115 protein-coding genes and 2 pseudogenes (1 of these 117 only partly in view) are annotated in these 110,304 nt (G+C 68.3%); 50 read left to right on the top strand and 67 right to left on the bottom strand.

The annotated features are described in order from the left end of the window. On the bottom strand, positions 1-509 hold the 5' portion of the coding sequence (locus tag H8R02_RS27385) for an AAA family ATPase (protein WP_187084745.1). Its footprint begins 655 nt before the window's first position; the window shows 509 of its 1,164 coding nt (coding positions 1-509); it begins with the start codon at positions 507-509; the stop codon falls past the left edge of the window. Between the two features lie 299 nt (positions 510-808). Here H8R02_RS27385 and H8R02_RS27380 point away from each other — a divergent pair, with 299 nt between their 5' ends. The 14 genes and pseudogenes from H8R02_RS27380 (at position 809) to H8R02_RS27315 (ending at position 14,298) form a co-directional block, all read left to right on the top strand. After that, on the top strand, positions 809-1,801 hold the full coding sequence (locus H8R02_RS27380) for a tripartite tricarboxylate transporter substrate binding protein (protein ID WP_187084743.1): 993 nt from the start codon (positions 809-811) through the stop codon (positions 1,799-1,801). Between the two features lie 8 nt (positions 1,802-1,809). Further along, positions 1,810-2,694 carry a GNAT family N-acetyltransferase gene (locus H8R02_RS27375; protein WP_187084741.1) on the top strand — a complete coding sequence of 295 codons (885 nt, stop codon included), beginning with the start codon at positions 1,810-1,812 and terminating at the stop codon, positions 2,692-2,694. A 130-nt stretch (positions 2,695-2,824) separates the two neighbouring features. Beyond that, positions 2,825-3,667 carry an ABC transporter permease gene (locus H8R02_RS27370; protein WP_255429597.1) on the top strand — a complete coding sequence of 281 codons (843 nt, stop codon included), beginning with the start codon at positions 2,825-2,827 and terminating at the stop codon, positions 3,665-3,667. Between the two features lie 31 nt (positions 3,668-3,698). Continuing rightward, positions 3,699-4,697, top strand: a complete 999-nt coding sequence (locus tag H8R02_RS27365) for an ABC transporter substrate-binding protein (protein WP_187084740.1) — start codon at positions 3,699-3,701, stop codon at positions 4,695-4,697. Beyond that, positions 4,697-5,512: an ABC transporter ATP-binding protein gene (locus tag H8R02_RS27360; RefSeq protein ID WP_255429596.1), complete on the top strand. Its 816-nt coding sequence runs from the start codon at positions 4,697-4,699 to the stop codon at positions 5,510-5,512. Before H8R02_RS27365 ends, H8R02_RS27360 begins: the two co-directional genes overlap by 1 nt. Positions 5,513-5,524: 12 nt before the next feature. After that, the gene (locus H8R02_RS27355; RefSeq protein ID WP_187084738.1) at positions 5,525-6,961 is read left to right on the top strand and encodes an enolase C-terminal domain-like protein; all 1,437 of its coding nucleotides are present in this window, start codon (positions 5,525-5,527) and stop codon (positions 6,959-6,961) included. After that, on the top strand, positions 6,934-8,346 hold the full coding sequence (locus H8R02_RS27350; RefSeq protein ID WP_187084736.1) for an amidase: 1,413 nt from the start codon (positions 6,934-6,936) through the stop codon (positions 8,344-8,346). Before H8R02_RS27355 ends, H8R02_RS27350 begins: the two co-directional genes overlap by 28 nt. Before the next feature lie 155 nt (positions 8,347-8,501). Then, entirely contained in the window at positions 8,502-8,714 is a 213-nt protein-coding gene (locus H8R02_RS27345; protein WP_187084734.1) for a hypothetical protein, read from the top strand. After that, positions 8,711-9,139, top strand: a complete 429-nt coding sequence (locus H8R02_RS27340; protein WP_187084732.1) for a type II toxin-antitoxin system PemK/MazF family toxin — start codon at positions 8,711-8,713, stop codon at positions 9,137-9,139. Before H8R02_RS27345 ends, H8R02_RS27340 begins: the two co-directional genes overlap by 4 nt. A 129-nt stretch (positions 9,140-9,268) precedes the next feature. Continuing rightward, positions 9,269-11,083, top strand: coding sequence for an AI-2E family transporter (locus H8R02_RS27335; RefSeq protein ID WP_187084730.1), 1,815 nt, complete (start codon positions 9,269-9,271; stop codon positions 11,081-11,083). Positions 11,084-11,195: 112 nt separating this feature from the next. Continuing rightward, a complete protein-coding gene (locus tag H8R02_RS27330) occupies positions 11,196-11,633 on the top strand; it encodes a hemerythrin domain-containing protein (RefSeq protein WP_187084728.1) in 438 nt (145 codons plus the stop codon). Positions 11,634-11,696: 63 nt separating this feature from the next. Beyond that, a pseudogene (locus H8R02_RS27325) lies at positions 11,697-12,815 on the top strand (PilT/PilU family type 4a pilus ATPase); the annotation flags it as partial. Positions 12,816-13,044: 229 nt separating this feature from the next. Continuing rightward, positions 13,045-13,551, top strand: coding sequence for a cyclic nucleotide-binding domain-containing protein (locus H8R02_RS27320; RefSeq protein ID WP_187084726.1), 507 nt, complete (start codon positions 13,045-13,047; stop codon positions 13,549-13,551). Next, positions 13,552-14,298 carry a class II aldolase/adducin family protein gene (locus H8R02_RS27315; RefSeq protein ID WP_187084724.1) on the top strand — a complete coding sequence of 249 codons (747 nt, stop codon included), beginning with the start codon at positions 13,552-13,554 and terminating at the stop codon, positions 14,296-14,298. A gap of 19 nt (positions 14,299-14,317) precedes the next feature. Here H8R02_RS27315 and H8R02_RS27310 read toward each other — a convergent pair whose 3' ends face one another. The 3 genes from H8R02_RS27310 to H8R02_RS27300 all read right to left on the bottom strand — a co-directional run bounded on the left by H8R02_RS27310 (position 14,318) and on the right by H8R02_RS27300 (position 16,878). Beyond that, on the bottom strand, positions 14,318-15,214 hold the full coding sequence (locus H8R02_RS27310; protein WP_187084722.1) for a LysR family transcriptional regulator: 897 nt from the start codon (positions 15,212-15,214) through the stop codon (positions 14,318-14,320). Between the two features lie 13 nt (positions 15,215-15,227). Continuing rightward, the gene (locus H8R02_RS27305; protein WP_187084719.1) at positions 15,228-16,127 is read right to left on the bottom strand and encodes a Tim44 domain-containing protein; all 900 of its coding nucleotides are present in this window, start codon (positions 16,125-16,127) and stop codon (positions 15,228-15,230) included. A gap of 142 nt (positions 16,128-16,269) precedes the next feature. Continuing rightward, positions 16,270-16,878, bottom strand: coding sequence for a hypothetical protein (locus H8R02_RS27300; RefSeq protein WP_187084717.1), 609 nt, complete (start codon positions 16,876-16,878; stop codon positions 16,270-16,272). A gap of 261 nt (positions 16,879-17,139) precedes the next feature. On the opposite strand from H8R02_RS27300, the gene H8R02_RS27295 reads away from it, so the two are divergent. Next, positions 17,140-17,973, top strand: coding sequence for a GlcG/HbpS family heme-binding protein (locus H8R02_RS27295; protein ID WP_187084715.1), 834 nt, complete (start codon positions 17,140-17,142; stop codon positions 17,971-17,973). Between the two features lies 1 nt (position 17,974). Here H8R02_RS27295 and gcvA read toward each other — a convergent pair whose 3' ends face one another. From gcvA to H8R02_RS27250, 9 genes are all read right to left on the bottom strand, one after another. After that, positions 17,975-18,865 (bottom strand): transcriptional regulator GcvA, encoded by an 891-nt coding sequence (gcvA, locus tag H8R02_RS27290; RefSeq protein WP_187084714.1) that lies wholly within the window; start codon positions 18,863-18,865, stop codon positions 17,975-17,977. A gap of 34 nt (positions 18,866-18,899) precedes the next feature. Next, positions 18,900-20,090 carry a CaiB/BaiF CoA transferase family protein gene (locus H8R02_RS27285; RefSeq protein WP_187084712.1) on the bottom strand — a complete coding sequence of 397 codons (1,191 nt, stop codon included), beginning with the start codon at positions 20,088-20,090 and terminating at the stop codon, positions 18,900-18,902. Between the two features lie 2 nt (positions 20,091-20,092). Then, on the bottom strand, positions 20,093-20,497 hold the full coding sequence (locus H8R02_RS27280; protein WP_187084710.1) for a PaaI family thioesterase: 405 nt from the start codon (positions 20,495-20,497) through the stop codon (positions 20,093-20,095). After that, complete coding sequence (locus tag H8R02_RS27275) at positions 20,494-21,468, bottom strand: tripartite tricarboxylate transporter substrate binding protein (protein WP_187084708.1); 975 nt, start codon at positions 21,466-21,468, stop codon at positions 20,494-20,496. Before H8R02_RS27275 ends, H8R02_RS27280 begins: the two co-directional genes overlap by 4 nt. Before the next feature lie 17 nt (positions 21,469-21,485). Then, the gene (locus H8R02_RS27270; RefSeq protein WP_187084706.1) at positions 21,486-22,289 is read right to left on the bottom strand and encodes an enoyl-CoA hydratase/isomerase family protein; all 804 of its coding nucleotides are present in this window, start codon (positions 22,287-22,289) and stop codon (positions 21,486-21,488) included. A gap of 10 nt (positions 22,290-22,299) precedes the next feature. Then, a complete protein-coding gene (locus tag H8R02_RS27265) occupies positions 22,300-23,058 on the bottom strand; it encodes an SDR family NAD(P)-dependent oxidoreductase (protein WP_187084704.1) in 759 nt (252 codons plus the stop codon). Next, on the bottom strand, positions 23,059-24,201 hold the full coding sequence (locus H8R02_RS27260; RefSeq protein WP_187084702.1) for a thiolase family protein: 1,143 nt from the start codon (positions 24,199-24,201) through the stop codon (positions 23,059-23,061). A gap of 11 nt (positions 24,202-24,212) precedes the next feature. Beyond that, positions 24,213-24,560 (bottom strand): Zn-ribbon domain-containing OB-fold protein, encoded by a 348-nt coding sequence (locus H8R02_RS27255; RefSeq protein WP_187084700.1) that lies wholly within the window; start codon positions 24,558-24,560, stop codon positions 24,213-24,215. A gap of 109 nt (positions 24,561-24,669) precedes the next feature. Continuing rightward, on the bottom strand, positions 24,670-25,281 hold the full coding sequence (locus H8R02_RS27250; protein ID WP_187084698.1) for a ProQ/FinO family protein: 612 nt from the start codon (positions 25,279-25,281) through the stop codon (positions 24,670-24,672). Between the two features lie 63 nt (positions 25,282-25,344). Between H8R02_RS27250 and H8R02_RS27245 the strand changes: the two genes are divergently transcribed. Both H8R02_RS27245 and H8R02_RS27240 read left to right on the top strand, forming a co-directional pair. After that, positions 25,345-26,508 (top strand): epoxide hydrolase family protein, encoded by a 1,164-nt coding sequence (locus H8R02_RS27245; RefSeq protein WP_187084696.1) that lies wholly within the window; start codon positions 25,345-25,347, stop codon positions 26,506-26,508. A 27-nt stretch (positions 26,509-26,535) separates the two neighbouring features. Next, on the top strand, positions 26,536-28,110 hold the full coding sequence (locus H8R02_RS27240; protein WP_187084694.1) for an aldehyde dehydrogenase family protein: 1,575 nt from the start codon (positions 26,536-26,538) through the stop codon (positions 28,108-28,110). A gap of 10 nt (positions 28,111-28,120) precedes the next feature. On the opposite strand, the gene H8R02_RS27235 is transcribed toward H8R02_RS27240, so the two are convergent. Next, entirely contained in the window at positions 28,121-29,332 is a 1,212-nt protein-coding gene (locus tag H8R02_RS27235) for a D-alanyl-D-alanine carboxypeptidase family protein (protein WP_187084692.1), read from the bottom strand. A gap of 82 nt (positions 29,333-29,414) precedes the next feature. Here H8R02_RS27235 and H8R02_RS27230 point away from each other — a divergent pair, with 82 nt between their 5' ends. From H8R02_RS27230 to H8R02_RS27220, 3 genes are read left to right on the top strand one after another with little or no spacing between them, the layout of a single operon-like run. Continuing rightward, positions 29,415-30,632, top strand: a complete 1,218-nt coding sequence (locus H8R02_RS27230) for an MFS transporter (protein ID WP_187084690.1) — start codon at positions 29,415-29,417, stop codon at positions 30,630-30,632. A 53-nt stretch (positions 30,633-30,685) separates the two neighbouring features. Beyond that, on the top strand, positions 30,686-31,843 hold the full coding sequence (locus tag H8R02_RS27225) for an ATP-binding protein (protein ID WP_187084688.1): 1,158 nt from the start codon (positions 30,686-30,688) through the stop codon (positions 31,841-31,843). 3 nt (positions 31,844-31,846) lie between these two features. Next, positions 31,847-32,095: a helix-turn-helix domain-containing protein gene (locus H8R02_RS27220; RefSeq protein WP_187084686.1), complete on the top strand. Its 249-nt coding sequence runs from the start codon at positions 31,847-31,849 to the stop codon at positions 32,093-32,095. Positions 32,096-32,669: 574 nt separating this feature from the next. On the opposite strand, the gene H8R02_RS27215 is transcribed toward H8R02_RS27220, so the two are convergent. The 4 genes from H8R02_RS27215 to H8R02_RS27200 are packed head-to-tail and all read right to left on the bottom strand — an operon-like array spanning position 32,670 to position 37,577. Continuing rightward, on the bottom strand, positions 32,670-32,966 hold the full coding sequence (locus tag H8R02_RS27215) for a type II toxin-antitoxin system RelE/ParE family toxin (protein ID WP_187084683.1): 297 nt from the start codon (positions 32,964-32,966) through the stop codon (positions 32,670-32,672). Beyond that, positions 32,963-33,187 (bottom strand): addiction module protein, encoded by a 225-nt coding sequence (locus H8R02_RS27210; protein ID WP_187084681.1) that lies wholly within the window; start codon positions 33,185-33,187, stop codon positions 32,963-32,965. Before H8R02_RS27210 ends, H8R02_RS27215 begins: the two co-directional genes overlap by 4 nt. 33 nt (positions 33,188-33,220) lie before the next feature. Then, on the bottom strand, positions 33,221-34,387 hold the full coding sequence (locus tag H8R02_RS27205) for an efflux RND transporter periplasmic adaptor subunit (protein WP_187084679.1): 1,167 nt from the start codon (positions 34,385-34,387) through the stop codon (positions 33,221-33,223). Further along, positions 34,377-37,577: an efflux RND transporter permease subunit gene (locus tag H8R02_RS27200; RefSeq protein ID WP_187084784.1), complete on the bottom strand. Its 3,201-nt coding sequence runs from the start codon at positions 37,575-37,577 to the stop codon at positions 34,377-34,379. The genes H8R02_RS27205 and H8R02_RS27200 overlap by 11 nt, the downstream gene beginning before the upstream one ends. A 148-nt stretch (positions 37,578-37,725) precedes the next feature. Here H8R02_RS27200 and H8R02_RS27195 point away from each other — a divergent pair, with 148 nt between their 5' ends. After that, positions 37,726-38,283, top strand: a complete 558-nt coding sequence (locus tag H8R02_RS27195; protein WP_187084677.1) for a hypothetical protein — start codon at positions 37,726-37,728, stop codon at positions 38,281-38,283. A 98-nt stretch (positions 38,284-38,381) separates the two neighbouring features. Beyond that, entirely contained in the window at positions 38,382-39,065 is a 684-nt protein-coding gene (locus H8R02_RS27190) for an NUDIX hydrolase (RefSeq protein WP_354004983.1), read from the top strand. On the opposite strand, the gene H8R02_RS27185 is transcribed toward H8R02_RS27190, so the two are convergent. The 11 genes from H8R02_RS27185 to H8R02_RS27135 form a co-directional block, all read right to left on the bottom strand. After that, positions 39,066-40,166, bottom strand: coding sequence for an ATP-binding protein (locus H8R02_RS27185; protein WP_354004984.1), 1,101 nt, complete (start codon positions 40,164-40,166; stop codon positions 39,066-39,068). It lies immediately after the preceding gene. A gap of 104 nt (positions 40,167-40,270) precedes the next feature. Continuing rightward, positions 40,271-40,930: an HAD family hydrolase gene (locus H8R02_RS27180; protein ID WP_187084673.1), complete on the bottom strand. Its 660-nt coding sequence runs from the start codon at positions 40,928-40,930 to the stop codon at positions 40,271-40,273. Then, complete coding sequence (locus tag H8R02_RS27175; RefSeq protein ID WP_187084672.1) at positions 40,927-42,300, bottom strand: aldehyde dehydrogenase family protein; 1,374 nt, start codon at positions 42,298-42,300, stop codon at positions 40,927-40,929. The genes H8R02_RS27180 and H8R02_RS27175 overlap by 4 nt, the downstream gene beginning before the upstream one ends. Next, entirely contained in the window at positions 42,297-43,067 is a 771-nt protein-coding gene (locus H8R02_RS27170; RefSeq protein WP_187084670.1) for a gamma-glutamyl-gamma-aminobutyrate hydrolase family protein, read from the bottom strand. The genes H8R02_RS27175 and H8R02_RS27170 overlap by 4 nt, the downstream gene beginning before the upstream one ends. Before the next feature lie 9 nt (positions 43,068-43,076). Continuing rightward, positions 43,077-44,210 carry an iron-containing alcohol dehydrogenase gene (locus H8R02_RS27165; protein ID WP_187084668.1) on the bottom strand — a complete coding sequence of 378 codons (1,134 nt, stop codon included), beginning with the start codon at positions 44,208-44,210 and terminating at the stop codon, positions 43,077-43,079. Then, positions 44,207-45,496, bottom strand: coding sequence for a M20/M25/M40 family metallo-hydrolase (locus tag H8R02_RS27160; protein ID WP_255429592.1), 1,290 nt, complete (start codon positions 45,494-45,496; stop codon positions 44,207-44,209). The genes H8R02_RS27165 and H8R02_RS27160 overlap by 4 nt, the downstream gene beginning before the upstream one ends. 11 nt (positions 45,497-45,507) lie before the next feature. After that, positions 45,508-46,869, bottom strand: coding sequence for a glutamine synthetase family protein (locus tag H8R02_RS27155; RefSeq protein WP_187084663.1), 1,362 nt, complete (start codon positions 46,867-46,869; stop codon positions 45,508-45,510). A 15-nt stretch (positions 46,870-46,884) separates the two neighbouring features. Next, positions 46,885-48,003, bottom strand: a complete 1,119-nt coding sequence (locus H8R02_RS27150; RefSeq protein WP_187084662.1) for a 2-aminoethylphosphonate--pyruvate transaminase — start codon at positions 48,001-48,003, stop codon at positions 46,885-46,887. A 10-nt stretch (positions 48,004-48,013) separates the two neighbouring features. Next, positions 48,014-49,729 (bottom strand): putative 2-aminoethylphosphonate ABC transporter permease subunit, encoded by a 1,716-nt coding sequence (locus H8R02_RS27145; protein ID WP_187084660.1) that lies wholly within the window; start codon positions 49,727-49,729, stop codon positions 48,014-48,016. Positions 49,730-49,731: 2 nt separating this feature from the next. Next, entirely contained in the window at positions 49,732-50,781 is a 1,050-nt protein-coding gene (locus H8R02_RS27140; protein WP_187084658.1) for a putative 2-aminoethylphosphonate ABC transporter ATP-binding protein, read from the bottom strand. Further along, positions 50,778-51,806 carry a putative 2-aminoethylphosphonate ABC transporter substrate-binding protein gene (locus H8R02_RS27135; RefSeq protein WP_187084656.1) on the bottom strand — a complete coding sequence of 343 codons (1,029 nt, stop codon included), beginning with the start codon at positions 51,804-51,806 and terminating at the stop codon, positions 50,778-50,780. The genes H8R02_RS27140 and H8R02_RS27135 overlap by 4 nt, the downstream gene beginning before the upstream one ends. 123 nt (positions 51,807-51,929) lie before the next feature. Between H8R02_RS27135 and H8R02_RS27130 the strand changes: the two genes are divergently transcribed. Continuing rightward, positions 51,930-52,652, top strand: a complete 723-nt coding sequence (locus H8R02_RS27130; RefSeq protein WP_255429591.1) for a phosphonate utilization associated transcriptional regulator — start codon at positions 51,930-51,932, stop codon at positions 52,650-52,652. 5 nt (positions 52,653-52,657) lie between these two features. On the opposite strand, the gene H8R02_RS27125 is transcribed toward H8R02_RS27130, so the two are convergent. The 4 genes from H8R02_RS27125 to phnA (H8R02_RS27110) are packed head-to-tail and all read right to left on the bottom strand — an operon-like array spanning position 52,658 to position 57,376. Beyond that, a complete protein-coding gene (locus tag H8R02_RS27125; RefSeq protein WP_187084655.1) occupies positions 52,658-54,088 on the bottom strand; it encodes an FAD-dependent oxidoreductase in 1,431 nt (476 codons plus the stop codon). 4 nt (positions 54,089-54,092) lie between these two features. Then, positions 54,093-54,674, bottom strand: coding sequence for a phosphonate degradation HD-domain oxygenase (locus tag H8R02_RS27120; protein WP_187084653.1), 582 nt, complete (start codon positions 54,672-54,674; stop codon positions 54,093-54,095). 8 nt (positions 54,675-54,682) lie between these two features. Further along, positions 54,683-56,128: a phosphonoacetaldehyde dehydrogenase gene (gene phnY / locus H8R02_RS27115; RefSeq protein ID WP_187084651.1), complete on the bottom strand. Its 1,446-nt coding sequence runs from the start codon at positions 56,126-56,128 to the stop codon at positions 54,683-54,685. Between the two features lie 21 nt (positions 56,129-56,149). Then, on the bottom strand, positions 56,150-57,376 hold the full coding sequence (gene phnA / locus H8R02_RS27110; protein WP_187084649.1) for a phosphonoacetate hydrolase: 1,227 nt from the start codon (positions 57,374-57,376) through the stop codon (positions 56,150-56,152). Between the two features lie 105 nt (positions 57,377-57,481). Here phnA (H8R02_RS27110) and H8R02_RS27105 point away from each other — a divergent pair. The 9 genes and pseudogenes from H8R02_RS27105 to H8R02_RS27065 form a co-directional block, all read left to right on the top strand. Next, a pseudogene (locus tag H8R02_RS27105) lies at positions 57,482-58,330 on the top strand (putative 2-aminoethylphosphonate ABC transporter ATP-binding protein); the annotation flags it as partial. A 23-nt stretch (positions 58,331-58,353) separates the two neighbouring features. Beyond that, the gene (locus H8R02_RS27100; RefSeq protein WP_187084648.1) at positions 58,354-60,078 is read left to right on the top strand and encodes a putative 2-aminoethylphosphonate ABC transporter permease subunit; all 1,725 of its coding nucleotides are present in this window, start codon (positions 58,354-58,356) and stop codon (positions 60,076-60,078) included. Between the two features lie 26 nt (positions 60,079-60,104). Further along, entirely contained in the window at positions 60,105-61,223 is a 1,119-nt protein-coding gene (locus tag H8R02_RS27095; RefSeq protein ID WP_187084647.1) for a 2-aminoethylphosphonate--pyruvate transaminase, read from the top strand. Between the two features lie 7 nt (positions 61,224-61,230). Continuing rightward, positions 61,231-62,445: a phosphonoacetate hydrolase gene (phnA, locus tag H8R02_RS27090; protein ID WP_187084646.1), complete on the top strand. Its 1,215-nt coding sequence runs from the start codon at positions 61,231-61,233 to the stop codon at positions 62,443-62,445. Beyond that, a complete protein-coding gene (locus H8R02_RS27085; RefSeq protein ID WP_187084645.1) occupies positions 62,442-63,293 on the top strand; it encodes an EamA family transporter in 852 nt (283 codons plus the stop codon). The genes phnA (H8R02_RS27090) and H8R02_RS27085 overlap by 4 nt, the downstream gene beginning before the upstream one ends. An 11-nt stretch (positions 63,294-63,304) precedes the next feature. After that, positions 63,305-63,853, top strand: coding sequence for a phosphatase PAP2 family protein (locus tag H8R02_RS27080; protein WP_187084644.1), 549 nt, complete (start codon positions 63,305-63,307; stop codon positions 63,851-63,853). Positions 63,854-63,862: 9 nt separating this feature from the next. Beyond that, positions 63,863-64,441, top strand: coding sequence for a metal-dependent hydrolase (locus tag H8R02_RS27075; protein ID WP_187084643.1), 579 nt, complete (start codon positions 63,863-63,865; stop codon positions 64,439-64,441). Beyond that, positions 64,438-64,710 (top strand): KTSC domain-containing protein, encoded by a 273-nt coding sequence (locus H8R02_RS27070; RefSeq protein WP_187084642.1) that lies wholly within the window; start codon positions 64,438-64,440, stop codon positions 64,708-64,710. Before H8R02_RS27075 ends, H8R02_RS27070 begins: the two co-directional genes overlap by 4 nt. A gap of 14 nt (positions 64,711-64,724) precedes the next feature. Beyond that, positions 64,725-65,330: an MSMEG_1061 family FMN-dependent PPOX-type flavoprotein gene (locus H8R02_RS27065; protein ID WP_187084641.1), complete on the top strand. Its 606-nt coding sequence runs from the start codon at positions 64,725-64,727 to the stop codon at positions 65,328-65,330. A 4-nt stretch (positions 65,331-65,334) separates the two neighbouring features. On the opposite strand, the gene H8R02_RS27060 is transcribed toward H8R02_RS27065, so the two are convergent. Together H8R02_RS27060 and H8R02_RS27055 are read right to left on the bottom strand one after the other, a co-directional pair. Continuing rightward, on the bottom strand, positions 65,335-65,646 hold the full coding sequence (locus H8R02_RS27060) for a helix-turn-helix domain-containing protein (protein WP_187084640.1): 312 nt from the start codon (positions 65,644-65,646) through the stop codon (positions 65,335-65,337). Then, on the bottom strand, positions 65,639-66,004 hold the full coding sequence (locus H8R02_RS27055) for a type II toxin-antitoxin system RelE/ParE family toxin (protein ID WP_187084639.1): 366 nt from the start codon (positions 66,002-66,004) through the stop codon (positions 65,639-65,641). Before H8R02_RS27055 ends, H8R02_RS27060 begins: the two co-directional genes overlap by 8 nt. Positions 66,005-66,082: 78 nt before the next feature. On the opposite strand from H8R02_RS27055, the gene H8R02_RS27050 reads away from it, so the two are divergent. From H8R02_RS27050 to H8R02_RS30575, 5 genes are read left to right on the top strand one after another with little or no spacing between them, the layout of a single operon-like run. Next, positions 66,083-66,346 carry a hypothetical protein gene (locus H8R02_RS27050; protein WP_187084638.1) on the top strand — a complete coding sequence of 88 codons (264 nt, stop codon included), beginning with the start codon at positions 66,083-66,085 and terminating at the stop codon, positions 66,344-66,346. 8 nt (positions 66,347-66,354) lie between these two features. Continuing rightward, entirely contained in the window at positions 66,355-66,891 is a 537-nt protein-coding gene (locus tag H8R02_RS27045; RefSeq protein ID WP_187084637.1) for a protein tyrosine phosphatase family protein, read from the top strand. Positions 66,892-66,922: 31 nt separating this feature from the next. After that, the gene (locus tag H8R02_RS27040) at positions 66,923-67,882 is read left to right on the top strand and encodes an ABC transporter substrate-binding protein (protein ID WP_187084636.1); all 960 of its coding nucleotides are present in this window, start codon (positions 66,923-66,925) and stop codon (positions 67,880-67,882) included. Positions 67,883-67,922: 40 nt separating this feature from the next. Continuing rightward, the gene (locus H8R02_RS27035) at positions 67,923-68,249 is read left to right on the top strand and encodes a type II toxin-antitoxin system RelE/ParE family toxin (RefSeq protein ID WP_187084635.1); all 327 of its coding nucleotides are present in this window, start codon (positions 67,923-67,925) and stop codon (positions 68,247-68,249) included. After that, positions 68,242-68,556, top strand: coding sequence for a helix-turn-helix domain-containing protein (locus H8R02_RS30575; protein WP_187084634.1), 315 nt, complete (start codon positions 68,242-68,244; stop codon positions 68,554-68,556). The genes H8R02_RS27035 and H8R02_RS30575 overlap by 8 nt, the downstream gene beginning before the upstream one ends. Positions 68,557-68,565: 9 nt before the next feature. Here the strand turns inward: H8R02_RS30575 and H8R02_RS27025 are convergent, their stop codons facing one another. From H8R02_RS27025 to H8R02_RS26930, 20 genes are all read right to left on the bottom strand, one after another. Then, the gene (locus tag H8R02_RS27025) at positions 68,566-69,135 is read right to left on the bottom strand and encodes an SCO family protein (RefSeq protein ID WP_187084633.1); all 570 of its coding nucleotides are present in this window, start codon (positions 69,133-69,135) and stop codon (positions 68,566-68,568) included. Further along, complete coding sequence (locus H8R02_RS27020; protein WP_354004982.1) at positions 69,132-69,911, bottom strand: formylglycine-generating enzyme family protein; 780 nt, start codon at positions 69,909-69,911, stop codon at positions 69,132-69,134. Before H8R02_RS27020 ends, H8R02_RS27025 begins: the two co-directional genes overlap by 4 nt. A gap of 26 nt (positions 69,912-69,937) precedes the next feature. Next, complete coding sequence (gene nirK / locus H8R02_RS27015; protein WP_187084632.1) at positions 69,938-71,410, bottom strand: copper-containing nitrite reductase; 1,473 nt, start codon at positions 71,408-71,410, stop codon at positions 69,938-69,940. An 81-nt stretch (positions 71,411-71,491) separates the two neighbouring features. After that, a complete protein-coding gene (locus H8R02_RS27010; protein WP_187084631.1) occupies positions 71,492-71,977 on the bottom strand; it encodes a hemerythrin domain-containing protein in 486 nt (161 codons plus the stop codon). Between the two features lie 48 nt (positions 71,978-72,025). Then, on the bottom strand, positions 72,026-73,297 hold the full coding sequence (locus H8R02_RS27005) for a hypothetical protein (RefSeq protein ID WP_187084630.1): 1,272 nt from the start codon (positions 73,295-73,297) through the stop codon (positions 72,026-72,028). Next, the gene (locus tag H8R02_RS27000) at positions 73,294-73,545 is read right to left on the bottom strand and encodes a DUF2249 domain-containing protein (RefSeq protein ID WP_187084629.1); all 252 of its coding nucleotides are present in this window, start codon (positions 73,543-73,545) and stop codon (positions 73,294-73,296) included. Before H8R02_RS27000 ends, H8R02_RS27005 begins: the two co-directional genes overlap by 4 nt. Continuing rightward, the gene (locus tag H8R02_RS26995; protein WP_187084628.1) at positions 73,542-74,237 is read right to left on the bottom strand and encodes an AMP-binding protein; all 696 of its coding nucleotides are present in this window, start codon (positions 74,235-74,237) and stop codon (positions 73,542-73,544) included. The genes H8R02_RS27000 and H8R02_RS26995 overlap by 4 nt, the downstream gene beginning before the upstream one ends. Beyond that, the gene (locus tag H8R02_RS26990; RefSeq protein WP_187084627.1) at positions 74,234-75,211 is read right to left on the bottom strand and encodes an FAD binding domain-containing protein; all 978 of its coding nucleotides are present in this window, start codon (positions 75,209-75,211) and stop codon (positions 74,234-74,236) included. Before H8R02_RS26990 ends, H8R02_RS26995 begins: the two co-directional genes overlap by 4 nt. Further along, positions 75,211-77,520 carry a 4-hydroxybenzoyl-CoA reductase subunit alpha gene (gene hcrA / locus H8R02_RS26985; protein ID WP_187084626.1) on the bottom strand — a complete coding sequence of 770 codons (2,310 nt, stop codon included), beginning with the start codon at positions 77,518-77,520 and terminating at the stop codon, positions 75,211-75,213. The genes H8R02_RS26990 and hcrA overlap by 1 nt, the downstream gene beginning before the upstream one ends. Beyond that, positions 77,517-77,987 (bottom strand): (2Fe-2S)-binding protein, encoded by a 471-nt coding sequence (locus tag H8R02_RS26980; RefSeq protein WP_187084625.1) that lies wholly within the window; start codon positions 77,985-77,987, stop codon positions 77,517-77,519. Before H8R02_RS26980 ends, hcrA begins: the two co-directional genes overlap by 4 nt. Further along, positions 77,987-79,321: a phenylacetate--CoA ligase family protein gene (locus H8R02_RS26975; protein WP_187084624.1), complete on the bottom strand. Its 1,335-nt coding sequence runs from the start codon at positions 79,319-79,321 to the stop codon at positions 77,987-77,989. Before H8R02_RS26975 ends, H8R02_RS26980 begins: the two co-directional genes overlap by 1 nt. A 30-nt stretch (positions 79,322-79,351) precedes the next feature. After that, a complete protein-coding gene (locus tag H8R02_RS26970) occupies positions 79,352-80,206 on the bottom strand; it encodes a DmsC/YnfH family molybdoenzyme membrane anchor subunit (RefSeq protein ID WP_187084623.1) in 855 nt (284 codons plus the stop codon). Next, positions 80,203-80,853: a 4Fe-4S dicluster domain-containing protein gene (locus tag H8R02_RS26965; protein WP_187084622.1), complete on the bottom strand. Its 651-nt coding sequence runs from the start codon at positions 80,851-80,853 to the stop codon at positions 80,203-80,205. The genes H8R02_RS26970 and H8R02_RS26965 overlap by 4 nt, the downstream gene beginning before the upstream one ends. 556 nt (positions 80,854-81,409) lie before the next feature. Next, on the bottom strand, positions 81,410-84,130 hold the full coding sequence (locus H8R02_RS26960) for a molybdopterin-dependent oxidoreductase (protein ID WP_187084621.1): 2,721 nt from the start codon (positions 84,128-84,130) through the stop codon (positions 81,410-81,412). Further along, on the bottom strand, positions 84,127-84,534 hold the full coding sequence (locus H8R02_RS26955; RefSeq protein WP_187084620.1) for a thioesterase family protein: 408 nt from the start codon (positions 84,532-84,534) through the stop codon (positions 84,127-84,129). Before H8R02_RS26955 ends, H8R02_RS26960 begins: the two co-directional genes overlap by 4 nt. A gap of 19 nt (positions 84,535-84,553) precedes the next feature. Further along, positions 84,554-85,246: an ABC transporter ATP-binding protein gene (locus H8R02_RS26950; protein ID WP_187084619.1), complete on the bottom strand. Its 693-nt coding sequence runs from the start codon at positions 85,244-85,246 to the stop codon at positions 84,554-84,556. Beyond that, on the bottom strand, positions 85,239-86,018 hold the full coding sequence (locus H8R02_RS26945) for an ABC transporter ATP-binding protein (protein WP_187084618.1): 780 nt from the start codon (positions 86,016-86,018) through the stop codon (positions 85,239-85,241). Before H8R02_RS26945 ends, H8R02_RS26950 begins: the two co-directional genes overlap by 8 nt. Then, a complete protein-coding gene (locus H8R02_RS26940) occupies positions 86,015-86,992 on the bottom strand; it encodes a branched-chain amino acid ABC transporter permease (RefSeq protein WP_187084778.1) in 978 nt (325 codons plus the stop codon). Before H8R02_RS26940 ends, H8R02_RS26945 begins: the two co-directional genes overlap by 4 nt. After that, positions 86,967-87,842 (bottom strand): branched-chain amino acid ABC transporter permease, encoded by an 876-nt coding sequence (locus H8R02_RS26935; RefSeq protein WP_187084617.1) that lies wholly within the window; start codon positions 87,840-87,842, stop codon positions 86,967-86,969. The genes H8R02_RS26940 and H8R02_RS26935 overlap by 26 nt, the downstream gene beginning before the upstream one ends. A 7-nt stretch (positions 87,843-87,849) precedes the next feature. Then, a complete protein-coding gene (locus H8R02_RS26930) occupies positions 87,850-89,007 on the bottom strand; it encodes an ABC transporter substrate-binding protein (RefSeq protein ID WP_222622664.1) in 1,158 nt (385 codons plus the stop codon). 134 nt (positions 89,008-89,141) lie between these two features. Between H8R02_RS26930 and H8R02_RS26925 the strand changes: the two genes are divergently transcribed. The 4 genes from H8R02_RS26925 to H8R02_RS26910 are packed head-to-tail and all read left to right on the top strand — an operon-like array spanning position 89,142 to position 90,706. Then, a complete protein-coding gene (locus tag H8R02_RS26925) occupies positions 89,142-89,603 on the top strand; it encodes a GNAT family N-acetyltransferase (RefSeq protein WP_187084615.1) in 462 nt (153 codons plus the stop codon). Further along, positions 89,600-90,004 carry an Rrf2 family transcriptional regulator gene (locus H8R02_RS26920; RefSeq protein WP_187084614.1) on the top strand — a complete coding sequence of 135 codons (405 nt, stop codon included), beginning with the start codon at positions 89,600-89,602 and terminating at the stop codon, positions 90,002-90,004. Before H8R02_RS26925 ends, H8R02_RS26920 begins: the two co-directional genes overlap by 4 nt. Positions 90,005-90,046: 42 nt before the next feature. After that, complete coding sequence (locus H8R02_RS26915; RefSeq protein ID WP_187084613.1) at positions 90,047-90,382, top strand: type II toxin-antitoxin system RelE/ParE family toxin; 336 nt, start codon at positions 90,047-90,049, stop codon at positions 90,380-90,382. Between the two features lie 3 nt (positions 90,383-90,385). Further along, positions 90,386-90,706, top strand: coding sequence for a helix-turn-helix domain-containing protein (locus H8R02_RS26910; protein ID WP_187084612.1), 321 nt, complete (start codon positions 90,386-90,388; stop codon positions 90,704-90,706). A gap of 36 nt (positions 90,707-90,742) precedes the next feature. Here the strand turns inward: H8R02_RS26910 and H8R02_RS26905 are convergent, their stop codons facing one another. From H8R02_RS26905 to H8R02_RS26860, 10 genes are read right to left on the bottom strand one after another with little or no spacing between them, the layout of a single operon-like run. Then, entirely contained in the window at positions 90,743-91,594 is an 852-nt protein-coding gene (locus H8R02_RS26905; protein ID WP_187084611.1) for a thiamine pyrophosphate-dependent enzyme, read from the bottom strand. 2 nt (positions 91,595-91,596) lie between these two features. Continuing rightward, a complete protein-coding gene (locus tag H8R02_RS26900) occupies positions 91,597-92,739 on the bottom strand; it encodes a transketolase C-terminal domain-containing protein (RefSeq protein ID WP_187084610.1) in 1,143 nt (380 codons plus the stop codon). After that, positions 92,736-94,418 (bottom strand): FAD-dependent oxidoreductase, encoded by a 1,683-nt coding sequence (locus H8R02_RS26895; protein WP_187084609.1) that lies wholly within the window; start codon positions 94,416-94,418, stop codon positions 92,736-92,738. The genes H8R02_RS26900 and H8R02_RS26895 overlap by 4 nt, the downstream gene beginning before the upstream one ends. Then, complete coding sequence (locus tag H8R02_RS26890; protein WP_187084608.1) at positions 94,415-94,969, bottom strand: 2-oxoacid:acceptor oxidoreductase family protein; 555 nt, start codon at positions 94,967-94,969, stop codon at positions 94,415-94,417. Before H8R02_RS26890 ends, H8R02_RS26895 begins: the two co-directional genes overlap by 4 nt. A 10-nt stretch (positions 94,970-94,979) precedes the next feature. Then, positions 94,980-95,762, bottom strand: coding sequence for a 2-ketocyclohexanecarboxyl-CoA hydrolase (badI, locus tag H8R02_RS26885; RefSeq protein WP_187084607.1), 783 nt, complete (start codon positions 95,760-95,762; stop codon positions 94,980-94,982). A gap of 12 nt (positions 95,763-95,774) precedes the next feature. Next, entirely contained in the window at positions 95,775-96,476 is a 702-nt protein-coding gene (locus H8R02_RS26880; RefSeq protein ID WP_187084606.1) for an ABC transporter ATP-binding protein, read from the bottom strand. Next, positions 96,470-96,862: a RidA family protein gene (locus H8R02_RS26875; RefSeq protein WP_187084605.1), complete on the bottom strand. Its 393-nt coding sequence runs from the start codon at positions 96,860-96,862 to the stop codon at positions 96,470-96,472. The genes H8R02_RS26880 and H8R02_RS26875 overlap by 7 nt, the downstream gene beginning before the upstream one ends. A 10-nt stretch (positions 96,863-96,872) precedes the next feature. Further along, positions 96,873-97,373 (bottom strand): ferritin family protein, encoded by a 501-nt coding sequence (locus H8R02_RS26870; RefSeq protein ID WP_187084604.1) that lies wholly within the window; start codon positions 97,371-97,373, stop codon positions 96,873-96,875. Between the two features lie 58 nt (positions 97,374-97,431). Beyond that, positions 97,432-98,289: a 2-oxoacid:ferredoxin oxidoreductase subunit beta gene (locus tag H8R02_RS26865; protein WP_222622663.1), complete on the bottom strand. Its 858-nt coding sequence runs from the start codon at positions 98,287-98,289 to the stop codon at positions 97,432-97,434. Next, on the bottom strand, positions 98,286-100,004 hold the full coding sequence (locus H8R02_RS26860) for a 2-oxoacid:acceptor oxidoreductase subunit alpha (protein ID WP_187084603.1): 1,719 nt from the start codon (positions 100,002-100,004) through the stop codon (positions 98,286-98,288). Before H8R02_RS26860 ends, H8R02_RS26865 begins: the two co-directional genes overlap by 4 nt. Positions 100,005-100,146: 142 nt before the next feature. On the opposite strand from H8R02_RS26860, the gene had reads away from it, so the two are divergent. From had to H8R02_RS26820, 8 genes are read left to right on the top strand one after another with little or no spacing between them, the layout of a single operon-like run. Further along, entirely contained in the window at positions 100,147-101,211 is a 1,065-nt protein-coding gene (had, locus tag H8R02_RS26855) for a 6-hydroxycyclohex-1-ene-1-carbonyl-CoA dehydrogenase (RefSeq protein ID WP_187084602.1), read from the top strand. A gap of 13 nt (positions 101,212-101,224) precedes the next feature. Next, positions 101,225-102,346, top strand: coding sequence for a 6-oxocyclohex-1-ene-1-carbonyl-CoA hydratase (gene oah / locus H8R02_RS26850; protein WP_187084601.1), 1,122 nt, complete (start codon positions 101,225-101,227; stop codon positions 102,344-102,346). Further along, positions 102,347-103,114 (top strand): cyclohexa-1,5-dienecarbonyl-CoA hydratase, encoded by a 768-nt coding sequence (locus H8R02_RS26845; protein WP_187084600.1) that lies wholly within the window; start codon positions 102,347-102,349, stop codon positions 103,112-103,114. It abuts the gene before it with no gap. 11 nt (positions 103,115-103,125) lie between these two features. Then, entirely contained in the window at positions 103,126-104,298 is a 1,173-nt protein-coding gene (bcrC, locus tag H8R02_RS26840; RefSeq protein WP_187084599.1) for a benzoyl-CoA reductase subunit C, read from the top strand. Further along, positions 104,295-105,656 carry a benzoyl-CoA reductase subunit B gene (bcrB, locus tag H8R02_RS26835; protein WP_187084598.1) on the top strand — a complete coding sequence of 454 codons (1,362 nt, stop codon included), beginning with the start codon at positions 104,295-104,297 and terminating at the stop codon, positions 105,654-105,656. The genes bcrC and bcrB overlap by 4 nt, the downstream gene beginning before the upstream one ends. Before the next feature lie 4 nt (positions 105,657-105,660). Next, the gene (gene bcrA, locus H8R02_RS26830) at positions 105,661-107,025 is read left to right on the top strand and encodes a benzoyl-CoA reductase subunit A (protein WP_187084597.1); all 1,365 of its coding nucleotides are present in this window, start codon (positions 105,661-105,663) and stop codon (positions 107,023-107,025) included. Beyond that, entirely contained in the window at positions 107,022-107,861 is an 840-nt protein-coding gene (gene bcrD, locus H8R02_RS26825; RefSeq protein ID WP_187084596.1) for a benzoyl-CoA reductase subunit D, read from the top strand. The genes bcrA and bcrD overlap by 4 nt, the downstream gene beginning before the upstream one ends. A 19-nt stretch (positions 107,862-107,880) precedes the next feature. After that, a complete protein-coding gene (locus tag H8R02_RS26820; protein WP_187084595.1) occupies positions 107,881-108,126 on the top strand; it encodes a YfhL family 4Fe-4S dicluster ferredoxin in 246 nt (81 codons plus the stop codon). On the opposite strand, the gene H8R02_RS26815 is transcribed toward H8R02_RS26820, so the two are convergent. Next, complete coding sequence (locus tag H8R02_RS26815; RefSeq protein WP_222622662.1) at positions 108,127-108,669, bottom strand: DNA-binding protein; 543 nt, start codon at positions 108,667-108,669, stop codon at positions 108,127-108,129. It abuts the gene before it with no gap. Between the two features lie 403 nt (positions 108,670-109,072). After that, positions 109,073-109,912: a COX15/CtaA family protein gene (locus H8R02_RS26810; RefSeq protein WP_354004981.1), complete on the bottom strand. Its 840-nt coding sequence runs from the start codon at positions 109,910-109,912 to the stop codon at positions 109,073-109,075. A gap of 109 nt (positions 109,913-110,021) precedes the next feature. Between H8R02_RS26810 and H8R02_RS26805 the strand changes: the two genes are divergently transcribed. After that, complete coding sequence (locus H8R02_RS26805) at positions 110,022-110,174, top strand: hypothetical protein (RefSeq protein WP_187084594.1); 153 nt, start codon at positions 110,022-110,024, stop codon at positions 110,172-110,174. Positions 110,175-110,304: the final 130 nt, after the last annotated feature.

The following is a 110,304-nucleotide window of genomic DNA, read 5'->3' as shown; positions in this document are numbered from 1 at the left end:
GTTAGATCCAGTACCCACAGGGGCTTGCGCAGGCGCGCGGCGATCCAACGGGCAGACAGGGTCTTGCCTACACCGGGGGGACCGACGAGGATGGCCGAACGAGTCGGGGTGATGCCCTTTGCAGCGAGGCGATCACTCTCCAGGCGCTCAAGCACGATCGACTCGATCTGGCGGTGTACCGATGCAGACAGAAGCGGCGGCTCCAGACCCCGGCGGTCGTCGAACTCGCGGATGAGCGCCAACCTCGAATCGCTGTCCACTGGTGGCGGACTAAACGCTGGCGCCGAGGGAGAGTCGGCGCGCCGCAGCGCACCTCCTGCGCCACGGGTTTGCGAGCTCTTCAGAGCTTGGTCGAGCTGTGCCGCCAAGTCGGGGCGCTTCTGCCGGTACTTTCGAACGAAGCGAGCCAGAAGCAGCCGAACGTCCTCATGCGCATCTCCGGCTGCCAGCCGGGCTAGACTGGCGAGATCCTTCTCAATTTCATGGAATTCGTCAGCGGTAGCCGCCATTGGTTGGTTCTGTCCCTGAAGTTGATTGAATGGATTTTGGCGAATTTTATGGCGAGTTCGGAATTTTCGCCATAAAAAGCTTCTGGCGGGTGCGCGGCCTGTGGTCAAGCAGTGCGAGCGGCTGGCCGCGGTGACGATTGAAGTCACTGTCGCGGCCCGGCCCCTAGCACTTCGCCTGCGCCCACGGGTACGGCCCACTCGCGACGGTGACGCCACGTTGACCAGAAAGTTGGAAGGGGAAACTCCGCATCGTCGGCGCGCTTCGCCGTGCTCGAATGACGCGTCACGAAGGAGTCCCGATGAAGTCACGAGAAGGCATCCCGCGGCGTTCGTTTCTTGGCGCGCTGGCCGGCGCCGCAACCCTCGCGCCGGCGCTCGCGCATGCGCAGGCCGGCGACTACCCCAATCGCCCGATCCGCCTCGTGGTCCCGTTCTCGCCGGGCGGCTCGTCGGATGCGGTGAGCCGGCTGCTGTCGCAGAAGCTCAGCACGCAACTCGGCCAGCAGGTGGTGGTGGACAGCCGGCCCGGCGCGGGCGGCAACCTCGGCGCGGACCTCGTGGCGAAGTCGAAGCCGGACGGCTACACGCTGCTCTTCGCGGCGGGCTCGTTCGCGGTGAACGTGTCGCTGTACGAGAAGCTCCCGTACGACCCGCTGAAGGACTTCGAACCGGTGGCGCACATCTGCCGCGTCAACGGCATCCTGGTGACGCATCCATCGGTGAAGGCCAACTCCGTGCAGGACCTCATCGCGCTCGCAAAGGCGCAACCGGGCACGATCAACTTCGCGTCGGCCGGCAACGGCACCATCCTCCACCTCGCGGGCGAGCTGTTCAAGGGACAGGCCGGCGTGAACATGACGCACGTGCCGTATCGCGGCAGCGGCCCCGCGCTGTCGGACCTCATCGGCGGGCAGGTGCAGGTGATGTTCGCCAACGTGCCCGGCACGCTGCAGCACGTGAAGGCCGGCAAGCTGCGCGTGCTGGCCGCCACGGGCGACAAGCGCGCGTCGTCGCTGCCGGAGGTGCCCACCATCGCCGAAGCGGGCGTGCCCGGCTTCCAGGCGGCGACGTGGTTCGGCGTGCTCGCGCCCGCCGGCACACCGAAGGAGATCGTCGCGAAGGTGAATGCGGAGATCAACAAGGCGCTCGCGGCGCCCGAGATGGTCGAACACCTGCGTAACGATGGCGCGGACGTGGTCGGCGGGACGCCGGAGCAGTTCCGTGCATTCCTCAAGGCCGAGATCGACCGGTGGGGGCCCGTGGTGAAGGCTGCCGGCATCAAGCCGAACTAGGCTGTTGCTTGGCTCATCCCATCGCGCCGCTTCTACGCGCCGACATCCCCGGCGCCGAGCGACTGGTCGCCCAGGCGGGCTGGAACCAGGTGGCCGCGGACTGGGAGCTCTTCATCGAGCTCGGGGCCGGCTTCAAGGTGGTGGGTGACGACGGCACCGTGATCGCCACCGCGGCCATCTTGCCCTCGAGCGCGTCGTTCGGCTGGATCAGCATGGTGCTGGTCGACACCGCGCACCGCCGCCGCGGGCTCGCCACCCAGCTGCTGCAGGCCTGCATCGAGAAGCTGCAGGCTCAGCAACGCGTCCCGGCGCTCGACGCAACGCCTGCGGGCCGCGAGGTGTACCGGCCGCTCGGGTTCCGCGATGGCTGGGCGATCACGCGCTGGCGCGCGGCGCGTGCACTAGTCGCGCCGCAGGAAGGCGCGCACGCGGTGAAGGGCGCCCACGCGCAGAACGGCGCGTACGAAGTGCGCCCGCTGCGTGACGAAGACTGGCCCGCGGTCAGGGCGCTCGACGCGCCCGCGTTCGGCGGCGACCGCGGCACGCTGCTCGCGCGGCTCGCGTCGCGCTCACGCGAGTTCGCGTGCGTCGCCGTGTCGCGAGGTCGGGTCGAAGGCTTCCTGCTGGGCCGCGATGGCCGCTCGGCCACGCAACTCGGGCCCATCGTCGCAACGAACGAAGACTGCGCTTGCGCACTGCTGGCCCATGCATTGACGCATGTCGAAGGGCCCGTGCTCGTCGACGCGCTCGCGCGCCACGAGGCCTTCGCGCGCCAACTCACCGCCGCAGGCTTCGCCGTGGAGCGCGGCTACACGCGCATGGCGCTGGGCGGCGAGGGCGACTTCGGCGACGACAACGTGCTCATCGCCATCGCGGGTCCTGAACTCGGCTGACATCGGCCCCGATTCAGCGTACGAATTCCTTAAGCCGCGCCGCACGCATTCGGGTAACCGATCAAGCCCGCGCGCGGCATGCGGTGGCACGATGGACCGTCCGCCGCACCAGCTGTACCCAACGCGTCCGATGACCTCCGCCAGCAGCACCGCCCCCGCCGAATCGACGGCATCCGACGCTGCGCCGGTGGCACCGCGCACCAGCGGCCGCCTCGCACCGGCCATGCGCCGCTACCTGCCCACCGTGCTGATCTTCGTCGCCGTGTTCGCCGCGTGGCAGCTCGTGGTGTCGGTGTTCGGCGTCAAGGAATACATCCTGCCCAGCCCCGCCAAGGTCTGGCATGCGCTCACCGCGAGCGAGATCCCCTGGGGCAAGCACATGCTGATCACCACGATGGAGATCGCGGGCGGCTTCGTGCTGGCCGCGGTGGTGGGCGTGCTGCTCGGCACGGCCATCGCGTGGTCCGACCTCGTGTCGCGCGCGCTCATGCCGTTCCTGGTGTTCGTCAACACGCTGCCGAAGGTGGCGATCGCCCCGCTGATCCTGCTGTGGTTCGGCTACGGCATCGGGCCCAACATGCTGATCGGCGCGATCATCGGTTTCTTCTCGGTGGTCATCAACACGGCGGCCGGCCTGTCGCAGATCGACCAGGACATGATCGACCTCGGCCGCGTGTACGGCGCGCCCAAGTGGCGCGTGTTCGTCAAGATCCGCATCCCCAACGCGTACCCCTACATCCTCAGCGCGCTCAAGATCACCGCGACCTCTTGCGTCGTGGGGGCCATCCTCGGCGAGTTCGTCGCGTCGCAGTCGGGTCTGGGCTACGTGATCATCACCTCGCAAAGCGCCATGAACACGCCCGTCGCGTTTGCCGCGGTGGCGCTGGTGTCCGTCATCGGCCTTTCCGTGTTCGGCATCGTGGCCGGCCTGGGCCGCCTGCTGGCGCCGTGGGCCACCGAGTCCGAGCGCTGAACCATCTTCCGAAGGAGTCAACGTGCGCAAGATGTACCTACCCACCCTCGCCCTCGCGGCGCTGCTGGCCGCTCCCGGCGCGTTCGCGCAGGCCAGGCAGCCCTTCAAGCTCGCGATCAACTGGTTCCCCACGGGCGACCACGGCCCGTACTTCGTCGCGCTGGACAAGGGCTACTTCGACAAGGAAGGGCTCGACGTCGCCATCGAGAACTCCAAGGGCTCCGGCGATTCGCTCGCCAAGGCCGACACGGGCCGCGCCGACGTGGCCATCGCCGACACGGGCGTGGTGCTGGCGGGCATCGCGCGCGGCGCGAAGGTGAAGATCATCGGCATGATCTTCGACGAGACGCCGCAAAACATCTTCAGCCGCGTGGACGTGCCGCTGCGCACGCCGAAGGACCTGGTGGGCAAGTCGATCGGTGCGCCCCCGGGCGACAGCCAGCGCATGTCGTGGCCCGCGTTCGCGCGCCAGAACGGCATCGACCCCAACTCGGTGACTTGGGTCAACATCGAGCCGACGGCCAAGGTGCCCGCGCTCGCCACCAAGCGCGTGGACGGCGTGGCGGACCTGCTGACCGGCGGCCCCAACTACGAGCAGGCCATCGGCGCGGACAAGGTCGTCACGATGCCCTGGGCGAAGTTCGGCTTCAACATGTACAGCATGGCCTTCATCGCCAGCGAAGAGACGCTCGCCAAGAAGCCCGAGCAGGTGAAGGCCTTCCTGCGCGCCGCCTACGCGGGCTGGCGCGACGTGATGGTGGACCGCGAGCCCTCGCTCGTCATCTACAAGAAGCGCGCGCCCGAGATCGAGGTGGACTACATCCGCAAGAACCAGGCGATGGGCATCGACCTGATGCGCACCGCGCGCTACGCGCAGCACGGCCTGGGCTGGATCGAGGATAAGAAGATGTGCGACTCCGCCGAGATCGCCAACAAGTACATGGGCCTGGCAAAGCCCGTGGACTGCAAGGCGGTGTTCACCAACGCCTACCTGCCGAACGTGAAGCTGCCGCTGCCGGTCAAGAACTGATGGCGATGGCGAGCGCGCAGCCGCTGATCCGCATCGAGAACGTGCACATGACCTACCAGGCCGCGAGCGGCCCGGTGGAAGCGCTGCGCGGCATCGACCTCACCATCGACGAGGGCGAGTTCGTTTCGCTGGTCGGCCCCAGCGGCTGCGGCAAGTCGACGCTGCTGCGTTGCATCGCCGGGTTGCGCAGCGTGACGGCGGGGCGCATCCATGTGGACGGCACGCTCGTGGACAGGCCTATCGCGAAAGTGGGCATGGTGTTCCAGGCGCCGGTGCTGCTGAAGTGGCGCACGGTGCTGGACAACGTGCTGCTGCCGGCGGAGCTGTACGGGCTGCAACCGCGTGATTACCTGGACCGCGCTCATGAACTGCTGCGGCTCGTGGGCCTCTCGGACTTCGCGAAGAAGCGCCCGGGAGAGCTCTCCGGCGGCATGCAGCAGCGCGCCGCGCTGTGCCGCGCGCTCATCCTCGACCCGCCCATCCTGCTGATGGACGAGCCCTTCGGCGCGCTGGACGCGATGACGCGCGACGAGATGAACCTGGAGCTGCTGCGCATCTGGGGCGAGCAGCGCGGCGCCGGGCGCAAGACGGTGGTGTTCGTCACGCACTCGATCCCCGAGGCGTGTTTCCTCTCCGACCGCGTGGTGGTGATGACGCCGCGGCCGGGCCGCATCGCATCGGTCAAGCCGGTGGAGCTGCAGCGGCCGCGCACGGTGGCCACGCGCGTGGACCCGGAGCTCGGGCGCATGACGCTCGACCTTTACAACGACCTCGCCGGCAAGAAGCTGGATGAGGTCCCGCAAACCGTCAGCTGAGGGCACGCGCAAATGTCGAATGCAGTCCATGTGCGCGTGCGCGAAGTCGATGCGCGCGAATGCGCGGTGCGCAACCGCTTGCCCTTCCGCTTCGGCAACAGCACCAAGACGCACGGGCGCCAGCTGGTGGTGCGCGCGCGCATCGTGCTGGAGGACGGCCGCAGCGCGTGGGGCGCGGCGGCGGAGGCGCTCAGCGCGAAGTGGTTCGACAAGAACCCGGCGCTTTCCGACGAAGACAACTACGACCAGCTTCGCCTGTCGCTGCGGCTCGCGGCGCAGCGTTACGGCGAGCAGGGCGCGCGCACGCCGTTCGGGCACTTCGAGACGGCGTACACGTCGCTGCAGGAAGAGGGCGCGCGCAACAAGCTGCCGCCGCTGGTGGCCGGCTACGGCGCGGCGATGATCGACCGCTGCGTGCTCGATGCGGTGGGCCGGCTCACGGGTCAGTCGTTCTGGACGCTGATGCGCGCCAATGCCGCGGGCATGCAGCCGTCGGTGCTCACGCCGGACCTTGGGAATTTCGATTTCGATGCCTTCCTCGCCGGACTGCAGCCGCGCACGAGCCTGCATCTGCGGCACACCGTGGGCCTCGTCGATCCCATCGTCGCGGCCGACCAGCCGGTGGGCAGCGGGCCCAACGACGGGTTGCCCGAGACGCTGGAGCAGGTCGTCGCCACCTACCGGCATCGCTACTACAAGATCAAGGTCGCCGGCGATCCCGTCTCCGACGGCGAGCGCCTCGCGGCAATCGCCTCCGTGCTGGACGCGGCGGGCTCACCGTATCAGGTCACGCTCGACGGCAACGAGCAATACCGCGATGCCGCACCGGTGGTGCAGTTGCTGGAGGCCGTGCAGCGCAAGCTGCCGCGCCTGTACGAATCGATCCTGTGGCTGGAGCAGCCGCTCGCACGCGACGTCGCGCTGAGCGCCGACGTGCGCGCCATCGCCGCGATGAAGCCCGTCGTGATCGACGAGTCCGACGGCACGCTCGACGCGTTCCCGGCCGCGGTGCAACGCGGCTACGTGGGCGTCTCCACCAAGAACTGCAAGGGCCTCTACAAGTCGATCATCAACCGCGCCCGCTGCGCGCACGCGCCGGGGCTGCTGATGGCGGCGGAGGACCTCACGACGCTGCCCGGCATCTCGCTGCAGCAGGACCTGGCGCTCGTCGGCCTGCTGGGCATCCCGCACGTGGAGAAGAACGCGCACCACTTCATCGACGGCATGCGGCACCGCCCGCAGGACGAGCAGCGCCGCTTCGCGGCCGCGCACCCGGACCTGTACCGGCTCGACCCGCTGCCGCAGGGTGAGGTGGTTGCGCGGCTGAACATCACCGACGGCAAGGTGGCATTCGGTTCGATCGATTGCACCGGCCACTCGTACGCCGCGGACATGGATTGGGACACGCTGGAGGCAAGCAAATGGACAAAACCGAAATCCCCTGGCTGACCGCCACCGAACTGCTGGAGCACTACCGTCGCGGCACGCTGTCGCCGGTGGAGGTGACTCGCACCGTCGTCGAGCGCGCCGAGCGCAGCCAGCCGCTGCTCAACGCGTTCTGCGTGATCGACCCCGAGGCCGCGCTCGCGAGCGCACGCGAGTCCGAGGCGCGCTGGCGGCGTGGCCAGCCGTTGGGCCTGCTCGACGGCGTGCCGGTGTCGATCAAGGACATCGTGCTCACCAAAGGTTGGCCCACGCTGCGCGGCTCGCGCACCATCCCGGCGAACCAGCCGTGGGAGGAGGACGCGCCTTCCGTGGCGCGGCTGCGCGAACACGGCGCCGTCCTCTTCGGCAAGACGACCACGCCCGAATTCGCGGTGGGCCCCGTGACGCGCAGCCCGCTCACCGGCGTCACGCGCAACCCGTGGAACGTGGACATGACGCCCGGCGGCAGCAGCGGCGGCGCCGGCGCCGCGGTTGCCGCGGGCATCGGCCCGCTGGCGCTGGGCACCGACGCGGGCGGTTCGATCCGCATCCCCTCGAGCTTCTGCGGCATCTTCGGGCACAAGCCCAGCGGCGGCCGCGTGCCGACATGGCCGCCCACGCCGTACGCGACGTTCGCTGCCTTCGGGCCGATGACGCGCACCGTGGAGGACGCGGCGCGCATGCTCACGGTGGTGAGCGGCCCGGACCCACGCGACTGGAACGCCCTGCCGTACGACCCCGTGCCGTACCACGAGAGGCTCGACGCACGCCCGCTCGAAGGCATGCGCATCGCATGGAGCCCCACGCTCGGCTATGCGCGCGTGGACGACGAGGTGCGGCAAATGTGCGAGCAGGCCACGCGCGCGTTCACCGAGCTCGGCGCGAAGGTGGAGACGGTGGCACAGGTGTTCGAGAACCCGATGGCATTGATCTCCGGCCTGCGCGAGGCGGCAACCAACTTCGCGTTCCAGTCGTTCGGCGAGGACAAGCTCGCGGTGATGGACGAGCGCGTTGCCAACATGATCCGCGAGACGCGCAAGAAGGCAGCCACGGCCAGCGACTACCTCGCCGTCGAAGCCGAGCGCATGAAGTTCGGCGCGCGCATGAACGCCTTCCACCGCGACTACCCGCTGCTGCTGACGCCCACCGTCGCGGTGCCGCCGTTCTCCGCGGACGTGTGGTACCCGGCGGGTTACGAGGGGGACCGGGAATGGTGGCCTTTCACGATCCCGTTCAACTTCACGCGGCAGCCTGCGTCCAGCGTGCCCTGCGGCTTCACGAAGAGCGGCTTGCCGGTCGGCCTGCACATCGTGGGGCCGGCGCATGCGGACCTGCTGGTGCTGCAGGCCTCGCGCGCGTTCGAGCGCGTGCGGCCGTGGCGCGATGCGCGGCCGCGCGTGCTGGACTGACGCCTTGCCGGAGCCTCCCTGGAAGGTGATATATTTGAGATATCACCATCCTCAGGAGTCCCAGGATGCCGTCCTCAGCGGAGAAGTTGCTTGTCCGGTTTCGCGAGACGGACTCCCGGTTGGGGATCAGCCGAGACACCCTCAGGAAGATCGCCATGTCACTAGGCGTCGACGAAACCGCGGCGGTCCACCTCGCCCTGGCGCATCTGCGCGACGAGGTCTTGCCGCGCTACGAGCGCGACGACGGGCCGCTCACGCCCGCCCAATTGCGCGACGCGCGCTCACTCGTGAGCCAGGAGCGCACGCCCACGTCGTCCCTGTTCGGCACGACCGAGCGCGCGCGCCGCAAGAAGGCGCCGAAGGCTTGACCACCCGGCCCGAGTTCTGGTGGGCGGCCCCGGGCCTCGGCGAAATCGTCTGGTGCTGGTGGCCCGACAAGGGCAGCAAGGTGCTGCCCGGCCCCAAGCCGCGGCCCTGCCTCGTGCTGGAGCTGGACGAGAGCGATCCGGTGCAGCCGCATGTGCTGGTTGCGTACGGCACGAGCCGCAAGCTGGCCCAACTCCATCCCGGCGAGTTCGCCATCACGCGCGCCGGGCACCCGCACGCGTTCGCGGCGGCGGGGCTGAGCTTCGACACGAAGTTCAACATGGGGCAGACGGCATGGCTGCCGTATTCGACGCGTGCTTTCGACGTGGCACCCGGTGCGCCGCACGGCCAGACGCCCAAGCTCGGCGTGTTGCACCCCAGCGTGATCGCGGCCGCCGCGGCGGCGCACATGGCGGCCTGGCCGTAAGGCACCCATCGGCGCGGCAGGCCCCACGCACCGGTTGCAGCAGGTATCCTCGACCTCGATACCCCTGAACGCGGCCCTTCGAGGCGGCCGCGAACGATGCGCCCCACTTCATCAGCCCCGTCGTCGTCCGTGGCCGCGCGGATCATTGCGGCCACCTGCATCGTGGCCCTGCTGTACGTGGGCCGCGAGGTGCTGGCCCCGCTCGCGCTGGCGGCGGTGCTCAGCCTGGTGCTGGCGCCTCTCAAGCGACGGCTGGCGGGCCGGGGGCTCGGGCATGCAGCGGGCGCGGCGGTGTCCGTCCTGCTCGCGGCGGGCAGCATCGCCCTGGCCGCCGTCTTCCTCACTTCGCAATTCGTCGACGTGGCAAGCGACATGCCGCGCTACAGGCAGGCCGTGCGCGCCAAGCTGCAACGTGCCCGCGACGTCGTCATCCGGCCACTCGAAAGGATCCGCTCGGACATCGTCCAGGTCGTCCCGCAGGCGCCCGCCGCGCGCTCGCAGGGCCGCGACGCCGCACCGCGTGCCGCCACGCCTGCGGAACAGGACGCCACCACCGTGCTCATTTCGTCCGTGTGGGGTCCGTTGTCCAAGGCCGGCATGGTGCTGGTGCTGCTGGTCTTCATCCTGCTCGGCCATGAAACGATCCGCGAACGGGTGATCCGGCTTGCGGGCGAGGCCGAAGTGGGCGGGACGATCCAGGCCATCGAAGACGCCGCGCAGGGTGTCTCGCGCTACCTGTTCTCGCAGTTCGTCGTGAACGCCACCTTCGGCGTCGTGCTCGGCATTGCGCTCTGGGCCGTGGGCATCCCCAACCCGGCGTTGTGGGGTGCCCTTGGCGGGCTGTCGAGGTTCGTTCCCTACGTGGGGGCCCTGGGCGCCGGTACCGCCATCGCAGCCTTCGCTGCCGCCGTCGACCCCGGGTGGTCGCTGATGTTCTGGAGCATCGGCAGTTTCCTCGTGCTTTCGGGCCTCGTCGCGCACTTCGTGGAACCGCAGGTGTACGGCCACACGGCCGGCCTCGCGCCCTTGGGCGTGGTGCTTTCGGCGATCTTCTGGGGCTCCGTGTGGGGCCCGTTGGGCCTGTTGCTGTCCACGCCGATGACGCTGTGCCTCGTGGTGGCCGGGCGCTACATCCGTGCGCTCGAACCCATCACCGTGATGTTCGGCGAAACGCCGGGTCTTTCCGAGGGGCTGCGCCTGTACCAGCAGGCGCTGTCGGGCGACCCGCAGAACATCGTGAGGGCGGGGCGCCCGTACCTGCGCCGCAGCAATTTCGCGCGGTATTGCGACCAGGTCGTGCTGCCTGCGCTCGCACTCGCGCTGGCGGACGCACGCCAATCGCGCATCGGCAAGGAACAGCAGGAGCGGGTGCGGCTCAGCATCCGCGAGGCGGCCAGGGAGCTTGCCCGGACGTCGCCCGGCGTCGACGCGAGCCGCAGGCGCCGCTCCTCGTCGCTGCTGGACGCCGACATCGGCGCGCACCTGAAGCAGGTGCACGAGACGCGCATGAGCCTGTGGCCCGGCTCCCGCGCCGACCTGCAGTCGTCGGTGGTGCTGTGCGCCGGCTTGCGCAATGAGCGGGACGAACTGATCAGCGAGTTGCTGGCGCAGGCGCTGCGCGACGAAGGCATCGAAGCCCGGACGGTCTCCGTGGATGCCACGTGGGGCTACGCCGGCCTGCCCGGCCCGCCTGCCGGCGGCGGCTCGGGGCTTGTCTCGACCGTGGTGCTCGCCTACCCGCTGGTGGAGGACCACGAGGCCTGGCAGTCCGCCTCGCTCAAGGTGCGCGACGCCTACCCGTACGCGATGGTTCTGGCGGTCAAGCCGCCTTACCAGGAAGGGCTCGCGGACGAAATGCTGGTGCGCGGCCCGGTCGACTTGGTCGTCCGTTCGTTCTCGGAGGTGGTGGCGTTCGTGCTGGCTCTTCGGGCACCGGCGCCCTGAAGCCAGCGCCGCCCACCGCAGCGCAAGCCCACACCACGGACCCGCTTCAGCCTACAGCCGGCGCGCAACCGCGGCGCTAGATTGGTCGTGCACAGCTGTAAAGGAGACGCCCATGGCCCAGGACGCGATTGCCCTGCTCGAAGCAGACCACCACCGCGTGGAAGAGCTCTTCCGCGACTACAAATCGGCCGGCGACCCGGCAGCCAGGCTGCACCTCGCGCAGGTCATCTGCATGGAGCTCACCTTGCACGCCATGGTGGAGGAAGAGATCTTCTACCCGGCGTTCGCGGCCGCCACCGGCGACCAGCAGATGCTGGAGCACGCGCTCAAGGAGCACCAGGAGGTGAAGGACCTCATCGCCCGCGTCCCGTCCGCCGAGAACCTCGACGGCGCCATCGAGGCGATCAAGCAGCACACCCTCCACCACGTGGAGGAAGAGCGCCGCGGCATGTTCGCCAAGGCGCGCGCCAGTGGCATGGAGCTGGCCACGCTGGGCGGCAGGATCGCCACGCGCCGCGCGGAAGTGGCGGACGCCATCCAGGCCGCCTGACGCCCACTGTCGCGCCGCGCCTCGAACTCCCGTACATTTGCGGGACGGAAGAGGAGCGGCGAGATGGAACAGCAGGAAAAGCAGCAATACCAGGCCATCGTCCACAAGATGCTCGGGGCGATGGTGCAGGCCAAGGGGTCGGACCTGTTCCTGACCGCCGGCTTCCCGGCCTCGATCAAGCTCAACGGCAAGCTCACCAAGCTGAACGACCAGCCGCTCACGCCCGAGCACACGATGAAGATGGCGCGCGCCATCGCGTCGGAAAAGCAGTGGCAGGGCTACATCGACACCAAGGGCCAGAACTTCGCGATCTCGCTGGAGGGCATCGGGCGCTTTCGAATCAACATCTTCACGCAGCAGCAGCGCACGGGCATGGTGATCCGCGTGATCACCACCGAGATCCCGGACTTCGAGAAGATGAACCTGCCGCCGGTCCTGAAGGAAGTGGTCAAGGAAAAGCGCGGGCTGGTCCTGCTGGTGGGCGGCACCGGGTCGGGCAAGTCCACTACGCTGGCGGCGATGCTGGGCGTGCGCAACAAGGAAACGCACGGCCACATCATCACCATCGAGGACCCGGTGGAGTACGTGCACCCGCACCAGAACTGCATCATCACGCACCGCGAGGTCGGCATCGACACGGTGGGCTGGTTCGACGCGCTGAAGGACACGCTGCGCCAGGCGCCCGACGTGATCCTGATCGGCGAGATCCGCGACCACGACACCATGGAGTACGCGCTGAACTTCGCGGAGACCGGCCACCTGTGCATGGCCACGCTGCACGCCAACAGCGCCAACCAGGCCATCGACCGCATCGTCAACTTCTTCCCGATCGAAAAGCACGAGCAGGTGCGCAACGACCTCGCGCTGAACATGCGCGCGATCATTTCGCAGCGGCTGGTGCGCAAGATTTCGGGCGGGCGCGCCGCGGCCATCGAGATCCTGCTGTCCACGTCGACCTCGCGCGACGCCATCTCCAAGGGCGAGATCGGCCAGCTGAAGGAGATCATGAAGAAGTCGAAGGAGCTGGGCATGCAGACCTTCGACCAGTGCCTGTACGACCTGTACGACGCCGGCGAGATCTCGCTGCAGGAACTGCAGGTCAACTCGGACGCCAAGAGCGAGCTGATGCTGCGGCTGAAGCTCAACAGCAAACGCTTCACCCGGGAAGAACTGGCCAGCGGCGACGCGGCGACCGCCGGCCTGTCGCTGCAGAAGGAGCCGGAGCCCGAGGAGGAAGAGAGCACGGGTCCGCTGAACGTGAAGCTGCCTCCCAAGACGGCGGCGCCCGCGAAGCCCCCGGCGGCGGCTGCGCCCGCACCCGCCGCGCCCGCCGCGCCCGTTGCCAAGCCCCCGCCGATGGAGCTGTCGCTGGAGGAGCCGCCCGCACCGCCGCCGCCGCCGAAGGCCTGACATGGACCCGTTCGACGCGATCGACGACCAGTTCGCGAGCTACGCGAAGCTGCTGATGGAAGACCCGTCGGCGCGTCTCGGCGCGCTGCGCAACTGCTCCTTCTTCCAGCCCGTGCCGGACGACTGGCTGCGGCGCATCTGCGAGATGGCGCAGGTGCGGACGTTCCGCTCGGACGTCAGCATCACCACGCAGGACGAGGAGATGAAGGCGTTCTACGTCATCCTCTACGGCGCGGCCGATGCGTACCGCAACGGCAAGGTGGTGGGCACCATCGAAACCGGTGATTGTTTTGGGGAAGCCATTTTCTTTTCCGATGGCACCATCACCACCTCCGCAACCGTCATCGCGGATGACAAGATCATCGCCGCCGAATTCAGCAAGGACGCCATCCACACGCTGCAGTCCGACGCCGACGCCATGGTGAGCATGAACAAGGCGCTGCTGCTGGCGCTGTTTAAGAAGCTCAAGGGCGCGAACCAGAAGATCGCCCATTTGATGTTGATGTAAATGACCGCTACTCACGACGAAATCCGCCAGGCGCGCATCCACCTCGCCGCCGCCAACCGCCTCGCCGTCTACGACGACCTCGAGGAAGGCATCGACAACCACTTCACCATGCGTGTCCCCGGCCAGGAGGACCGCTACCTCGTGCTGCCGTTCGGGCTGCACTGGTCGGAGGCGCGGGCCAGCGACCTGATCGTGTTCAACGAGGCGGGCGACGTGCTCGAAGGCAAGGGGACGCTGGAGCTGAGCGCTTTGAGCATCCACGCACCGCTGCACAGGATCACCGGTGCGAGCGTCATCCTGCACACCCACCAGACCTGGGCGCTCGCGCTGAACATGCTCGAGGACAACCGCCTGCTGCCGTGCAGCCAGACCGCGGCTTTCCTCACCCGCAGCATCGCCTACGACGACGAGTACACGGGCATCGCGAATTCGCTGAGCGAAGGCGAGCGGCTCGCCTCCGCGCTCGGCGACAAGAAGATCCTGTTCATGAAGAACCACGGCGTGCTCGTCGTGGGCGACACCGTGGCGCAGGCGTACCGGCGCCTCTACAAGCTGGAACGTGCGTCCCGTGCGCAGGTGCTGGCGATGTCCACCGGCCGGCCGCTGGCGGTGCTGGACGAAGGCATGGTCAAGAAAGTCGACGCGCCGAACCCGCGCAACAGCCACTCGCAGGCCGAGCGCGAGGCGCTTTACTTCGCCGCGATGATGCGCGTGCTGGACCGCGAGATGCCGGGGTACGCGGACTGATCCGGCTCGGGCGCAACGCTCACTTCTGCTTGCCGGAGTCCTGGTCGACGAGCCGCAGCACCAGCGGGTGCTGGATGCGCCGCTCGGCGGAGATGAGGTAGAAGTGCTCGACGAGCTCGGGTGTCTCGCCCAGCACCTGCATGCCCTTGTCGGCCAGCAGGTCCTTGCGCGACCAGCGCGACGCGGGGAAGGCACCGAGCCCCGCGCGGCCGAAGGCGGCAAGCAGCGCGCTGTCCTCGAACTCGCCGCAGATGCGCGGCCGCATGCCGTGCTGCTCGAACCAGCGGTCCAGCCGTGAGCGCACGGCCGCATGCGCGGTCGGCAGCAGCACCGGCATTTCCGCCAGGCATTGCGGGAACGGGTTCTTGCATTTCGCGGCAAGCTTCGCGGGCGCGAACCACACGAGCGGCGCTTCGCCGAGCGCGTGGCTGTAGACGCGAAGGTTCGGGTTCGGCGGTGCGGGCCGGTCGGAGAGCACGGCGTCGAGCCGGTGCAGTGCGAGGTCGCCGAGCAGCCGGTCGAACTCGTCTTCGTGGCAAAGCAGGCGCACGCGCGAGTCGCCCAAGGCAGGCTTGAGCAGGTGATGCACGACGAGTTTCGGCAGCCCGTCCGAGATGCCGACCGCGAGCCGGCCGCCCTGGCCCGTCCCCGCGTCGGCAACGGCAGTGCGTAACTGCTCGCCGAGCGCGAAGATCTGGTCCGCGAACGCCATCGCCGCGGTGCCCGCTTCAGTCAGTGCAAGGCCGCGGCCCGCGGGGCGAAAGAGTGCGTGCCCGAGCGATTGTTCGAGCAGCCGCACCTGCGTGCTGACGGTCTGCACCGCCATGTCCAGCCGCTCGGCCGCGCGCGCGATGCCGCCCTCCTTGGCCACCACCCAGAAGTAATAGAGATGGCGGTAGTTCAGGGGGGCGGTCATGCGCGCATGTCGATCAGGCCTGCTGGATCCCCGCGACCAGCCAACCTTGCGTGCCGGCCACCGGCTTCACGAGGTGCCACACCTCGTCGAGCGGCTCGGGCTCCACGCCCGGTTGCTGGCGCAGGCTGCCGGTGAAGCGCACGCTGGCAATGTGCTGGTGGGCTTCGGTCACGACTTCGAGCACGCGGGCTTCGAGGCCGAACACCTCCGTGGCCTGCGGCTGGCCGTTGCGCTCGCGCAGTTCGTCCTGCGCCGCCGACAGCATGTCCGGCGTGAGGAAGGTGCGCAGCTGGTCGATGTCGCCCGCGTCGTTCGCGGCTTGCAGCGCCATGAACTGGTTCTTCGCGTTGCGCTCGAAGGCGGCCGTGTCGAAGCCGGCGGGGATGCTGCCTTGCACCTGCGAGCCGATCAACGAGCCGGTGCGCGGCATGGTGTTGTTGCCCTGCAGCGCCTCGAAGGGCGTGCGTGCGGGGGCTTGGCCCGCGTAGGCGGGCTGCAGGCCTTCGCCGCGTTGCTGCGCGCGCTTGCGCAGGATGAAGCCGACGACGAACAGCACCGCCATCACGACGAGCGCGATGGTGAGCATGTTGGCCAGCGCTTCACCGAAGCCGAAGTGCGAGGCGAGCGCCGCGATGCCGAGGCCCGCCGCGATACCCGCGATCGGGCCCATCCAGCTGCGCTTGGCGGCTGTTGCCGCTGCGGGCGCGGCTGCCGCGGCCGTGGCTGCGCTCGGTGCGGCTGCTTGTGAAGGTGTGGCGGGTGTGCCGGCCGGTGCAGCGGGCGCGGTGTTGTTCACGCTCTGGCGCTGCATGCCGCTGGACTTGCCGCCGCCCAGGCGCTTGGCCTGCGCGTCGAAGGCGCCGGTGGCGCCCACGGCGAACACGACGGCCAGCAGTGCAAGGGTTCTGCGCATCTGTCTCTCCTGGTAGTGGATGGGTACGGAGAGGGTAGGGCGCAAGGCTGTGCGGAAAAAGCAGAGAAAGAGGGGATGATCATCCCAGAAAACGGAAGCTGGCGCGCGGCCCACCCGGCGCGCCAGCCGGCCCAGGTGCCAGTCAGACCTCGGCCACCACGCGCGCGGTGATGACGGTGCCGAAGCGCGCCGCCTTCTGTACGACGGCCTGGAATGCCTCGCCCATGGCGTACTGGTCGAGGTTGCGGCCCATCGCCTCGATGGACTCGGCGTAGTAGCCGACCACGAGCCGGTCCATCTGCGGCGCGAACACGGGGATCGACGCCACCATCGGCAGCTTGTTGACGGCCGCATGCGCCTCGGGCAGCAGCGCCATCAGGTCGGGCAGGTTCTGCCGCGACACCTGGTACTCGCGCTGGACGATCACGGGCTGGCGCGAGACCTCGCCCCACACCGTGCGATACACGTAGGGGCCTTCGGGCGTGGCCGCCGGGTCGCGCTCGCGTTCCTTCCACAGCGCGAGCATCTCGGGGTCGGCGGCGATTGCCGCGTTGGTGCGCGTTGCCGCGGTGAAGTCCTGGAAGCGCGAGAAGATCTCGATGTTGCCGACGTCGCCGCCCGAGACCACGCGCACGGTGCGCGCAACGCCGCCCAGGCGCGCGATGATGCCCGCGAGGCGCTTGGCACGGTCCAGTGCGAGTTCGGACTTGCCCGGCAACGGGGTCAGGATCCTGCGAGAGATGACTGTCATGGCCGCTCCTCAGTTGTGGTTGGGAAGGCCATTCTGCGCGGCTGCGCATGGAACACAAATGCATCCGCTGTGCGGCGCAATTGCACCGTATTGCCAGATCATGCAAATGTCGTACGCGGTGCAGCGCGGCCATGGAAACCACCCCCGCGCGCAGCGCGAACGCTCTATATTGGGCGGATGCGAAAGTTGTGTGCACTGCTTTGCGCATGCGGCGTGATTGCCGCGCTGGCAGGATGTAGCGAACAAAGGGAGAGCGCGGGCGTGGCCCGCAGTTCGGGCGCCGCGTCGAGCGTCGAGGTGCCGGGCGAGCGCAACGCCAAGCGCTGCGACGGCCTGCCCGACAGCGACGCATTGCGCAAGCTGCTCAAGGACGCCGCCACGCGCGGCGAGGCGGGGGGCTTCATGCACGGCAAGAACGAATGGGCGGCCGTGGTCAACCGCGAAGGCGAGCTGTGCGCCGTGGCCGTCTCCGTCGAAGCCAAGCCGCAGGTCCAGGACAACGCGGCCGCATGGCCGGGCAGCAAGGCGATCGCGAAAGCGAAGGCCTTCACCGCGAATGCGTTCAGCACCGACACGACTCCGATGTCGACTGCGCGGCTGTACACGATGTCGTTGCCGGGGCATTCGCTGTGGGGCGCGGCGAACGGCAACCCGCTCAACCCGAAGTGCATCACCGCACCCGGGGACAAGGACGACCTGCACGTTGTCTGCGGCGGCACCATCACGTTCGGTGGCGGTGTACCGCTCTACAAGGGCAGGACGCGCATCGGCGGGCTGGGCGCGAGCGGCGACACGCCTTGCGCCGACCACGAAGTGGCCAAACTCGTGCGCGATGGGGCCGGGCTCAACCCGGAAGGCGGCAAGGAAGCGGACGACATCGTGTATGCAGGCGTCGACCCGCCGAGCATCTACCAACACCCGCTGTGCACGAACACGTGGCGCAACGGCACGCTGCTCGGCAACGAAGGGGCGGCGCTGGATGCGGGTGGGATCGCGCAGGCGCTGAAGGCGCAGGCCACGCCGGCGTCGGGCGTGAAGACTTTCCAGCCTGCGTCGGCTGCATCGCCTGCGTCAGCTTCGTCCGCTGCGCGCTAGCCTATCCATCGCTGAGATGCTCCAGCAGCCATAGCCGGAACTGCGTCATCGGCGCGCTCTCCGGCCGGTGGCTCGGCGTGAGCAGGTAGTAGGTGAAGTCGCCCATGTCGACAGACTGCCTGAACAGCCGCTTGAGCTTGCCGCTCGCGATGTCGGCCTCCACCAGGAACTGCTGCGCGATCGCGACACCCTGGCCCTCCGCCGCGGCGGCGTACGCGATGGCGGAGCTCTCGTAGGTCATGCCCGAGTGCGCATCGATCAGGTCCGCCACACCGGCCGCCTCCAGCCAGTAAGCCCAGTCGTCGGGGCGCGCAATGGAATGCAGCAGCGTGTGCCGCGCAAGGTCGGCAGGCTTGCGCAGCGGCGGCCCTGCCTTCACGAGCCCGGGGCTCGCCACCGGGATGAGGATGTTCGACACGAGCCTGTGCGCCACCGCGCCCTTCCACTTGCCGTCGCCGAGCCGAATGGCGCCGTCGAGGTCGTCCCTCTTGAAGTCCACCGGCTCCAGCGACGTGGTGAGCAGCACCTCGATGTCGGGGTGCTGCGCATGGAAGCCGGACAGCCGCGGCACGAGCCAGCGCATGGCGAAGGTGGTGTAGGCGCGGATCTTGAGCTGGCGGCGTGGCGTCTTGCGCGCCCGGCTGGAAGCGCCGCGCAGCAGGTCCAGCGCCTTCGTCGCGGCACGGTAGTAGTCGGCGCCCTTGCGCGTGAGGGTCACCTGCCGGTGCCCGCGATGGAGCAGCTCGTGGCCCAGGTACTCCTCCAGCACCTGCACCTGCCGGCTCACCGCACCGGGCGTCACGTGCAGCTCCTGGGCGGCGACGGTGATGCTCAGGTGGCGCGCCACGGCCTCGAAGGCCCGCACAGCGTTCAGCGGGGGCAGGCGGTCCATGCCCCCAGTCTATCGGAGGCTTCCTGCCCCTCGATCAGCTCACGGCGCCCTCGGCCAGCAAGTGCTCGATCTCGCGGCCATCGAAACCGCTGGCCCGCAGCACCTCGCGCGTGTGCTGCCCGATCGTCGGCGCCGGCGCCTGCGCGGCCGCATTCTCCTCGCGGCTGTTGATCGGGAACCCCGGCACCTGCAGCGGCCCGAAGCCGGGCACGTCGACGGTGGCGAGCAACGCATTCGCTTCCAGCTGGGGGTGCGCAAGCAGGTCCTCGTAGGTCGCGACCTTCGCGCAGAGGATGTCCTCAGCGAGCAGGGCCTCGATCCACGCGGCGACCGTGCGCGTGCGAAATACCTCGTTCAACGCCTGGCGCAGCTGCGCGCGATTCGTCGTGCGCGACTTCGACGTGGCGAAGCGTTCGTCGAAGGCAAGCTCCTCCCGGCCCAGCACGTGGCACAGGCGCTCCCAGCGGTTGCCCATGTAGGCGGCCACCATCACCCAGCCGTCGGCCGCTTCGAAAGCCTCGTTGGGTGCGGAATACGGTGCGGCGCTGCCCAGCCGCGCCGGGAGCGCCTTGTCGCTCAGGTAGCTCGCGAACGACGGCACCTGCAGGCTGATCGCGGCGTTCATCAGGTTGACGTCGAGGTGGCCGCCCCGGCCGTCTCGCCCGCGTTGCAGCAGCTTGGCGAGGATGCCGGTGCAGGCCATGTGGCCCGTGACCACGTCGACGATGGGTGCCTGCACCTTGCACGGCTCCGCCCCGGGCACACCGATGATGCTCATGAGGCCCGTGTCCGCCTGCAGGATGCCGTCGACCCCGGCGCGCTGGGCGTAAGGGCCAACCTGGCCGTACGCCGAGATCGAGCAATACACGACGGAAGGATTGCGCTCGCGCACCTGCTCGTAGCCGAGGCCGAGGCGGTCCATCACGCCGGGCCGCATGCTCTCGACCAGCACGTCGCATTGATCGGCGAGGCGCAGCGCCGTGGCGACGCCGCCGGGCGTCTTCAGGTCGAGGCAGATGCCCTGCTTGTTGCGGTTGAACGCGTGGAAGAGGGCGCTGTCCGCCCCCACCCAGCCGGGACCGAGCGTGCGCCCCAGGTCGCCGCCGGGCGGCTCCACCTTGATGACGTGTGCGCCCATGTCGGCGAGCAGCATGCTGCACGCCGGCCCGGCCGCGATCTGGCTGAAGTCGAGGACGCGCACGCCCTGCAAGGCATCTCTGAACATGGTCAGGCTCCCGGTGACGCGAGGGACGCTCGCTTGAACGACCCCTGCGCGGTCGCGGCGAGCGCGCCGTCCGGTGCGTAGAGCTCGCCGGACGCGAAGTAGATGCTGCGGCCACTGCCGGTGACGCGCCCCACGGCGCGCAAGCGGCCGTGGCCCAGCTTGCCCAGGTAATTGACCGTGAGCGTGATGGTCGCGGCGTCGCCTGGCTCGCTGTCGCCTTCGCGCAGCAGGCCTGCGTAGCCGCAAGCCGCGTCGAGCAGCGTGGCGGTGACGCCGCCTTGCAGGCGGCCGCGGCGGTTGAGATGGCGCTCGCGCACTTCCATCTCCATCTCGCAGTGCCCGGTGCGCCACTCGACCACGCGGATGCCCAGGTCGTCCAGCAACGGGTTGCCGGTGGACAGTGTCACAGCTCCACCTTGATCTGGTGCTCGTTGACCACGCGTGCCCAGCGCTTCAGGTCGCCGGCGATCCGCTCGCGCAACTGCGCGGGTGTCGAGGTGGCCGTGTCGAAGCCCTGCCGCGCCAGCTGCTCCGCGACCTTCGGCGATTGCAGCGCCTGGTTGAGCGCCGCATTGAGTTTCGCCACGGTGGCGTCGGGCGTCTTCGCCGGCGCAAGCAGGCAGTACCAGAGTTCCGCGTCGTAGCCCTTCAGGCCGTTCTCGCCGAATGACTTGACGCCCGGCAGCATGCGCGACGCGCGCGGCGCCGCGACGCCGATCGCCTTGAGCTTGCCCGCTTCGAGGAACGACGAAACCGAGGCCAGGGTGGCGAAGGTGACCTGCACCTGGTCGCCGACCACGTCGGCGATGGCGGGGCCCGTGCCCCGATACGGGATGTGCACCATGAACGTCTTCGTCATGCGCGCGAACACTTCGCCCGCCAGGTGCTGCGGCGTGCCGTTGCCCGGGCTGCTGTACGAGAGCTTGCCGGGGTTCGCCCTGGCGTAGGCGATGAACTCCGGCACGGTGTTGAAGGGCTGCGACTTGTTGGCCACCAGCACGATCGGCACCGACGCGATCTGGCCGATCGGCGCGAAGTCGCGCTCCACGTTGAAAGGCGTTTTCGCGCCGAGCGCCGGGTTGATGGTGAACTGGTTGGACGCGATCAGGATCGTGTGGCCGTCGGGCGCGGCCTTGGCCACCGCGTCGGTGCCGAGGTTGCCGCCCGCGCCCGGCCGGTTGTCGACGATGACGGGCTGGCCCAGGATTTCGGCCATGCGCGGCGCGATGGCGCGGGCGAGGATGTCGTTGCCGCCGCCGGGTGCGAACGGCACCACCAGCTTGATCGGCTGCGAGGGGAATGTCTGCGCAATGGCGGCGCCCGCCAGCAGCAGGGTGGCGGCGGCAAGCGCGCGGCGGCGGGTGATGCGTGAGGTCATGAGGGTCTCCTTGGGTTCTATCGGCTTTGGTAACGGGCGGTGCGCTTCTGCGCGAATGCGGCGCGGCCTTCGAGGCGGTCCTGGGTGTCGCGCAGCACACCCCAATGCAATTCGGTCAGCTCCTGCGCCTCGCGCTCGCCGAGCTGCGGCGTCTGGCGGGACAGCTTCTTGACCGCCTGCACAGCGAGCGGTGCGTTGGCCGCGATGCGTTCGGCGATCTGCAGCGCGCGCGGCAGCAACTGCTCGCGCGGCAACACCTCGGACACCAGCCCGCACGCGAGCGCGCGCGCCGCGTCGATGCGCTCGCCCGTCAGCGCCATCTGCAGGGCGTGCGAGCTGCCGGTGGCACGCATCAGCCGGGACACGCCCGAGACGCCGGGGATCGAGCCGACGCACACTTCAGGCAGGCCGAAGCTGGCGCCGTCGGCGGCGACGCGCACGTCGCACTGCAGTGCGAGCTCGAGCCCGCCGCCGAGGCAGTAGCCATTGACCGCGGCGACGACCGGCTTGTGCAGGTCCAGGTCGTTCCAGTCCAGCAGCCGGATGTAGAGCCCCTGGTCGGCGGCAAGGGTTTTGCTGCGCAGGAAGGCTTCGGCGTACGTTGCCGAGGGATCGCGGGCGGCCTTCAGGTCAGCGCCCGTGCAGAACGCGCGCTCGCCCGCGCCGGTGACGACGAGGCAACGCAGCGCGGGGTCGTCGCGGTAGCGCACCAGGTGCTCGCGAACCTGCGCAAGGCTTGCGACGTCCAGCGCGTTCAGCGCCTCGGGGCGGTCCAGCGTCATCAAGGCAACGCTCTCGCGGGTTTCGAAGTGGACGGGCATGGCGCTCTCCTCAAAGGCTCGGCGAGGACAGGCTGCGGCCGCCGCACACATAGAGCACCTGGCCCGTGACGTACGAGTTGGCCGCGTCGGCGAAGAACGCCACGGCCTGCGCGATGTCGCCGGCGGTGCCGATGCGCTGCACCGGCACGGACTTCTTGAGCCGCTCCTGCACATCGGGCGCGAAATTGCGGAACAGCGGCGTGTCCACGATGCCGGGCGCGATGGCGTTCACCGTGATGCCCTTCGATGCGAACTCGATGGCGAGGCTGCGCGTGAGGCTCACCACGCCGCCCTTGGCCGCCGAGTAATTGGCCTGGCCGAAGCCGCCGAGCCATGCGCGCGACGAGATGTTGACGATGCGCCCGAAGCCCCGCTCCACCATGCCCGGCAGCACCGCCTTGCAGCAGAGGAACTGCGAGCGCAGGTTGGTGTCGACGACAAGGTCCCAGTCGGCTTCGGTCATCTTCAGGAAGCGCATGTCGCGCACGGCGCCTGCGTTGTTGACGAGGCAGTCGACGCGTCCCAGTGCCTGCACAGTGCCGGCGAAAGCGCGCTCCACCTGCGTGCCGTCGGTGAGGTCCACCGTCTCGGTGTGGGTGTCGATACCTTGCGCGCGCAGCTCGTGCGCCGCGGTGGCCAGGGCGTCCGCATCGCGGTCGAACAGCGCAACGCGCATGCCGCGGCTCGCGAGGTGCTGCGCGATGCCGAAGCCGATGCCGCGCGCGGCGCCCGTCACCACGGCAATGGGTTGGGGGTGGTTGTCGCTCATTCAGACCCCCAGGATGTGGACGGACGAAGCGGCGTGGTCGACACCGGCGATGCCGCCGCCGGTGCACTGCGTCAAGCCGATGCGCGGGGCACCCGACTGGCGCGCGCCCGCGCGGCCCTGCAGGTGCCATGCGACCTCGACCATCTGCGCCACACCGGTGGCGCCGAGCGGATGCCCCTTGGCCAGCAGGCCGCCACTGGGGTTGACGGGCACGCGGCCACCCACGCGCGTGGCGCCCGAGTGCAGCAGGCTCACCGCCTCGCCCGGCCCGGCGAGGCCGAGCGCTTCGTAATACAGCAGCTCCGCGATGGTGAAAGCGTCGTGCAGTTCCACCACGCCGACGTCGCCGGGGCCCACACCGGCCTGCTCGTAGGCGAGGCGCGCCGCACGCGCCGTGATCTCGGCGTCCAGGATGTCGTCGTCTGCCGATTCCGCGATGCCCGACTGCACGATCGACGCGAGCACCTTGACGGGCTTGCTGCCCTGGGGGGCGGTGCCCAGCACCAGGGCCGCGGCGCCGTCGACCTGCGAGGGGCAGCACTGCAGCAGCGTGAGCGGGTCCGCGATCGTGCGTGACGAGAGCACTTCGCCGCCGGTCACCGGTGTGCGCTGCTGCGCGTACTCGTTCAGCGCGCCATGGGCGCGGTTCTTCACGGCAACGGCGGCCAGGTCGGCGCGCGTGCCGCGACCCTCGTGCAGGAAGCGCGTCCCGCGCATCGCGTACACGGCAGGCAGCACCATGCCGGCCTGCGCATACAGCTCGGTCTTGTCGTCGTTGCGCTGCAGCGGGATCGTGCCGCCGCCCAGCTGGGTGAGCATCTCGATACCGACCACGAGCACGTTGCGGTACTCGCCGGCCTTCAGCGCATGCCGCGCGAGGTGCACGGCGGTTGCGCCGCTGGCGCAGGCGTTCTCGACGTTGTAGACCGGGATGCCCTTGAGGCCGAGGTCGCGGACCAGCACCTGGCCGAGGATCATGCCGCCGAACACATTGGCGCAGTACACGGCCTCGATCTCGTCGAGCCGCGTGTCGGCGTCACGCAGCGCGGCAAAGATGGCCTCCTGCGCGAGGTCGGTCGCATAGGTGCCGGTGTGCCGGCCGAAGCGCGTCATGCCGACGCCGCGGATGTAGGTGTCCGTCATGGTGGGCTCCTTCAGGCTGCGACGGTCTGGAACGCGTAGCCGAATTCGGCATGCGCGACGACTTCACAGGCGGCGCCGATGCCGACGCCTTCGCCGCCGATGCGGCCGAAGAGGCGCACCGGCCCCGGCAGGTCCACGTAGCCGAGCGCGAACGGCGCCGCGCCGGACTTCGGGTTCGGGTGGATCACCGTGAAGCTGTAGACGTGGCCCCGGCCCGCGATGGCGACTGTCTCGTGCTCGGCCGCGAGCGGCGACTGCGCCGCCAGCGGCGGGAAGCGCAGCTCCCGGGTTGCGCGGTGCCGTGAGACGAGCAGTTGCGGCGGCGAGTCGGCGGTGAGGATGGCGCTGGGGTCGGGCATGGCTTCGGTCCTGCGGTGCGTTGATGTGGACCGAATCCTCGGCGCTGCGGCGCCGGCTGACAAACGAGTTTTGGCGGGCTTTCGCTTGAGAAAAACTCAAGCGGGAGGGTCAACGCAGCAGCTGTTCGGCCTCTGTCGGGTCCAGCCCGTACATCTCCGCGAACTCCGCGACGGGTTTGCCGCTCGCGCGGAAGGCGCGTTGCAGCGCTTCGCGCCGCGCCTCTTTCTGCGCAGCGATCGAAAGCGCCTCTTCGAGCATCGCGGCCAGCTCTTCGTCCGCAGGCGTGAAGCGCTCGCGATACGCGAGGCGGTCGAGGCCCGAGGAAGAAATGGCAGCCGCAAGCTGCTCGACGGCCTGCCTGCGCGCCGGCTCCGGCGCCTTGCCGCGGCGGCGCTTGTACAGCTCGAGGATGGCGTGGTGCACGTGTTCCGGTGCCACCGGCCCCACGGGGCGTGCCTGCAAATCGTGGCGAGCGAGGCCGGAGGCCACGGCCTCGATGTAGCGCGTGGAGCGTGTGTGCAAACCGAGCGCCACCTTCAGCTCATCGGGCGGCAGCACGTCCGGGTGCGCGGCGATCAGGTCTTCGAAGATGCCGAGCTTCAGCGGCAGGAAGCGCGCGCCGAACAGGCGCGGGTGCAGCTCGTACAGCTTGTGCAGCAGGGGGTGCACCTGGCGGGGTGCCTTGTTTCTGCGCGGTTGGGTGGGGGAGTCTTGGGTCATGGAAGGCGAGTGCACGATCCGCCGATTTTCCACGATGATGGCGCCTGCTACAGGAGCGCTCCCATGGCCGCACCCCAGCCCACGCCATTCCGCGTCGCAATCGAGCCCGCGGTCCTCGACGACCTGCGCGCACGCCTCGCCCGCACGCGCTGGCCCGACGAACCGGCGAACGTGCCCCCGTGGCAGGCCGGCACGAGCGTCGAGTACATGAAGCAGCTGGTCGACTACTGGCGCACCGGCTTCGACTGGCGCGTGCACGAGGCCGCGCTCAACGAGTTCCGGCAGTTCAAGGCGCGCGTGGGCGGCATCGACCTGCACTTCATCCACGAACCCGGCCGCGGGCCGGCGCCGATGCCGCTGCTGCTGTCGCACGGCTGGCCCGGCTCCGTCTTCGAGTTCCGGCGATTGATCCCGATGCTGACCGACCCGGCACGCTTCGGCGGTGACGAGCGCGACGCGTTCACCGTGGTCGCGCCTTCGCTGCCCGGCTACGGCTTCTCGTACCAGCCGGGGCAGGCGGCGTTCGGTGTCGAGGAAATAGCGGACACGTTCGCAGCGCTCATGACGGACGTGCTCGGCTACGAACGCTTCGCGGCGCAAGGTGGCGACTGGGGCGGCTTCATCACCACGCGCCTCGGCCACGCACACGCGAAGAAGCTATACGGCATCCACCTCAACCTGCTCGCGGTGCGGCGCGACGGCGAGATGCCGCAGACGGACGAGGCCGAGAAGCGCTATGCCGGCGAACTCGCGCACTTCCTGAAGGAGGAGACCGGCTACCAGTGGATCCAGGGCACGCGGCCGATCACGCTGGCGCATGGCCTGACCGATTCGCCGGCGGGCCTGGCCGCGTGGATCGTCGAGAAATTCCAGCGGTGGAGCGACAACGACGGCGACCCCGCGCATGCGGTGGGCCGCGACGAGATGCTCGCCAACATCACCTTGTACTGGGTGACCGGCGCGATCGGCTCGTCGTTCTGGCCGTACTACTGGCGTATGCACCGCGAGTGGCCGATCCCGCGCGGCGCGACCATCGATGTGCCGATGGGCTATTTAGAGTTCCCGAAGGAGATCCTGCGGCCGCCGCGCTCGCTGGCGCAGCGCACGTACTCGGACATCCGCCGGTGGACGGTGGCGCAACGCGGCGGCCACTTCGCGGCGATGGAGCAGCCCGAAGTGCTGGCGCACGAAATCCGCGAGTTCTTCCGGCCGCTGCGTTCGACATAAGATGCGCGCACCCGGAGGACCCGAAGCATGACCCAAGGCGCTTTCGAGCTGACTTACGCCAGCATGTACCAACCCCCGCAGGAGCTGCACGACGCGTTCGAAAGCGCGTTGAAGACGTTCGCAGCCGACGGTGCGCAGGAGCACCCCTTGTGGATCGCCGGAAAGCCCGTGCACACCGAAGAGCGCCTGGACAAGCGCAGCCCCGCCGACCTTGATACGACCATCGGCCGCTTCTCGGTGGCGTCACTGCGCGATGCCGATGCCGCCATGGCAGCTGCTACCGGCGCAGCACGCAGCTGGGGGCTGACGCCGTGGCGCGAGCGCGTGGCGATCATCCGCCGCGCGCAGCAACGCATCCAGGCCCGCATGTACGAGATCGCGGTGGCCGTCTCGCGCGAAGTCGGCAAGAACCGCGTGGAAGCGCTGGCGGAAGTCGCGGAGGTGGTGGACTTCTGCAAGATCTATTGCGCGCAGATGGAAGCGCACGAAGGCTTCGACCGTGTGCTGCCCTCGGACCCGGTGCCCGGCATGCACCTGACCAACCGCAGCGTGATGCGGCCCTACGGCGTGTGGGTGGTCATCGCGCCGTTCAACTACCCGTTCGCACTGGCCGCGGGCCCCTCGCTCGCCGCGCTGGTCGCCGGCAATGCGGTCGTGTTGAAAGGCTCATTGGCGACGCCGTGGTCAGGCGTGTTGTTGGCGGAATGCCTGCACGAGGCCGGCGTGCCTGCAGGTGTGTTCAACAACATCGTGGGCGACGGGCCGGGCATCGGCGCCGCGCTGGTCACCGACGACCGCACCGGTGGCGTCACGTTCACGGGCTCGCATGCGGTCGGGCGCGGCATCCTTGCGCACCAGGCGTCGCGCTTCATCCCGCGGCCCTGCATCACGGAGATGGGTGGCAAGAACTCCGCCATCGTGCTGCCGGGGGCTGACCTCGACGCGGCGGCAAAGGGTGTCGCGCGCTCGGCGTTCGGGATGGGCGGGCAGAAGTGCTCGGCGTTGTCGCGTGTGTTCGTGCACGAGGACATCGCCGACGACCTGATCGGGCGCGTTGCCGAATTCGTGAAGACGCTCGTCATCGGCGACCCGCTGGAGCGCGGCACCTTCGCCGGGCCGCTGGCCACCGAGAACGGTTACCGCAACTTCGGCCGCTATTGCGAACAGCTGGCGGGTTCGGCCCGCATCGTCATGGGCGGCCACAAGCCGGATATGCCCCGCCGGGGGCAGTACGTCGCCAACACGCTCGCCGAAGCCGACGCGTCGCACCCGCTGTGGAGCCAGGAGCTCTTCTGCCCGATCCTGCTGGTGGGCCGCGTCAAGTCGCGCGACGAGGCGATGCAACGCGCGAACGCGGTCCCTTATGGTTTGACCGCGGGCTTCTTCGGCGCCGAAGAAGACATCCCCTGGTTCATGGACAACATCGAGGCCGGTGTGACTTTCGCCAACCGCTCGCTCGGGGCGACCACCGGCGCGTGGCCGGGCTACCAGCCCTTCGGCGGCTGGAAAGCGTCCGGCAACACCGGCAAGGGGCTGGCTTCGTTCTACTACCTGCCGCAGTACATGCGCGAGCAATCGCGGACGATCGCGCGCGCGTCGTAGCCGGGGCCGGTTACTTCCCGAACATCCCCGTCACGCCCTGCCAGGCGCGTTTGAAGAAGTTGGCGCGCTCCACGTCGGCCTGCGCCACCAGCGGCGCTTCCGAAAGCTGTTTGCCGTTCGAGCTGGCGACGACCTTGCCGACGACGGCGCCCTTCGCGATGGGTGCTTCGAGGTCCGGCTTCAACTGCACCGCGGTCTCCACTTTCTGGCCGCGCGGCACGGTCACGGTCCACGGCGCGCCAAGCCCCGCGGCGACGGTGTCCACCGTGCCGTAGCGCACCTTCGCCGTGCCCACAGCCGTGTTCGGCTGCAGCGGCGTGGCCTTCTCGAAATTGCCGAAGCCCCAGTTGAGCAGCGTGCGCGTTTCGTCCGCACGAGCTTGCGCGCTGCTGGTGTTGAGGATGACCGTGATCAGGCGCATGCCGTTTCGCTTGGCCGAGGTGACGAGGCAGTAGCCCGCGTCTTCCGTGTGGCCGGTCTTGAGGCCGTCGACGCTGGGGTCCGTGTACAGCAGCGCATTGCGGTTGCCCTGCTTGATCTTGTTGAACGTGAAGTCGCGCTCGGCGTAGATCGGGTAGTACTTGGAGCTGTCGCGGATGATCGCGCGCGCGAGGATCGCGAGGTCGCGTGCCGACGCCTTGTGCGCGGGGTCGGGCAGGCCGGTGGCGTTGACGAAGTTCGTTTTCGTCATGCCCAGGCGCTTGGCCTCGGCGTTCATCATCTTCGCGAAGCCTTCTTCGGTGCCGCCCAGGTGCTCGGCAAGGGCCTTGGAGGCGTCGTTGCCGGACTGGATGATGACGCCGCGCAGCATGTCGATGACGGTGGCCTGGCTGTTCAGCGGCAGGTACATGCACGACTCCGTGCTGGAGCCGCGGCACCACGCGTACTGGCTGACGGAGACGAGGTCGTTCTCCTTGAGCTTGCCGGACTTGAGCGCCTGCTCGACGAGGTAGCTCGTCATCATCTTGGTGAGCGACGCGGGGGGCAGCGGCTCGTCGGGGTTGGACGAGGCCAGCACCTCGCCGGAGTCGAAGTCCATCACCAGCCAGGCTTTGGCAGGCAGCACCGGCACGCCGCCGACGATGCCCGTGGTGGGTGCTGTCGCCGATGAGGATGCGGTGGTGGCGGGTTTCTGCGCGGCCTTCTTGGCGGCGAACGAGGGAGTGCCGGCGAGGAGCGCGGCGGCGGCGAAGGCAATGATGAGGAAGTGCTTTGTTCTCATGGTCTGACGGAAGTCCACCGAGCATTGTCGCGGAACGCGCGTGGCCCGGGGGCAGAATGGGCCGGATGAGGAATTTGCCGACGTGAAGACGACCTTCCGCTCGCTAGCCAATTACAACTACAGGCTTTGGGCCGCGGGTGCGTTCATCTCGAACATCGGCACGTGGATGCAGCGCACGGCGCAGGACTGGATCGTGCTGACCGAGCTGACGCAGCACGACGCTACGGCCGTAGGCATCGTGATGAGCCTGCAGTTCGGGCCGCAGTTCCTGCTGCTGCCGCTGACGGGGGCGGTGGCGGACCGGTACGACCGGCGACGGGTGCTGTTCTTCACGCAGTCGGCCATGGGGTTGCTGGCGCTGGGGCTGGGTGTCCTCACGCTTACAGGTGCGGTCGAGCTGTGGCATGTGTACCTGTTCGCGCTGCTGCTGGGCTGCACCACGGCGTTCGATTCGCCGACGCGGCAGAGCTTTGTGTCGGAGCTGGTGGGGGACGCGCACCTGTCGAATGCGGTTGCGCTGAATTCGACGTCGTTCAATGCGGGGCGGCTGGTGGGGCCTGCGGTGGCGGGGGTGTTGATTGCGTGGGTGGGGAGTGGGTGGGTGTTTGTGCTGAATGCGCTCTCGTTTGCGGGGGTGCTGGCGGCGCTTGTGTATTTGCGGCCTGCGGAGTTTCACCCTCGCGCTTCAACTGGTGTGCAAAGCAGCGGCCTGATGGATGGTCTGCGGCACGTGTGGGCACGCGGCGAGCTGCGCACGGTGCTGTTCATGTTTTTCCTGATCGGGACGTTCGGGTTGAACTTTCCGATCTACATCTCGACGATGGCTGTGTCGGTGTTTGCTGTGGGGGCGCGCGAGTTCGGGTTGTTGACTTCGTCGATGGCGGTGGGGTCGGTGACGGGTGCGCTGCTCTCGGCGGGGCGCGACAAGCCGCGAATGGGGTTGCTGGTGGGGGCTGCGGTGGCGTTTGGTGTGGCACTGCTTACGGCGGCGGCGATGCCGACTTATCGATGGTTTGCGGTGGCGCTGTTCTTTGCGGGGTTGTCGACGCAGACGTTTACGACGACGGCGCATAGCGCGGCGCAGTTGTGGAGTGACCCGTTCCTGCGTGGGCGGGTGATTGCGCTTGTACTGGCGGTGTCGGCGGGTGGCACGCCGCTGGGGGCGCCGTTGATTGGGTTGGTGGCGAATCGGTTGGGGGCGCGGTGGGCGCTGGTGGCGGGGGCGATGTCGGGGCTTGTGGCGGCGGCGGTGGGGGCGGTGGTGCTGGTGAGGCGCAGGAGGACGGCCAATCTACCTTGAAAATCCCCCATGCCATGATGGATTTTCAAGGTGAAGGCTTGTACCATTCGCGGATGCACATCGAGCGAACCTCGCTGCTGGGGAGCATCCAGCAGCGCCTGCGCACCTTCCGGGCGGTCGAACTGGTCGGCCCGCGACAGGTGGGCAAGACCACGCTGGCCCGCGCCTTTCTGGCGCCGGACTCGCCGAACTACTTCGACCTCGAGAACCCTCTCATGCGCTCGCGGCTGGAGAGCGCGCCCATGGAGGTGCTGCAGAACCTGGAAGGGCTGGTGGTCGTCGACGAGATCCAGCACCTGCCGCGCCTGACCGAGCTGCTCCGCTACCTGATCGACCGGCCCACGCACATCGATCGGCCGGGGCAGTACCTGTTGCTCGGTAGTGCGTCGCCTCGCGCGATGCATCCGACCGAGTCGCTCCTGGGCCGCGTTTCGCTGCTGGAGATCGGCGGGTTCACCATCGACGAGATCGGCGTCGACAGCGAGGCAGTCAACCGCCTGTGGCTACGCGGCGGATTCCCCAACTCGTACCTCGCCGAGAGCGACGAGACGAGCTGGACGTGGCGGTCCGATGCGATCAACAGGTACATCTACACGGACCTGCCCCAGCTTGGCGTGAACGTCCCCGCGCCGATGATGACGCGCTTCTGGCAGTTCCTCGCCCACTACCACGGCCAGACGTGGAACGGCGCGGAGCTGGCACGCTCGCTCGGTGTAGGCGAGATGACAGTGCGGCGCTATCTCGACCACCTCACGCAGACCTTCATGATCCGGCAGCTGCCGCCTTGGCACGAGAACCTGGGCAAGCGGCAGGTGAAGGCGCCGAAGATCTATTTCCGCGACTCGGGGCTGCTGCATTTCCTGCTCGACGTGCGCACCTTTCCGCAGCTTCTGACGCACGGGCGTGTTGGCGCCAGCTGGGAAGGGTTCGCGATCGAGCAGGTGTTGAGGCTTGCGCAGCCGCACCAGGCGTATTTCTGGGCGACGCATGCCGGCGCCGAGCTCGACCTGCTGCTGGTGCAGGGTGACCGGCGCATCGGTGTCGAGATCAAGTACACGGACCAGCCGCGCGTGACGGCTTCCATGCAGATCGCGATGGAGGACTTGAAGCTTGAGAGGCTGTACGTCGTGTACCCGGGGCTGCATCGCTTTGCGCTTGCGCAGAAGATCGAGGCTGTGCCGCTGTGGGCGCTGCTACCAGCAAGGGCTTGATTCATGGCGCAAGGCAAACGCATTTCCGTTGATATCGACGAAACCGCGTTGGCGACGATCGCGCAACTTGGTGCTGCCGCGAAGGAGGCGAGACTTGCAGCCGGTGAGGGGCAGGCGGTTGCGGCAGCGCGGCTGGGTGTTCATGTGCAGACGATCGCGCGGATCGAGCGGGGTGAGCCGGGCGTGGCCGTTGGACATGTCCTTGGCATGCTGGCGCTGTATGGGGTGTCGGTGAAGGTTGGGGGTGGGTGAGGCTCGCGCCTACTGCATTTCGCCGGAAGCGTCACCTGTCAGACATGACAAGGGTGAGTGGGTGCCGGGCTGGTTCCCGGCTCAATTGACCTTGCCCGGCAGCGGTCGCGCTGGCAGACTTGGCCGATGTCGCCAGCTGCCTGTTGCCGGATATCACTTCCTGGTTTGGCGGAGCTGAATAAGAGTTGAAGACGATGAAAGTGGAATTGAAACAACGGCTTCCAGCGCGGGGGCGGTTGGCCTTATCCGGCAGCTGCGGCATAACAGTTTTGGAATTGCGGTCCACAAAACGTTAGCCCGCATTGAGAGCCACCATGACGAATGAGACAAAGTGGTACGTTGCCGCGTTAGTAGCATCGGGCCTCGCCGTTCTATTTGGATTTTGGCTCCGCAGAGGGGGACACACAATGTCAAGCAATCAAATCGCCGCAGGTGGAGCGAGCGAAGTGCGTTGGCCACCGCTCGAAGCGGTCTAACAGGTCGTTCGACACCAACGCGGAGCTTGCATCGCTTTAGTGGACACTCTTGATTAGCGTGGAGAGTGGCCAATGCACAGGGGAAAAGCGCATCAGCGTTAGCGGTCTTGCCAGTACCCTGGCTTCCGCCTCTGGTGAGCTATCGCGAGCACAGTGACCGCAGCACCATCGATGTCATACCGAATCGTGTACGGAAACCTCTTGAGGTGATAGAAGTGAACGCCATCTTCGTCCACGGGCCAGTTGCATGCGTTGTCTTCGAGGCCATCAATGGCTTCGGTCACCTCAGTGGCGAACCCATCTGCGATGAGCGGACTTCTCTCGAAGTACCAAAGGAAGGCATCACGCATCTCGCCCTCGGCGTCCGGAAGGACGGTAACCGAGAACCGGCTCACTGCGCGCGGAAACGCTGCTTTACTTCTGCCCAGGGAGTGGCGCGGACGCGGCCGGAATGGAGTTCCTCGCGCCGGCGCCTGATTTCGGCGCGCCAAGCGTCAGACACTGCGCTGCTGTCGGCGTTTTCGAGGCTTTCGAGCAATGCCACAGCGACCGCCGATCGCTCGTCGGCGGGGAGAGCCAGAACCTCATCCAGGACGTGGTCTACACGCGCATTCATGGTGCCAGTCTAGCACCGTACAAGCCAAAAGCTCTACTGCTTCTTGACGTTACTGCTCACCGCCACACTCACCACATCCCCCGTCTCCACCCCATCCGGCGGACTCTCGATCACCCGATCCGTCGCCTGCAACCCCGACGCAATCTCGATCGTCGTCCCCAGGTCGCGCAGCACCGTCACCGGCTTCAACACCACCTTGTTGTCCGCCCCCACAGTCGCCACCCGCAACCCCGCCTTGTTGAAAATCAGCGCACTCGGCGGAATGCTCAGCGTGCCCGCCGCGCGCGGCAACGCAAAGCTCACATTCGCAAAACTCCCCGGCAGCAACTCCCCCGCCGGGTTCTCCACGGTCAGCTGCACCAGCATGCTGCCGGACGACGCCGTGATCGCATTCGACATCGAGGCCACAGTCGCCGCGTATTGCTTGTCCGCACGCTCCGGCACCGTCAGCTCGGCCCGCGCCCCGGGCTTCAGCTGCGCCACCAGGTTCTGCGGCACGTTCACATAGACACGCAGCTTGCGCGTGTCGGACACCACGAACAGCTCCGTCCCCGGCGCCCCGCCCACATTGATCAGCGCACCCACATCGGTGTTGCGCGCCGTCACCACCCCATCGAACGGCGCCACGATGCGCGTGAACCGCTTCAACGCCAGGTTGCGCTCGACGTTCGCACTCGCCGCCCGCACCGCCGATTGCTTCGCAGTCAGGTCCCCCAGCTTCTCATCCACCGCCTGCCGCGCCACCATCCCGCTCGCCAGCAAGTCCTGCCAGCGCTTCGCGGTGTTCGCCGATAGCTCCGCATTCGCGCGTGCAGTCGCGAGCTCCGCCTGCGCCTGCAGCAACTGCTGGTCCAGCTCAGGCGTCTCGATCTCGGCGAGCAGCTGCCCCGCCTTCACCGCCGTGCCGATGTCCGCCTTCCAGCTCTTGAGATACCCACTCACGCGCGCGTAGAGCGGCGCACGCGCCCACGCCTCGATGCGCGCCGGCAGCTCGATGGCCGCTGTCTCACCCGCAGAAGCCGGCGAGATAACCACGACCGTGCGCGTCACCTGCGCCGCCGCACGCTCGTTCAACTTCGCAGCCTGCGAGCGCCGCGCCGCAACACCCACAACCACCACAACCGCCGCAGCAACAAGCAGCACACCCCCAGCCACCCACAGGGTGCGCCGAGACGGCCGGTTCACGGTTTCAGGCGCCATGGGGTACTTCTCCGGTGGTCACCGCGCCAGCCGCTTCACGCCGGCGGTCGTTCGCATGCACGAGGCTGAACACGACGGGCACGAACACGAGCGTCGCCACCGTCGCGAAGAACAGCCCACCGATCACCGCGCGGCCCAGCGGCGCATTCTGCTCGCCGCCTTCGCCCAAGCCCAGCGCCATCGGCAGCATGCCGATGATCATCGCCAGCGCCGTCATCAGCACGGGGCGGAAGCGCACGAAACCCGCTTCCAGCGCCGCCGCGAACGCATCGCCCGTGTGGTCCAGCCGCTCGCGCGCAAAGCTGATCACGAGCACGCTGTTCGCCGTGGCCACGCCCATGCACATGATCGCGCCGGTGAGCGCGGGCACCGACAGCGTCGTGCCGGTGGCGAACAGCATCCACACGATGCCGGCCAGCGCAGCGGGCAGGGCGGTGATGATCACGAACGGGTCGCGCCAGCTCTGGAAGTTCACCACGATCAGCAAGTAGATCAGCACGATGGCACCGAGCAGCCCATACAGCAGCCCGGAGAACGCCGTCTCCATCGTCCGCACCTGCCCGAGCAGCACCACGCTCGAGCCCTTGGGCACGTCGGCCGTGTTGTCGGCGATTACCTTGCGGATGTCCTCCGCCACGGCGCCGAGGTCGCGGTCCTGCGTTGTCGCATTGATCTGCACCATGGTCTGGATGTCGTACTGGCTCACCACCGCGTTGCCGCTGGACCGCGTGAAGGTCGCCAGCCCGCCCAGCACCTGCGTGCTGCCACCGCCCGCGCTGGTGACGGGCAGGTTGCCCAGCGCCGCCAGCGAATTCAGCTCGTACTGCGGCGTCTGCATCACGATCGAATAAGAGATGCCGTTGTCCGGGTTGAGCCAGTAGGTGGGCGCCACCTGGCTGCTGCCGGCCAAACTCACGACCAGGCTGTTGGTGACGTCGCGCGTGGTCAACCCCAGGTCCTGCGCGCGCGAGCGGTCCACGTCCACCGCAAATACCGGTGCCTTGTTGGACTGCTGGATGCGCGCATCGGCCACGCCCGGCACGGCGCGGATCGCCTTGAGCATCTTGTTGGCATACGCGTAGTTCGCTTCGAGGTTGCCGCCGCGGATCTGCAGGTCGATGGGCGCGGGCGCGCCGAAGTTCAGGATCTGGCTCACGATGTCCGCGGGCGGGAAGGAGAACACCGTGTCCGGGAACTCGCGCGGCAGCACCTCGCGCAGCTGGCGCACGTAGTCCGCGGTGGGCTTGTGGCCCTTGCGCAGCGCGATCTGCACGTCGCCGTCGGCCGTGCCGATCACGCCCGTGTTGTTGTAGGTGAGGTTGATGCTGCTGGGCGGCAGGCCGATCACGTCCACCAGCGTCGCGATCTCCTCGCTCGGGATCACGCGGCGGATGGCCCGCTCGATGCGCGCGAAGCGCACCGCCGTCTCCTCCACGCGCGTGCCCACCGGCACGCGCGCATGCATGAGGATCTGGCCGCTGTCCACTGCAGGGAAGAAATTGCGGCCCAGCATCGGCACGAGCGCGAAGGAGAGCACGACCACCGCCATGAAACCGGCCACGAAGCGCCAGCGCGCGTCTAGCGCCGCGCGAAGCACGCCCTTGTAGCCTTCGCGCAGGCGCTCGAAGCGCTCCTCGAATCGCCGCTGGAAGCGCACCAGCGGGTTGCGCGACGCCACCGGCTCCGCGCCTTCACCCGTGTGCGGCGCATGCGGGTGCAGCAAGTACTTGGCCATCGTGGGCACCAGCGTGCGCGAGAGGATGAACGAGCACACCATCGCGAACATCACCGCCTCGGCCATCGGCACGAAGAGGAACCCCGCCACCCCCGGCAAAAAGAACATCGGCACGAACACGATGCAGATGCACAGCAGCGACACGAAGGCCGGCGTGACGATCTGCGCCGCGCCGTCCATGATGGCCGTCTCCACGTCCTTGCCGTGCTCGAGGTGCCAGTTGATGTTCTCGATGGTCACGGTGGCGTCGTCCACCAATATGCCCACGGCGAGCGCGAGGCCGCCCAGCGTCATGATGTTGAGCGTCTCGCCCATCGCAGCCAGCGCGATGATCGAGCCCAGCACCGACAGCGGGATGGATACCGCGATGATCACCGTGGAGCGCCAGCTGCCGAGGAACAGCAGGATCATCAGGCTGGTGAGCGCCGCGGCCAGCAGGCCTTCCAATGCCACGCCTGTGACGGCCGCCCGCACGAAGATCGACTGGTCATTGATCGGCGCCACCGTCAGCGCCTCCGGCAGCGCGGACTTGATCTGCTCCAGCTTCGCCCGTACGCCCGCCACGATGTCCAGCGTGCTCGCCGCGCCGATCTTCAGCACCGACATCACCACCGAGCGCCCGCCGTCCACGTGCACGATGCTGGTCTGCGGCGAGTTGCCGTCGTGCACGTTGGCCACGTCGCGGATGTAGATGGTGGTGCCGTTGACCACCTTCACCGGCAGGTTGCCCAGCTCCGCGATCGCCGAGGGCGCACTGTTGAGCTGCAGCACGTACTCCAGGCTGCCGATCTTCTGGTTGCCGATGGGCAGCAGCAGGTTCTGCGCGGCGAGGGCCTGCGCCACGTCCTGTCCGGACAGGCCGCGCGCCTGCATCGCGGCGTTGTCCAGGTCGATCTGCACGATGCGCTGCTTGCCGCCGTAGGGGAAGGGGATGGCCGCGCCCTTCACCGTCACCAGAGGCGTGCGCACGGAGGTGACGCCCAGGTCGAACAGCGCCTGCTCCGACAGGCCCTTGCCCGCGAGCGCCAGCTGCAGGATGGGCACTGTCGCCGCGTTGTAGTTCAGGATGAGCGGCGGCGTGGTGCCTGCGGGCATCTGCCGCACGGCCACCTGCGCGATGGCCGTCACCTGCGCGTTCGCCACCGCCACGTTCACGCCCGGCTGGAAGAAAACCTTCACGATGCTGACGCCCGGATACGACGTTGCCTCGATGTGCTCGATGTCGTTGACGGTCGTCGTCAGCCCGCGTTGGAAACCGGTTGCGATGCGCCCGGCCATCTGCTCCGGTGGCAGGCCCGTGTACTGCCAGGCCACCGCGATGACGGGGATGCGGATCTCCGGGAAGATGTCCGTCGGCATGCGCAGCGCAGCGAGCGGGCCGATGATGACCAGCAGGATGGCGAGGACGACGAAGGTGTAGGGCCGGCGCAGGGCAGTGCGCACGGTGCCGATCAGCATGTGTGCATGCTACCTGCGCGCCTGCTGATGCTGAACTTGGTTTCTACTGAACACTTAGGTTGCCACGCAGGTAAACAGGGCTTTACAAAAGCGACGCGCAAGCTGAACGCTTTGGTGGAACACTTCGTGCATTGCGGAGGTTGCCATGAAAAAGAAGATGACGATGTGGGCTCCCGTCGCCGGCTGGTTCGCGGTTGCCGCGGTCGCGGTCGGTTTCGCATTCGCCATGCCGCGCCATGCGGAGGGCATCGGCAAGGTGCCGCCGCTCGCGGCGAAGCGGCTGGACCAGCAGCAGGTGCAGTTGCCGCAGCAGCTGCCCGCGAGCCGCACCCTCGCCCTCGTCGTCTTCAGCAAGGAGCAGCGCGCCGAGGTGCAAAGCTGGATCGACGGCCTGCGCCTGCAGCAGGGCGGCATCGCATGGCTCAAGATGCCCATCCTCAGCGACCCCGGCGACGCCGCGCGCCGCACCGAGATCGAGCAGCGCTACATGGCGCGACACGCTTCCACGGCAGACCGCACCCGGCTGGTGCCTGTGTTCACCGACCGTGACGCCTTCATCCGCGCTGTCGGCCTGTCGGGCGCCGAGCACGCCTCGGTTCTCGTGCTGGACCGTGCGGGCAACGTGCTGGCTCGCGTCGAAGGCGCCTTCGACGAGGACAAGGCGCAGGCGCTGCGCGAAACCGTGCTGGCGCAAGGCGATTGAAGCCGGCGCGAGTGCATCCCCTCGCGCCCGGTCTCCACTGGTTGCAGCAGCTTGAAGAGCGGGCGCAGCGCGCCCCGTTGCGGCCGCGGGTGCCGCTTGTGTGGCGGGGTGCCGCCATCGGCTCGGCCGAGCCGCCGGTGCTGCAGGTGCTGAAGCTTTCGCAGGTCGTCGAGCGCGGCGGCGCTTTCGAGATCGAGGGCGAACTTGGCGCGTCGCTTGCAGCCATCGCTGAGGCTCTGCGCGACCACGGCTACATCCGCGCGTGGCGCAACGAACAGCTTGCCGTGCGGGACGCATCGGGCACGTTGCTAGCCACGGTCGAACGCGGCGCGGTCCGCCTGCTCGGCATCGCCACCCAAGCCGTCCATCTCCTTGGCTTCAGCGCCGATGGCGACCACTGGGTGCAGCAGCGCTCCTACGACAAGCCCGACGACCCCGGCCTGTGGGACACGCTCATGGGCGGCATGGTGGGCGCGTCGGAGTCGGTGCAGGACACGCTGGAGCGTGAGACGTGGGAAGAGGCGGGCCTCAAGCTCTCTCAGCTGGAGTCGCTCGTGCCCGGCGGTGAAGTCGTCACGCGCCGCCCGAGCGCCAACGTGCCGCACGGCTATGTCGACGAGAAGCTCGTCTTCTACCGCTGCGTGCTGCCCGAAGGCGTGGAGCCGTCCAACATGGACGGCGAAGTGGCCCAGTTCCGGCGCATGTCCCCCGCCGAGGTGCGCGAGCGGCTGGAGCGGCTGGAGTTCACGATCGATGCGTCGTTGATGCTGGTGCAGCCGTAGTCACTGGCCGGCGAGTTCGCGCCAGCCGAGGACACGGCAACCCTCGCGGTCGAACCGCCCTTCGCCCCCATAGACGATGGCGGGCGGCAGTACTTCTTCACCGGCAAACGATGCCCACTTGCGCGCCGCCGCCGGCCAGTCGGCCGCGAACGTCGTACCGGACTTGATCTCGATCGCCTGCAGGCCTGCGGGCGTGTCGAAAAGCACATCGACCTCGTGGCCCACGTTGTCCCGCCAGAAGAAGATGTCGGTCGGGCGACCTTGGTTCCAGGTGTGCTTCAGCAATTCGGCGACAACCCAGGTCTCGAACAATGCACCACGCGCAGGGTGCGTGACCAGCGCCCCCGGGCTGTCGACGCCGAGCAACCAAGCCGCGAGCCCGCTGTCAGTGAAATACAGCTTTGGTGTCTTGACCAGCCGCTTGCCGAAGTTGCGGTGGTACGGGCGCAGCAGGACAACCAGGTAGCTTGCCTCCAGCACCGAGAGCCAGTGCCGGGCCGTTACCGCCGTGATGCCGCAGTCGGCGCCCAAGGATGCGAGGTTCAGCAACTGCCCGCTGCGGGCGGCGCACATGCGCACGAACTTCTGGAACTGAGCGAGGTCACGCACGGCGACCAACTGGCGCACGTCACGTTCGACATAGGTGGCGACGTAATTGGCGAACCAGTCGGCAGGGCCGATGTCACGGTCGTAGAGGGCCGGGAATGCGCCACGCCACATCGCTTCCTCGACCGACGAGGCCAGAAGGCCGGCCGGGCCCAGCTCGGAGGCGGCAAGCGGGAGCAGCTCGATCCGCCCGACACGTCCCGCAAGCGTCTGGGTGATGCCCGCCATCAGGTCGAACTGGTGCGATCCGGTGAGCACGAACTCCCCCATGCGCCGGTTCTCGTCGACAACGCCCTGCAGCCACGAGAAGATCTCCGGATGGCGTTGCACCTCGTCGAGGATGGCGCCCTGCGGGAAGCGCGCCAGGAACCCGCGCATGTCTCGCAGCGCGAATTCCCGCTCCACGGGGTTCTCCAGCGAAACGTACGGCTTGCCGGGGAACGCCGACCGCGCAAGTGTTGTCTTGCCCGACTGGCGCGGCCCGGTCAGGGCCACGACCGGGAAGCCGCGTGCAAGGCGCAAGAGGGATGGTTCTGCCTGTCGAGGAATCACCTTACAAATCGAAAATTGAACTTTCGATCTGTAATTGTAGGCGCTTTTCAGTGCAGCCGTAGCACCGGCCAGCGCCGCTCCACCGCCACCTTTGCCAGCTTTGCATCAGGGTTCACCACCACCGGCTGCCGCGCGGCTGCGAGCAGCGGCAGGTCGTTGATCGAGTCGCTGTAGGCGGTGCTGTCGCACTCGTCGAAGCGGATGCCCCTGCCGGCCAGCCACTCGTGCAGCCGCGTCACCTTGCCTTCGCGCATGTTGAGGGTGCCGGTGGTGCGGCCGGTGAAAGTGCCGGCGGCTTCCTCCAGCTCGGTGGCGATGAGGTGCTGCACCTCCAGCGCCTGCGCGGTGAGCTCGGTGAGATAGCGGTTGGTGGCCGTGGTGAGCACGACTAGGTCGCCGTCGCGCAGGTGCCGCCGCACGAGCTCGCGGGCACCGTCGGGGATGCGCGGCAGGATCACGTTCACGAGAAAGGCTTGACGCACGGGTTCCCAGTGCGCGCGCGTGCGGCCCGCAAGCGTCTCGGCATAGAAATTGGCGAAGTCAGCGACGGGCACGGTACCCGCGCGGTAACCCTCATCCATCGCCTCGTTGCGCGCGGAGAACTGCGCGCGGTCGAGGATGCCGCGGTCCATCAGGTAGTCGCACCACAGCACGTCGGTGTCGCCCGCGAGCAGGGTGTTGTCCAGGTCGAAGAGGGTGAGCTTCATGGCGAGCGCAGGTGCCACGCCTTCGGCCGCGTGAAGGTCTGGATGCCGTAGCGCGAGAGCGTGAGGCCCACGCCGGAATCGCCCACGCCGCTCCACGGCAAGCGCGGGCTCACGCGGTCGCAGCAGTTCCAGTAGACGCTGCCTGCTCGCACCTGCGCGAGCAGGCGCCGCGCACGCTGCTCGTCGCGCGTGTACACGCCAGCCGTGAGGCCGTAGTGCGTGTCGTTCATCAGCTTCACGGCCTCGTCGTCACCGGAAACCTTCTGGATGCCGATGACGGGGCCGAAGCTCTCTTCGCGCATCAGCTCCATCGAGTGGTCCACGTTCGAGAGCACGGTGGCCTCGAACCAGTTGCCGGGGCCGCTGCCGCGCTTGCCGCCTGCGAGCAGCTTGGCGCCGCGCGATTGCGAGTCGTTCACCTGCCGCTCCAGCACCTCCAGCTGCGGGGCGCGCGTGATCGCGCCGATGTACGTGTCCTCGCTCGACGGGTCGCCCATGCGGTACGACTTCACCGTCTGCACGAAGTGGTCGACGAAGACGTCGTGCACCTTCTCGTGCACGTAGATGCGCTCCACGGAGCAGCAGCTCTGGCCGGTGTTGTACATGGCGCCATCGGCGAGCGACTCCGCGGCGGCTTTGACGTCCACGTCCTCGCAGACGTAGGTGGGGTCCTTGCCGCCCAGCTCCAGCTGCAGCTTGACCAGCCGGTTGCCGACTGCGTCCGCGATGCGCTTGCCGGTGGCGACGGAACCGGTGAAGAACACACCGTCCACCTGCTGCTGGAGCAGCGCGGTGCCCACGTCGCCTGCTCCGATGAGGCAAGCCATCACGTCCTTCGGCACGCCGGCCTCGTGCAGCAGGCGCGCGATCTCCATTCCGGTCATCGCTGCGTACTCGGACGGCTTGTACAGCACCGCATTGCCCGTCAACAGCGCGGGCAGGATCACGTTGCAGCCGACGAACCAGGGGTAGTTCCACGCGGAGATGTTCGCCACGAGGCCCAAGGGCTCGTGCCGGATCTCCTCGCGCATGCCGCCTTCGTCGTAGACCTTCTCGGCGTCGACGGCCTCCTGCGTTTCCTTCAGGAAGAAGTCGATGCGCGGCAGCAGCCCGTTGAGCTCGTTGCGCGACATCTTGATCGGCTTGCCCGTCTCGCGTGTCATCGTCACGGCGAGCTTCTCCAGGTCGCGCACCACGCCCGCGCGGAACCGCTCGACGCAGCCCATGCGCTCGGCCAGGGGCTTCGCAGCCCATGCAGGCTGTGCAGCGCGCGCGGCCTGCGCCTTCGCCGCAACCGACGAAGCATCGTCGGCGGGCAGCGAAGCGATCTTCTCCCCGTTCGCGGGGTTGAACACGTCCAGAGTTTTCATTTCTTGCGGGCCGCGCTCGCGGCGTCCAGGAAGTCCCGCAGCAGCGGGGTGTCGTCCACCACGCCGAGCTCGGCATTGTGGAATTCGGGGTGCCACTGCACGCCGGCGATCCAGCGGTCGCCTTCGTGGCGGATGGCTTCGATGATGCCGTCGTCCGGCGACGTCGCCTCGACGACAAAGCCTTCGGCCAGGTCCTTGATGGCCTGGTGGTGGATGCTGTTGATGCGGTGGCGCCGCTCGCCCAGCAGCGTCTCGAGCCGCGTGCCGGGCACGATGTCGACCTCGTGGAAGTTGAGGTCGTACACGTCGCGGTCGCGGTGCACGAGCGGCGTGCCCGTCTGCGTGGCGAGGTCCTGGTACAGCGTGCCGCCGTGCGCCACGTTGATCAGCTGCAGGCCGCGGCAAATCCCGAACACGGGCTTGCCGGCGTCGCTGAACGCGCGCACCAGCGCCATCTCGTACTCGTCGCGCACCTTGTCGCCGGCCCAGTCGGGGTGCAGCGGCTGCTCGCCATAGCTCGTGGGCGAGACGTCGGCGCCGCCGTGCATGACCAAGCCGTCCAGCTCGCGGGCGTAGTCGTCCAGCGTGACGTCGCCGCGCGCAGTCTCACCCGAAGGCGAGGGGATCATGAAAGCCAGCGCGCCTTCGGACATCACCCAATGCGCGGTGGAGCGCTCGATGAACAGCAGTGTCTTTTTCGGTGCGGCCACGCGCTTCGGGTCCGGGTGCATGAAGCACGCGCTGATGCCGATCTTCAACCGTGACATGGCGATCAACTACAGGGCGGCTTCGAACAACCGCTGGAAGTCGGCCGCGGTGCACGGCCGCGGATTGGTCTGGTGGCAGATGTCCTGCGTGGCGATCTCCACCAGCCGCGGCAGCTGTGCCGGCTTCACCCCATGCGCGGACAGCGGGCCGCGGATGCCGACGCTTTCCTTCAGCGCCTTGAGCCACGGCACGAAGGCCTTGCCGCCGCCGGCTACCTTGCACACGTGCGCGAGCTCCTCGAACTTCTCCGGCACGGCCTCGTAGTTCCACGCAAGCACGGTGTCGATCATCAGCGCATTCGCCAGCCCATGGTGCAAGTCGCACACCGCGCCCAGCGCATGCGCGCAGGAGTGCACGGCGCCCAGGTCCTTCTGGAAAGCAATCGCGCCCATCATCGATGACATCATCATGTCGCTGCGAGCGTTGATGTTCGAGCCGTCCTTCACCGCCGTGGCCAGCGAGCGCGCGGCGATGCGCGTGCCTTCCAGCGCGATGCCGTCGCACAGCGGGTGGTAGGCCGGCGAGAGGTAGCTCTCGATGTTGTGCGTCAGCGCGTCCATGCCGGTCGCGGCCGTCACGTTGGGCGGCAGGCCCAGCGTGAGCTCGGGGTCGGCGAATACCTTCTTCGCCAGGATGCGCGGGCTGAAGATCACGCGCTTGAGGTGCGTGTCGTCCTCGCTGATCACCGAGGAGCGGCCCACTTCCGAACCGGTGCCCGAGGTCGTGGGCAGCGCGATGAAGTAGGGCAGGTCCTTGGTGATCGCGCGCACCTTCGGGTGGTCCCACGCGTACTCGAGGATGTCGCCGGCATGGGTCGCAGCGAGGCCCACCACCTTCGCGACGTCCAGCGCCGCGCCGCCGCCGAACCCGATCACGCAATCCGCGCCGTGCTGCTGGTACACCACCGCGCCTTCCATCACCTGGCTGGCGGTCGGGTTGCCGAACACGCCGCCGTAGACCTGAACGTCCAGCCCTTTGAGGTGCGTGCGGAACTCGGCGAGGATCGGCATCGTCACGAGCGCGCGGTCGGTGACGATCAGCGGCCGGCGCAGGCCCTGGTCGCGCAAATGCCCAGCGGCCTCGCGGCGCGCGCCGGGGCCGAAACTGATGGGGGTGGGGAAAGCGAAGTTCGAGAGGCTCATCGCGTCAACCTGTAGATGAATAGGGCCGCGCGCACGGCGGCACGTTCGATGGAGGCGATCTCCATGTCCTCGTCGTCGGTATGCGCGCCGTTGCCGGCAACGCCGAGGCTGTCGATGCCGGGGATGTAGGGCGCGACGAACTGGATGTCGCCCGCGCCACGCGACGCCGGGTCACCGGCGACGAAACCGCCGAGGCCCAGGTCTTCGCTGGCCCTGGAGTACTGGCGCAGCAGTTCCATGCCGGCCTCGGTGGGCGGCATCGGCGGGTAGGTTTCGGAGAAGGTGATGGTCGCCGTGGTGCCGGGCAGGTTGGCCGCCACGATCGCGCGCATGCGCTGCCGGGCGCGCTCGCCCTGCTCGGGTGTCAGGTAGCGCATGTCGCCGCGCACCGTCAGGTCGCGCGGGATGACGTTGCCCTTGCCGAACGCCGTGCCGGTCGCCGTCGCGTCGTCGTAGCTCACGTTGGTGCCCGCCAGCATCACGCCCACGTTGAAGGTCAGGTTCGGTTCGACCAGCTGCTCGCGGAAGGCGTTGAGGATGCGGGCACCCTCGTAGACGGCGCCGTAGCCCAGCGCCGGCGTGAACACGCGCGACGAGTGCCCCGGCCGGGCCCTGACCGTGAGCGTCCAGCCGCCGTTGGAGCGCCGGCTGATGCTCGCGCCCTGCACGTGCCCGAGCGGCGGCCCGCCTTCGAAAGACAGCGCGGCATCACTGCGTTTGGCCAGTTCCACCATCGGGGCCCGCGAGCGCTCGATGGGTCGCCCCACACGCTCCTCGTCGCCGGTCAGCATCACCGCGATGCGTGCGCCGTCGAGCACGCCCACCGCCTGCAGGGCACGCAGCGCTTCGATCATCACGACGTTGCCGCCCTTCATGTCGCCCACGCCCTGGCCGCGCACGCGGTCGCCGCGGCGTTCCCACAGCGCGACCGAACTGTCCTTCTCGAACACCGTGTCCATGTGGCCGAGCAGCAGCAGCCGCTTGCCGCGTGTGCCCTCGCGTTCCGCGACGAGGTGGCCGCCGCGTTGCATTTCGGGCGGCATGTCGACCCAGCGCGTCTTGAAACCCAGCGCGTCGAATTCGGCCCGGAACACCTTGCCCACCTCGCGTACGCCGTCGGGATTGAGCGAGCCGCTGTTGATCCGCACCGACCGCTCCAGCAGCTCCACCGCCTGCGGCATGCGCGACTTCACCGCCGCGACGATCCGCTGCTCCGTCTCGTTCAGCTGGGCATGCGCCGCGAGAGCGATGGTCGCGAGTGCCGCGAACAGGGCGATCCGTCTCAAACTCTCCTCCGTCAGATGATCTCGAAGTAGCGCTTCATTTCCCAGTCGGTCACGGCGTCCTGCCACTGCCGCCATTCCCAGTCGCGTGTGGCGGCGAAGTGCTCGACGAACGTGTCGCCCAGCCAGTCGCGCGCGACCTCACTCTTGCTGAAGATGCGCGTGGTTTCGATGAGCGAGCGCGGCGCACGAGGGATGTTCTCCGCGCCCTGGTTGGTACCGGTGATCGGCGGCGCGGTGAGCTTCAGGCCCTTCTCCACGCCCGCCATGCCGGCCGCGATGACCGCGGCCATGCCGAGGTACGGGTTCACGTCGGCGCCGGGGCAGCGCGTTTCGAGGCGCGTCGACTTTGGCGAGCCGGCGATCACGCGGAAGCTCGCGGTGCGGTTGTCGAAACCCCACGTGGGTTTGACCGGCGCCCAGAAGCCGTCCACCAGCCGCTTGTAGCTGTTGATGGTGGGCCAGAACATCGGCGCGAACTCCATGAGGAAGGCCACCTGCCCGGCGAGATAGCTCTCGAAGAGCGGGCTCATGCTGCCGCGCCCCTTGGCGTCGAAGAACTTGTTGCCGCTGCCGTCCGACAGGCTCTGGTGGATGTGCCCACTGCAGCCGGGGTACTGCTGGCTCCACTTCGCCATGAAGCTGGGCATGATGCCGTAACGCTTGCCGATCTCCTTGGCGCCGGTCTTGAAGAGGATGGCGCGGTCGGCGTTTTCCAGCGCGCTGCAGAACGCGATGGCGACTTCGTACACGCCGGGGCCGGTCTCGGTATGCAGGCCCTCGATCGGCACGTTGAACGCGAGCATGTCGTCCATCAGCGCGTTGAAGAACTCGCGGTTGTCCGCCATGCGCAGCAGCGAGTAGCCGAACATGCCGGGCGTGATGGTCTGCGGGTTCACGCCCTTCTTCTCGGCCCAGCTCTGCGGCGTCTCGCGGAAGTTGAACCATTCGAACTCGAAGCCGCACATGGGCTGGAAGCCCAGCTTGTCCGCGCGCGCCAGCACTCGCCTGAGCGTCTGCCGCGGGCAGATGGGCGAGGGCGTGCCGTCGGCATTGACGAAGTCGCCGAGGAAGAAGTCGACGTTGTTGTCCCACGGCACCTTGCGCGCGGTGTCCAGGTCCACTCGCGCGAGCGCATCCGGGAAGCCGTGGTGCCAGCCGGTGACCGTGGTGTTGTCGTAGCAGACGTCGTGGGCGTCCCAGCCGAACACCACGTCGCAGAAGCCGAAGCCGGAGTCGGCGGCGCCCTTGAACTTGTCGATGTGCAGGTACTTGCCGCGCAGGATGCCGTCGATGTCGCTGACCGCCACCTTGACCTTGGCCGCGCCGTTCTTCTCGAGCGCGGCGAGTGCCGGGTGTTTCTTCTCGTTCGCCATGGGTGGGATGCCTCCTTAGATATGCGGCGTGCCCGACTCGATGCCGAGGTCCTGCAGTGCCAGCTCGACAGCATGCACCGCCTGCTCCATCTCGTTGCGGCCGATCGCCCCGATGCAGCCTACCCGGAAAGTCTCCACCTGTGTGAGCTTGCCGGGGTACAGGATGAACCCGTGCGCCTTGGCCGCGGCATAGAAGGCCTTGAACTCGTAGCGCGGGTCGCCGGGCGCGTGGAAAGTGACGATGATCGGTGCCTGCACCGCAGGGTCGAGGAAGGGCATGAAGCCCAGCCGGCCCATGCCGTCGATGAGCGTGCGGTAGTTGTCGGTGTAGCGGGCCAGGCGCGCGGGCTGGCCGCCTTCGGCCTCGAACTGCGCGATGGCCTCGGCGAGCGCCACCACCACGTGCGTCGGCGGCGTGAAGCGCCACTGGCCCGTCTTCTCCATGTACACGTACTGGTCGTGCAGGTCCATGGCGAGCGACTGGCTCTGGCCGGCGCACTTGTCGAGGATGGCCTTGCGCAGGAAGACGAAGCCCATGCCGGGCACGCCTTCAAGGCACTTGCCGCTGGCCGCGATGAGCGCGTCGAAGCGCGTTTCGCGTGCGTCGATGGGCAGTGCGCCGAAGGAGCTCATCGCGTCGACGATCAGGCCCTTGCCGTGGCTCGCGCACACCTCGGCCACCAGCGGCAGCGGGTTGAGCACGCCGGCGCCGGTTTCGCAGTGGATCATCAGCACGTGGGTGATGCTGGTGTCTTCCTTCAGCTTGGCGGCGAGGGCGGGGGGCGATACCTGCTCGGCGTCGTCGAATGCGAGGACCGTGCACTTGCGGCCCATCATCGACGTGAGTTTCGCGGCGCGCTTGCAATACGCGCCGTTGTCCAGCACGAGGACGTGGCCGTCGCGCGGCACCACGGTTGCCACGGCGGCTTCGACGCTGAAAGTGCCGCTGCCTTGCAGGGGCACGACGACGTGGCTCGACTCGGCGTGGATGATCTTCAGCAAGCTGGCGCGCACGCGCGCGGTGACGGCGTTGAAGTCGGCGTCCCACGAGCCCCAGTCGCGCAGCATCGCAAGCTTGGTGCGCAGCGTGGTGGTCAAAGGGCCTGGGGTCAGCAGGATGTGGTCGCGGTCCATACTTTTCTCCTCAACGCACTCGCCAGGCCTGCGTGCGGCGGTTGATCCACCATGCCAGCGCCATGAACAGCAATGTGGCCACGCTCGACGCAGCGGCGATCAGCACCGCCATGGCAGCGGCCGCGCCGATCTCGCCGGCTTCGTCCAGGTTCAGGATGGCGATGGACGCCACCTTGGTTTCCGGCGAGTAAAGGAACACCACCGCCGAGATCGTCGTCATCGCGTTCACGAAGAAGTAGCGGGCGATGTCGACGAGGGCGGGCGAGCAGATCGGCACCGTCACGCGCCAGAACGTCTTGTAGAACGGCACCTTAAGCGATGCGCTCACCGCTTCGAACTCGTGGTCCAGCGCCTTGAGCGCCGTGACGGCGGTGAGATGACCCGTCGTGTAGAAGTGCACGATGGTGCAAAGGGTCAGCAGCGCGAGCGTGTGGTACAGCGTGTTGAGAGGGTTCGCGGGCGCATTGAAGAAGAAGATGTAGCCCAGGCCCAGCACCAGCCCCGGCACGGCCATGGGGAGCATCGCGAGCAGCTTGACGAGCGTGCGCAGCGGACCGCCGGCTTTCGACTTCTCCAGCAGGTACGCACCGCAGAACACCAGCGCCGTGCCGAACACCGCAGTGCCCGCGGCCATCTTCAGGCTGTTGACGAAGGCTTCGCCGACTTCGGCGTCGACCAAGCCCATGACGTAGTGCCGCAGGCTCGGCGTGAGCTTGTACGGCCAGAAGCTCGCGAACGACGCGAAGATCGCCATGCCCAGCATCGCCAGCACCAGGAAGGCGATGACCGAGCAATATGCCGTCATCGCTGCGTCGTACTTGGGCGAGCGCTTGGGCGAGTACGGCACCGCACGCGCGGTGAGCATCGCGGTCTGGCGGCGGCTGACGTAGTTGTCGACGCCGAAAGTGACCACGGCCGGCACGAGCAGCAGCAGCGCGACGACCGCGCCCTTGGCGAAGTCCTGCTGGCCGATCACGAGCTTGAACACGTCCGTGGCCAGCACGTTGAAGCTGCCGCCGATCACCTTGGGGATGCCGAAGTCGGTGACGACGAGCGTGAAGGTGACGAGCGCCGCGGAGATCAGGCCGTACTTCGCACCGGGCAGCGTGATCGTGAAGAACTTGCGCGCGGCGGAAGTGCCCATCGCGTCCGCAGCTTCGTACAGGCGCGCGTCGGCGAGCGACAGCGCCGTCACGAGGATCATCAATGCGTGCGGGAATACGGCGAAGCACTCGGCCACCACGATGCCCGGCGCGCCGTAAATCTCGTTGATGCCCACCGCCTGCATCCACGACTTGAGCAGCCCCTGGTTGCCGAACCAGTAGATCAGGGAGATGGCCGACAGCAGCGACGGCGCGAGCAGCGGGATCAGGGTGATGCCGCGGAAGAGTGGCTTGAAGGGCATCCACGAGCGCGTGAGCGCATACGCGAAGCCGAACGCCAGCGGCACCGCAATGATCGTGACGAGCGCGGACACCCAGAAGCTGTTCCACGCGCTTTGCAGCAGCGCGGGCGTCTGCGCATACTCGATGAAGTTGGCCAGCCCGACGAACTCGGCCTGCTTGCCTTCGAGCGACTGCACGAGGATGGCGCCGAGCGGGAAGGCGAGGAACGCGACCAGCACCGCCGCGATCACGAACAACGCCGCGTGGGGCAGGTACTCGTGCCACGTGGAGGCAGGAGGGGCCCAACCCACGGAGCGTGGCGCCTCCAATCGCTCCTCCATCATCAGAACACCTTCAGCCGTTCCGGCATCAGGCGAAGCTTCAGCGACGACCCCACGGAAAGCGACTGCTCGGACAGGTAGTTGAGCGACAGGTACACCGTCAACCGGCTCGGCTCGATGGCCGGGGAACACACGTGCACGTGGCAATACGAGCCGAGGAACTCGATCTTCTCGATGTTGGCGTCGAACACGTGCTCGTCACCGTCGGCAATCGGCCGCGCGAGCACGTCTTCGGGCCGCAGGTAAACGCGCGCCTCGCCGTCGTTCGCCTTGTACGGAATGGCCAAAGTGCCGAAGCGCAGCTCGCCATTGGCCACGCGCGCGGGCAGCACATTCACCTTGCCGACGAAGTCCGCCACGAAGGGAGACGTAGGCTCGCGGTACACCTCCAGCGGCGTGCCCACCTGCTCGATCTTGCCGTGGTTCATGACCACGATGCGGTCGGCCACCGACAGTGCCTCTTCCTGGTCGTGCGTGACCATGATCGTCGTCACGCCCACCTTCTGCTGCAGCGCCCTGATCTCCTGCCGCAGGCGCACGCGCTCTAGCGCATCGAGGGCCGAAAGCGGCTCGTCCAGCAGCAGCAGGCCGGGCGACGTCGCGAGCGCGCGCGCCAGCGCGATGCGCTGCTGCTGCCCGCCGGACATCTGCGCGGGGTACTTGGCCTCGCAGCCGGGCAGCCCCACCAGCTTGAGCAGTTCCGCCACGCGCTGCGCCACCTGGGCCTTGGGCGTGCGGCGGTTCACCAGCCCGTAGGAGACGTTGTCCGCGATGGTGAGGTTGGGGAAGAGCGCGTAGCTCTGGAAGACGATGCCGTAGTCGCGCTGCGCGGGCGGCAGCCGCGAGATGTCGCGGCCGGCCTGCCACACCTCGCCGCCCGTCTGCTCCTCCAGCCCCGCGATGATGCGCAGCAAGGTGGTCTTGCCGCAGCCCGAGGGGCCGAGGAAGCAGACGAACTCGCCCTTCTGGATGGTGAGCTCGATGTCCGCAAGGGCGGTGAACCCACCGAACTGCTTGCGAACGTGCCGGAGTTCAAGAAAGGTTTCCGTCACCGTTTTTCGGACTTCGCGTTGTAGCGGTTGTTCCACTCCGTGAGGATACGGTCACGCTCGGCGGCGGCAAAGTCGAAGTTCATCTTGATCAGCCGCTGCTCGTAGTCCGGCGGGATGTTGGCCAGCTTCGGCGCCACGCCCGGCTGCGCCGTCAGCGCGAAGTTCTTGCCGTACAGCAGCATCGCGTCCTTGCTCGACGCCCAGTCGGCAAGCTTCTTCGCCGCGTCCAGCTTCTTCGTGGTCTTCATGATGGCGAACGCTTCGAGGTCCCAGCCCAGGCCTTCCTTGGGGAACACGAGGTCGATCGGCGCGCCCTTGGCCTTGTTGCTGTGGCCGCGGTATTCGAACGAGATGCCGACCACGTATTCGCCGGCGGCCGCCATGTTGCAGGGCTTGCTGCCCGAGTGCGTGTACTGCGCGATGTTCTCGTGCAGGCCGTCCATGTACTTCCAGCCGCCGCCCTTGCCCTTGTCGTCGCCCCACATCTGCAGCCACGCCACCACGTCGAAGTAGCCGGTGCCGGACGACGCCGGGTTGGGCATCACCACCTGGCCCTTGTAGACGGGCTTGAGCAGGTCCTTCCACGTCTCGGGCTTCGGGATGTTGCGCTTCTGCGCCTCCACGGTGTTGAAGCAGACCACCGCGCCGAACACGTCCATGCCCCACCACGCGGGCGGCTTCTTCTTGTCGCGGTACTGGCTCATGATCGCGTCGAGGTTCAGCGGCGCGTACCCCTGCAGCATGCCGTTCTGGTCCAGCAGCGCGAGGCTGGATGCCGCGACGCCCCACACCACGTCGGCCTGCGGGTTCGCCTTTTCGGCTAGCAGCTTCGCGGTGATGACACCGGTGGAGTCGCGCACCCACTTGATGTCGATGTCCGGGTTGACCTTGTTGAAGCCCTCCTGGTAGGCCTTCAACTGGTCGGTCTCCAGCGCGGTGTAGACGAGCAGCTGGGTCTTCTGCGCGAAGGCGGGGGCGGCGGCGAGCAGCGCGGCGGCGGCAAAGGCGAGGGACAGCGAGCGCATGGGCTTTTTTCCTTGGGTTGGCGAGTGGGAAAAGAGAGCTGGACGATTTAACGTCCAGCGAAAAAACATGTCAATTGTTAGTTGCAGATTGTTGACAAAGCCGGAATGTGATCCAATCGTCGTATGACCGCCGCCTCCATGCACCCGACCATCGCACTGCTGCAGAGCAGCTCGCTCACGACCGTGGTGCAGCAGGAGATCGAGCGCGCCATCCTCGCGGGCGAGTACCCGCCGGGCAGCAAGCTGATCGAGCAGACGCTCGCCGAGAAGATGGGCGTGTCGCGCGGCCCGGTGCGGGAGGCGTGCCGCATGCTGGAGGAAGCGGGGCTGCTGCGCAACGAGAAGAACCGCGGCGTGTTCGTGCGCGACATCCCGATCGAGGAGGCGGTGGAGATCTTCGACCTGCGCGCCGCGATGGACGAACTCGTCGGCCGGCGCCTGGCCGAGAACATCAAGCCGGCGCAGCTGAAGGAGATCCGCGAGCTGGTGGATTCCATGGAAAAGGCCGTGAAGGCCGAGGATGCGCGCAACTATCACCTGCTGAATTTGCGGTTTCATGACAGGCTGGTGGAGATGGCGGGCAACAGCAAGCTCACCACCATCTACCGCAAGTTGATCAAGGAGCTGTCGCTGTTCCGGCGGCTCAATCTTGCCGATGGGTGGCTGATGCCGATCTCCGCGGGCGAGCATCGTGCGATCGTGAAGGCGATCGCGTCGGGTGATGCGGAAGCTGCGGGGCGTGCCATGTTCGACCACGTGATGGAAAGCAAGGAGCGGACCATCCAGAACCATATGCAGCGGCAGGCTGCGCCTGCGCCGGCGGCAAAGGCGGCGAAAGCTCGTTGAGCTGATCAACCTTTGTCGGCTTTGCCGGCCGCCGCGGCGAACTTCGCGAGGCGCGTGTCGATGAAGGAGGGCGCTTGCCCGTTGTCCTCTGCCGACTCCTTGCGGCGTATGGCATCCCTCACCACGATCGACCCGATGAAGCGGATCGGCTCCGGCGGAAACTTCCCGAGCGGCCCGCGCACGAGCGGGCTGCGCGTCCACTCGTTGTCGATGCCGAGCGCGAGCGACGAGAGGATCTCGCCGCCCATGCGGCTGGGCGCCACGCCGTTGCCTGAGTAGCCGAAGCCGTAGAACACATTGGGCCGGTTGCGCAGCCGCCCAAAGAAGGGCAGGCCCGTCACCGAGCGGTCCGACGCGCCGTTCCAGCTGGCGGCGAGCGGCACATCGGAGAGCTCCGGGATGAAGCGCTTCACGCGTGCCGCGAGGTCGTCGCGATACGGCGACGGCTGGTCGAACACCGGCAGCATCCGCCCGCCGTACGCGAACGTGTTGCCGCCCTTGCCGAACATCAGCCGGCCGTCGGCGGCGCTGCGGTAGTAGTGCACGAAGATGCGCGAGTCGAGCACCGAGATGCCGCCGTCGAGGCCACTTGCCTGCAACTGCGCGGCAGCCGGCTCGGTGATGACCATGTCGCTGGAGACGATCGCGATGCTGCGCTCGAACTCGCGGAACGTGCCGGCCATCCAGGCGTTGATGGCGATGACCACCGTGTCGGCGGTGACGCTTCCACGCGGCGTCCGCACCACGGCTGTCCCGGCGGCTCCGGCTGTCATTGCGGGCTCGACCCGCAATCCATCGTCGAGCGCCACCATCCTCGTGTTCTCGTGCAGCCTGACGCCGAGCTGCAACGCCACCCGCCGCAACCCGCGCACCAGCTTGCCCGGCTGCACCGTCGCAGCCATCGGCGAGAACCAGCCTTCGAGGTGCAACTTCGACCCGCCGCGCCGCTGCACCTCCTCCACCGGCAGCTTCGTCCAGCTGGACGCATCGCGCTCGCGCAACGCAGCCACGACGGCATCCGACGCCCCCACCTGCGCAGGCGCACTCGCGGTGAACAGCGTGCCATGCCGCCGCCACTCGCACTCGATGCCGTGCGCCTCGCAGAAGGCCTCGATGTCCAGCACGGCCTGCTCGGAAGCGCGCACCAGCCGCACCGCCTCCGCATCGCCATACAGCCGCTGCAAGGTGAAGAACTTGGTCGACCAGGTGAGCGCGCATCCGCCGTTGCGGCCGCTCGCACCGGCGCCGCAGACGTCGGCCTCGATCACCACGATGTCGAGCTCCGGCTTCGCCTTCTTGGCGAGGATGGCGGTCCACAAGCCGGTGAAGCCGCCACCGACGATGCACAGTTGCGCGCGCGTGTCGCCTTCGAGCGCGGGCGCGGCGGCGGCGTCTTCGCAGGCCAGCGCCTGCGCGATCCAGTAAGGGCGCGGCATCGGCTTACTTCGCAGCAACCGTCGAGGACTGCTTCTCTTGCGCAGCCCGCTGCGCGCAGCGCGCCAGCAGCGGCAGGTAGTCCGCCAATGCAGGTGTCTTCAAGCCGGCCACCTTCGCTTCGTCGTCCCACAAGCGCAGCGATACCGCCGCTTCCGCATGGGGGTTCTGCCCGAAGGCTTCGACCTCCTGCGCCGTGAACGCACCGCCCTGCAGCACGAGGCTGCGTTGCGAATCGGCCGACAGCGCGGCCTGGTACCCGGGCCGCGTGGCGCAGAGATACCGCTTCGCGGCCACATGCAGCCGCACCGGCTCGCTCACCGCCCGCCCGAACAGCGGCTTGAGGAAGTGCGCCCCATGGAACTGATGCTGGTCGTCGATGCCGCGCTCGGTGGGGCTCTCGCCCTGGTCGTTGACGAGGTGGCCGATGTCGTGCAGCAGCGCCGCGGCGACGAGCGCGTCGTCCGCGCCTGCTGCTTGCGCCAGGGCAGCGCTTTGCAGCGCGTGCTCCAGCTGCGTCACGGGCTCGCCGCTGTAGGCGCGGTCTCCCAATTCACGAAAGAGGGCCTCGATGCGTTCGATGCTCATGACCGGCTTCACCACGGCAGCGAATACGTCTTGGTGTTGCAGAAGCTCTTCATCGCCTCGAGCACACCTTCCTTGTAGCCCAGGCCGGAGTCCTTGATGCCGCCGAAAGGCGTCATCTCCAGCCGGTAGCCGGGCACCTCGCGCACGTTGACCGTGCCGACGTTGAGCTCCTGCACGGCGCGCGTGATGTAGTCCAGGCGGTTGGTGCAGATGGCGCTCGAGAGCCCAAAAGCGGTGCCATTGGCGATGCGCATCGCGTCCTCGAAATCCTTGAAGCGGATCACGGGCGAGACGGGGCCGAAGGTTTCCTCGCGCACCACCGTCATCTCCGGCCGCACGTTGTCCAGCACGGTGGGCGAGTAGAGCGCGCCGCGGCGCACGTTGCCGGCGAGCAGCTTCGCGCCTTGGGCAATGGCTTCGTTCACGCGCGATTCGAACAGCTTGGCTGCGGGCTCGTCGATCACCGTGCCCATGTCGGTCTTCGGATCGAGCGGGTCGCCGTACTTCACGGCTTTCGTCTTCTCGACGAGCAGTTCCACGAACCTGTCCGCCACCGCCTCGTGCACCAGCATGCGCTTGACGGCCGTGCAGCGCTGCCCCGAGTTCTTGTACGACCCGGCTGCCGCCAGCGTCGCCGCTTCGTCGATGTCGGCGTCCTCCATCACGATGATCGGGTCGTTGCCGCCCAGCTCCAGCACCTGGCGCTTGTACGCCGCCTTGGCCGCGATGTACTTGCCGATGGCGACGCCGCCGGTGAACGTCACGAGGTCCACCGCGTCGCTGGTGAGCATCTCGTCCGCGATCTCGCGCGGGTCGCCGGTCACCACGCTCAGCATTTCCGGGGGCAGCCCCGCCTCGTACAGGATGTCGGCCAGCGCGTAGGCGGCGAGCGGCGTCTTCTCGCTCGGCTTGAGCACCACGCGGTTGTTCGTGGCCACGGCGGGCGCCACCTTGTGGATCACCTGGTTCAATGGGTGATTGAAAGGTGTGATCGCCGTGATCGCGCCCAGCAGCGGCTCCTTGAGCGTGTACACCTTGCGGCTCTTGCCGTGCGCCGTGAGGTCGCACGAGAACACCTGCCCGTCATCGACGAGCGACTGGTTGGCCGCGAAGAGCAGCACGTCGCTCGCACGGCCCACTTCGTACTGCGTGTCCTTCAGGCACAGGCCGCTTTCCAGCGTGATCAGCCGTGCGATCTGGTCGCGGCGCGCGGCGACGATCTCGCCCGCCTTCATCAGGATGCGATAGCGCTCGTGGCGCGTGAGCTTGGCGCGGTACTCGCGGGCGATCTTCAGCGCGCGCTGCACGTCGGCGAGCGTGGCCTTGGGCACGGTGGCGACGAGCTCGCCCGTGTACGGGTGGCGCACTTCGATGACGCGGTCGCGGCTGACTTTCTCGCCGGCGATGCGCAGCGACTCATGCAACACGGGTTGTTCGGCAAGCAGGGCGGACATGGGCGGTGGGTCTCCGGTTCTTCAGCAGGCGAGGTTGAGGCCGAGTTCGAATGCGTCGAAATTGCGCCAGCGGCGGTCGGCCGGCTGCGCAGGCACTGCACGGTTGATGACCAGCGGCACGCGCTGCTCCGACACACCACCGTGCGAGCGCAGCGGCACGTCGAGCGCGCTCAGGTCGTGGCGTTCGGCGCTCGTGCCGATCACCGTGTCCTGCCGCGACACGATGACGAGGTCGCCGACGCGGTCGAAGGGCAGCTCGAAGTGGTCGCATGCCGCGAGGCGCGACAGCGCCATCTCCACGCCGGGCAGGGCTGCGATGCGCTCGCGCACCGCTTCGGCATTCACGTCCGGCGGCAGGTAGACCACCGCGAACGAACCGAGCGCGCCGTGGTGCACGACATACGGGTCGGTGATGGGCAGGATCACGCGCGCGGCGTCCTCGCCCAGCCAAGCGTCGAGCTGGTCCTGCAGGTAGATGACATTGGGTTGGCCGTCGGCGCCGTGCTTGGCGTTCATGCCATGGTCGGCCGTGAGCACGATCGTGGCGCCCAGGGCGTCGAGCGCCGCCAGGTTGCGGTCCATCATCGCGTAGAAGTCGTTGGCCACCTTCGTCCCCGGCGCCGCCTTGTGCTGGATGTAGTCGGTGGTGGAAAGGTACATCAAGTCGGGCCGTTCGCGCTGCATCAATTTGACACCCGCCACGAACACGAACTCCGACAGCTCCGCGCTGTACACCGAGGGCAGGGGCATGCCGACGAAGTCCAGCAGGTTGTCGATGCCGTTCTCGGCCAGCGTCGCCTGGTCGGCCTTCTCGGCGGAGAAGCAGATGCCCTGCATCTCGTGCCCCAGCAGCTTGCGCAGCTTGTCCTTGGCCGTGACCACCGCGACGCGCGCGCCCGCATTCGAGAACGCCGCGAGGATGGTGCCCGCGCGCAGGTAGCGGGGGTCGTTCATCATCACTTCCTCCCCGCGCTCGCGGTCGAAGAAGTAGTTGCCGCAGATGCCGTGCACCGAGGGCGGCACGCCGGTGACGATGGACAGGTTGTTGGGGTTGGTGAAGCTGGGGATCACGCAGTCGGCAAGGTACGCGGTGCCGCCGCCCCCCACCAGCTTGCCGAGGAAGGGCGCCACGCCCGCGGCCACGGCGGCCGTGATGTATTCGTATTGGCAGCCGTCGACGCAGACCACGACGACGGGTTGGTCGCGCCACGTATAGCTGCGCTCGTTGACGGTGATGGTGGGTTTCATGAGGCTGGATTAAAACCGCGATTTTGCAAATTGTCAACAATTGACAGAAGGCATTCGGCGATCTACGATCAATCCGCAGTCGAATCCCCGACCCGAGGAGCACCGTTGGAAACCGAAGTCACGCATACCGCGCTCGCCATCGAGGGCGTGCACAAGCAATTCGAGCGCTTCACCGCGCTGCGCCGCATCGACCTGGCGGTGCGCCATGGCGAGATGCTCTGCCTGCTGGGCCCCTCGGGCTGCGGCAAGACCACGCTGCTGCGCATCATCGCGGGGCTGGAGACGCAAAGCGGCGGCCGCATCCTGCAGAACGGCCGCGACATCTCGTGGCTGCCGCCGAGCAAGCGCGACTACGGCATCGTGTTCCAGAGCTACGCGCTGTTCCCGAACATCACCGTCGCGGAGAACATTGCGTACGGGCTGGTGAACCGCAAGGTGCCGAAGCAATTGGTGGACGATCGCATCACCGAGCTGCTGGAGCTCGTGGGGCTGCCGGGCGCGGGCGGCAAGTACCCGAGCCAGTTGTCGGGCGGGCAGCAGCAGCGGGTGGCGCTGGCGCGTGCGCTTGCCACATCGCCGCGGCTGCTGCTGCTCGACGAGCCGCTGTCGGCGCTCGACGCGCTGGAGCGCGTGCGCCTGCGCGGCGAGATCCGCCGCCTGCAGCAGCAGCTGGGCGTCACCACCATCATGGTCACGCACGACCAGGAAGAGGCGCTCTCCATGGCCGACCGCATCGTCGTGATGAACCACGGCGTGATCGAGCAGGTGGGCACCACCGCCGACATCTACGAGCGGCCCGCCACGCCCTTCGTGGCGGACTTCGTCGGCAAGATGAACGTGCTGCCCGCGGTGGCGTTGGGCGATGGCCGCTTCCGCTCCGGCGACCTGGAGCTGGAATGCTCCGGGGCCGAGCGGTACGCCGCCGGCGACAACGTGCGCCTCTACGTACGGCCGATGTTCCCCACGGGGGCGGCCGCATGAGTGCAGTCGCCGGAACCTACGAGGCGCCCGTCGAGCGCCGCCACCTCGAACTCGCGAAGGAGGACTGGATCGCCCGCGCCGTGCTGCTGGCGGTGTGCGGCTTTCTCGTGCTGTTCCTGCTCGCACCCATGGCCGCCATCCTGGTGCGCGCGGTGCAGGACGACAACGGCCACTTCATCGGCCTGGCCCACTTCATGGACTACCTCTCCACGCCCGCGCTCTTGCAGGCGATGTGGAACTCGGTGTGGGTCTCCGCCGTGGTGGTGTTGATTTCGGTGCCGCTGGCCTTCGTGTTCGCGTATGCGCTGCATCGCAGCTGCGCGCCCTTCAAGGGCACGTTCCGCCTCGTCGCGCTGATCCCGCTGCTGGCGCCGTCGCTGCTGTCGGCCATCGCGTTCATCCAGTGGTTCGGCAACCAGGGTGTGGCCAAGCCGCTGCTCACCGCGCTCGGTGTCGAGACGATCTACGGGCCGCTGGGCATCATCCTCGCGGAGGTCTACAACACCTTCCCGCACGCGCTGATGATCCTGCTCACGGCGCTGTCGCTCGCGGACGGCCGGCTCTACGAAGCGGCGGATTCGCTGGGCACGTCGAAGCTGCGCAAGTTCTTCACCATCACGCTGCCTTCTTGCAAGTACGGGCTGGTGAGCGCGGCCACCGTGGTCTTCACCTACGTGGTGAGCGACTTCGGCGCACCCAAGGTCATCGGCGGCAACTTCAACGTGCTGTCGGTGGACGTGTTCAAGCAGGTGGTGGGGCAGCAGCATTTCGGCCGCGGCGCGGTGGTGGGCATCATCCTGCTCATCCCATCCATCGTGTCGTTCTGCATCGACAGCCGCGTGCGCCGCAAGCTGCGCGCGCAGCTGTCGGCGCGTTCGGTGCCATTCGCGCCCCGGCCGCATCGCGTGTTCGATGCGCTGATGACGGCGTACTGCGCGCTGGTCTGCGCGGCGCTGCTGGCGGTGGTGGGCATGGCGATGTGGACGTCCCTCATCAAGTTCTGGCCCTACGACCTGTCGCTCACGCTGCGCCACTATGAATTCGCCCTCGTCGGCAGCGACCTCGCCTCCGCGTATGGCAACAGCCTCAAGCTGGCCTTCACGGTGGCCTTCGCCGGCACGGCCGTGGTGTTCATCGGTGCTTACCTCGCCGAGAAGACACGCGGGCTGGACATCGCGCGGCCGCTCTTCCACCTGCTGGCGATGCTGTCCATGGCGGTGCCGGGCCTCGTGTTGGGCCTCGGCTACATCATGTTCTTCAACCACCCGGGCAACCCCATGAACGGGCTGTACGGCGGCTTCGCGATCCTCGCGCTGTCGGTCATCGTGCACTACTACACGTCCAGCCACCTCACAGCCGTGACGGCGCTCAAGCAGATCGACAACGAGTTCGAGGCCGTATCGGCGTCGCTGCAGGTGCCGTTCTACGTGACGTTCTGGCGCGTGACGCTGCCGGTGTGCCTGCCGGCGTTGCTGGACGTGGCGCGCTACTACTTCGTCGTGTCCATGGCCACGCTGTCGGGGGTCGTCTTCCTGTACTCGCCGGACACGGTGCTGGCGTCGGTGGCGATCATGAACCTCGACGAAGCCGGCGAGATCGGCCCCGCGGCCGCGCTCGCGAGCCTCACCGTGCTGACCTCGGTGGCCGTGTGCCTCGTGTACGCGCTCGCCACCCGCGTCCTGCTCAGGAAAACCCAAGCCTGGCGCTACGGCCGCGGCTGAACCCCCATCCCAGAACGGAGACCCCCATGACCCCCTACCTCCTCACCCCCGGCCCCCTCACCACCTCGGCGCGCACCAAGGAAAGCATGCTGCGCGACTGGGGCTCGTGGGACGGCGACTTCAACCAGATCACAGCGCGCCTGCGCGAGGGCCTGCTGCGTATCGTGCACGGCGAGGGCACGCACGAGTGCGTGCCGCTGCAGGGCAGCGGCACCTTCGCGGTCGAAGCCGCCATCGGCACGCTGGTGCCGCGCAACGGCCATGTGCTGGTGCCGGTCAACGGCGCCTATTGCCAGCGCATCGCGAAGATCTGCAAGGTGCTCGGCCGCAAGCTCACCACCTTCGAGTACGCCGAGGACGCGCAGGTGCGCCCGGAGGACATCGACCGCCTGCTCGCCAAGGACCCGTCGATCACCCACGTGGCGCTGGTGCACTGCGAGACCAGCACCGGCATCCTCAACCCGCTGCACGAGATCGCGCTCGTCGCGCAGAAGCACGGCAAGGGCCTCATCGTCGACGCGATGAGCTCCTTCGGCGCGCTGGAGATCGACGCACGCCGCACGCCCTTCGACGCGGTGATCGCCGCCTCCGGCAAATGCCTCGAAGGCGTGCCCGGCATAGGCTTCGTGCTGGCGCGGCGCGAGGCGTTGCAAGCCAGCGAGGGCAACTGCCATTCGCTGGCGATGGACCTGTACGACCAGTGGGTCTACATGGGCAAGACGACGCAGTGGCGCTTCACGCCGCCCACGCACGTGGTGGCAGCGCTGGACTCCGCGCTGACGCAGTACTTCGAAGAGGGCGGCCTCGCCGCGCGCGGCGGCGCCTACCAGCGCAACTGCAAGGCGCTGGTCGAAGGCATGGCGAAGCTGGGGTTGCGCAGCTTCCTGCCCCCGGAAATCCAGGCGCCCATCATCGTCACCTTCCACGCGCCGGACGACCCCAAGTACGAATTCAAGCAGTTCTACAACGCGGTCAAGGCCCGCGGCTACATCCTCTACCCCGGCAAGCTCACCACCGTGGAAACCTTCCGCGTCGGCTGCATGGGCCAGCTGGGCGAGCGCGGCATGGAAGGCGCCGTGGAGGCCGTGCGCGACGTCCTGCATGCCATGGGCATCCGCACGCAGGCCGCCGAGGCCGTGCTTTAATCCCGCCATGCTCACGGTCAACGAGCGCAGCTACCGCCCGCCACGGCAACCCACCGTGGTGGTGTGCATCGACGGCAGCGAGCCGGACTACTTCGCGCAGGCCGTCGCCGCCGGCCGCATGCCCTGGCTGAAGCGCACGCTCGCCGAAGGCACCGGTCTCGTGGCCGACTGCGTGGTGCCCAGCTTCACCAACCCCAACAACCTGTCCATCGTCACCGGCGCGCCGCCCTCGGTGCACGGCATCTGCGGCAACTACCTGTACGACACCGCCAGCAATGCCGAAGTGATGATGAACGACCCCAAGTGGCTGCGCGCGCCCACGCTCCTCGCGGCGTTGGCCGAAGCAGGGCACAAGGTGGCCGTCGTCACCGCCAAGGACAAGCTGCGGCGCCTGCTGGGGCACGGCATGAAGGGCATCTGCTTCTCTTCCGAGAAAGCGAATGAAGCGACGGTGGCGGAGAACGGCATCTCCGAGGTGCTGAAGCTCGTGGGCATGCCCGTGCCCGACGTGTACAGCGCGGAGCTGTCGGAGTTCGTGTTCGCGGCCGGCGTGCAGCTGATGCGCACGCACCGGCCGCACGTGATGTACCTCTCCACCACGGACTACATCCAGCACAAGCACGCCCCCGGCACGCCCGGCGCGAACGACTTCTACGCGATGATGGACCGCTACCTCGGCCAGCTGGACGACATGGGCTGCGTGGTCGCGCTCACCGCCGACCACGGCATGAACGCGAAGGTGGGCATGGACGGCCAGCCGGACGTGATCTACCTGCAGGACTGGTTCGACGCGCGCATCGGCGCGGGCAAGGCGAGGGTGATCCTGCCGATCACCGACCCCTATGTCGTGCACCACGGCGCGCTCGGCTCGTTTGCCACCGTGTACCTGCCGCCCGTCAGCGCCGTCGCGCAACTGGTGGAGGAGCTTGCCCGCCTGCGCGGCATGGAAGCGGTGCTCACGCGCGAGGAAGCCGCGCGCCGCTTCGAGCTGCCCGCCGACCGCATCGGCGACCTCGTGTGCGTCTCCGAGCGCTTCACGGTCATCGGCACGTCGCACTCGCGCCACGACCTGTCGGGCCTGGACGCGCCGCTGCGCTCGCACGGCGGCATCAGCGAGCAGCGCGTGCCGCTGGTGGTCAACCGCAAGCTCACGGGCATCGACCCCAACCGCCGCTGGCGCAACTTCGACACGTTCGACCTCGTGTTGAACCACGTGGAGTGACCTGGGGCGTCGTAGCCGCCGTCCTCTTCGGCGCGCTGCTGCACGCCAGCTGGAATGCACTCGTCAAGTCCAGCACGGACAAGGCGCTGGACACCGCCGTCATCCACCTCGTGGGCACGGTCGTCGGCCTGCCGCTCGTGCTGTTCGCGGGCATCCCGCCTGCTTCGGCCTGGCCCTACATCGCCACCTCGGTGGTCATCCACATCGGCTACTACATCGCGCTCACCGGCGCGTACAAGCATGGCGACCTTGGGCTCACCTACCCGCTGATGCGCGGTGTGGGCCCGATGCTGGTGGCCACGTCGTCCGCATGGACGGTCGGCGAGACGATGTCGCCGCTGGCCTGGGCCGGCGTCCTCGGCGTGTGCGCGGGCGTGCTGGTGCTGGGCCTGTCGTCGCATGCGCTCGAGCGCCCCAAGGCCGTCGCCTTCGCGCTCTCCAACGCCGTGGTGATCGCGCTCTACACCGTCGTCGACGCGATCGGCGTGCGCGCGGCGGCGCGCGACGGCGGCTCCGCGCTGCAATACGTGTCGATGCTGTTCCTGCTGGATGGCTGGCCCTTCGGCCTGCTGGTGCTGTACCGGCGCGGGTTTGCCGTGGCGTGGCCGTATGCCAAGGCACGCGCACCCGTCGCCGTCGTCGGCGCGGCCGCATCGCTGGGGTCGTACGGCATCGCGCTCTGGGCGATGACACGGGCGCCCGTCGCCATGGTCGCCGCGCTGCGCGAGACCTCGGTGCTCTTCGCCGCGCTGATTGGCACCTGGTTCCTCAAGGAGCAGTTCACCGCGCGGCGGGCCGTCGGCACGGCGGTGATCGTCGCCGGCGTGGTGTCGTTGCGGTTGGGTTAAGCTTGCCCGCCATGACAACCTTCCTACGCATCGCGGCCGCCTCGGCCGGTGTCCTGGTGGCCTTGTCCGCCCAGGCACAGACGGAGATCTCCCGGAAAGACCGCTTCGGCCAGGTGATGCGCGTGGCGCTCCCCGCGGCTGCCATGGCGGTGGGTGTGTACCACGACGACATGGAGGGCGTGCGCCAGCTCGTGTTCTCCACCGCGCTGGCGGCAGGCAGCACCGAAGTGCTCAAGAAGCTGGTGCGCGAGGAGCGCCCCGACGGCCGCGAGAAGGACAGTTTCCCGTCCGGCCACGCCGCGGTCACGTTCGCCGCCGCCGGCTTCGTGCACCAGCGCTATTCGCTGCAGTGGGCGCTGCCGTTCTATGCGCTCGCCACGGCCACGGCGTACAAGCGGGTCCACACGCACAACCACTTCACCCGTGACGTCGTCGCCGGCGCGGCGGTGGGTGTGCTGTCGTCCTGGGCCTTCACCGGCCGCTACACCACGCCGCGTTCGACAGCCAGCATCGGCTACTTCGACAAGGCCGTGGTGCTGAACTACACGCACACCTGGTAGCGCCATGCGATGAGCCCCATCACGCACTTCCTGGTCGGATGGGTGGCTCTCGAGCGGCTGCAGGCGAGCCCGCGCGACAAGGCGCTGGTGGCGCTCGCGGGAGTCGCGCCCGACCTGGACGGCGTAGGCATCGTGGTGGACTTCGCGACCCGCACCTTCGGGTTGCCGGAGACCAACTACTACCAGGAATTCCATCGCATGTACGGCCACGGCTTGCCCGCCGCCGTCGTCATCGCCGCCATGTGCGCGGCGCTCGCCACGCGCCGCGCGATGGTGCTGGGTTGCGCCTTCGTGGCGGTGCACCTGCACTTCCTGTGCGACCTCATCGGCTCGCGTGGCTCCACGCCGCAGGACATCTGGGGCATCTACTACCTCGCCCCGCTGTCGCCCAAGCCCGAGTTCGCGTGGGCCGGGCAGTGGCCGCTGGTGGGCTGGCAGAACATGGTGATCACCGCGCTGCTGCTCGCATGGACTTTCGCGCGTGCCACGCGCACCGGCTACACCCCGCTCGCGCTGGTGAGCGCGCGGGCGGACGCCGAACTGGTGGCGACCTTGCGCCGCTGGCGGGGAGGGATCGGATGGTTGTGAAGACGTTCAACAGCGGCCGCATCCGCAAGGCCGACTACGACGCCGGCTCGAAGCAGCTGGACCTGCACTGGGACGACGGGCGCGTGCTGGCGTACAAGCATGTGCCGGAAGAGGTGTTCCGGCGGATGTGCGCGGCGCCGAATCCCACCACGTATTGGGAAGACCGGATCGCGGAGGAGTACCCGAAGGGCACGCCCAGGTCTTCGGGCGCGGGAGGCAAGCCCAAGGACCTGCGCGACCTGTTCGGTGGCGACGACGAATCCAAGTAAGGAGCACTGCGCCCATGCAGATCGACGACCTCGCCACCCTTCGCACCCTCTACGCGCAGCCACAACCGCGCGCCGTGCGCAAGGAAATCCCCGCGCTGGATGTGCATTGCCGCAACTTCATCGCGTTGTCGCCTTTCGTTGTGCTTTCCAGTTGCGACACGGAGTTCAACACCGATGCGTCACCGCGTGGCGGCGACCCCGGCTTCGTGAAGGTGGATGCCCAGGGGCGGCTGCTGATCCCCGATGCGCCGGGCAACAACCGGCTCGATACGCTGGAGAACATCGTTGCCACCGGCAAGGTGGGCCTGCTCTTCATGATCCCCGGCTTCGACGAGACGCTGCGCGTCAACGGCGATGCGGTGCTGGCCACCGCCGACGAGGACATCGCCGCCTGCACCAACGAGCGCCGCGCGCCCAAGCTCGTCATCCGCGTCACCGTCGCCGCGGCCTACCTGCACTGCGCGAAGGCTTTCCTGCGTTCGAAGCTGTGGTCGGAGTCGTCGAAGGTCGACCGCTCCTTCCTTCCAACGGCCGGCCAGATGATCAGCGAGCAGACCGGCATCCGCGTGGCGCCGGAGACGCGCGAGGAGATGGAGCGGCGGTACCAGCCGGACTTGTGAGGGGCTAACGCGCTGGCTCGAAAGTGTGCAACTGGATGTCGCCTTCGGGGAAGGCGGCGATCAGCTTCAATTCCCCACCAAGCGCACGTACGTATTGACGCAGCGTGCTCACGTACATGTCCTCCCGCTTCTCCAGCCGGGAGATAGCGGCCTGCTCCACTTGAAGCGCAGCGGCGAGTTGCGTCTGTGTCACATTGCGGCTCTTGCGCAACTCCTGCAGCTGCATCTCGACCAGCATCGCCTCCGCGCGGGCCGCCGCGCGTGCTTGCGCCTCGGGGGTCATCCTGGCGCGCAGTGCGCTGAACTTCTTAGCCATTGATCGACCCTTCCTTTCTCAACTCGTCCAGGTGGACGTCGTACAGCCTGTCCGCGACCGGCACGAACTTCTCGTACCAGCGGGCGTCGCCCGTCTTGTCACCCCCGATGAGCAGGATGGCGCACCTGCGCGGATCGAACGCATAGAGCACCCTGTAGGGCCGCCCTTCATGCTGGACCCGCAATTCGCGCATGTGGGGATGACGCGACTTGCCGATACCCGAGGAGTGCGGGTAACCGAGATTCGGCCCGCAAGCTTCCAGCAAGCGGACCGATGCATCCACGGATTCCCGCTCATCCCCTGAGAGCGTCGACCACCAGCTTTCGAGCTCGTCGGTGTATTCGACGTCCCATGACATCAACGAATTATGTCTTCGGAGGCATATGCTGTCAAGAGCATGTTGCTACGATCGCGGCTGATTGCGCAAGGACGCTCCATGACCCGAAAACTCGTCATCACCCTCGCCGCGCTGGTGTTCCTGCTCGTCCTTGCTTTCGTGCTCAACCCCTCGCCCGAGCGGCACCGCGCGAAGTTGAAAGAGACGATCGCGCAGCGCAGCCCGCTGGCGGGGGCGTTGGGCGTCGGGCAGCTCGCGGCATTTGCTTCGAACTACCACTCGTACGGCGTTGCCTCCACCACGACAGTGGGCGAGCGGACGATGACGTTCGGCACGATGGGAATGGTGTTCGTCGCGGATTAGGAGGTACCGTGGACAACGACATGCCCAGCAGGCGGGCGTTCATGGCCGCGGTGCTCATTCCGCTTGGCGCCTACGCGCAAGCTTCGCCGCGCCTGCCCAACGAAGTGCAGGTCTCGCCACTGCTCGTGACGTCCGGCCAGCCTCCCGCACGCGCCCTGGCGGCGCTCGGGGAGGCCGGCTTCCAGGCGGTGATCTACCTCGCGCCGAGTACCGTGCCGGACGCCGTCGCCGACGAACATGCGATCCTGCAGAAGCAGGGCATCGAGTTCGTGCACGTGCCGATACCCTTCGGCTCCCCCGAAGAGAAGCACTACCTCGAAGTCGCCGGCGCGCTCACCCGCCTTGCGGGCAAGAAGGTGCTGGTGCACTGCCAGGTGAACATGCGGGCGTCGACGATGATGTTCCTGTACCGGGTCATCGCCCTGCACGAGCCGCCCGAGCGCGCCTACGAAGCGGTTGCCCGCATCTGGTCACCGCGCGGCCCGTGGCGCGAGCTGATGGTGTCGCAGTTGCGCAAGCACGGGGTCGCATTCGAGCCCTATTGAGCCGGCTGAGGCTCTTTGTTAGGCTGCGCCGATGCGTCGCCGCACATTCATCACCGGTACGGCCGTGGCATCCATGGCAGGTGCGTTCGCGCAGGGCGTCGTACCGCGCCTCGTCATCCTGCGCCTCAGCCCGCCCCGCGCCTCGTACGAGCAGGAGTTCGTCGACGCATTACGCGACCTCGGCTTCGTCGACGGCAAGACGGTGCGGGTGACGGACGTCAATGCAGGCGGTGACGTCCAGCGCTTGACGACACTCGCCGTGGAGGTCGCGCAGTCGGCGCCGACCGTCATCTTCGCGCGGGGCAACCAGCCGCTGGCGGCCGCGCGCGCCGCGACGCGCACTGTTCCCATTGTCGCAGTCGACGATTCTTACGACCCAGTGAAGAGCGGCTTCGCCGCCAGCCTGTCGCGCCCCGGCGGCAACGTGACAGGCGTGTTCGTGGACGTGCCCGCCATCACGCGCAAACGCATGGAACTGCTCGCCGAAGTCGCGCCGAAGTTGTCGCGCATCGGTGTGCTGTCGGACCCCACGTCGTCCGGCCTGCAACGCGAAGTCGCCGAGTCGACCGTCCGCGTGCTGCGCAAGGAGCCGGTGCACATGGAGATCCGCTCCGGCGAAGAAATCGCCGGCGTGTTCTCGACAGCCGCCAGCCGGCGTGTGGATGCACTGCTGGTGCTGTCGAGCCAGACGCTGCGCGTGCACAGCCGCACCATCGCCGGCGCCGCCGTCTTCGCGAAGCTGCCGATGGTGGCCCCTTTTCGCGACTACCCGGAGGCAGGCGGGCTGATGTCCTATGGGCCGCACGTGGGGGCGTTGTACCGCCGCTGCGCCTCGCAACTCGCCAAGGTGATGCGCGGCACGAAAGTGGGCGACATCGCCATCGAACACCCGGACCGCTTCGACCTCGTGATCAACTCGCGCACGGCGGCGAGCTTCGGGCTGGCGATCTCGAAGGCGGTGCTGGCGCGCGCCGACGAGATCATCTCCTGACGCCGGTTGCGATGTGTTAGCGTATTTGCTAACATGACCGATGACTTTCGAGATCGAGTACTACCATGAACGCGTACTCGCAGGGATCGAAGCGTGGCCTGTCGATGTGCTTGCCGACTATGCGCGGGTTGTCGAGTTGCTCGTCGAGCATGGTCCGGACCTGCGGCTGCCTCACTCGCGCGCTTTCGGCGACGGCCTTTTCGAGCTTAGGGCGCGTGGACGTTCCGGGATCGGACGTGCGTTCTACTGCTTCGTCCTGGGCAGGCGCATCGTCATCCTCCACGGCTTCATCAAGAAGTCACAGGAGACACCCGCTCGGGAGTTGAAGTTGGCGCGCAAGCGCCTGAAGGAGTTGCAAGGTGGCTGATTTGAAGTACAAGCCGGTTCCGCACAAGCACCAGGACTTCCTGGACAAGGCCCGCGCACGCAAGGGCTTCTCCGAGGAGTACGACTCGCTGGCGCTCGAATATGAAATCGCCAGCCAGATGATCAAGGCGCGTGCCCGCGCAGGGCTCACCCAGGACGCGGTCGCCGAGAGGATGGGCACCACGAAGAGCGCCGTCTCGCGCCTGGAGGCCGCGGGCAAGCACGCGCCGTCGCTGGCGACGCTCAAGCGCTACGCGAGCGCGGTGGGCTGCGAGCTCAAGGTGAAGTTCGTGCCGCAGAAAGCCTAGCCGGCAGCGCTACGCTTTCCGGATCGCCCCCACCAGCGCCGGGTCCGCGGTCCCCAGCTTGCCCGTCTTCGCGACGATGCGCCCCTGCTTGTCCAGCAGGTCGATCGTGCTCGAGTGGTTGTACTCGCCGTTGGCAAGCTTGCGGTACTGGATGCCCAGCACGGCCGCGACCTTGCGCGCGGTGGCCTCGTCGGCACGGGCCAACACCCATTGCGCGGTGTCGGCCTGGCGCTGCACGGCCTGCTTCTTCAGCGCGGCGACGGTGTCGTGCTCGGGGTCGAAACTCACGAGCAGGATCTTCACCTTCGCGCGGTCCGCCGCCGGCAGCGCCTTCAGCGTGGCGTGCACGGTCTCGAAGATCATCGGGCAGACCATGTCGCACGACGTGTAGAACATCGTCGCGAGCACCGGCGCGCCCTGCAGCGAGGCGAGTTCGAAGGACTTGCCGTTCTGGTCCACCAGTTTCGCATCGAGGCGGTACACGGAGTCGCCGGGCAGTTCGGCGAAGGCCAGGCGGGGCGCCAGTGCGGCGGCGGCCAGCGAGATCAACCCGCGGCGCGTGATGTTGAAATCGTTCATGTCTTGCTTCCTTGTTTCGGCCGGACGCACCGGAACCCGAGGGTGCCCGTGGTGTCGGCGGCCTTGAGCGACGACAGCAGCGCGATGCGCATGAGCACGGCGTAGCTGTCGCGGTCGATGATGTTGAGCGCGCCCGACCCGCAGAACTTCAGGATGTCGGGGTCGCCCTGCGTGCGGCTGTCGCCCGCGATGAAAAGCGCGTTGAAGTCGTCCACCCACTCCCACACCAGTCCGTGCAGGTCGCGCACGCCGTAGCTGTTGGGCGCGCTGCCCACGTCGCCCAGCGCGGAGGTGGGCTTCTCGTACCACGAGAGGATCTGCTGGCGCCACGCCGGGTCGCTGCGCGCATCGCGGCGCGTTGCGTCGGCAGCCGCCGCGTACTCCCATTCGAGCCATGTCGGCAGCCGGCCGCCTTCGTCTTCGCAGAAGGCCTTGGCGGCGAACCAGCTCACGTCGGTGACGGGCGAGTGCGGCAGCATGCGCGCACCGGGAACGGCGGGGGACGACCAGTTGATCAGGTAGCGCTTGTCGGCGAAGAGCGCAGGTGCCTTGCCGCGCTGCCACTCGCGATGCTTCGCGGTGAACGCGGCGAACTCCTCCACGGTCACCGGCGTCGCACGCATCGCGAAGGGCGCGATGTCCACCGGCGACGACAGCGTCGGCACCGGCCCTTGCGGCAGCACGCTTTCGAAGCGGCCGCCCGGCAGGTCGACGTACTCGGCGGCGTGCGCGGCGCAGGCGGCGAACGCGACAACCAGGGCGGGCAGCAGTTTCACGACGCGGCTCCTTGTGTGCGAGGCGTTCAGTGCGTCTCCGCCGCCTTCGGCGCCGCAGCCGGCTTGATCGCGCGCTGCGCCTTCACATCCGCCGCCGACACGCTGCCGCCCTTGTTGCCCCAGCTGTTGAGGATGTACGTCATGATGTTCGCGACCTCGTCGTCGTTCAGCTGGTTCATCGGCGGCATCACCGAGTTGTATTCGGTGCCGTTCACCGTGACCTTGCCCGACAGGCCATTGAGCACCACGTCGATCGACTTCTTCACGTTGTCCAGGAAGTCGCTCTTCGCGAGCGGCGGGAACACGCCGGGCATGCCCGCGCCGTTGGCCTGGTGGCACACCGAGCAGGTGCCTGCGAAGAGCTGCTGGCCGGCCTTCACCTGGTCTTCGGGTGTGAGCTTGCCCGCGGCGGCGGCCTGCGTCGCCTGCGTCACGGCGGCCATGTTGGGCTGCGCGCGGTCGCCGAGATACACCGAGTCCACCTCCTTGCCGGAGTAGATGGCCTTGTTCTCCTTGCCCTCGATCTTCATGATCGCGAGCGCACCCTTGTTGAACGCGCGGAAGATGCTGTGGTCCACCAGCACGTAGCTGCCCGGCACGATGGCGCGGAACTTGACGATGGCCGAGCCGCCCGCGGGCACGACCGTGGTCTGCACGTTCTTCTGGATGTTGGTGCCGCCCTCGTAGCGCACCTCGTCGAAGATCGCGCCGATCACGTGGAAGCTGGACACCAGGTTCGGGCCGCCGTTGCCGACGTACAGGCGCACCGTCTCGCCGACCTTGGCGGTGATGGCCTTGTCCCCCGCCACCGCGCCTTCGGCGCCGTTGAACACGACGTACGTGGGCTGCTCGGCAATGGCCTTCTCCATGTCGAACGGCTGCAGGCCCTTCTCGCGGTACTTGCCCGTGGTGTAGAAGTCGCCCTGCATGATGTAGTACTCCTTGTCCACCTTGGGCATGCCGCCCGGCGGCTCGACGAGGATGAGGCCGTACATGCCGTTGGCCACGTGCATGCCCACCGGCGCCGTGGCGCAGTGGTACACGTACAGGCCTTCGTTGAGCGCCTTGAAGGTGAATTGCGACTCGTGGCCCGGCGCCGTGAAGCTGCTGGCCGCGCCGCCGCCCGGGCCGGTGACGCCGTGCAGGTCGATGTTGTGCGGCATCTTGGACGAGGGGTGGTTCTTCAGGTGGAACTCCACCGTGTCGCCCTGGCGCACGCGGATGAAGCTGCCCGGCACCGTGCCGCCGAAGGTCCAGAAGGTGTAGTTCACGCCTTCGGAGATCTGCATGGTCTTCTCGACCACTTCGAGATCGACGATCACCTTGGCCGGGTAGTTGCGGTTGGTGGGCGGCGGCACGTGCGGCGGGCTGGTGAGGACGGCCTTGATCGGCTTGCCGCGCGGCGGGCCGAAGTCGCCGGGGATCTTGGGGCCGGCGGCCTGCACCAGCAGCGGCAGGCACAGCGCCGCCACCGTGGCGAGGAATCTGAGGGACTTCATGAGGGCTCCTTGGAAGATGCTTTTTGGATGCACCTATCCTAGGAACCGGGCCCCCTGCGGGCCTTGAGGAATGTCAAGGACTCAGGCGGCGGCCGCGTACGCGAGCGCCAGCTCACCGTCCACGGCGGGCTCCAGGATGTCCTCCAGCAGCGGCAGCAGCGCCATGGTCTCCTTCTGGATGTGCGCCACCTGCCGCTCCACCAGTTCGAGCGTGACGATGCGCAGCCGGTCCCACGACTCCTCGTCGATCCGGCCCTCGGCGAGCGTGCGCACCAGCGGCAGCAGCTCGGCGACCACGTCCCGGATGGCGTCGTGTTCCTCCAGCAGCAGGGCGGCGATGGCGCCATCCCCCGCATCGGCCACGAGCGGGAAGAGCGCTTCTTCCTCGAAGTCGAAGTGGCGCGCGATGTCGTGTTCCATAGCGTGCGCGAACTGCCGCAGCAGCGTCGTGAGGTCGCCGGTCGCCGAAGGCGCCCGCGCGATGGCGTTTTCCATGCGGCCGAGGAGCTCCAGGTTGGCGCGGTGCTCCTCGTCGAGGATGCGCGCCGTCTGCGTGGTGTGCGTCATAGTGGTATCAAGATTCCGGAATTGTTCGCAACGCGGCTTTGCGTTGCGTCAAGGGCGGGTGGTGCGCAGGCGGGCGAGTAGCCGCGCGTAGAAGAGCGCGAAGCCCACCGCGCCCACGGTGCCGGCCAGGGCGCCGGCCCTCACGAGCCATGTGCTGTCGAAGGCAAGGGCCCCCGCGAGAAGCGCCAGCGCGGCGAAGTGCCCGCGGAAGTGCACCTTCAAAGCCTTCACGTCGGTGAGGCCCGCTGCCGTCGGGCCGCGCCTGCGCCCCGACGCCGCGTGCAGCGATGCGAGGAAGGGCAGGATGCGCTGCATGAAGCCGAGCACGACGCCGAGCAGCCACGCGAGCAGGGCGAGCGCGAACCAGCCCGGCGCATGGGGCACGGGCAGGCCGGTCCACAGCACGCCGCCGAAGACGAGCGTCGCGAGCAACGCGGCCCAGCCGGACTTCACCATCGTGAACGAGGGGCCGAGTTCGCGGCGCAGGCCGCTCGCGAGCACGCCGCGCATCAGGTGCAGGTGCAGCAGCACGCCGGTGGTGCCGGCGGCCCACGCGAGAGCGCCCAAGCCCGCCGCTTCCGGCCACAGGATGGCGCCGATGGCCGCGAGGATGCCCAGCGCCAGCAATGCGCCGCTGGTGAGCTGCGCCGCTTCGCGCGGCGGCTCACCCAGCGCGAACATCGGCACGAGCACGTAAGCGAGCCCGGCCGAGAGCAGCCCCATGAAGCCGTACGGCGCCAGCACGAGGTGCAGGGGCACGAGCACCGCGCGCGATGGCGCCTGCCAGCCGAGCCAGCCTGCAACCAGCAGCAGTGCGGTGGCGAGCAGGAGGAACAGCGAGACCAATGCGGCCCATGCATGCGCGACGACGCCCGGCATGCCCCGCGCGCACCACAGGTGGCGCGCTGCAAGGATGCCCCAGGCCGCGAGCGCCAGCACCACCGGCACGGCACCCACCGCGATCCATGCGGGTTGCGCCAGCCCCATGCCGGCGGCGAGCACCGCGACACCCGGCGCATACGCACGCCACACCCATGCGAGCCAGTTAGCGCCGACGGGTTGCTGGCGCGTGGCCACGGGCAGCAGTTGCGCTCCCGCGCCGAGCGCCGTCATGCCGAACACACCCAGCGTCAAGAGGTGCAGGGCCGCCAGTGGCCAGCCGAGGCCGCCGCGGAACGCGAGAAGGTCATCCGCGCTCACCAGCAACGCGAGCCACGCCAGCAGGTGGAAGGCGGCCGCCGCGCCGAAGTAGCGCAGCGGGATCGCCGCAGGCAGCAGCCGCCCGCTCGCCCCGCCGAGGAAGGTGCCGCCGACGCTCATCGCGCCGCCCGCAGGCGCAGCCGGACCTCGTCGGCCTCCGGCTCCAGGGGGTCGGCCCGCCAGCCGATCTCGTCGAGCTCGGGGTAGAGCAGCACCGGGTCGCGGTCGAGGTGCACGACTAGGGATTCGCCGGGCGCCAGCATGCCGATCCGCTTGAGGATGGTGACCAAGGGGCGCGGCGGCGGCAGCCCGCGCACGTCGAGGTGCCGCTCGCCGGCCTCGCGCCACTCGCGCTCGTCTTCGATCACGAGAAGGCGAGCTCCACCGCGGGCGCCTCCAGTCGCGTCACCATGCCCGGCGGCGACAGCACGCAACTGCCGCCTCGGCGCAGGACGCGCAGGACGCCCGACACCGTGCTCACTCGCGTGCCGCGCGCCGGCCCGTCGAGCGCGGTCTCGCCGGCATGCAGCAATGCGAATCCATGGGGCAGCAGGCGCGCACCCCCGCCCGCGGACGTGCGAGGCTCGGTCCAGCAGGCCGGCGAGGTCTCGCGCAGCGCAACCGGCTCGGCCGCCTCCGCATCCTGCAGGTACCAGCGCCACTCGGCGATCGTCACCACGCTGTCGCGCCACGCATTGGCGTAGCCCGCGCGGCTGTCGTCGAGGATGAAGCGGCTGGGTGCCTGCGTGTCCCACGCATGGCCGACGGTGCCCGTGCGCGTGCGAGCGAGCGGCACCGGCACCGCGCCGGCCCAGATGGCGCCGAGGAATGCCACGGTGCGCTCGATGCCGTGCGTGCCGCGCAGCATCACCACCTCGCCGCGGTGCACGCCGCAGTCGAGCCATGCGCCGGCAGCTTGCGCCACGGCCAGGCGCAACTGCGCGTAGCTGAGGGTGTGCGTTCCATGGGCCAGGGCCGTGCGGCCGGGCAGGCCGCGCGCGAGCAGCAACGCCGCGGCGTTGATGCGGTGGGGTTCCATCGCCTTCACTTCTTCCGTCATGGTGCAAGCTCCCTGAGCAGCCGCTGCGCGAGCGCGCAGGCGGCTTCCCGGCGGTAGTGCGAGGGCGCGGCCGTGGTCCGCATCGGGCCCGCCTGCTGCGCCACCAGCTTCTTCAGCTGTTTGGATGTCGATTCGTCCACGGGTGCGCCCACCAGCGCGTTCGTGCCTTCGAGCAGCAACGGCAGCGAGTTGGTGCCCGCCACCGCGACCTTCAGCTCGCGCAACACGTTGCCTTCGAATCTCGCCGCCACGGCCACGGCCGCGAGCGGGAAGTCGATGCCGCCACGGCCACGTACCTTGCCGTACACCATCGGTGCGCCACGCGCGGCCGCCGGCAGCACCACGCGCGTCACCAGCTCGCCCGGCTGCAGCGTGAGGTGCGCGGCGCCGTCGTCGCGATACAGCTGCACGAGCGGCACCGTTCGCGAGCCTTGCGGCCCCAGCAGTTCCACCTGCGCACCTGCCACCAGCAGCACGGGCGCAAGGTCCGAGCAGAACGCCGCGTGGCAGCGGTTGCCCTGCGGCGCCACATGGCAGCTCGTGCCTTCGCGCTTGAGGCAGCCGCCGTTGGCCGCGCGCCACCACTCGCCCTGGTTGTAGAAGACGCAGCGCGTGTCCTGGCACAGGTTGCCGCCGACGGTGGCGGCGCTGCGGTGGCCGCTGGCTGCAACCGCACGCACGGCCTCCACCAGCGCGGGGAAGGCGGCGGCGACCTGCTCGTCGGCCGCGAGCTGCGCGAGGCGGCAGGCCGCGCCGATGGAACAGCGGCCGTCCGGCAGCCAGCGCAGGTCGCGCAGCTCGGGCACGGCGGCGATCGAGACGAGGGCGGACGGGTCCAGCACGCCGCGCCGCATGTTGGGCAGCAGGTCGGTGCCGCCGGCGAGCAGGCGTGCACCTGCATTGCCGCCCAGCAGCGACGCCGCCTCGACGGCCGAGGCCGCGCGGTACAGCACGAAATCGCTCAAGGCTTGCATCAGGCAGGCTCCTTCACGCGTGGCGCGGCGGCCTGCCGCTTGCGCGCGCGCTCGCGTTCGCGCAGCGCCTGCAGGATGCGGTCGGGCGACATGGGCAGGGCATCGAGGCGCAGGCCGAGTGCGTCCGCGATGGCATTCGCCACGGCGGGTGGGCAGCCGTGCAGCGCGCCCTCGCTGCCTTCCTTGGCGCCGAAGGGGCCGAGCGGGTCCATGCTCTCGATGAGCGTCACCTCGATCGGCGGCGACTCCGCCATCGTCGCGATGCGGTAGTCGAGGAAATTGGCGCGCAGCGGCAGGCCTTCGTGGTACTGCGTTTCCTCGGCGAGGGCCTGGCCCAGGCCCATCCACACCGCGCCCTGGATCTGCCCCTCGAGCGCGAGCGGGTTGATGGCGCGGCCGCAGTCCTGCGCCACCCAGATCTTCTCGACGTGGACTTGGCCGGTGTCTTCGTCGATGCGCACCTGCGCCACCTGCGCGGCATAGCTGAAGCCGGCCGTGGAGCCGACCGCGGCGCCGCGGAACTTGCCGCCCTGCGTTTCGGGCGGCGTCGACCAGGTGCCCTTGACGGTGATCGTGCCGCTTTCCGCCAGCGCCGCCTGCACGCATTGCGCGAACGGCAGTTCCTTCTCGCCGGCGCGGCAGGTCTCGCCGTGCCACTCGACGGCTTGTACATCGGTGCCGAAGCGTTTCGCCGCGGCCTCGACCAGCAGCCGCTTCAGCGCCTCCGCCGCTCGCAGTGCCGCATTGCCGACCATGAACGACACACGCGACGAATACGAGCCGTTGTCCTTGGGCGTGAGCGCGCTGTCGGTGCACACCACGCGGATGCGCACGAGCGGCAGCTGCATGACCTCGGCCACCACTTGCGCGAGCAGGGTGGTGGAGCCCTGGCCGATGTCGGAAGCACCCGTGAGGATCGTGATGCTGCCGTCGAAGTCCAGCTTCAGGTTCACCACCGCATGCGGCTCGCCGGTCCAGTGCACCGGCTTGGCCGAGCCGCTGACGTAATGCGAGCACGCGAGGCCGAGGCCCACGCCGGCCGGCAGCTCGCCGTGGCGCTCGCGCCAGCCCGAGGCGCGCTCGACGGCGTCGAGGCATTGCGCGAGGCCGTACGAGTTCACCTGAAGGTCGTTGAGCGTGCGGTAGGGCGCCTCGATGAGGTTGGCGCGGCGCAGCTCGAACGGGTCCATGCCGAGTTGTTCGGCGGCGTCGTCCAGCAGCGACTCGACGGCGAAACGCACGTTCACCGCGCCGTGGCCGCGCATCGCACCGCAGGGTGGCAGGTTGGTGTAGACGCGCCAGCCGCGGTAGCGCACGGCCCGCACCTTGTAGAGGGCGTGCAGCAATGCGCCCGCGTAGAGGATGGTGACGAGCCCATAGCCGCCGTACGCGCCGCCGCGCTGCGTGACGCGCGCGTCGATGGCCGTGATCTCGCCGTTGCGCCGCACGCCGATCTTCAGCGTCACTTCGCTGTGCGGCCGGCCGCGGTGCGTGAGGAACACTTCCTCGCGGGTGAGCTCCAGTTTCACCGTGCAGCGCGCGGCTCGCGCGAGCGCCGCCGTGACCATCTCGAAGTTGAGGGGCTCCACGCGGTGCCCGAAGCCGCCGCCCACGAAAGGCTTGACGACGCGCACCTGCGATTCGTCCAGGCCGAGCGTCTGCGCGAGCGTGAGGTGCAGGTAGTAGGGCACCTGCGTGACGGAGTGGACCGTGAGGCGCTGCGCCTCGGGCTCCCATTGCGCGACGGTCGCGTTCAGCTCGATCTGGCCGTGCGCGATCTCGCCGCATTCGAAGTGGCGCTCCAGCACGCGGTCGGCCGCGGAGAAGGCGGCGTCCACGTCGCCGAAGTCCTGCTCGACCAGGCGCTCGAGGTTGCCGGGGCGGTCGTCGTGCAGCAGCACCGCGTCGGCGGCGCGGGCCTCGGCAGCGGTGAAGTACTCGGGCAGTTCCTCGAGTTCGACTTTGACGGCGGAGATGGCAGCTCGTGCACTTGCTTCGTCGTCGGCCGCGACGGCGAACAGCGGCTCGCCTCGATACCGCACCTTGCCGCGCGCGAGCGGCCATTCGTTCTGCGAGATCGGGATCACGCCATAGGGCGCTGCGAAGTCCTCGCCGGTGATCACGGCGTGCACGCCGGGCAGCTCCAGAGCGGCGCTCCTGTCGATCGAAACGATGCGCGCATGTGCCACCGGGCTGCGGTGGATGCGGCCCACGAGCGCAGGGCCGAGCGGCAGGTCGGCCGTGTAGCGCGCGCGGCCCGTGACTTTCTCGACGCCGTCGATCAGCGGTGTGCGCACGCCGATGTTCATGGCCGCGCCTCCGCAGCCGCCTGCACGGCCTCGACGATCTTCACGTAGCCCGTGCAGCGGCACAGGTTCCCGGCCATGGCCTCGCGAATCTCCGCTTCGCTGGGCTTCGCTTCGCGGCGCAGCAGCGCTTCCGCGGCCATCACCATCCCGGGCGTGCAGTAGCCGCACTGGGCACCCAGCTTCTCGTGGAAGGCGCGCTGCACGGCGCTGAGCTCCCCGCCGCGCGCCTGCCCTTCGATCGTCTCGATGGCGCTGCCTTCCACCGTCGCCGCGAGCGTGATGCACGCCAGCCGCGGCTGCCCGTCGACGATCACTGTGCAGGCACCGCACTCGCCGCCGTCGCAGCCCTGCTTGGTGCCGGTCAGGCCCAGCATTTCGCGCAGCACCTCCAGCAGGAGTGCGCTGTCGCGCGCGGCGATCTCGCGCAGCCGCCCATTCACTTTCAGCTTCAGCAACCGGGTTGGCATCACAGCTCCTTGGGCCGCAGGTCGCGCACCCTGACGGCCTTGCCTTGCGAACGCGCGATGGTCCCCGGCGCCACCACGGCCACGTCGGTCGTGATACCCACATGGACCTTCACGTGGTGGACCACCTCGCGCGCGAGATGCGCGTAGGTCTCGCTGTCCACGCCCGGGTGCGCTTCCACCTCGATGCGCACCGTGTCGAGCACGCCTTCGCGCTGCACCACCAGCTGGTAGTGCGGCGCCAGGTGCGAGCGGCCCACCAGCACGGCCTCGATCTGCGACGGGTACACGTTGACCCCGCGGATGATCAGCATGTCGTCGTTGCGCCCCGCGATGCGCAGGATGCGCGCATGGGTGCGGCCGCAGTCGCACCGCTGCGTGGTCATGCGCGTGATGTCGCGCGTGCGGTAGCGCACCATCGGCAGCGCTTCCTTGGTGAGCGTGGTGATCACCAGCTCGCCCGCCTGCCCTTCGGGCACGGGCTCGCCCGTCTCGGGATCGATCACCTCGAAAAGGAAGTGGTCCTCCCAGGCGTGCAGCCCCTGGCGGCAGTCGCATTCGCACGCGACGCCGGGGCCCATGATCTCGGACAGTCCGTACACGTCGATGGCCACCAGCCAGAGCTGCGCCTCGATCTCGTTGCGCATCGCCGCGCTCCACGGTTCGGCGCCGAACAGCCCGATGCGCAAGGGCCCGCGCGCGAGGTCCACGCCCTGTTCGCGCGCTGCCTCGGCGATCGCGAGCGCGTACGAAGGCGTCGCGCACAGCACCGTCGCCCCGAAATCCTGCAGCAGCGTCACCTGCCGCTCGGTGCCGCCGCCCGAGACCGGCACCACGACGGCGCCCAGCCGCTCGGCGCCGTAATGCGCGCCCAGCCCGCCGGTGAAGAGCCCGTAGCCATAGGCGTTGTGCACGATGTCCCCGGGCCGCACGCCGGCCGCGTACATCGACCGCGCCATCAGGTCCGACCAGTTCGCGAGGTCGTCGCTCGTGTACGCCACCACCGTTGGCTTGCCGGTGGTGCCGGACGATGCGTGCAGCCGCGCCAGCTGCTCGATGGGCCGCGCGAACAGGCCGAAGGGGTAGTTGTCGCGCAGGTCGGCCTTGGTGGTGAAGGGCAGCTGCGCCACGTCTTCCAGGTGCACGACGTCGGCCGGGCGAACGCCGGCCTCGGCGAAGCGGCGCCGCACCGCCGGGACATTGGCGTATGCGTTCGCGAGCGTCTCGCGCAGGCGCTGCAGCTGGGCGTCCACGATCGCGTCGCGGGACAAGGTTTCGACCAGCGGGTGCAAGTAGCGCACGTTGCCGCGGCTGTCCAGGGGGCTCGCTGCGTCCATCGTCGTCCTCGTCTCCTCGTCGTTGTTGCCTCAGGGGGCGGTGCGCGGCACGCCCCGCACCGGCATGCGCGGCAGGGCGATGCCGTGGTGGTGGCCGGCCCGCGTGACCAGCGTGAACTTGAAAGCCGCTCCCGTCGCCACGGCGAGTGCGCCGGCGGCCGCGAGCGTGGCAGCGGCAGGCGCGGGCGACAGCGAGCCCGCGATGCGCAGGGCCAGCAGCGCGAGCGGCAGTGCCGTGCCGGCCCACTGCAGCAGCGCGCCGTTGCGGTCGATCACCCGCAACGCAGCCGCAGGCGCGTCGGCCTGCAATTGCAGCCGCCAGTAGCGCCACAGCAGCCAGCGCACGAGCACCAGCGTGCCCAGGCCCCATGCGAAGCGCTCGGGCAATTCGTTCCACGCGGCGAGCGCGCAGAACAGGCCGGCACCCTCGGCCAGCCCTGTCGCAACGAGCAAGGCCACTGCGGTGCCGCCCCGCCATGCGGGGATGGCCTGCGCGGCGCCGAGGATGTTCGCCTGGCAGAAGAGGAAAACCACCGCGGCCACTGCCATCGGCATGGCCAGCCCTCTCACGCCGAACACGAACGCCGCACCCAGAGCGAACAGCACGGCACCCGCCAGCGCCTCGCGCGACATCCACGAGCGGCGCAGGTGGAAGAACACGTTGAGCGCGCGCATCGGCTTGCCGATCTCGAACCACACGCACACGAGCCCCAGCCCGACCAGCGCGAGGCCCACTGCTGCGAGCAACGGGGCTTCGGCACGTTCGCCCGCGTGCAGCCCCGCGCAGGCCGCGAGCGCCGAACCCGCGCCGCCGAACACGAAGTTGCCGGCCGCGCGCCAGTCCCAGTGCTGCTGGTGCTTCTGCAGGTGCCGTGGTGCGGTCATGGCTTGCGGTCCCACAGGTAGTAGAAGCCCGGGCCGGTGCCCAGCTCCTCGTTGATGCGGAAGTGCTGGTTCTTCTCCAGCAGCCGCGACACGTTGCTCTGCGGGTCCTCGAGGTCGCCGAACGCCAGCGCTTCCGCGATGCACGCATTCACGCAGGCGGGTGTCGCGTCAGGGTCCACGCCGGGCTTCTGCCCGCGCGCGATGCCGTTGTCGATGCGCTCCACGCAGAACGTGCACTTGGTGGACACCTCGCGCCGCGCTTCGTCGTCGCGCACCGCCTCGTTGTCGATCGGTTGCGCACCGTAGGCGAACGCACCGGCCGGCGCCTTGCTGCGCGCCTGGTAGGGGCACGCCACGGTGCAGTACGCGCAGCCGATGCACAGGTCGTAGTCGATGGTGACGATGCCGTCGGCGCGCTTGCGCGTGGCGGTGGTGGGGCACACCGGCAGGCAGGCGGGCTCGTCGCAGTGCTGGCAGCCCATGGGCACGAAGGCGCGCTGCACGTCGGGGTACTCGCCCACTTCCACGTCCAGCACGCGCCGCCACTGCACGCCGGGGGGCGTGGCGTTGGCGTGCTTGCACGAGGCCGTGCAGGTTTGGCAGCCGACGCAGCGGCGCAGGTCTGCGACCATGGACCAGCGGGTCATTTGGGTTGCTCCGGCGCGTGGGCTCGGTTTTTTGGGGCGTCCGTAAGCGTAGTCTCGGTTTCGCCATGCATATGTGCGTTGCTCTCCCCATCCCTCCCCCCGCCCTCCCTTCCCCTCCGGGAAAGAGAGGGAGCTAAATCGGACAGCCGATTTGGGCTCGTCTGAACGGACAAGGCCAAATCGGGAGACGTCGGGCGGTGCTCGGACGCCGTTAGCGCTATCGGCGAGATCCGGGTCCACACGTTGCTGGGTGCTACCCAGCCTAAGAAGATGATGCGGTGACGAGAGGACGCTGGCTTAGGCTGCGTAGCACGCAGCAAACTGTCCGCTCGGGTCTTGCCGATAGCGCTAGCAGTGTTCGCCCGCCCCCCGACGTCTCCCGATTCGGCCCTCACAGTTTTGACGAGTCCAAATCGGCTGTCCGGCTTAGCTCCCTCTTCTCCCCGGAGGGGAGGGGAGGGCGGGGGGAGGGATGGGGAGAGCAACGCACATAAGAATGGCGAAACCGTGACTACGCTTACGGACGCTCCCTTCACAACCGCGACAGCGAGCTTCATCACAACTCCTCGCGCCGCAGGCTCACGCGCACAAGATCCGCCCCCGACCCGGTGGCATCAGTCAGGTCCAGCGACATCGACGCCAGCTCGTTCAGGCTGGCAAGCCCGAAGTCCTTCGCCCCCGGTGTCGCCCAGTGCCCGAACTGCCCGATGGCCAGCAACGTGTCCGGCCGGATGCCCTGCCGCAGCACGGCGCGGCCGCTCACCTTGCGCGCCGGCGTGGCCACCTCGATGGGGTCGCCGTCCTCGATGCCGAGCTCCTGCGCCCGGCGCGTGTTGATGATCACGCCACGGTGGCCGGCGATGTTGTCCGCCACTTCCTTGATCATCTGCATGCCCACGTTGCCGCCCCACGCGTACTGCATGCTGCGCGCGGTGAGCAGCCAGAACGGGTACTCGGCCGGCTGGCCGCCGTCCTCGCGCACCTGCGCAACCCACGGCGCGGCGAAGTCCTTGCACTTCGGCAGCGCCTGGTATTCGCCCAGCTGTGTGTCCCACCAGTGCATGTCGTTCTCGTGCAGGCGGCGGCCGAGCTCGGCGCCCACGCGCGCGAGGCGCTCCTGGTAGGGCAGCTCGAAACGCAGCTTGCGCGCCACCATCGTGGGGTACAGGTACCAGTTGATGCGCGGGTAGGGCCGTGTCGCCACGCCCGCCTGCTTCCACCAGTCGAGGCCGTGCGCAGCCTTGCCGTCGGAGACCTCGGCGCTTGCGGCCCGGCAGATGGCGTCCCAGATCGTGTCGCGGTCGTGGTGCCGCGCGTCCAGCGAGAAGTCGCCGTGCACGCCCTTGAGCGGGATGCCGCCCGCGCCCTTGTTGATGGCGGCGATATAGCCGGGGGTGAGGCCCGTGCGTTCGGCGAGGTCGCTGGCGACATCGGTGAAGTCGCGCGCCTGCCCGCGCGTGGCGACGGCGGGCTGCCGCAGCGCGAAACCTTCATGGTCCCAGAACTGCTCGACGTATTTCGTGCCGCCCACGCGGATCAGCTGCAGGCTCTCGAGATCGGTCGCGTCGGGCAGCAGGATGTCCGCGAAGTGGTTGGTCTCGTCGCGCGTGTAGGCAAAGGCCACCACGAACGGGAAGCGCGCCATCTTGTCCGCGAGGCCCGGCGTGTCCCAGAACGAGATCGCGGGGTTGGTGCGGTACACGAACCACACGTCCGGCAGCGTCACGCGCGGCAAGCCATGCGGCGTGGCGTCGAGGAACATCCACGAGAAGTGCGTGGGCCCGAGCGCCTGGCTCCACGGGCCGTCGCCCGCCAGCGGCACCATCGTGCGGTAGGCGTTGCGGATGTTCGGCCTGGCGGACCACTTCTCCTTGTCCGTGGGGTTCAGCGGGAAGTTCATGAACCCGTCCGGGCCGGGCTTCACGCTTTCGAGCCGCTGCGCCATCGGCCGCGCGAGGCGCACCGTGGTGCCGATGGTGCCGCCCGGCACTTCCAGCGCGCCGACCAGCGTGGCGAGCACCGTGCGCGCCCAGCAGCATTCGAAGCCGCCCCAGCCATTGTTGACGGTCTTGCCGAGGCTCACCGCAACGGGGCGGTAGGGCAGCGTCTGCCCGTCGATCTCGATCGTCTGGCCGACGCATGCGTGCTCGATGTACTCGTGCGCCACCTGCCGGATCGTCGCGGCGGGCACGTCGCAGGCCTGCTGCGCCCACTCGGGCGTGTACTGCTGCATGTGTTCGACCATGCAGGTGAAGGCGGTGCGGCCTTCGAGCAGGCCTTCGCCCAGCACTTCGTCGTCGGGGCCCACTTCCAAGGCGTCCACCGCGTAACGGCCTTCGAGTGCCTCTCGCAAGCCGGCCGCATCGTGCGGCAGCGCCATGCCGGTCGCCGTGTCCCACACCAGCGGCTTGCGCGTGGCGCGGTCGCGCAGGTAGTAGCCGTTGGGGCCCACGAGGTACGGCGAGCCGGTGCGCTGCGCGAGGAAGGTGAGGTCGAGCGAATCGCGGTTCACCTCGTGCAGCAGCACGTGGATCAGCGCGAAGAGGAAAGCCGCGTCGGTCTTCGGCCGGATCGGCACCCATTGCGCCGAGCAGGCGCCGGTCACCGACAGGTGCGGCTCCACCTGCACGCGCTTCATGCCCCGCGCGCGAGCGCGCGAATGGCGCCACACACCGGCGACGCCGCCCGAGGCCTCGATGTTCGAGCCGCAGGAGATCAGGTAGTTGCACAGCGGCGTGTCGGGCGCCACGATGAAGGCGCGGTGCCAGAACTCGCCGTACAGGTGCTCCGAGTGGTAGCACTTGACGCCTTGCCCCGAGCCGAAGCCCATGTCCACCGGGCCCCACGCCGCGAGGAAGGCCGGGAAGGTGCCCATGTACGACTGCGGCGTGCCACCGCCGCCGAAGCTGGCGGCCACGCGCGGGTAGCCCGATTCGTCCGTGAGCCCTTCCTTGCGGATCGCGTTGAGGTGCGCCGCGATGGTCGTCATCGCCTCGTCCCACGAGATCGGCACGAAGCGCGGGTCCTCGCCGCGGCCCTTGCGCGGGTTGGTGCGCTTCATCGGCGTGAGCACGCGGTTGGGGTTGTACGTCTTCTGCACCAGGCCGTAGGCCTTGACGCACACCTTGCCGCCGCCGGGGTGGATGCCCGCCGCGCAGAAATTCGGCTCGACCTCGGTCGCCACGCCGCCTTCCACCTTCACGGTGAGCAGGTCGGGGCCGGCCACGCACTGGTAGCAGTAAGTGGGGACCTTGCGCGTGGCGAACTCGGCGCTCATGCGATACCGGCTTTCTGTGCCTTGGCTGCCAGGCGTTGCTCGGTCTTCGCCACGTCGACGATGAAGCGATGGTGCGTGGCCTTGCAGATCGGCTCCACGCTGTCGCTGCCCGTCACCGCGAACTTCGCCGCGCGGCCTTCGAGCGCGACGAGCTCGACGTCCAGCGCGACCGGCATGCCCAGCAGCGTGGCAGCGAGGTGGTCCAGCTCGATGCGCGTGCCGACGGAGTCCTCGCCCGCATCGAGGTGCTTGAGCAGCAGCTCACGGCAGGCGATCTCCACGTCTCGAACGAGCATGGGCGTGGCGTAGACGCGGGCCTTCTCGCCCATGAAGTCGATGGTGCGGCCCTGCGTGACCGCGAAGTTGACGGTGTGGCGCAGGCCGGGCTGGAGCGTGGGTTTCATCGGTTTCCTCGTCGAAGGTTCAGGCGCCCAGGTAGGCCTGGCGCACCTGCGGGTCGTGCAGAAGCTCGCGCGCCGCGCCTTCCAGCGCGATGCGGCCGGTTTCCATGACGTAGCCGCGGTCCGCAATGGACAGGGCGGCGCGCGCGTTCTGGTCCACGAGCAGGATCGTGGTCCCCACCTCGCGCAGCGCGCGGATGCGCGAGAAGATCTCCGAGACGAGCCGCGGCGCCAGGCCCATGCTCGGCTCGTCCAGCAGCAGGAGTTTCGGGCGCGCCATCAGCGCGCGGCCGATGGCCAGCATCTGCTGCTGGCCGCCGGAGAGGTTGCCGGCCAGCTCGCGGCGCTTGTCCGCGAGCGCGGGGAAGAGGCCGAACACCGCGTCGAGGAAGCTCACGTTGCCGCGCGCGAACGTGCCGAGCTTGAGGTTGTCCTCGACGGTCATCGGCGCGAAGACCTGCCGGCCCTCGGGCACCTGCACGATGCCCGCCTGCACACGCTGGCGGGCATGCAGCCGCGCGATGTCGCCGCCGTCGAACCGGATGCTGCCGGCCGTGACCGGCTGCACGCCGGAGATCGCGCGCAGCAGCGTCGTCTTGCCCGCGCCGTTGGCGCCGACCAGCGCCACCAGCTCGCCTTCGCCAACGCGCAGGCTCACGCCCGACAGCGCGGGGATGCGGCCGTAGCGGCTGCCGAGGTCCTGCACTTCAAGCATGGGCGGCCTCCGGTTCCTCGCTGCCGAGGTAGGCCTCGATCACGTGCGGGTTGCTCGACACTTCGGCGGGCGTGCCCTCGGCGAGCTTGCGCCCGCGGTCCAGCACGAAGACGTGGTCGGACACCTCCATCACGAGCGCCATGTTGTGTTCGACGAGGACGATGGTGGTGCCCGCGTCGGCGAGCTTGCGGATCAATGCGTCGATCTCGCGGGCCTCGGTGGCGTTCAGGCCTGCGGCCGGCTCGTCCAGCAGCAGGAGTCGCGGCTCGGCTGCGAGGGCGCGCGCGATCTCCAGCCGCTTGAGCGCGCCGTAGGGCATGCTGTCCGCGGCCACGTGGTCGGCGCCCGCAAGGCCGACGCGCCGCAGCAGCTCGTGGGCCTTGTCACGGCATGCGGTTTCGGCATCGCGCAGGCCCCGCGTGCGCAGCAGCGCCGAGGCCAGCGACACCGGTTCGCGCAGGTGGCGGCCGGTCATCACGTTCTCCAGCGCCGTCATGTTGAAGAACACCTGCAGGTTCTGGAAGGTGCGGCCGATGCCGGCGGCGGCGAAGCGGTGCACCGGGCGCCCTGTGATGTCCTCGCCGTCGAAAGTGATCGTGCCGGTGTCGGGCGCGTAGATGCCGCTGAGCATGTTGATCAGCGTCGTCTTGCCGGCGCCGTTCGGGCCGATGATCGAATGCACCTTGCCGGCTTCAAAAGCGAGGTCCACGCCGTCGATGGCGCGCAGGCCGCCGAAGGATTTGGCGAGACCGGTGGCGCGCATCAGCGTCATCGCGACCCCCACCACTTCGCGACCGTGGGCACGATGCCCTCCGGGAACACGACCATCGTGAACACCAGCACCGCACCGAAGACCATCATCTCGTAGTCCTTCAACACGGTCAGCACCTGCGGCAGCACGGTGAGCGCGGCCGCGCCGACGACGGCGCCGAACACGGAGGCCATGCCACCGAACACGACCATGATCACCAGCTCCACCGAATGCAGGAACGAGGCCTTGGCCGGCGTGATGAAACCTGCATAGTGCGCGGTGAGGGCGCCCGCGAGCGCCGCGAGCACCGCGGAGAGCGTGAACACCTGCAGCTTGAAGCGCGCGGCGTCGATGCCCAGCGTCTGCGCCGCGACTTCCGAGCCGTGCAACGCGCGCAGGGCGCGGCCGTGCGGCGAGTCGATCAGGTTGAGCGCGAGCCACACGGTGGCCAGCAGCAGCCCGCCCCCGATCCAGTACCAGAGGCGCTCGCCCTGCACGGCCCAGCCGAACAGCACGAGCGGCGGCACCGTCATCCCGTCGGGGCCGCCGGTGATGCGGTCCTCGGTGGTGAGCGCGATGGAGATGATGATGCCCAGGCCCAGCGTCGCCATCGCGAGCGTGTGGCCTTTCAGGCGCAGCGTGGGCCTTCCGAGCACGTAGGCGAGCAAGCCCACGGCGGCGCATGAAGCGGGCAATGACAGCCACACCGGCACGCCCCAGCGCGACGCGGCGATCGCACTGGCGTACCCACCCAGCGCGAAGAAGCCTGCATGGCCCAGGCTGATCTGCCCGGCGTAGCCGATGAGCAGGTTCAGGCCCACGCACACGATCGCGTTGAGCGCCACCTGCGTCGCCACGTCGTACGCGTAGTTGTTCGGCAGCGCCACCGGCACCAGCAGCACGATCACCGCAAGCAGCAGCGTGCCGCCGCTGCGCGGCCGCGCGAACCAGCGAAGGGCCGGCGCGCGCTCAGACCCTGTCGCTGCGGCGGGCACCAAGCAAGCCTCCAGGCAGGAAGAAGAGCACGGCCAGGATCACGACGAACGCGATCGCGTCCTTGTAGGCCGAGGAAACGAAGCCGGCGCCCAGCCCTTCCAGCAGCCCGAGCACCAGCCCGCCGAGCACCGCGCCCGCGAAGCTGCCCAGGCCGCCCAGCATGGCGGCGGCAAAGCCCTTCAGGCCCAGCATGATGCCGGCGTCGTATGACGTGAATGCGATGGGCGCGACCAGCACGCCGCCGATGGCGCCGAGCGCCGCCGCAAGCCCGAAGCTGGCGAACAGCACGGCCCGCGTGTCGATGCCCACCAGCTGCGCCGCGAGGCGGTTGTACGAGGTGGCGAGCATCGCCTTGCCGTGCAGGGTGCGGCCGTAGAAGGCGCCGAGTGCCAGCACCGCGACGACCGCGCCCCCCATCACCCACAGGCTTTGTGGCAGCAGCGTGGCACCGGCAATCGAGATCGGCTCTTCACCGGAAAACGCCGGCAGCCGGAACACACCCTTGCCCCACACGAGCTGGGCCAGCCCGCGCAGGAACAGCGAAACGCCGATCGTGATGATGATGAGCGTGACCGTGCCCGCGTGCCGCGCCGGCATGATCGCGAGGCGCTCGACGATGAGCGCGACGACCACCGAGCACGCCACCGCCAGCAGGATCGCCACCGGCAGCGGCAGGCCCAGCGCGAGCAGGCTCACGGCGCTCATCGCGCCGACCATCACGAATTCTCCCTGAGCGAAGTTGATCGCGCCGCTGGCGTTGAAGATGATCGTGAAACCCAGCGCCACCAGCGCGTAGATCGCGCCGGCCGTGACGCCGGCGGCGATGAACTGGAGCCAGGCGGCGCTCATGGGGTGCCTACTTGACGAGCGTCCAGGCGCCGTTGCGGATCTCGAGCATCCGGAACGCGGTGAGGTCCAGGCCCATGTGGTCGTTGGCGGACATGTTCACGACGCCGCCCGTGCCGACGTAGCCCTTGGTCGTTTCGAGTGCGTCGCGCACCTTGGCCTTGTCGGCGGAACCGGCGGACTTGATAGCGTTGATCGCGAGCATCAGGCCGTCGTACGCGTGGCCGCCGAAGGTGGACACGTCGGACTTGAACTTGTCCTCGTACTGCTTGCGGTAGCTCGACACCACGGGCTTCTGCGGGTCGTTCGCGGGCAGGATCTCGGAGACGAGCAGCGCCGCCGCCGGCAGGCGCACGCCTTCGGCTGCAGGGCCGGAGAGCTTGATGTACTCGTGCGAGGCCACGCCGTGGGACTGGTACAGCGGCAGCGAAAGGCCCACCTGCCGGTAGTTGCGCGTGACGATGGCCGGGCCCTGCCCGAAGCCGGCGTTGAGCACCGCCTGCGCGCCGCTGCCCTTGATCTTGGTGAGCTGCGCGGTCATGTCGGTGTCGGTGGCGCCGTAGGTTTCGTCGGCGACGAACTCCACGCCGTAGCGGGAGGCGACCTTCAGGCATTCGCCGCGCATGCTCTTGTCGAAGCCGCCGCTGCCGGAGATGAGCGCCACCTTGGTGAGCTTGCGCGCCTGCACGTCGGCGAAGATCTTCTCGCAGGCCATGCGGTCGGTGTGCGGCGTCTTGAACACCCACTTCTTCGTCGGCTCGATGATCGGCACGGCGCCCGCGAGCGAGATGAAGGGCGTGCCGGCCTGCTCGGCCAGCGGCACCGCGGCCATGGTGGTGCCCGTGGTGGTGCCGCCGACGATCACGTCCACCTTGTCCTGCTCGATCAGGCGCTTGGCGAAGGTGCGCGCTTTCTCGGCGTCGCCGCTGTCGTCGTAGGAGACGAGCTGCAGCTTGCGGCCGAGCACGCCGCCTTCGGCGTTGATGCGGTCCACGTAGAGCTCCAGCGTCTTGAGCTCCGGGTCGCCCAGGAAGGCGGCGGGGCCGGTGACCGACAGGAAGGTGCCGATGCGCAGCGGCTCCTGGGCCTGGGCGGCGGTGGCGAGGAGGGCGGTGGCGGCGAGGGCGAGACCGCGGGCGAGTCTGCCCGCGCGGTGCTGGAAGGCCATGGCTCTTGTCTCCTGGTGTGTTGTGCGTTTCATTCTGGTAGGCTGATGCCGGAATACATTGATCTGCCATAAACTTTCGGGGGACTCGCATCGGTACTCGCACTAGTCGCGCCACCGGCCGCCGCACGCCCGCGGTGCTGCCGGCCAGCTCCGGCGCCGTCGCCATCCGCGCCGCGCGCCGCGCGGACCTCGACCCCGTGATCGCGCTGGACGCGCGCGTCACCGGCCTGGAAAAGCGTGCCTACTGGGAGCGCATCTTTCGCCGTTACGGGCAGGCCGCGCGCGGCGAGCAGCGCTGGTTCCTCGTTGCCGTGGCGGGCGGCGAGGTGGTGGGGTTCGTCATCGGCGAGGTGCGCGACTGGGAGTTCGGCTCGCCGCCATGCGGCTGGCTCTTCGTGATCGACATCGACCCGCGGGTGCGGCAGGCCGGCATCGGCACGCGCCTGCTCTCGGCGCTGTGCGATGCGATGCGCGGCGCCGGCGTGCGCACGCTGCGCACCCTGCTCGCGCACGACAACACGCTCATCCTCTCGTTCTTCCGCAGCCAGGGGATGATGGCCGCGAAGATGATCCCGCTGGAAATGGACATTGCATGAAGCTGCAGGTGAACACGATGCTCGCGCTCTACAGCGTGCTGGAGTTCGCGGGGCAGCCGCAGCGGCATATCCCGGCGGCGGAGATCGCGGAGCGTTACGGCGTCTCCGCCCACCACCTCGCCAAGGTCCTCGCCGAGCTGGCGCGCGCCGGTGTCGTGGAGTCGGTTCGCGGTGTGGGCGGCGGCTACCGCTTCGCCGCGAACGCGCGTCGCCTCACGTTGATGGATGTGATCCAGCTGTTCGAAGACATCGCCTCACCGCCTCCTGCCCCGGATGCGATGCCCGTCGACAAGGCGATCGGCGTCGTCCTCACCGAGGTCGACCAGATCGCCAAGGCTACCTTCAGCTCCATTACTGTGGCAACCATGCTCAGGATGGTCGAGAAGCATCGAGACACTTGAGCTTGCATACGCCGGAGCTTGTTGGTAACATATGTGCTACCAATGAACCGGCTCAAATTGCAGGAGTACGAGGAGGAGGACGGCACCAGCCCTTTTGCGGACTGGTTCGGCGCGCTCGACGCTGTACCTGCGGCGAAAGTGACGGTCGTTCTGGCTCGGATCGCTCAAGGCAATCTCTCCAACGTGAAGGGCGTTGGCGAAGGGGTGCAGGAATATCGGTTGGATTACGGCCCCGGGCTGCGGGTGTACTTCGGCCGTGACGGTGACGTTCTGGTCATCCTGCTGGGAGGTGGGACCAAACATCGACAGCAACGTGACATCGAGGATGCCCAACGCCGCTGGGCTGAATACAAGCGGCGAAAGCGAATGGCGAGGTGAAGTATGGCCCTGACTCGTGATTTCAAACAAACAGTACTGGCTCGTGTCCAGGCCGACCCGGCGTTCCGGGATGCGCTGCTTGAAGAGGCAATCGACGCGATGCTTGCAGGCGACGTCGATACTGGGAAGTCGATCCTGCGCGACTACATCAAGGCGACCGTCGGGTTCGAGCAGCTCGGCGCGGACACGGGCTCATCACCGAAGAGCCTGATCCGGATGTTCGGCCCGAACGGGAATCCGCAGGCGCGCAACCTTTTCGCTGTCATCAGCCAACTCCAACGACATGCCGGCTTGACGTTGCATGTGCGGGCGCAGCCTCAATAGCAGGTCTGCGTTCGACATATTCAGCGGGTGACGGGGCTACGCCTCAGCGAGCTTCATGAGCCACGCCCAGCCTTCGTCGACTTCCTTCTGCAGTGCGGCTATATCGTCGGCGCGCATCCCGCGATACCGCTTCTGCGCCGCGAGGTAGTCCGCGACCGGCCGCGACCGCAGGGACTGGTTGATCGTGTAGCGGCAGCCATCCTCCACCTCGTACAGCGGAAACGCCCCGCACTCCACCGCATACCTCGCGGCTCGTAATCCACCGTCATCCTCCAGCCCCCAGCCATCGACGCAAGGCACGAGCAAGGTGAGGATGCGGAAACCACGTATCGCCTTCGCCTTGCGCACCTTGCGCAGCAAGTCCGGAAGGAAAGCGACACTCGCCGTCGCCGCATACGGAACGCCATGCGCCGCCATCACCTGCGTGAGGTTCTTCTTGCGCGTGGGCTTGCCCTGCGGGGTGGAAGTCGTCCGCGCATAGTGAGGCGTGGACGACGACTTCTGCGCGCCCGTGTTCATGTACCCCTCGTTGTCCAGGCACACGTACAGCATGTCCTCGTTGCGCTCCGCCGCGGACGAGAGGCACTGCAGCCCGATGTCGTAAGTGCCGCCGTCACCCGCGAGCACGAGCACCTGCGTGCCCCGCTTGCCCTGCGAGTCGAGCGCGCGTCGCAAGCCGGAAGCCGCGGCAGCACTTGCCTCCAGTGTCGGCTGGTACACGGGTATCTTCAGCGAGCTGTACGGCTGCGGCCCCGCGATGATGGCCATGCACGACGGCGGTATCACCGCCACCGTGTCCGGCCCCATGCACGCCAGCACGTGCCGCGCGGACAACGCCTCCATGCAACCCGGGCAGGCCGCATGGCCGGAGCAGAGCATCTCTTCCATGGTCACCCCCACGTCACTTCGGCGGCGCGCGAGCGGCCGCGCACCCATTCGCAGATGTCGCGTGGCTGCACGTCCACGCCGCCCACACCCGCCATCACGCCGTGCAGTCGCGGCGCGCGCTCCATGCCGTACAACGCACCGCGCAACTCCTGCAGCACGATGCCGCCCAGCCCGGGCGAATGGTTGCGGTCGAGCACGACGACATCCGGCACACCCGCCAGCGCGACGCGCAAGGCCTGCACCGGCAAGGGTCGCAGCAACCGCAGCTTGAGCAGGCCGCACGCGACACCTTCGGCGCGCAACGCATCCACCGCCTCGCGCGCCGTGCCGCACAGGCTGCCGATCGCAACCACGACAACGTCCGCACCTTCGCACCGATACCGCTCCAGCACGCCCCAGCCGCGCCCCGTGAGCGCCGACCACGCCCGGTCCGCCTCCTGCGCCGCATCCAGCGCCGCGGCCATCGCATCCTCGATCTGCATGCGGTGCCGCCGGTACATCTCCTGCGTCACCACGTTGCCCCACGACGCGCCGATGCCCGTGTCCAGCCGCATCTCGCGGTGGTAGGGCGGCAGGAACCGGTCCACCGTCTCCTGCGACGGCACGCTCACCGGCTCCAGCGAATGCGAGACGTAGAACGCATCGTGGCTCACCATCGCCGGCAGTTGCACGCGCTCGGCCACTCGGAAGGCCTGCAGCACCGTGTCCAGCGACTCCTGCGGGCTCTCGCTGTAGTACTGGATCCAGCCGCAGTCGCGCTGCGCCAGGCTGTCGGTCTCGTCGGGCCAGAAGGCCCAGGGCGAAGCCACCGTGCGATTCACGTTCGCCATGACGATCGGTGCACGCGCACCGCTCGCGTAGTGCAGCACCTCGTGCATCAGCAGCAGGCCCTGCGACGCCGTCGCGGTGAACACGCGCGCCCCGGCAAGCGATGCCGGGATGCACGCCGCCAGCACCGAGTGCTCGGACTCGGGCGTCAGCACCTCGGCGTCCATCTCGCCGCGCGCCTTGAACTCCGTGATCAGCTCCAGGATCGGCGTCTGCGGCGTGATCGGGTACACCGGCACCACCTGCGGCTGCGCGAGGCGCGCCGCCCATGAGACGGCATGGTTGCCATTGAGCAGGAGCGTGGTCGATTCGCTCATCGCGTCTCCTCCTGCAGCAGCATCGAGCCGGTGGGGCACTCGCGCACGCACACGCCGCAGCCCTTGCAGTAGTCGGCCAGCACCGTGTAGCCGCCGTCCACGCGCTTCACGGCGAGGTCCGGGCAGTACGAGTAGCAGTTGTCGCAGGCGGTGCAGCTGCCGCAGGAGAAGCAGCGTTCGGCTTCGCCCTGCAGTTCGGCTGCCGAGAGTGCGATCTGCACTTCGCCGCCGGTGGCGAGCCGCTGCTTCGCGCCGGCGCGCACGGCCGCGGGGCGCCGGCCATGCGTGTGGTGCCACGTGGCGATCTCGGCGATGGCGACAGGCGCAGCGCGGGTGGCGTTCCATGCGAACTCGAGAGGCACATTGCGCGAAGCGGCCTCGAGCGTCTTCCCACGCAACCGCCGGTCGATGTCGATGGCCGCGCGCTTGCCCATGCCCACTGCCTCGGTCACGAATCGCGCCATGCTGGCCAGGTCGCCGCCGGCCCAGAGCTTGTCGCGCGAGGTCGATTGCCCGATGTCCACCTGCAGTACGGCACCGGTCGTGCCGCAACTCGTGAAAGGCGAGAGCTCGGCGTCCTGGCCGATCGCCACGATCACGGCGTCCGCCGACAGCGAGAATTCGTTGCCCGGGAGCGGCTTCACGCGCGGCGGCCCGCCGGGCACGGCGGCTTCGAATGCGACGTGCACGCAGTCCACAGCAACACCGCCACCCGGCAGCGCGCGCGACGAGCACACCATGGCGCCATGGTGGAACGTGACGCCTTCCTCCAAAGCCTCGTGCACTTCGTCCGCCTGCGCCGGCATGCGGTCGCGCGGCTCGAGCGCCACCACCGCCACCTCGCTGCCGCCGCGGCGCGCGGTGCGTGCCACGTCCATTGCTGCGCTGCCGCCGCCGACCACGATCACGCGGCGGCCCAATGGCGCGCGCACGCCTTCGCTCGAGCGGGCGAGGTAGTCGCTCGCCTGCAGCAGCCATGGCGCGCGCGGCGGGAATTGCGGCAGCGTCTTTGGCCGTGCCGCGCCGGTCGCGGCGTATACCGCGTCGTGCGTGGCGATCAGCCGGTCGAGCGCGGCTGCATCTTCGAGCGGCGAGTTGCAGTGCACCTCGACGCCCATCGCGACGATGCGCCCGATCTCGGCGTCGAGCACGTCGCGCGGCAATCGATACGCCGGGATGCCGTAGCGCATCAGCCCGCCGAGCTTCGGCGCGGCTTCGTGCAGGCTCACGCGCCAGCCGCGGCGGCGCAGCTGGTAGGCCGCGGACAAGCCCGAGGGCCCGCCGCCGACCACGGCGACGTGGCCCGGCGCCTCCAATGCAGGCACATCGAACGCCCACCCGCGCGCAAGGGCCGCATCACCCACGCTGCGCTCGAGGCGGCACACCGACACGGCTTCGTCGTACGCCGCGCGGTTGCACGCCGCCTCGCACGGGTGATGGCAGACCCGCCCCGCAATCGCCGGGAACGGGTTGTTGACCGTGAGCACCTCCCAGGCACGCCGCAGGTCACCCGCACGCGCATGCCCGATCCAGGTCGCGATCTCGCCGTTGACCGGGCAGGCCTGGTGGCAAGGCGAGGGCCGCGCGACGTGGCGCGGCAGCATCGAGCGCCACGTGCCGGTCTTGAAGACTTCCGTGGTCCCGGTGGTCCACGCGGTGGGTGGCAAGGCGGCAGTCATGGCAGCACCTCCAGTTGCGCGCTCGCCGCTTCATAGCCCCGCGCACACGCGGCCGCGTTCTCCTCGGCCTGCCGCGGCGAATGCTGCAGCACCAGGTCGCGCAGCACGTTCAGCGGCGGGTCGCCCACAGCCCGGGCTAGCGCACCCAGCAGCGCCGAGTTGACGATGCGCCCCAGCCCCAGCGCGCGCGAGATCGCGAGCGCATCCACGGCCACGAGGCGGTAGCCCGGCAACGCGGCCTGCAACTCATTCGCCCCACGCGCCGAGTTGACGACGATGAGCGTCATCGCGTCCGCACGGGAGAGCAGCGGCGGCGCCAGCAGGCTCGCATCGAAGCACAGGATCGCATCGGCCTTCTCGATGTCGCAGCGCAGCCGGATCGGTTTGTCGTCCACGCGGATGAACGAGCTCACCGGCGTGCCGCGCCGTGCGCCGCCGTACGTGGCGAACGCCTGCACCTGCTTGCCCTCGGCGAAGAAGGCGCGTGCGAGCAGGTTGCCCGCCGTCTGCGCGCCCTGGCCGCCGCGGCCCTGCACCATGATCTGCAGCATGGCCGCGCTCCTACTTCGCGAACTTGCGGAACTCGGGCTTGCGCTTCTCCTGGAAGGCGCGCACGCCTTCGCGCGACTCCTCGGTGTCGTAGTACAGCTTCAGCGCGTACAAGCCCATGCCCGCGATGCCGCCCTGGTGCGCGGTGTCCATGTTGAACGAGCGCTTGGCAATCGCGATCGCGGTCGGGCTCTTCTCCATGATCTCGGCGCACCACGCAGCCACTTCGTCGTCGAGCCGCTCGTGCGGCACCACCGTATTCACGAGCCCCATTGCCAGCGCCTCCGCCGCCGTGTAGCGCCGGCACAGGTACCACATCTCGCGCGCCTTCTTCTCGCCGACCACGCGCGCGAGGAGCGCCGTGCCGTAGCCCGGGTCCACCGAACCCACCTTCGGGCCCACCTGCCCGAACACCGCGCGTTCGGATGCGATGGTCAGGTCGCACAAAGTGCACAGCACGTTGCCGCCACCGATGGCGTAGCCCTGCACGCGGGCGATCACGGGCTTCGGTGCTTCGCGGATGGCGGAGTGCAGCTCCTCCACGGGCAGGCCGATCGTCCCGCGCCCGTCGTACTGCCCCGCATGCGCCGACTGGTCGCCACCCGTGCAGAACGCTTTCTCGCCAGCGCCTGCCAGCACGATCACGCCGACCTCACGATCGTTCGCCGCCTTCTGGATCGCGTGGATCAGCTCGTCGCACGTGCGCCCGCGAAACGCATTCATCCGGTCCGGCCGGTTGATGGTGACCCAGGCTGCGCCGTCGCGCACTTCGTAGAGGATGTCGTCGTAGTTCATTCGTCTCTCCATTCACACGCCCAGCAGCGCCTGCAGGGCACCTTCGTCCCGCGCCAGCGCGGCCGACTCGCCCGCCAGTGCCACGCGGCCTTTTTCGAGCACGAGGGCGCGGTCGGTGTGCCGCAGCACCGTGCGGTAATTGCGGTCGACGACGATCGTGCTGATGCCGCTCGCGCGGATCTGCGCCACCACGCGCCAGATGTGTTCCACGATGCGCGGCGCGAGGCCCTCCGTCGCTTCATCCAGCACCATCAAGCGCGGGTTCGTCAGCAGCGCGCGGCCGATGGCCACCATCTGCTGCTCGCCGCCGGACACCTGCTGGCCGCCGTGGTCCAGCCGCTCCTTCAACCGCGGGAAGGTCTCCAGCACGCGGTCATAGGTCCACTCGCGCTTGCCGTCGGCGCCCGCGCGCTCGCACATCACGAGGTTCTCGCGCACCGACAGGTTCGCGAAGATGCCGCGCCCCTCCGGCACGTAGCCGATGCCCAGCCGCGCGATGAGGTAGGGCGACCAGCGCGTGATCGGGTAGCCCTCGAACAGCACGCTGCCGCGCCGGGGCTTGAGCAACCCCAGCATGCTCTTGATCAACGTCGTCTTGCCCATGCCGTTGCGGCCCAGCAGCCCGAGCGCGCAGCTTTCGGGCAGCTGCAGGTCGATGCCGTGCAGCACATGGCTTTCGCCGTAGTAGGTGTGCAGGCCTTCGACTTTCAGCACGGCAGCACCGCGGTGGCTTCCAGCTCGATCACGGCCGGGTGGTCCAGCAGGTCGGCCACGAAGATCATGCTCATGGCCGGGTAGTGGCGGCCCATGCGCTCGCGCCAGATGCGCGCGAGCTCGCCGCGCGCCGCGAGATAGGCAGGCTTGTCGCAGCAATAGGCCGTGATGCGGCAGATGTGCTCGGGCTTGCCGCCGGCTTCGGCCAGCACCGCGATCACGTTGTCCAGCGCCTGCGCGAACTGCGGCGCGAGCGCTTCGGAATGGAAGCGCTGCTGCGCGTCCCAACCCACCTGCCCGGCGATGAAGACCATGCGGCCCTCGGCCTCGACGCCGTTGGCGTAGCCCTGCGGGGGCGCCCAGCCCTGCGGTAGCAAGACGCGCATGTCGTGGCCCCTATTCGTTGTAGCGCGGCGGGTCCGGGTCGTCGTCCCAGTTGCCGGCCGGCAGCGGGATGCGCTCGATCCACGTCCGCAGGATCTCGATGTGCCCGCGCTCCTCCTCCTCCAGCTCGCGGGCCGCCTCGCGCAGCTCGTCGTCCGTGCAGCGGGCGGCGATGCCGCCGAAGAAGTCGCAGGCCTGCTGCTCCGCCTGCAACGCGAGCTGCAGGACGTGCCAGGGCTGCATGAGGTAGTGCGCGTCGTCGAGCGAGGGCGCCCCCGGCGCGCGCTGCGCGATGGAGGCTGGCGGTGCCGCCCAGCCCATCGCGCCGGCGATCTGCTCGGCGTGCAGCGCCTCCTGGTCGGCCAGCGCACAGAAGAGGGCGGCGACCTCCGGGTTGTTGTGGACCTGCATGACGTCCGCGAACTCGCGGTAGCGGGCCACCGCGTCGCGTTCCATGGCATAGGCCTGCGCCATCAGCTCGGCGATGGTCTTGGGTGTTCCGACGGCAGTCATGTGATCACCTCCGTGCTGCGCACTGCGGTGCGAGCGCCTTCGGGCGGCCGTGCGGCGCTCACAGCTCGAACTCCTTCGCGAGTTCATCGACCTGCGCGACTGCCTTGCCCGGCCCGCCTCCATACACGGGCCGGTTGCCCGCGTAGAGCACGCCGATGTTGAAGCCGTCGTCCGTCATGATCCGCCGGGCCGCGCGGGCTGCATCGTCGGTCGGCACCACGGGTGCGGGGTGCACCATCGTCTTCCACTCGCGCTGCTCGGGCCGGAAGGTCACGCAGGGGCTGAGGATTTCGATGAATGAGAAGCCCGGGTGGCGGATGCCCGCCGCGATGAGCTCCGCCGTCGTGTCCTGGTCGCCCGAGAACGCGCGAGCGACGAAGTTGGCGCCGGACGCGAGCGCGATCACCAGTGGATGGAACGAGCGCACGCCCGTGCCGCCGGGCGACAGCTTGCTGTCCCAGTCCGGCTCGGTGGTGGGGGACGGCTGGCCCTTGGTCATGCCGTACACGTGGTTGTCCATCACGATGTAGGTGAGGTCCACGTTGCGGCGGCACGCATGCAGGAAGTGGTTGCCGCCGATGGAGTAGCCGTCGCCGTCGCCGCTGGCTACGAGTACGGTGAGGTCCGGCCGCGCAACCTTCAGGCCGGTGGCTGCCGCCAGCGCGCGGCCGTGCACACCGTGGAAGCCGTAGCAGGAGGTGTACGCGGGGATGCGCGAGCTGCAGCCGATGCCGGAGACCACGGCCACTTCGTGCGGCGGCCTTCCCACGATGGCGAGCGCCTTGGTCACGGCGTTGAGTACCGTGTAGTCGCCGCAACCCGGGCACCAGATGGGCTTGGCGCCGGACTTGAACTGCTGCGCGTTCAGCGCGGGCGGCTCGGCGGCGAGGCCGGGCGGGTGGCACATGTCGTTCATGCGGGGACCTCCTCGGCGGCCCATTCGGTGAGTGCGGTGCAGATGTCGGCCGCGCGCAGGGGCAATGGGCCCGGGCGGTGGAAGCTGGCGGGCTCCGCAGGCAGCCGCGCGTGGCCGCGCAGGTAATGCAGCAGCTGCGCGCCGTGGTTCTGTTCGACGACCATCACGCGTTCCACGCCTTGCAGGGCGGCGTCCAGCAGCTCGGGTTTCAGGGGTGCGAGCAGGCGCAGCGCGATGACCCGCACGTCGACGCCGAGCGCTCGCGCGCGTTCGGCGGCTTCGCGCACCGGGCCGGTGGCGGAGCCGAACGTGATGACTGCGAGCGGCGCATCGCCTTCCACGTCGGCCCAGCGCGCGCCGTAGCCGTGCTGCACCAGCTTGCGCAGGCGCTTATCCAGCTGCTTCTGGTGGTCCACCGCGTTGCTGCTGGGGATGGCGCCTTCGGTGTGCTCCAGGCCGTCGGCGGTGTAGGTGACGCCGGGGGTGCCGGGCACGGCCATCGGGGATACGCCGGATTCGGTATCGCGATACCGTTTATACGGCGTGCCGTCGGGCTCGGCCGTCAACCGGCGCGGCGTCGAAGCAGCCAGCTCGGGCGCGGCGACCACCGCGCGCGACTGGCCCATGAACTGGTCCGACAGCACGATGGCCGGTGCCTGCAGCGTCTCGGCCAGCTCCACGGCCCACTGCGTGGTGGCCGCGCAGTCGGAGATCGAGGTGGGCGCCAGCACGAGGCGCGGTGCGTCGCCATGCAACCCGCCGACCGCATAAGACAGGTCGCTCTGCTCGCTCTTGGCGGGGATGCCGGTGGAGGGGCCGCCGCGCATCACGTCGACGACGACGATGGGCACTTCGGCCGCGACCGCGAGGCCGATGCCTTCGGTCATCAATGCGAGGCCGGGGCCCGCGGTGGCCGTGAGCGAAGGCACACCACCAAAAGATGCACCCACGATCATGTTGATCGACGCCAGCTCGTCCTCCGCCTGCAGCAGGCAGCCGCCCGCCTTGTGCAGCGCGGGCGCCATCCACTCGAGCATCTCGGTGGCCGGCGTGATCGGGTAGGCCGCGACGAAGCGGATGCCGCCGCAAAGCGCGCCGTAGCCCGCCGCCTCGTTGCCGGTGAGCAGCCAGCGCTTCTGCGGCTCGCGCGGCACGCTGCGCGGCGGTGGCGCATAGTCGCGCGCGGCATTCACGCCCTCGTGCAACGCGAGCAGGTTGGCCTCCAGCGCTTCGGAGCCGCGCGTCCAGCCGGCGCGCACCGCCTCTTCGAGGACCTGCACAGGCAGCCCGGCAATCGCGCCCGTGATGCCCAGCGCCAGCATGTTGATCCAGCTGCCCTTGAGCGTGCGCGCGGTCTTCTTCAACGGCAGCTGCAGGATGCGCGCACCGCTTGCGCGAAACACCTCGGGCACCTCGCCGCCATCCACGTCGCACACCACGAGCCCACCGGCACGCACCGGGATCTCGTCCGCGAACCGGTGCACGTTCTGCCAGTCGATGGCCAGCAGGACGTCGAAGGCATCGTCGAGCGATTCCACCTGCCGAGTGGCCAGCCGCAGCAGCGCGGCCGCCTCGCCGCCGCGGATCTGCGGGCCGCTGGTGCGCACCATCAGCCCGTACAGCCCGCTGCGCGCGGCTGCATCCAGCAGCCAGGTGCCCGCGGTCATCACGCCGCTGCCGCCGCTGCCGGCGATCGCGATCGACACGCTGTCCATGTTGTCTCCTCTCGCTGTGGGGAGAAGTAGAAAGGCGCGCGCGCCGACGGACTTTGGCGTGGATCAAAGTTTCCCGGCAAAAACGACCCAGAATCCGCAAAACCGGTATTCGAGTACCTATTTAGGTCCTGAGGAGACAGCCATGACGATCGACGCATACCGCTGGGTGATGACCGCGCCCGGCGCACCGATGGAAAAACGCAGCTTCGCCGCCGTGCCGCAGCCCGGCGAGGTGGTGGTGGAGGTGGCCGGCTGCGGCGTGTGCCACACGGACCTGGGCTACTACTACGACGGCGTGCGCACCAACCAGCCGCTGCCGCTGGCGCTGGGCCACGAGATCAGCGGCAAGGTGGTGGAGGCGGGCGCGGGCGCCGAGGCGTGGATCGGCAAGTCGGTGATCGTGCCGGCCGTGCTGCCCTGCGGCGAGTGCGACCTGTGCAAGCGGGGCTTGAGCACGATCTGCCGCGCGCAGAAGATGCCCGGCAACGACATCCAGGGCGGCTTCGCCTCGCACATCGTCGTGCCCGAGCGTGGGCTCTGCCTCGTGGACCTCGGCCGGCTCGGCCGGGCCGGGCTCGAGCTGTGGCAGGTCTCGGTGGTGGCCGACGCGCTCACCACGCCCTTCCAGGCCGTGCGCCGCGCCGGCGTCGCGCCGGGCTCGCTCGCCGTCGTCATCGGCGCGGGCGGCGTCGGCGGCTACTGCGTGCAGGTCGCCGCCGCGCAAGGTGCCAAGGTCTTCGCGATCGACGTCGACGACCGCAAGCTCGAAGCCATCGCCGGCTACGGCGCCGCGCGCACGCTCAACAGCCGCGGCATGGAACCCAAGGCGGTCAAGCAGGCCGTCGCCGCCTTCGCCAAGGAGCAGGGGCTGCGCCCCACCGAGTGGATCGTGTTCGAGTGCTCCGGCACGGCCGCGGGCCAGCAAGCCGCGTGGAACCTGCTGGTGCACGGCAGCACGCTGGCGGTGGTGGGCTTCACCATGGACAAGGTCGAAGTGCGCCTCTCGAACCTGATGGCTTTCGATGCGCGTGCGCTCGGCAACTGGGGCTGCCCGCCCGAGCAATACCCCTTCGCGCTGGACCTCGTGATGGACGGCAAGGTGCAGGTGGCGCCCTTCGTCGAGGCGCATCCGCTGGCCGACATCAACGAGATCTTCGCCGCCGTGCACCGCCACGAAATCCGCGCGCGCGTCGTCCTGAAACCCTGAGGAGAAACAACCCATGAACGCCCCCGACCGCCTGATGCCGCAGATCGACTTCAAGGACCATGACCTCGCGCCGCAGCCCGGCACGCCCGGCGTGCGCTACGAGAAGCGCCCCGCGAAGCTGCCCGACGGCACCGTGGTGCCCGGCCTCTACAACGCCTGGATCACGCTGGACAACCCCACGCAGTACAACTCGTACACCACCGACATGGTCAAGGCCGTCATCCTGGCCTTCCGCGCGGCGAGCAACGCGCGCGACGTGAACTGCATCGTCTTCACCGGCACGGGCGACAAGGCCTTCTGCACCGGCGGCAACACCAAGGAGTACGCGGAGTACTACGCGGGCCAGCCGCAGGAGTACCGGCAGTACATGCGCCTGTTCAACGACATGGTCAGCGCGATCCTCGCCGCGGACAAACCGGTGATCTGCCGCGTCAACGGCATGCGCATCGGCGGCGGGCAGGAGATCGGCATGGCCTGCGACTTCACCGTCGCGCAGGATCTCGCGCGCTTCGGCCAGGCCGGCCCGAAGCACGGCTCGGCGCCCATCGGCGGCGCGACGGACTTCCTGCCCGTGATCATCGGCGCCGAGCGCGCGATGGCGGCGTGCGTGCTGTGCGAGCCGTTCTCGGCGCACAAGGCCTACCAGATCGGCATGATCACCGAAGTGGTGCCGGCGCTGAAGGTGGACGGCCAATTCGTCGCCAACCCGATGGTGGAGACGCAGCGCTATGTCGACGAGTTCGGGCGCAACGCGTTCGGCGAGTTCAAGACGGGTGAGGCGGCGAAGGAGGGCAAGGCGGTCCTTGCCAAGGGGACGGTGGACCTGTCGAAGCTGGACGAGGCCGTGGAAGCGCTGTGCGCCAGGATCCTGCTCACCTTCCCCGAGTGCACGCTCAAGACGATCGAGGAGTTGCGCAAGCCCAAGCTCGATGCGTGGAACCGCAACAAGGAGAACTCGCGCGCGTGGCTCGCGTTGAACATGATGACCGAGGCGCGCTCGGGCTTCACCGCGTTCAACGAAGGGCCGAAGGACGACCGCGAGGTCGATTTCATCGCGCTGCGCCAGAAGCTGGCGGCCGGCCAGAGCTGGATCGGCGCGCTGCACGACGAGATCCAGCCGAAGAAGGGGGCCTGAATGGACACGCCCCTGAAAGCCACGCTGGAGAAGGACGGCGCGCTGCTGCGCCTGCGCCTGGACAAGCCGAAGGCCAACCTGATCGATGCAGCGATGATTGCGGCGCTGCACGCGGCGCTCGGGCAGTACCGCCGCCACGTCATGCTGCGCGCCGTGCTGCTCGAAGCCGAAGGCCCGCACTTCAGCTTCGGGGCGAGCGTCGAAGAGCACCTGCCCGACCGCTGCGAAGCGATGCTCAAACAGCTGCATGGCCTGCTGCTCGAACTGCTGGAGTTCCCCGTGCCGGTGCTCGTGGCCGTGCAAGGCCAGTGCCTCGGCGGCGGGCTCGAAGTGGCGCTGGCCTGCAGCCGCATCTTCGCCGCACCAAGCGCGCAGTTCGGCCAGCCCGAGATCAAGCTGGGTGTATTTGCGCCCGCGGCCTCGGTCCTGCTGCCGTACAGGACCAACCAGCCCGCAGCCGAAGACCTGCTGTTCACAGGCCGCAGCATCACGGCCAATGAAGCGCTGCGCATCGGCCTCATCCAGGCCGTCGACGAAGACCCGCAAGCCGCGGCGCTCGCTTACTTCGACCAGCACCTGCAAGGCAAGAGCGCCGCGGCGCTTGCCTGCGCCACCGTCGCCGTACGCGCAGCCATGCAACGCGACGTGCGCGCGCGCCTGGCCGAAGTCGAGAAGCTCTACCTCGACTGGCTGATGAAGACGCACGACGCCAACGAGGGCCTGGCCGCATTCATCCAGAAGCGCCAGCCCGAGTGGACCCACCAGTAGGAGCAACGCCCATGGACAACGTCACCCGCATCGTCGAGCGCTGCCAGCAGCTCTTCGACGACCTCGAGTTCACCGCAGTCCAGGAGTGGAAGGCGAAGGACCCGGCGCGCAAGGCTATCGGCTACATGCCGGTCTACGTGCCGCGCGAGCTGGTGCACGCGGCGGGTTACCTGCCCGTGGGCATCCTCGGCGGCGGCGATGCGATGGAGGTGATCCAGGGCGACGCCTATTACCAGAGCTACATCTGCCGCATCCCGCGCAGCACGCTGGAGCTGGGCCTGACCGGCAAGCTCGATTGCCTCGACGGCATGCTGTTCCCCAGCATCTGCGACGTGATCCGCAACCTGTCGGGCATGTGGCAGATCCTCTTCCCGGGCAAGTACGTGAAGTACTTCGACGTGCCGCAGAACTACGTGGACGAGATCGGCGGCAGCTTCTACATCCACGAGATGCAGGCGCTGCGCGACGACCTTGGCAAGATGCGCGGCAAGCCGATCACCGACGAGGAGATCAACGACTCCATCGCGGTCTACAACGACAACCGCGCCGCCGTGCGCGAGCTGTACGCCTACCGCGCGCGCATGCCGTGGCAGGCGCCCACGAGCGAGGTGTACCTGCTGCTGCGTGCCGGCATGGTGCTGCCGCCCGAGGAACACACGGCGCTCGTCCGCGAGTACCTCGTGGAAACCGACAAGGTGCAGAGGCCGCGGCGAGACAACGCGCGCATCGTGCTCACCGGCTCCTTCTGCGAGCAGCCGCCGCTGGCGCTGATCAAGTCGATCGAGATGTCGGGCTGCTACGTGGTGGACGACGACTTCATGCTCGTCACGCGCTGGCTGCTGGACGACGTGCCGGCCGATGCCAACCCGCTGGACGAACTCTCCAAGGCCTTCCTGCACCGCAGCGCCTCCACCGCCGCCAAGTACGACGCCACGCGCGAAGAGAAGGGCATCTTCCTGGTCAAGCAGGTCAAGAGCCGCGGGGCAGAGGGCGTGGTGTTCGCTGCGCCGTCCTTCTGCGACCCCGCGCTGCTGGAGCGGCCGATGCTGCAGGACGTGCTGGCGCAGCGAAAGATCCCCTACACCGCCTTCAAGTACGCGGAGAACACGGGCCAGATGGCGCCCATCCGCGAGCAGGCCGGCACCTTCGCCGATTCGATCAAGCTCTGGAGCGACGCAGCATGAACACCGTGATCAGCATGCCCGAGACGCGAAAGGCCAAGCCCGTCGCGATCAAGGAAGACGCGATGAACCTCCAGAAGGAGCTGATCAACGCGAACTACCGTGACCTCGCGCAGGCGCACCAGCAGGGCCGCAAGGTGAGCGCCACCTTCGTGCCGGGCAACCTCAACGAGCTGCTGATGTGCTTCGACTTCGCGCGCAGCCTGCCGGAGACCAACGCGCTGCAGAACGGCATGCGCAAGAAGAGCGGCAAGATGATCATGGACGCCGAGCGCGACGGCCAGAGCGAGGACGTGTGCACCTACGTCAAGGCCGACCTCGGGATGATGATGGGCGGCGAGGTGGGCCCCACCGGCGACGTGCTGCCGCGCCCCGACGTGCTGCTGCTGTCGTACACGGGCTGCTTCACCTTCATGAAGTGGTTCGAGCTGATCCGCCACAAGTACGGCACGGAGACGCTGATGCTGCACGTGCCGTATCAAGGCACCGGGAGGATCGACCCGAACATGCGCAACTACGTGGTCAAGCAGCTGAAGGAAACGATCATCCCTGGCCTGGAGCGCATCAGCGGCGTCAAGTTCGACATCGACCGGCTGCGCCAGTACATGAAGGAGTCGGTGAAGGCGGAAGAGGACCTCGTGAAGGTGCTGCAGTCCGCCAAGAACCGGCCGAGCCCCATCGACGGCTACTTCGGCGCGGTCTATTACATCGGCCCGATCTTCACCGCCTTCCGCGGCACGCCCGAGGCCACCGAGTACTACCGCGTGCTGTGCGGCGAGATCGAGGAGCGCATCCGCCTCGGCAAGGGGCCCGTCACGCCCGAGGGCGACATGGGCGAGGAGAAGTACCGGCTGATCGTCGAGGGCCCGCCCAACTGGACGAGCTTCCGCGACTTCTGGAAGATGTTCTACGACGAGGGCGCGGTGGTGGTCTCCAGCACGTACGCCAAGGTGGGCGGGCTCTACGACTTCGGCTTCCGGCACGACCCGGACCACCCGCTGGAAAGCCTCGCCGACTACTGCCTCGGCTGCTACACGAATCTCAACCTGCCGTCGCGGATCGACATGATCTGCAAGTACATCGAGGAGTACGAGGCCGACGGGCTGCTGATCAACTCGGTGAAGAGCTGCAACAGCTTCAGCGCGGGGCAGCTGCTGATCCTGCGCGAGGTGGAAAAGCGCACCGGCAAGCCGGCCGCCTTCATCGAGACGGACCTCGTGGACCCGCGCTACTTCTCCGCCGCGAATGTGAAGAACCGGCTGGAGAGCTACTTCCAGATGGTCAAGCAGAAGCGCACCACGGGCATCGGCGCGGACATGAAGCCGGTGTTCCAGATCCACCCTGCATCCATGGGGGCCTGAAGCCATGCGCACCTTCATCGGCATCGACCTGGGCTCGACCACCACGAAGGCGGTGGTGGTGGACGAGCACCGCAACATCATCGGGCGCGGCATCACCAACTCGCGCTCCAACTACGACACGGCAGCCGCGGTAGCGAAGACGGAGGCCTTGCTCAACGGCCGCTTCTACCTGTTCCGGCAGGCGCTCGCGCGAAACGGCGCGCTGAACGGTTCGCTCGACGTGTTCCTGGAGCAGCTGGAACGCGATTTCCGCGCGGAGCAGTACACCGAGCAGCTCGGCGACCTGCACGAGACCTGCGTGCGCAACCTTGCCACCGCGCGTTTCGGCGCGGCGACCGAGGTGGTGGGCGACGCGCTGGAAGAAGTGTTCCGCCGCCTGAAGCTGGAAGCGCCGTCGCTCTTCGCACCCGGCGCCAAGCGCAAGAGCGACTTCTTCCGCGACATCGCCGGCAGCCAGTACCTGGCCATCGGCGAGCAGGTGGCGAAGGACGCGAACACGCGCTACGACTACCTGCTGAACCTGTTCGACCGCTCGATCATCGAGGTGGAAAACCGGGTCTACAACGATTCCATCCGCAAGCACCTGATCCACGCGCTGGACAAGACCTTCCTCGCGCTGCCCGACACGGCGCAGCGCCGCACGCTGGTGGAGGAGCCGATCAAGGGCGTGCTCGACACCGAAATGGAGGAGACCTACATCGTCGGCTCCGGCTACGGCCGTGCGCGGCTGCCTTTCAGCAAGGAACACATCCGCAGCGAGATCCTGTGCCACGGCCTCGGCGCGCACGTGATGTACCCCGGCACGGCCACCGTGCTGGACATCGGCGGCCAGGACACCAAGGCGATCCAGGTGGACCCGGCCGGGATCGTGGAAAGCTTCCAGATGAACGACCGCTGCGCCGCGGGCTGCGGCCGCTACCTGGGCTACATCGCCGACGAGATGAACATGGGCCTGCATGAGCTCGGCCCCATGGCGATGCAGTCCACGAAGGCGATCCGCATCAACTCCACGTGCACCGTGTTCGCCGGTGCGGAATTGCGTGACCGGCTGGCATTGGGCGACAAGCGCGAGGACATCATGGCCGGCCTGCACCGCGCCATCATCCTGCGGGCCATGTCCATCCTGGCGCGCTCCGGCGGCATCCGCGACCAGTTCACCTTCACCGGCGGCGTGGCCAAGAACGAAGCGGCCGTGAAGGCGCTGAAGGAACTGGTCTTCGAGAACTACGGGCAACTGCAGCTGAACATCGACCCGGACTCCATCTACACCGGTGCGCTCGGTGCGGCCACGTTCGCCTACCGCGCCGTGGTGGACGAGGGCAAGACGGCGGAGCACCGCGAGGACAAGAAGGAGAAGGTGGCAGCATGACTTACACCATCGGCATCGACATCGGCTCCGGCGCCGTGAAGAGCACGCTCTTCGAGGTGAACGGCGAGCATGTGCGCTGGCTGGCCAAGCGCTGCGAGCGCATCCGCCGGCGCGACCCCATGCAGCTGGCGCAGGAGGGCCGCGACGGCGTGCTGGCCGACGCGGGGCTCGCGGGCAACGACATCGATTACATCGCCACCACGGGTGAAGGCGAGAACGTCAAGTTCGCGACGGGCCACTTCTATTCCATGACCACGCATGCGCGCGGCGGCGTGTACCTCCAGCCGGGCATCGCGGCGGTGGTGGACGTGGGCGCGCTCAACGGCCGCGCGATCTACGTGGACCCGCGCGGCAAGGTGCTGTCGTACAAGATGACCAGCCAGTGCGCGAGCGGCTCCGGGCAGTTCCTCGAGAACATCGCGCGCTACCTCGGCGTGGCCGTCGAGGAGATCGGGCCCTTGTCCAAGGCGTCGAAGGACCCGGAGAAGGTGAGCTCCATCTGTGCCGTGCTCGCCGAAACGGACGTGATCAACATGGTCAGCCGCGGCATCGCCACGCCGGACATCCTGAAGGGCATCCACCTGAGCATGGCATCGCGCATCGTGAAGCTGCTGAAGGTAACGGGCATCAAGACCGGCACCGCGCTGCTCACCGGCGGCCTGGCACTGGACGATGGCCTCCTCGCTGCCGTGCAGGAAGAGATGGCCAACGAGAAGGTGCCGGTGCAAGTGGTAAGCCACCTGGATTCGATCTATGCCGGCGCCATCGGCGCGGCTTTGTGGGGTGCCTACCGGCACGACAAGCTGCAGGAACTGCAGCAGTGCGCGGCCGCGTGAGGCTTGAGGAGAGACGGACATGGCATTGCTGATCAACGACAACTGCACCGCCTGCGACGCGTGCAAGCCGGTTTGCCCGAACGAGGCCATCAGCGTGGGCGACATCGTCTACGTGATCGACCCGCTGCGCTGCACCGAGTGCGTGGGCGCGGAGGACGAGCCGCAGTGCAAGCTGGTTTGCCCGGCCGATTGCATCGTGCAGCACCCGGATTTCGTGGAGACGCCGGAGGAGCTGGCGGAGAAGTACGAGTCGCTGCACGGGTAGCTAGCGCTCCAGCTGCCGGCGGACATCGTCCACCAGCCTCTGGTCCAGCAGGATGGCTTCCTTGCTGACGTTGACGTGCATCGCTGCATAAGCGACGTCGCTGACCGCGGCGTCGATCTCGTAGTCACGCGCGGCCATGAACTCCAGCACGGGTGACAGATGCCAGATGAGTGTGCTTCCGCCGTGCACCGGCGGCGGAAAGACGTCGGGGTTCGTGACGTAGAGCTTGCGCATGTTCTGGCGCGTCAGCCCTGCGAGTTCGGCGATGTCGGTGAGGCCCACGAAGTCGGGGCCGGCCTCGACGAGCTCCGCGTCCGGCATCGCGCGCTTCACGTCGCGGATGGCGCTCAGGATGGCAGCCACCGCGGAGCGCGCCTCGCGGTCGAAGTCCAGGCCCACATAGCCGGGCAGGCCCAGGCCGACCAGCGCGTCGGTGCAGCCCGCATCACCCAGCAACAGCATGATGTCGTCATCAGACATGCCGGCGTTTGCCGAGAGCTTGAAAGTCAGGCTGAACGAATATTCCACTTCGATGTCCTTCATCAGTTCCTGAGAACGGCCTGGTGCGCGGTGCAACCGTCCACGACACGCCTCAACTGCCTGGCGTGATTGGCTGCATTCGCCGGCGACCCCCAGATGCCCGCCTTGCAGCGCGTTCCGCAGCGGCAGTCCGCTTCGTTGTAGGGGCAATACATGTAGCCCCAATGCCCGCCGGGCCGGATCTCCCATCCGTTCTGTTCCGCGTACTGCACGACTGCTTCAATTTCTTTGCGGGGATGTCTGGGTCGAGCCACAGCATCTGCCTCAGGTTAAGTGAAAAGAACGTGGTTGTCAATTGACAACCTGCCATGACGTTCGCAGGAGCGCGAACGGGTGTACTGTATGGGCAATCAGTGGTAAATGGACCAGACGTAAGTCTTGGTTGATGCGCTGTTTGGCACGTCGATCACGCGGCGAGCAACACAGCCACGCCGGCCAGCAGCAACGCCGCCACGAGGTTGTGCGCCATCGCCAGCGGCAGCGCGAGGGCGCTGGACATCATCGCGACACCGATCGCGGCCTGAAGCAGCACGAGCAGGGCAACCACGATCCCCGCCCGAGCACCCGCACGCCAGGCGAGCACCGCGAGCGGCACCAGCACGGCCACGGCCAGGGCTGCACTCGTCCAATGCGCGTCGCAAAGCCAGCCCGCGTCGCAGCGGCTGCCGGCGTTGGATGCGCTGACCACGCCACCCAGCACCACCTGAAGCAGCACGAGCGCGAGCGCCACCGCGGCGTGGGCACGCACCCGGGTGTCCCCCAGCCGATGCGCAGCCGCAGGCGAGCACACAGCCACCAGGCGGCAAGACAGCGCAAACATCACCAGCCCGCCGGCGAGGTTCCCGACGGCCACCCACACCGACCGCGAGTCGGCCCCGAGCCTCCCCAGCACCGCGAGGAAGAGGGCAACACCCAGCAAGGCGCCGACCTCGCGTCCCTGCCGGGACAACGTCGGCGATGTGGCCCACGCCTTCACCAGCATGGCAATGATCAGCAGCAGCGCCACAGACGCGGCAATGCGGTGAGCAATGCGCGCCGCATGCACGGCGTCGGTGTCCAGGGGCGCGATCTGTTCCACCGTCATCCCCGTGCGCTGCTCGTGGCACTGCGGCCAGGGCTCGCACCCGATCCCCGCCCGCGACAGCCGGATGAACGCACTCAGGCTGGTGATCGCCAGCACCAGCACCGCGCAGGCCCACGCCAGCTTGCGCAATTGCGAAAGTCGTCGGTCGATGTCCGTGCCCACGGCGCGGATGTTGCCCTGCAGCAGATGGCAAATCCTTGAACCAGTTCAATGCCGCGGCCCGCCGTGGAAACGAGCATCGGACCCACACGAAAACCGAAGAGGAGTTCCGATGAGCCACGAAGCCGACGACGGCAAGGTGCCGCTGATGCAGCAGCTGCTGGACAACCCCTTCCTGCTGCTCTTCCTGGGCGTGTTGATCCCCATGGTGCTCTACACGCTGTGGGGCGTGATCGACATCCTGACCATCCCGGTCGCGAAGTAAGGGGGGCCCGCATGAGACATCCGGTGTCAACCCTCTTCAATGTTTTGGATCATGGCCGAGGTGTGCAAGGCCGGGTTGTAGGTGGAGCCATCGGTCCAGATTCTCCAGATGACGCGGCTCCAGGCGCGAG

The organism is Ramlibacter albus, from assembly GCF_014297445.1.
Lineage (GTDB): Bacteria > Pseudomonadota > Gammaproteobacteria > Burkholderiales > Burkholderiaceae_C > Ramlibacter > Ramlibacter albus.
Note: the sequence above shows the minus strand (reverse complement) of the source record. Positions and strands in the feature narration are given on the sequence as shown.

Bases quoted from the DNA above. Each gene is read 5' to 3' on its own strand.
- H8R02_RS26895 (WP_187084609.1), bottom strand. From the start codon at position 94,418: ATGACTGCCGCCTTGCCACCCACCGCGTGGACCACCGGGACCACGGAA.
- H8R02_RS26910 (WP_187084612.1), top strand. From the start codon at position 90,386: ATGGCCCTGACTCGTGATTTCAAACAAACAGTACTGGCTCGTGTCCAG.
- H8R02_RS27365 (WP_187084740.1), top strand. From the start codon at position 3,699: ATGTACCTACCCACCCTCGCCCTCGCGGCGCTGCTGGCCGCTCCCGGC.
- H8R02_RS27060 (WP_187084640.1), bottom strand. From the start codon at position 65,646: ATGGCTAAGAAGTTCAGCGCACTGCGCGCCAGGATGACCCCCGAGGCG.
- bcrC (WP_187084599.1), top strand. From the start codon at position 103,126: ATGGACAACGTCACCCGCATCGTCGAGCGCTGCCAGCAGCTCTTCGAC.
- H8R02_RS27135 (WP_187084656.1), bottom strand. From the start codon at position 51,806: ATGCGCTCGCTGTCCCTCGCCTTTGCCGCCGCCGCGCTGCTCGCCGCC.
- H8R02_RS27005 (WP_187084630.1), bottom strand. From the start codon at position 73,297: ATGAGCGTCGGCGGCACCTTCCTCGGCGGGGCGAGCGGGCGGCTGCTG.
- H8R02_RS27250 (WP_187084698.1), bottom strand. From the start codon at position 25,281: ATGACCCAAGACTCCCCCACCCAACCGCGCAGAAACAAGGCACCCCGC.
- H8R02_RS27155 (WP_187084663.1), bottom strand. From the start codon at position 46,869: ATGGCGAACGAGAAGAAACACCCGGCACTCGCCGCGCTCGAGAAGAAC.
- H8R02_RS26875 (WP_187084605.1), bottom strand. From the start codon at position 96,862: ATGCGCGTCTTGCTACCGCAGGGCTGGGCGCCCCCGCAGGGCTACGCC.
- H8R02_RS26805 (WP_187084594.1), top strand. From the start codon at position 110,022: ATGAGCCACGAAGCCGACGACGGCAAGGTGCCGCTGATGCAGCAGCTG.
- H8R02_RS26975 (WP_187084624.1), bottom strand. From the start codon at position 79,321: ATGGACGCAGCGAGCCCCCTGGACAGCCGCGGCAACGTGCGCTACTTG.
- H8R02_RS27180 (WP_187084673.1), bottom strand. From the start codon at position 40,930: ATGAAGCTCACCCTCTTCGACCTGGACAACACCCTGCTCGCGGGCGAC.
- H8R02_RS26865 (WP_222622663.1), bottom strand. From the start codon at position 98,289: ATGAACGACATGTGCCACCCGCCCGGCCTCGCCGCCGAGCCGCCCGCG.
- H8R02_RS27175 (WP_187084672.1), bottom strand. From the start codon at position 42,300: ATGAAAACTCTGGACGTGTTCAACCCCGCGAACGGGGAGAAGATCGCT.
- H8R02_RS27345 (WP_187084734.1), top strand. From the start codon at position 8,502: ATGTCACTAGGCGTCGACGAAACCGCGGCGGTCCACCTCGCCCTGGCG.
- H8R02_RS27380 (WP_187084743.1), top strand. From the start codon at position 809: ATGAAGTCACGAGAAGGCATCCCGCGGCGTTCGTTTCTTGGCGCGCTG.
- H8R02_RS26900 (WP_187084610.1), bottom strand. From the start codon at position 92,739: ATGAGCGAATCGACCACGCTCCTGCTCAATGGCAACCATGCCGTCTCA.
- bcrD (WP_187084596.1), top strand. From the start codon at position 107,022: ATGACTTACACCATCGGCATCGACATCGGCTCCGGCGCCGTGAAGAGC.
- H8R02_RS26995 (WP_187084628.1), bottom strand. From the start codon at position 74,237: ATGACGGAAGAAGTGAAGGCGATGGAACCCCACCGCATCAACGCCGCG.
- H8R02_RS27300 (WP_187084717.1), bottom strand. From the start codon at position 16,878: ATGACAGTCATCTCTCGCAGGATCCTGACCCCGTTGCCGGGCAAGTCC.
- H8R02_RS26920 (WP_187084614.1), top strand. From the start codon at position 89,600: ATGAAGCTGCAGGTGAACACGATGCTCGCGCTCTACAGCGTGCTGGAG.
- phnA (WP_187084649.1), bottom strand. From the start codon at position 57,376: ATGAAACCCACCATCACCGTCAACGAGCGCAGCTATACGTGGCGCGAC.
- H8R02_RS27150 (WP_187084662.1), bottom strand. From the start codon at position 48,003: ATGGACCGCGACCACATCCTGCTGACCCCAGGCCCTTTGACCACCACG.
- H8R02_RS27360 (WP_255429596.1), top strand. From the start codon at position 4,697: ATGGCGATGGCGAGCGCGCAGCCGCTGATCCGCATCGAGAACGTGCAC.
- H8R02_RS26890 (WP_187084608.1), bottom strand. From the start codon at position 94,969: ATGCTGCAGATCATGGTGCAGGGCCGCGGCGGCCAGGGCGCGCAGACG.
- H8R02_RS27330 (WP_187084728.1), top strand. From the start codon at position 11,196: ATGGCCCAGGACGCGATTGCCCTGCTCGAAGCAGACCACCACCGCGTG.
- H8R02_RS27100 (WP_187084648.1), top strand. From the start codon at position 58,354: ATGAGTGCAGTCGCCGGAACCTACGAGGCGCCCGTCGAGCGCCGCCAC.
- H8R02_RS27225 (WP_187084688.1), top strand. From the start codon at position 30,686: ATGCACATCGAGCGAACCTCGCTGCTGGGGAGCATCCAGCAGCGCCTG.
- H8R02_RS27245 (WP_187084696.1), top strand. From the start codon at position 25,345: ATGGCCGCACCCCAGCCCACGCCATTCCGCGTCGCAATCGAGCCCGCG.
- hcrA (WP_187084626.1), bottom strand. From the start codon at position 77,520: ATGAACATCGGCGTGCGCACACCGCTGATCGACGGCGTCGAGAAAGTC.
- H8R02_RS27075 (WP_187084643.1), top strand. From the start codon at position 63,863: ATGAGCCCCATCACGCACTTCCTGGTCGGATGGGTGGCTCTCGAGCGG.
- H8R02_RS27320 (WP_187084726.1), top strand. From the start codon at position 13,045: ATGGACCCGTTCGACGCGATCGACGACCAGTTCGCGAGCTACGCGAAG.
- H8R02_RS27125 (WP_187084655.1), bottom strand. From the start codon at position 54,088: ATGCCGCGCCCTTACTGGATCGCGCAGGCGCTGGCCTGCGAAGACGCC.
- nirK (WP_187084632.1), bottom strand. From the start codon at position 71,410: ATGAAGTCCCTCAGATTCCTCGCCACGGTGGCGGCGCTGTGCCTGCCG.
- H8R02_RS27035 (WP_187084635.1), top strand. From the start codon at position 67,923: ATGACTTTCGAGATCGAGTACTACCATGAACGCGTACTCGCAGGGATC.
- H8R02_RS27270 (WP_187084706.1), bottom strand. From the start codon at position 22,289: ATGCCCGTCCACTTCGAAACCCGCGAGAGCGTTGCCTTGATGACGCTG.
- H8R02_RS26960 (WP_187084621.1), bottom strand. From the start codon at position 84,130: ATGAGCGCCGAGTTCGCCACGCGCAAGGTCCCCACTTACTGCTACCAG.
- H8R02_RS27145 (WP_187084660.1), bottom strand. From the start codon at position 49,729: ATGGAGGAGCGATTGGAGGCGCCACGCTCCGTGGGTTGGGCCCCTCCT.
- H8R02_RS26980 (WP_187084625.1), bottom strand. From the start codon at position 77,987: ATGCCAACCCGGTTGCTGAAGCTGAAAGTGAATGGGCGGCTGCGCGAG.
- H8R02_RS27285 (WP_187084712.1), bottom strand. From the start codon at position 20,090: ATGTTCAGAGATGCCTTGCAGGGCGTGCGCGTCCTCGACTTCAGCCAG.
- H8R02_RS27370 (WP_255429597.1), top strand. From the start codon at position 2,825: ATGACCTCCGCCAGCAGCACCGCCCCCGCCGAATCGACGGCATCCGAC.
- H8R02_RS27095 (WP_187084647.1), top strand. From the start codon at position 60,105: ATGACCCCCTACCTCCTCACCCCCGGCCCCCTCACCACCTCGGCGCGC.
- H8R02_RS27355 (WP_187084738.1), top strand. From the start codon at position 5,525: ATGTCGAATGCAGTCCATGTGCGCGTGCGCGAAGTCGATGCGCGCGAA.
- H8R02_RS27130 (WP_255429591.1), top strand. From the start codon at position 51,930: ATGACCGCCGCCTCCATGCACCCGACCATCGCACTGCTGCAGAGCAGC.
- H8R02_RS27240 (WP_187084694.1), top strand. From the start codon at position 26,536: ATGACCCAAGGCGCTTTCGAGCTGACTTACGCCAGCATGTACCAACCC.
- H8R02_RS27025 (WP_187084633.1), bottom strand. From the start codon at position 69,135: ATGAACGATTTCAACATCACGCGCCGCGGGTTGATCTCGCTGGCCGCC.
- bcrA (WP_187084597.1), top strand. From the start codon at position 105,661: ATGCGCACCTTCATCGGCATCGACCTGGGCTCGACCACCACGAAGGCG.
- H8R02_RS26815 (WP_222622662.1), bottom strand. From the start codon at position 108,669: ATGAAGGACATCGAAGTGGAATATTCGTTCAGCCTGACTTTCAAGCTC.
- H8R02_RS27065 (WP_187084641.1), top strand. From the start codon at position 64,725: ATGCAGATCGACGACCTCGCCACCCTTCGCACCCTCTACGCGCAGCCA.
- H8R02_RS26955 (WP_187084620.1), bottom strand. From the start codon at position 84,534: ATGAAACCCACGCTCCAGCCCGGCCTGCGCCACACCGTCAACTTCGCG.
- H8R02_RS26845 (WP_187084600.1), top strand. From the start codon at position 102,347: ATGGACACGCCCCTGAAAGCCACGCTGGAGAAGGACGGCGCGCTGCTG.
- H8R02_RS27055 (WP_187084639.1), bottom strand. From the start codon at position 66,004: ATGTCATGGGACGTCGAATACACCGACGAGCTCGAAAGCTGGTGGTCG.
- H8R02_RS26905 (WP_187084611.1), bottom strand. From the start codon at position 91,594: ATGGAAGAGATGCTCTGCTCCGGCCATGCGGCCTGCCCGGGTTGCATG.
- H8R02_RS26950 (WP_187084619.1), bottom strand. From the start codon at position 85,246: ATGCTTGAAGTGCAGGACCTCGGCAGCCGCTACGGCCGCATCCCCGCG.
- H8R02_RS27195 (WP_187084677.1), top strand. From the start codon at position 37,726: ATGAAAAAGAAGATGACGATGTGGGCTCCCGTCGCCGGCTGGTTCGCG.
- H8R02_RS27220 (WP_187084686.1), top strand. From the start codon at position 31,847: ATGGCGCAAGGCAAACGCATTTCCGTTGATATCGACGAAACCGCGTTG.
- H8R02_RS27305 (WP_187084719.1), bottom strand. From the start codon at position 16,127: ATGCGCAGAACCCTTGCACTGCTGGCCGTCGTGTTCGCCGTGGGCGCC.
- H8R02_RS27205 (WP_187084679.1), bottom strand. From the start codon at position 34,387: ATGGCGCCTGAAACCGTGAACCGGCCGTCTCGGCGCACCCTGTGGGTG.
- H8R02_RS27260 (WP_187084702.1), bottom strand. From the start codon at position 24,201: ATGACGGACACCTACATCCGCGGCGTCGGCATGACGCGCTTCGGCCGG.
- H8R02_RS27040 (WP_187084636.1), top strand. From the start codon at position 66,923: ATGCGTCGCCGCACATTCATCACCGGTACGGCCGTGGCATCCATGGCA.
- phnA (WP_187084646.1), top strand. From the start codon at position 61,231: ATGCTCACGGTCAACGAGCGCAGCTACCGCCCGCCACGGCAACCCACC.
- H8R02_RS26990 (WP_187084627.1), bottom strand. From the start codon at position 75,211: ATGCAAGCCTTGAGCGATTTCGTGCTGTACCGCGCGGCCTCGGCCGTC.
- H8R02_RS27350 (WP_187084736.1), top strand. From the start codon at position 6,934: ATGGACAAAACCGAAATCCCCTGGCTGACCGCCACCGAACTGCTGGAG.
- H8R02_RS27170 (WP_187084670.1), bottom strand. From the start codon at position 43,067: ATGTCACGGTTGAAGATCGGCATCAGCGCGTGCTTCATGCACCCGGAC.
- H8R02_RS26945 (WP_187084618.1), bottom strand. From the start codon at position 86,018: ATGACGCTGATGCGCGCCACCGGTCTCGCCAAATCCTTCGGCGGCCTG.
- had (WP_187084602.1), top strand. From the start codon at position 100,147: ATGACGATCGACGCATACCGCTGGGTGATGACCGCGCCCGGCGCACCG.
- H8R02_RS27050 (WP_187084638.1), top strand. From the start codon at position 66,083: ATGACCCGAAAACTCGTCATCACCCTCGCCGCGCTGGTGTTCCTGCTC.
- H8R02_RS27120 (WP_187084653.1), bottom strand. From the start codon at position 54,674: ATGAGCATCGAACGCATCGAGGCCCTCTTTCGTGAATTGGGAGACCGC.
- H8R02_RS27310 (WP_187084722.1), bottom strand. From the start codon at position 15,214: ATGACCGCCCCCCTGAACTACCGCCATCTCTATTACTTCTGGGTGGTG.
- H8R02_RS27165 (WP_187084668.1), bottom strand. From the start codon at position 44,210: ATGAGCCTCTCGAACTTCGCTTTCCCCACCCCCATCAGTTTCGGCCCC.
- H8R02_RS26930 (WP_222622664.1), bottom strand. From the start codon at position 89,007: ATGGCCTTCCAGCACCGCGCGGGCAGACTCGCCCGCGGTCTCGCCCTC.
- H8R02_RS26870 (WP_187084604.1), bottom strand. From the start codon at position 97,373: ATGACTGCCGTCGGAACACCCAAGACCATCGCCGAGCTGATGGCGCAG.
- H8R02_RS27010 (WP_187084631.1), bottom strand. From the start codon at position 71,977: ATGACGCACACCACGCAGACGGCGCGCATCCTCGACGAGGAGCACCGC.
- H8R02_RS27315 (WP_187084724.1), top strand. From the start codon at position 13,552: ATGACCGCTACTCACGACGAAATCCGCCAGGCGCGCATCCACCTCGCC.
- H8R02_RS27265 (WP_187084704.1), bottom strand. From the start codon at position 23,058: ATGAGCGACAACCACCCCCAACCCATTGCCGTGGTGACGGGCGCCGCG.
- H8R02_RS26970 (WP_187084623.1), bottom strand. From the start codon at position 80,206: ATGACCGCACCACGGCACCTGCAGAAGCACCAGCAGCACTGGGACTGG.
- H8R02_RS27255 (WP_187084700.1), bottom strand. From the start codon at position 24,560: ATGCCCGACCCCAGCGCCATCCTCACCGCCGACTCGCCGCCGCAACTG.
- H8R02_RS26965 (WP_187084622.1), bottom strand. From the start codon at position 80,853: ATGACCCGCTGGTCCATGGTCGCAGACCTGCGCCGCTGCGTCGGCTGC.
- H8R02_RS26860 (WP_187084603.1), bottom strand. From the start codon at position 100,004: ATGGACAGCGTGTCGATCGCGATCGCCGGCAGCGGCGGCAGCGGCGTG.
- badI (WP_187084607.1), bottom strand. From the start codon at position 95,762: ATGAACTACGACGACATCCTCTACGAAGTGCGCGACGGCGCAGCCTGG.
- gcvA (WP_187084714.1), bottom strand. From the start codon at position 18,865: ATGGACCGCCTGCCCCCGCTGAACGCTGTGCGGGCCTTCGAGGCCGTG.
- H8R02_RS27235 (WP_187084692.1), bottom strand. From the start codon at position 29,332: ATGAGAACAAAGCACTTCCTCATCATTGCCTTCGCCGCCGCCGCGCTC.
- bcrB (WP_187084598.1), top strand. From the start codon at position 104,295: ATGAACACCGTGATCAGCATGCCCGAGACGCGAAAGGCCAAGCCCGTC.
- oah (WP_187084601.1), top strand. From the start codon at position 101,225: ATGAACGCCCCCGACCGCCTGATGCCGCAGATCGACTTCAAGGACCAT.
- H8R02_RS26915 (WP_187084613.1), top strand. From the start codon at position 90,047: ATGAACCGGCTCAAATTGCAGGAGTACGAGGAGGAGGACGGCACCAGC.
- H8R02_RS26935 (WP_187084617.1), bottom strand. From the start codon at position 87,842: ATGAGCGCCGCCTGGCTCCAGTTCATCGCCGCCGGCGTCACGGCCGGC.
- phnY (WP_187084651.1), bottom strand. From the start codon at position 56,128: ATGTCCGCCCTGCTTGCCGAACAACCCGTGTTGCATGAGTCGCTGCGC.
- H8R02_RS26820 (WP_187084595.1), top strand. From the start codon at position 107,881: ATGGCATTGCTGATCAACGACAACTGCACCGCCTGCGACGCGTGCAAG.
- H8R02_RS27080 (WP_187084644.1), top strand. From the start codon at position 63,305: ATGACAACCTTCCTACGCATCGCGGCCGCCTCGGCCGGTGTCCTGGTG.
- H8R02_RS27210 (WP_187084681.1), bottom strand. From the start codon at position 33,187: ATGAATGCGCGTGTAGACCACGTCCTGGATGAGGTTCTGGCTCTCCCC.
- H8R02_RS27275 (WP_187084708.1), bottom strand. From the start codon at position 21,468: ATGACCTCACGCATCACCCGCCGCCGCGCGCTTGCCGCCGCCACCCTG.